Annotated in this window: 121 protein-coding genes and 3 tRNA genes (1 of these 124 running past the window's edge); 53 read left to right on the top strand and 71 right to left on the bottom strand. The window is 56.9% G+C overall.

Going from position 1 to position 108,107, the window contains the following annotated elements:
* Positions 1 to 109 carry the start of a membrane protein gene (locus E3E27_RS08115; RefSeq protein WP_014789034.1) on the bottom strand. Its footprint begins 611 nt before the window's first position, so the window shows 109 of its 720 coding nt (coding positions 1-109); the start codon lies at positions 107 to 109; its stop codon lies beyond the left edge, outside the window.
* A gap of 107 nt (positions 110 to 216) precedes the next feature.
* Between E3E27_RS08115 and pyrE the strand changes: the two genes are divergently transcribed.
* Entirely contained in the window at positions 217 to 777 is a 561-nt protein-coding gene (gene pyrE, locus E3E27_RS08110; protein ID WP_167774176.1) for an orotate phosphoribosyltransferase, read from the top strand.
* Here the strand turns inward: pyrE and E3E27_RS08105 are convergent.
* The gene (locus E3E27_RS08105; RefSeq protein WP_167774175.1) at positions 733 to 1,566 is read right to left on the bottom strand and encodes a MinD/ParA family protein; all 834 of its coding nucleotides are present in this window, start codon (positions 1,564 to 1,566) and stop codon (positions 733 to 735) included. The two genes, pyrE and E3E27_RS08105, sit on opposite strands and share 45 nt — an antisense overlap.
* Positions 1,567 to 1,619: 53 nt before the next feature.
* Positions 1,620 to 1,835: a helix-turn-helix domain-containing protein gene (locus tag E3E27_RS08100; protein ID WP_014789037.1), complete on the bottom strand. Its 216-nt coding sequence runs from the start codon at positions 1,833 to 1,835 to the stop codon at positions 1,620 to 1,622.
* Between the two features lie 108 nt (positions 1,836 to 1,943).
* Here E3E27_RS08100 and rlmD point away from each other — a divergent pair, with 108 nt between their 5' ends.
* Both rlmD and lrpA read left to right on the top strand, forming a co-directional pair.
* Entirely contained in the window at positions 1,944 to 3,197 is a 1,254-nt protein-coding gene (gene rlmD, locus E3E27_RS08095; RefSeq protein ID WP_167774174.1) for a 23S rRNA (uracil(1939)-C(5))-methyltransferase RlmD, read from the top strand.
* A gap of 69 nt (positions 3,198 to 3,266) precedes the next feature.
* Positions 3,267 to 3,692: an HTH-type transcriptional regulator LrpA gene (lrpA, locus tag E3E27_RS08090; RefSeq protein ID WP_167774173.1), complete on the top strand. Its 426-nt coding sequence runs from the start codon at positions 3,267 to 3,269 to the stop codon at positions 3,690 to 3,692.
* A 515-nt stretch (positions 3,693 to 4,207) separates the two neighbouring features.
* Here lrpA and E3E27_RS08085 read toward each other — a convergent pair.
* A tRNA-Trp gene (locus tag E3E27_RS08085) sits at positions 4,208 to 4,347 on the bottom strand.
* Positions 4,348 to 4,440: 93 nt separating this feature from the next.
* Here E3E27_RS08085 and E3E27_RS08080 point away from each other — a divergent pair.
* The 11 genes from E3E27_RS08080 (at position 4,441) to E3E27_RS08030 (ending at position 16,928) form a co-directional block, all read left to right on the top strand.
* Positions 4,441 to 4,677, top strand: a complete 237-nt coding sequence (locus tag E3E27_RS08080) for a hypothetical protein (RefSeq protein WP_014789040.1) — start codon at positions 4,441 to 4,443, stop codon at positions 4,675 to 4,677.
* Between the two features lie 119 nt (positions 4,678 to 4,796).
* Positions 4,797 to 5,924 carry a fructose-1,6-bisphosphate aldolase/phosphatase gene (fbp, locus tag E3E27_RS08075; RefSeq protein ID WP_014789041.1) on the top strand — a complete coding sequence of 376 codons (1,128 nt, stop codon included), beginning with the start codon at positions 4,797 to 4,799 and terminating at the stop codon, positions 5,922 to 5,924.
* Between the two features lie 160 nt (positions 5,925 to 6,084).
* Positions 6,085 to 8,043 carry a glyceraldehyde-3-phosphate:ferredoxin oxidoreductase gene (gene gor / locus E3E27_RS08070; RefSeq protein WP_167774172.1) on the top strand — a complete coding sequence of 653 codons (1,959 nt, stop codon included), beginning with the start codon at positions 6,085 to 6,087 and terminating at the stop codon, positions 8,041 to 8,043.
* Positions 8,044 to 8,110: 67 nt separating this feature from the next.
* On the top strand, positions 8,111 to 9,373 hold the full coding sequence (locus E3E27_RS08065) for an NAD(P)/FAD-dependent oxidoreductase (protein WP_167774377.1): 1,263 nt from the start codon (positions 8,111 to 8,113) through the stop codon (positions 9,371 to 9,373).
* Positions 9,374 to 9,521: 148 nt separating this feature from the next.
* Positions 9,522 to 10,469, top strand: a complete 948-nt coding sequence (arcC, locus tag E3E27_RS08060; RefSeq protein WP_167774376.1) for a carbamate kinase — start codon at positions 9,522 to 9,524, stop codon at positions 10,467 to 10,469.
* A 47-nt stretch (positions 10,470 to 10,516) separates the two neighbouring features.
* Positions 10,517 to 11,362 carry an ATP-dependent Clp protease proteolytic subunit gene (locus E3E27_RS08055; RefSeq protein ID WP_014789045.1) on the top strand — a complete coding sequence of 282 codons (846 nt, stop codon included), beginning with the start codon at positions 10,517 to 10,519 and terminating at the stop codon, positions 11,360 to 11,362.
* Between the two features lie 138 nt (positions 11,363 to 11,500).
* Positions 11,501 to 12,403: a coiled-coil protein gene (locus tag E3E27_RS08050; RefSeq protein ID WP_014789046.1), complete on the top strand. Its 903-nt coding sequence runs from the start codon at positions 11,501 to 11,503 to the stop codon at positions 12,401 to 12,403.
* Between the two features lie 9 nt (positions 12,404 to 12,412).
* A complete protein-coding gene (gene arcS, locus E3E27_RS08045; RefSeq protein ID WP_167774171.1) occupies positions 12,413 to 14,119 on the top strand; it encodes an archaeosine synthase subunit alpha in 1,707 nt (568 codons plus the stop codon).
* A gap of 2 nt (positions 14,120 to 14,121) precedes the next feature.
* Positions 14,122 to 15,159, top strand: coding sequence for a hypothetical protein (locus tag E3E27_RS08040; protein WP_167774170.1), 1,038 nt, complete (start codon positions 14,122 to 14,124; stop codon positions 15,157 to 15,159).
* Between the two features lie 36 nt (positions 15,160 to 15,195).
* Positions 15,196 to 15,492, top strand: a complete 297-nt coding sequence (locus E3E27_RS08035; RefSeq protein ID WP_167774169.1) for a DUF2103 domain-containing protein — start codon at positions 15,196 to 15,198, stop codon at positions 15,490 to 15,492.
* A 35-nt stretch (positions 15,493 to 15,527) separates the two neighbouring features.
* On the top strand, positions 15,528 to 16,928 hold the full coding sequence (locus tag E3E27_RS08030; protein ID WP_167774375.1) for a DUF2079 domain-containing protein: 1,401 nt from the start codon (positions 15,528 to 15,530) through the stop codon (positions 16,926 to 16,928).
* Between the two features lie 26 nt (positions 16,929 to 16,954).
* On the opposite strand, the gene E3E27_RS08025 is transcribed toward E3E27_RS08030, so the two are convergent.
* The 10 genes from E3E27_RS08025 to E3E27_RS07985 form a co-directional block, all read right to left on the bottom strand.
* Positions 16,955 to 17,617 carry an ABC transporter ATP-binding protein gene (locus E3E27_RS08025; RefSeq protein WP_167774168.1) on the bottom strand — a complete coding sequence of 221 codons (663 nt, stop codon included), beginning with the start codon at positions 17,615 to 17,617 and terminating at the stop codon, positions 16,955 to 16,957.
* Positions 17,614 to 18,051 carry a hypothetical protein gene (locus E3E27_RS08020; protein ID WP_167774167.1) on the bottom strand — a complete coding sequence of 146 codons (438 nt, stop codon included), beginning with the start codon at positions 18,049 to 18,051 and terminating at the stop codon, positions 17,614 to 17,616. The genes E3E27_RS08025 and E3E27_RS08020 overlap by 4 nt, the downstream gene beginning before the upstream one ends.
* Entirely contained in the window at positions 18,048 to 18,818 is a 771-nt protein-coding gene (locus E3E27_RS08015) for an ABC transporter permease (RefSeq protein WP_167774166.1), read from the bottom strand. Before E3E27_RS08015 ends, E3E27_RS08020 begins: the two co-directional genes overlap by 4 nt.
* Positions 18,819 to 18,822: 4 nt before the next feature.
* A complete protein-coding gene (locus E3E27_RS08010) occupies positions 18,823 to 20,409 on the bottom strand; it encodes a PEGA domain-containing protein (protein WP_167774165.1) in 1,587 nt (528 codons plus the stop codon).
* Positions 20,406 to 21,440, bottom strand: coding sequence for a hypothetical protein (locus tag E3E27_RS08005; protein WP_167774164.1), 1,035 nt, complete (start codon positions 21,438 to 21,440; stop codon positions 20,406 to 20,408). Before E3E27_RS08005 ends, E3E27_RS08010 begins: the two co-directional genes overlap by 4 nt.
* Entirely contained in the window at positions 21,437 to 21,811 is a 375-nt protein-coding gene (locus E3E27_RS10740; RefSeq protein WP_240910702.1) for a hypothetical protein, read from the bottom strand. Before E3E27_RS10740 ends, E3E27_RS08005 begins: the two co-directional genes overlap by 4 nt.
* Positions 21,775 to 22,449 (bottom strand): hypothetical protein, encoded by a 675-nt coding sequence (locus tag E3E27_RS08000; RefSeq protein ID WP_240910701.1) that lies wholly within the window; start codon positions 22,447 to 22,449, stop codon positions 21,775 to 21,777. The genes E3E27_RS10740 and E3E27_RS08000 overlap by 37 nt, the downstream gene beginning before the upstream one ends.
* Positions 22,446 to 23,054 carry a hypothetical protein gene (locus tag E3E27_RS07995; protein WP_167774163.1) on the bottom strand — a complete coding sequence of 203 codons (609 nt, stop codon included), beginning with the start codon at positions 23,052 to 23,054 and terminating at the stop codon, positions 22,446 to 22,448. The genes E3E27_RS08000 and E3E27_RS07995 overlap by 4 nt, the downstream gene beginning before the upstream one ends.
* Positions 23,055 to 23,094: 40 nt before the next feature.
* The gene (locus E3E27_RS07990; protein ID WP_167774162.1) at positions 23,095 to 23,451 is read right to left on the bottom strand and encodes a hypothetical protein; all 357 of its coding nucleotides are present in this window, start codon (positions 23,449 to 23,451) and stop codon (positions 23,095 to 23,097) included.
* A 228-nt stretch (positions 23,452 to 23,679) separates the two neighbouring features.
* Complete coding sequence (locus E3E27_RS07985; protein ID WP_167774374.1) at positions 23,680 to 24,315, bottom strand: hypothetical protein; 636 nt, start codon at positions 24,313 to 24,315, stop codon at positions 23,680 to 23,682.
* 99 nt (positions 24,316 to 24,414) lie between these two features.
* Here E3E27_RS07985 and E3E27_RS07980 point away from each other — a divergent pair, with 99 nt between their 5' ends.
* Positions 24,415 to 25,014 carry a class I SAM-dependent methyltransferase gene (locus E3E27_RS07980; protein WP_167774161.1) on the top strand — a complete coding sequence of 200 codons (600 nt, stop codon included), beginning with the start codon at positions 24,415 to 24,417 and terminating at the stop codon, positions 25,012 to 25,014.
* Between the two features lie 22 nt (positions 25,015 to 25,036).
* Here the strand turns inward: E3E27_RS07980 and E3E27_RS07975 are convergent.
* The 4 genes from E3E27_RS07975 to gcvT all read right to left on the bottom strand — a co-directional run bounded on the left by E3E27_RS07975 (position 25,037) and on the right by gcvT (position 28,360).
* Positions 25,037 to 25,114, bottom strand: a tRNA-Gly gene (locus tag E3E27_RS07975).
* A 40-nt stretch (positions 25,115 to 25,154) separates the two neighbouring features.
* Positions 25,155 to 25,985, bottom strand: coding sequence for a DMT family transporter (locus E3E27_RS07970; RefSeq protein WP_167774160.1), 831 nt, complete (start codon positions 25,983 to 25,985; stop codon positions 25,155 to 25,157).
* Between the two features lie 31 nt (positions 25,986 to 26,016).
* Complete coding sequence (locus tag E3E27_RS07965; protein WP_167774159.1) at positions 26,017 to 27,093, bottom strand: ATP-binding protein; 1,077 nt, start codon at positions 27,091 to 27,093, stop codon at positions 26,017 to 26,019.
* A gap of 70 nt (positions 27,094 to 27,163) precedes the next feature.
* Positions 27,164 to 28,360, bottom strand: coding sequence for a glycine cleavage system aminomethyltransferase GcvT (gcvT, locus tag E3E27_RS07960; RefSeq protein WP_167774373.1), 1,197 nt, complete (start codon positions 28,358 to 28,360; stop codon positions 27,164 to 27,166).
* 103 nt (positions 28,361 to 28,463) lie between these two features.
* Between gcvT and E3E27_RS07955 the strand changes: the two genes are divergently transcribed.
* The gene (locus E3E27_RS07955) at positions 28,464 to 29,300 is read left to right on the top strand and encodes a universal stress protein (RefSeq protein WP_014789060.1); all 837 of its coding nucleotides are present in this window, start codon (positions 28,464 to 28,466) and stop codon (positions 29,298 to 29,300) included.
* A gap of 88 nt (positions 29,301 to 29,388) precedes the next feature.
* Here the strand turns inward: E3E27_RS07955 and E3E27_RS07950 are convergent, their stop codons facing one another.
* Both E3E27_RS07950 and cutA read right to left on the bottom strand, forming a co-directional pair.
* Positions 29,389 to 29,976: a DUF99 family protein gene (locus tag E3E27_RS07950; RefSeq protein WP_167774158.1), complete on the bottom strand. Its 588-nt coding sequence runs from the start codon at positions 29,974 to 29,976 to the stop codon at positions 29,389 to 29,391.
* Entirely contained in the window at positions 29,973 to 30,284 is a 312-nt protein-coding gene (gene cutA / locus E3E27_RS07945) for a divalent-cation tolerance protein CutA (protein WP_014789062.1), read from the bottom strand. The genes E3E27_RS07950 and cutA overlap by 4 nt, the downstream gene beginning before the upstream one ends.
* 71 nt (positions 30,285 to 30,355) lie before the next feature.
* Here cutA and E3E27_RS07940 point away from each other — a divergent pair, with 71 nt between their 5' ends.
* Positions 30,356 to 30,631 (top strand): acylphosphatase, encoded by a 276-nt coding sequence (locus E3E27_RS07940; protein WP_014789063.1) that lies wholly within the window; start codon positions 30,356 to 30,358, stop codon positions 30,629 to 30,631.
* On the opposite strand, the gene E3E27_RS07935 is transcribed toward E3E27_RS07940, so the two are convergent.
* Positions 30,621 to 31,214 carry a hypothetical protein gene (locus E3E27_RS07935; protein WP_014789064.1) on the bottom strand — a complete coding sequence of 198 codons (594 nt, stop codon included), beginning with the start codon at positions 31,212 to 31,214 and terminating at the stop codon, positions 30,621 to 30,623. The two genes, E3E27_RS07940 and E3E27_RS07935, sit on opposite strands and share 11 nt — an antisense overlap.
* Before the next feature lie 117 nt (positions 31,215 to 31,331).
* On the opposite strand from E3E27_RS07935, the gene E3E27_RS07930 reads away from it, so the two are divergent.
* From E3E27_RS07930 to E3E27_RS07915, 4 genes are all read left to right on the top strand, one after another.
* Entirely contained in the window at positions 31,332 to 32,222 is an 891-nt protein-coding gene (locus tag E3E27_RS07930; protein ID WP_167774157.1) for an ADP-dependent ribose-1-phosphate kinase, read from the top strand.
* Between the two features lie 134 nt (positions 32,223 to 32,356).
* Complete coding sequence (locus E3E27_RS07925) at positions 32,357 to 32,644, top strand: hypothetical protein (protein ID WP_048152043.1); 288 nt, start codon at positions 32,357 to 32,359, stop codon at positions 32,642 to 32,644.
* A gap of 142 nt (positions 32,645 to 32,786) precedes the next feature.
* Positions 32,787 to 33,326 (top strand): transcription factor E, encoded by a 540-nt coding sequence (tfe, locus tag E3E27_RS07920; RefSeq protein WP_167774156.1) that lies wholly within the window; start codon positions 32,787 to 32,789, stop codon positions 33,324 to 33,326.
* Between the two features lie 38 nt (positions 33,327 to 33,364).
* Complete coding sequence (locus E3E27_RS07915; protein WP_167774155.1) at positions 33,365 to 34,099, top strand: DUF2110 family protein; 735 nt, start codon at positions 33,365 to 33,367, stop codon at positions 34,097 to 34,099.
* Here E3E27_RS07915 and E3E27_RS07910 read toward each other — a convergent pair.
* The 13 genes from E3E27_RS07910 to E3E27_RS07850 all read right to left on the bottom strand — a co-directional run bounded on the left by E3E27_RS07910 (position 34,083) and on the right by E3E27_RS07850 (position 45,946).
* Entirely contained in the window at positions 34,083 to 35,450 is a 1,368-nt protein-coding gene (locus E3E27_RS07910) for a hypothetical protein (RefSeq protein ID WP_167774154.1), read from the bottom strand. The two genes, E3E27_RS07915 and E3E27_RS07910, sit on opposite strands and share 17 nt — an antisense overlap.
* 132 nt (positions 35,451 to 35,582) lie before the next feature.
* Complete coding sequence (locus E3E27_RS07905) at positions 35,583 to 36,470, bottom strand: Mrp/NBP35 family ATP-binding protein (RefSeq protein ID WP_167774372.1); 888 nt, start codon at positions 36,468 to 36,470, stop codon at positions 35,583 to 35,585.
* Positions 36,471 to 36,539: 69 nt separating this feature from the next.
* Complete coding sequence (locus tag E3E27_RS07900; protein WP_167774153.1) at positions 36,540 to 37,301, bottom strand: ABC transporter ATP-binding protein; 762 nt, start codon at positions 37,299 to 37,301, stop codon at positions 36,540 to 36,542.
* A complete protein-coding gene (locus E3E27_RS07895) occupies positions 37,298 to 38,332 on the bottom strand; it encodes an iron ABC transporter permease (RefSeq protein ID WP_014789072.1) in 1,035 nt (344 codons plus the stop codon). The genes E3E27_RS07900 and E3E27_RS07895 overlap by 4 nt, the downstream gene beginning before the upstream one ends.
* 5 nt (positions 38,333 to 38,337) lie before the next feature.
* A complete protein-coding gene (locus E3E27_RS07890) occupies positions 38,338 to 39,456 on the bottom strand; it encodes an iron ABC transporter substrate-binding protein (RefSeq protein WP_167774152.1) in 1,119 nt (372 codons plus the stop codon).
* A gap of 1 nt (position 39,457) precedes the next feature.
* Complete coding sequence (locus tag E3E27_RS07885; protein WP_167774151.1) at positions 39,458 to 40,153, bottom strand: FmdE family protein; 696 nt, start codon at positions 40,151 to 40,153, stop codon at positions 39,458 to 39,460.
* A 154-nt stretch (positions 40,154 to 40,307) separates the two neighbouring features.
* On the bottom strand, positions 40,308 to 41,303 hold the full coding sequence (gene porB, locus E3E27_RS07880) for a pyruvate synthase subunit PorB (protein WP_014789075.1): 996 nt from the start codon (positions 41,301 to 41,303) through the stop codon (positions 40,308 to 40,310).
* Between the two features lie 10 nt (positions 41,304 to 41,313).
* Positions 41,314 to 42,498, bottom strand: coding sequence for a pyruvate synthase subunit PorA (gene porA, locus E3E27_RS07875; protein WP_014789076.1), 1,185 nt, complete (start codon positions 42,496 to 42,498; stop codon positions 41,314 to 41,316).
* Positions 42,499 to 42,509: 11 nt separating this feature from the next.
* Positions 42,510 to 42,827 (bottom strand): pyruvate synthase subunit PorD, encoded by a 318-nt coding sequence (gene porD, locus E3E27_RS07870; protein WP_014789077.1) that lies wholly within the window; start codon positions 42,825 to 42,827, stop codon positions 42,510 to 42,512.
* 61 nt (positions 42,828 to 42,888) lie between these two features.
* Positions 42,889 to 43,824, bottom strand: a complete 936-nt coding sequence (locus E3E27_RS07865) for a 3-methyl-2-oxobutanoate dehydrogenase subunit beta (protein WP_014789078.1) — start codon at positions 43,822 to 43,824, stop codon at positions 42,889 to 42,891.
* A 5-nt stretch (positions 43,825 to 43,829) separates the two neighbouring features.
* A complete protein-coding gene (gene porA, locus E3E27_RS07860) occupies positions 43,830 to 45,017 on the bottom strand; it encodes a pyruvate ferredoxin oxidoreductase (protein ID WP_167774150.1) in 1,188 nt (395 codons plus the stop codon).
* Positions 45,018 to 45,027: 10 nt separating this feature from the next.
* Complete coding sequence (locus E3E27_RS07855; RefSeq protein WP_048152047.1) at positions 45,028 to 45,345, bottom strand: 3-methyl-2-oxobutanoate dehydrogenase subunit delta; 318 nt, start codon at positions 45,343 to 45,345, stop codon at positions 45,028 to 45,030.
* A 43-nt stretch (positions 45,346 to 45,388) separates the two neighbouring features.
* Complete coding sequence (locus E3E27_RS07850; protein ID WP_014789081.1) at positions 45,389 to 45,946, bottom strand: pyruvate/ketoisovalerate ferredoxin oxidoreductase subunit gamma; 558 nt, start codon at positions 45,944 to 45,946, stop codon at positions 45,389 to 45,391.
* Positions 45,947 to 46,169: 223 nt separating this feature from the next.
* On the opposite strand from E3E27_RS07850, the gene E3E27_RS07845 reads away from it, so the two are divergent.
* Complete coding sequence (locus tag E3E27_RS07845) at positions 46,170 to 47,132, top strand: inorganic phosphate transporter (RefSeq protein WP_014789082.1); 963 nt, start codon at positions 46,170 to 46,172, stop codon at positions 47,130 to 47,132.
* Here the strand turns inward: E3E27_RS07845 and hflX are convergent.
* Positions 47,088 to 48,395 (bottom strand): GTPase HflX, encoded by a 1,308-nt coding sequence (hflX, locus tag E3E27_RS07840; protein WP_014789083.1) that lies wholly within the window; start codon positions 48,393 to 48,395, stop codon positions 47,088 to 47,090. The two genes, E3E27_RS07845 and hflX, sit on opposite strands and share 45 nt — an antisense overlap.
* 113 nt (positions 48,396 to 48,508) lie before the next feature.
* On the opposite strand from hflX, the gene E3E27_RS07835 reads away from it, so the two are divergent.
* Complete coding sequence (locus E3E27_RS07835) at positions 48,509 to 48,868, top strand: carboxymuconolactone decarboxylase family protein (RefSeq protein WP_014789084.1); 360 nt, start codon at positions 48,509 to 48,511, stop codon at positions 48,866 to 48,868.
* Between the two features lie 3 nt (positions 48,869 to 48,871).
* Here E3E27_RS07835 and E3E27_RS07830 read toward each other — a convergent pair whose 3' ends face one another.
* Positions 48,872 to 49,207, bottom strand: coding sequence for a nascent polypeptide-associated complex protein (locus E3E27_RS07830; RefSeq protein ID WP_167774371.1), 336 nt, complete (start codon positions 49,205 to 49,207; stop codon positions 48,872 to 48,874).
* Between the two features lie 91 nt (positions 49,208 to 49,298).
* On the opposite strand from E3E27_RS07830, the gene E3E27_RS07825 reads away from it, so the two are divergent.
* Genes E3E27_RS07825 through E3E27_RS07815 form a run of 3 tightly spaced genes read left to right on the top strand, consistent with a single transcriptional unit; the run spans position 49,299 to position 50,143 of the window.
* Positions 49,299 to 49,478, top strand: coding sequence for a 3-dehydroquinate synthase (locus E3E27_RS07825; RefSeq protein WP_167774107.1), 180 nt, complete (start codon positions 49,299 to 49,301; stop codon positions 49,476 to 49,478).
* Positions 49,479 to 49,529: 51 nt separating this feature from the next.
* On the top strand, positions 49,530 to 49,772 hold the full coding sequence (locus E3E27_RS07820) for an AbrB/MazE/SpoVT family DNA-binding domain-containing protein (protein ID WP_083830195.1): 243 nt from the start codon (positions 49,530 to 49,532) through the stop codon (positions 49,770 to 49,772).
* Positions 49,769 to 50,143, top strand: a complete 375-nt coding sequence (locus tag E3E27_RS07815) for a type II toxin-antitoxin system VapC family toxin (RefSeq protein WP_167774149.1) — start codon at positions 49,769 to 49,771, stop codon at positions 50,141 to 50,143. The genes E3E27_RS07820 and E3E27_RS07815 overlap by 4 nt, the downstream gene beginning before the upstream one ends.
* 2 nt (positions 50,144 to 50,145) lie before the next feature.
* On the opposite strand, the gene E3E27_RS07810 is transcribed toward E3E27_RS07815, so the two are convergent.
* Genes E3E27_RS07810 through E3E27_RS07800 form a run of 3 tightly spaced genes read right to left on the bottom strand, consistent with a single transcriptional unit; the run spans position 50,146 to position 52,392 of the window.
* A complete protein-coding gene (locus tag E3E27_RS07810; RefSeq protein ID WP_167774148.1) occupies positions 50,146 to 51,177 on the bottom strand; it encodes a lipopolysaccharide assembly protein LapB in 1,032 nt (343 codons plus the stop codon).
* A complete protein-coding gene (otg, locus tag E3E27_RS07805) occupies positions 51,153 to 51,689 on the bottom strand; it encodes a methylated-DNA--protein-cysteine methyltransferase (protein WP_167774147.1) in 537 nt (178 codons plus the stop codon). The genes E3E27_RS07810 and otg overlap by 25 nt, the downstream gene beginning before the upstream one ends.
* Complete coding sequence (locus E3E27_RS07800) at positions 51,676 to 52,392, bottom strand: RNA methyltransferase (protein WP_167774146.1); 717 nt, start codon at positions 52,390 to 52,392, stop codon at positions 51,676 to 51,678. The genes otg and E3E27_RS07800 overlap by 14 nt, the downstream gene beginning before the upstream one ends.
* Positions 52,393 to 52,437: 45 nt before the next feature.
* Between E3E27_RS07800 and E3E27_RS07795 the strand changes: the two genes are divergently transcribed.
* The 5 genes from E3E27_RS07795 to E3E27_RS07775 all read left to right on the top strand — a co-directional run bounded on the left by E3E27_RS07795 (position 52,438) and on the right by E3E27_RS07775 (position 56,503).
* A complete protein-coding gene (locus E3E27_RS07795) occupies positions 52,438 to 53,346 on the top strand; it encodes a 2-dehydropantoate 2-reductase (RefSeq protein WP_014789091.1) in 909 nt (302 codons plus the stop codon).
* 21 nt (positions 53,347 to 53,367) lie between these two features.
* Positions 53,368 to 54,015: a TIGR00153 family protein gene (locus E3E27_RS07790; protein WP_014789092.1), complete on the top strand. Its 648-nt coding sequence runs from the start codon at positions 53,368 to 53,370 to the stop codon at positions 54,013 to 54,015.
* Positions 54,016 to 54,019: 4 nt separating this feature from the next.
* Entirely contained in the window at positions 54,020 to 54,943 is a 924-nt protein-coding gene (locus E3E27_RS07785) for a hydroxyacid dehydrogenase (RefSeq protein WP_206204846.1), read from the top strand.
* Positions 54,944 to 55,142: 199 nt separating this feature from the next.
* A complete protein-coding gene (locus tag E3E27_RS07780) occupies positions 55,143 to 55,997 on the top strand; it encodes a fumarate hydratase (protein ID WP_167774145.1) in 855 nt (284 codons plus the stop codon).
* On the top strand, positions 55,988 to 56,503 hold the full coding sequence (locus E3E27_RS07775) for a FumA C-terminus/TtdB family hydratase beta subunit (protein ID WP_167774144.1): 516 nt from the start codon (positions 55,988 to 55,990) through the stop codon (positions 56,501 to 56,503). Before E3E27_RS07780 ends, E3E27_RS07775 begins: the two co-directional genes overlap by 10 nt.
* Here the strand turns inward: E3E27_RS07775 and E3E27_RS07770 are convergent.
* A complete protein-coding gene (locus tag E3E27_RS07770) occupies positions 56,494 to 57,783 on the bottom strand; it encodes an NADP-dependent malic enzyme (RefSeq protein WP_167774143.1) in 1,290 nt (429 codons plus the stop codon). The genes E3E27_RS07775 and E3E27_RS07770 overlap by 10 nt on opposite strands.
* A 139-nt stretch (positions 57,784 to 57,922) precedes the next feature.
* Here E3E27_RS07770 and E3E27_RS07765 point away from each other — a divergent pair.
* Together E3E27_RS07765 and E3E27_RS07760 are read left to right on the top strand one after the other, a co-directional pair.
* A tRNA-Ala gene (locus E3E27_RS07765) sits at positions 57,923 to 58,000 on the top strand.
* 211 nt (positions 58,001 to 58,211) lie between these two features.
* Positions 58,212 to 59,318 carry a M20 family metallopeptidase gene (locus E3E27_RS07760; protein ID WP_167774142.1) on the top strand — a complete coding sequence of 369 codons (1,107 nt, stop codon included), beginning with the start codon at positions 58,212 to 58,214 and terminating at the stop codon, positions 59,316 to 59,318.
* Positions 59,319 to 59,339: 21 nt separating this feature from the next.
* Here E3E27_RS07760 and E3E27_RS07755 read toward each other — a convergent pair whose 3' ends face one another.
* Positions 59,340 to 61,268, bottom strand: coding sequence for a S16 family serine protease (locus E3E27_RS07755; RefSeq protein WP_167774141.1), 1,929 nt, complete (start codon positions 61,266 to 61,268; stop codon positions 59,340 to 59,342).
* A 130-nt stretch (positions 61,269 to 61,398) separates the two neighbouring features.
* Here E3E27_RS07755 and E3E27_RS07750 point away from each other — a divergent pair, with 130 nt between their 5' ends.
* Genes E3E27_RS07750 through E3E27_RS07740 form a run of 3 tightly spaced genes read left to right on the top strand, consistent with a single transcriptional unit; the run spans position 61,399 to position 63,698 of the window.
* Entirely contained in the window at positions 61,399 to 61,947 is a 549-nt protein-coding gene (locus E3E27_RS07750; protein WP_014789099.1) for a universal stress protein, read from the top strand.
* A gap of 11 nt (positions 61,948 to 61,958) precedes the next feature.
* The gene (locus E3E27_RS07745) at positions 61,959 to 63,245 is read left to right on the top strand and encodes an SLC13 family permease (protein ID WP_014789100.1); all 1,287 of its coding nucleotides are present in this window, start codon (positions 61,959 to 61,961) and stop codon (positions 63,243 to 63,245) included.
* Between the two features lie 3 nt (positions 63,246 to 63,248).
* Positions 63,249 to 63,698, top strand: coding sequence for a universal stress protein (locus tag E3E27_RS07740; RefSeq protein ID WP_167774140.1), 450 nt, complete (start codon positions 63,249 to 63,251; stop codon positions 63,696 to 63,698).
* Here E3E27_RS07740 and E3E27_RS07735 read toward each other — a convergent pair.
* A complete protein-coding gene (locus tag E3E27_RS07735; protein ID WP_167774139.1) occupies positions 63,695 to 63,949 on the bottom strand; it encodes a hypothetical protein in 255 nt (84 codons plus the stop codon). The two genes, E3E27_RS07740 and E3E27_RS07735, sit on opposite strands and share 4 nt — an antisense overlap.
* Positions 63,946 to 64,455: a metalloregulator ArsR/SmtB family transcription factor gene (locus E3E27_RS07730; protein ID WP_167774138.1), complete on the bottom strand. Its 510-nt coding sequence runs from the start codon at positions 64,453 to 64,455 to the stop codon at positions 63,946 to 63,948. The genes E3E27_RS07735 and E3E27_RS07730 overlap by 4 nt, the downstream gene beginning before the upstream one ends.
* A gap of 87 nt (positions 64,456 to 64,542) precedes the next feature.
* Between E3E27_RS07730 and E3E27_RS07725 the strand changes: the two genes are divergently transcribed.
* The 4 genes from E3E27_RS07725 to E3E27_RS07710 all read left to right on the top strand — a co-directional run bounded on the left by E3E27_RS07725 (position 64,543) and on the right by E3E27_RS07710 (position 70,086).
* Positions 64,543 to 65,904 (top strand): TldD/PmbA family protein, encoded by a 1,362-nt coding sequence (locus E3E27_RS07725; protein WP_167774369.1) that lies wholly within the window; start codon positions 64,543 to 64,545, stop codon positions 65,902 to 65,904.
* Positions 65,901 to 67,199 (top strand): TldD/PmbA family protein, encoded by a 1,299-nt coding sequence (locus E3E27_RS07720; protein WP_167774137.1) that lies wholly within the window; start codon positions 65,901 to 65,903, stop codon positions 67,197 to 67,199. Before E3E27_RS07725 ends, E3E27_RS07720 begins: the two co-directional genes overlap by 4 nt.
* 61 nt (positions 67,200 to 67,260) lie before the next feature.
* Complete coding sequence (locus E3E27_RS07715) at positions 67,261 to 67,923, top strand: DUF257 family protein (protein WP_014789106.1); 663 nt, start codon at positions 67,261 to 67,263, stop codon at positions 67,921 to 67,923.
* A 45-nt stretch (positions 67,924 to 67,968) separates the two neighbouring features.
* Positions 67,969 to 70,086, top strand: coding sequence for an alpha-amylase family glycosyl hydrolase (locus tag E3E27_RS07710; RefSeq protein ID WP_167774368.1), 2,118 nt, complete (start codon positions 67,969 to 67,971; stop codon positions 70,084 to 70,086).
* Here E3E27_RS07710 and E3E27_RS07705 read toward each other — a convergent pair.
* The 7 genes from E3E27_RS07705 to E3E27_RS07675 form a co-directional block, all read right to left on the bottom strand.
* Positions 70,080 to 71,351: a phosphoadenosine phosphosulfate reductase family protein gene (locus tag E3E27_RS07705; protein ID WP_167774136.1), complete on the bottom strand. Its 1,272-nt coding sequence runs from the start codon at positions 71,349 to 71,351 to the stop codon at positions 70,080 to 70,082. The genes E3E27_RS07710 and E3E27_RS07705 overlap by 7 nt on opposite strands.
* A gap of 91 nt (positions 71,352 to 71,442) precedes the next feature.
* Positions 71,443 to 72,021 carry a PH domain-containing protein gene (locus tag E3E27_RS07700; RefSeq protein WP_014789109.1) on the bottom strand — a complete coding sequence of 193 codons (579 nt, stop codon included), beginning with the start codon at positions 72,019 to 72,021 and terminating at the stop codon, positions 71,443 to 71,445.
* A gap of 36 nt (positions 72,022 to 72,057) precedes the next feature.
* Positions 72,058 to 72,867, bottom strand: a complete 810-nt coding sequence (locus E3E27_RS07695) for a hypothetical protein (protein ID WP_167774135.1) — start codon at positions 72,865 to 72,867, stop codon at positions 72,058 to 72,060.
* Positions 72,864 to 74,108 carry a DUF58 domain-containing protein gene (locus E3E27_RS07690; protein ID WP_167774134.1) on the bottom strand — a complete coding sequence of 415 codons (1,245 nt, stop codon included), beginning with the start codon at positions 74,106 to 74,108 and terminating at the stop codon, positions 72,864 to 72,866. Before E3E27_RS07690 ends, E3E27_RS07695 begins: the two co-directional genes overlap by 4 nt.
* Positions 74,105 to 74,284 carry a hypothetical protein gene (locus E3E27_RS07685; protein ID WP_167774106.1) on the bottom strand — a complete coding sequence of 60 codons (180 nt, stop codon included), beginning with the start codon at positions 74,282 to 74,284 and terminating at the stop codon, positions 74,105 to 74,107. Before E3E27_RS07685 ends, E3E27_RS07690 begins: the two co-directional genes overlap by 4 nt.
* On the bottom strand, positions 74,281 to 75,264 hold the full coding sequence (locus E3E27_RS07680) for a hypothetical protein (RefSeq protein ID WP_371731576.1): 984 nt from the start codon (positions 75,262 to 75,264) through the stop codon (positions 74,281 to 74,283). Before E3E27_RS07680 ends, E3E27_RS07685 begins: the two co-directional genes overlap by 4 nt.
* Complete coding sequence (locus tag E3E27_RS07675) at positions 75,248 to 78,448, bottom strand: transglutaminase domain-containing protein (RefSeq protein ID WP_206204845.1); 3,201 nt, start codon at positions 78,446 to 78,448, stop codon at positions 75,248 to 75,250. Before E3E27_RS07675 ends, E3E27_RS07680 begins: the two co-directional genes overlap by 17 nt.
* A 114-nt stretch (positions 78,449 to 78,562) precedes the next feature.
* Between E3E27_RS07675 and E3E27_RS07670 the strand changes: the two genes are divergently transcribed.
* The 4 genes from E3E27_RS07670 (at position 78,563) to E3E27_RS07655 (ending at position 82,122) form a co-directional block, all read left to right on the top strand.
* A complete protein-coding gene (locus tag E3E27_RS07670; RefSeq protein WP_167774131.1) occupies positions 78,563 to 79,348 on the top strand; it encodes a BtpA/SgcQ family protein in 786 nt (261 codons plus the stop codon).
* A gap of 125 nt (positions 79,349 to 79,473) precedes the next feature.
* Entirely contained in the window at positions 79,474 to 79,857 is a 384-nt protein-coding gene (locus E3E27_RS07665; protein WP_167774130.1) for a hypothetical protein, read from the top strand.
* Positions 79,858 to 79,929: 72 nt separating this feature from the next.
* Positions 79,930 to 81,282 carry a phosphoglucosamine mutase gene (gene glmM / locus E3E27_RS07660; RefSeq protein WP_167774129.1) on the top strand — a complete coding sequence of 451 codons (1,353 nt, stop codon included), beginning with the start codon at positions 79,930 to 79,932 and terminating at the stop codon, positions 81,280 to 81,282.
* A gap of 12 nt (positions 81,283 to 81,294) precedes the next feature.
* Positions 81,295 to 82,122: a hypothetical protein gene (locus tag E3E27_RS07655; protein WP_167774128.1), complete on the top strand. Its 828-nt coding sequence runs from the start codon at positions 81,295 to 81,297 to the stop codon at positions 82,120 to 82,122.
* On the opposite strand, the gene E3E27_RS07650 is transcribed toward E3E27_RS07655, so the two are convergent.
* Genes E3E27_RS07650 through E3E27_RS07625 form a run of 6 tightly spaced genes read right to left on the bottom strand, consistent with a single transcriptional unit; the run spans position 82,123 to position 85,339 of the window.
* Positions 82,123 to 82,689 (bottom strand): metal-dependent hydrolase, encoded by a 567-nt coding sequence (locus tag E3E27_RS07650; protein WP_167774127.1) that lies wholly within the window; start codon positions 82,687 to 82,689, stop codon positions 82,123 to 82,125.
* A complete protein-coding gene (locus E3E27_RS07645) occupies positions 82,686 to 83,282 on the bottom strand; it encodes a hypothetical protein (RefSeq protein WP_167774126.1) in 597 nt (198 codons plus the stop codon). The genes E3E27_RS07650 and E3E27_RS07645 overlap by 4 nt, the downstream gene beginning before the upstream one ends.
* Complete coding sequence (locus E3E27_RS07640; RefSeq protein ID WP_167774125.1) at positions 83,279 to 83,746, bottom strand: type II toxin-antitoxin system VapC family toxin; 468 nt, start codon at positions 83,744 to 83,746, stop codon at positions 83,279 to 83,281. The genes E3E27_RS07645 and E3E27_RS07640 overlap by 4 nt, the downstream gene beginning before the upstream one ends.
* Positions 83,733 to 83,930 carry an antitoxin family protein gene (locus E3E27_RS07635; RefSeq protein WP_088865300.1) on the bottom strand — a complete coding sequence of 66 codons (198 nt, stop codon included), beginning with the start codon at positions 83,928 to 83,930 and terminating at the stop codon, positions 83,733 to 83,735. Before E3E27_RS07635 ends, E3E27_RS07640 begins: the two co-directional genes overlap by 14 nt.
* Before the next feature lie 33 nt (positions 83,931 to 83,963).
* On the bottom strand, positions 83,964 to 84,542 hold the full coding sequence (locus E3E27_RS07630; RefSeq protein WP_167774367.1) for an AAA family ATPase: 579 nt from the start codon (positions 84,540 to 84,542) through the stop codon (positions 83,964 to 83,966).
* Positions 84,539 to 85,339, bottom strand: a complete 801-nt coding sequence (locus tag E3E27_RS07625; protein WP_167774124.1) for a hypothetical protein — start codon at positions 85,337 to 85,339, stop codon at positions 84,539 to 84,541. Before E3E27_RS07625 ends, E3E27_RS07630 begins: the two co-directional genes overlap by 4 nt.
* 108 nt (positions 85,340 to 85,447) lie before the next feature.
* Here E3E27_RS07625 and E3E27_RS07620 point away from each other — a divergent pair, with 108 nt between their 5' ends.
* Positions 85,448 to 86,041 (top strand): hypothetical protein, encoded by a 594-nt coding sequence (locus E3E27_RS07620; RefSeq protein WP_240910712.1) that lies wholly within the window; start codon positions 85,448 to 85,450, stop codon positions 86,039 to 86,041.
* 17 nt (positions 86,042 to 86,058) lie between these two features.
* Here E3E27_RS07620 and pyrI read toward each other — a convergent pair whose 3' ends face one another.
* Positions 86,059 to 86,514, bottom strand: coding sequence for an aspartate carbamoyltransferase regulatory subunit (gene pyrI, locus E3E27_RS07615; protein WP_167774123.1), 456 nt, complete (start codon positions 86,512 to 86,514; stop codon positions 86,059 to 86,061).
* Positions 86,515 to 87,450, bottom strand: a complete 936-nt coding sequence (gene pyrB / locus E3E27_RS07610) for an aspartate carbamoyltransferase (protein WP_167774122.1) — start codon at positions 87,448 to 87,450, stop codon at positions 86,515 to 86,517.
* A gap of 118 nt (positions 87,451 to 87,568) precedes the next feature.
* Here pyrB and E3E27_RS07605 point away from each other — a divergent pair, with 118 nt between their 5' ends.
* Entirely contained in the window at positions 87,569 to 88,465 is an 897-nt protein-coding gene (locus E3E27_RS07605; RefSeq protein WP_167774121.1) for a thiamine-phosphate synthase family protein, read from the top strand.
* Positions 88,466 to 88,714: 249 nt separating this feature from the next.
* A complete protein-coding gene (locus E3E27_RS07600) occupies positions 88,715 to 89,128 on the top strand; it encodes a secondary thiamine-phosphate synthase enzyme YjbQ (RefSeq protein ID WP_167774120.1) in 414 nt (137 codons plus the stop codon).
* A 201-nt stretch (positions 89,129 to 89,329) separates the two neighbouring features.
* Here E3E27_RS07600 and E3E27_RS07595 read toward each other — a convergent pair whose 3' ends face one another.
* On the bottom strand, positions 89,330 to 89,560 hold the full coding sequence (locus E3E27_RS07595; RefSeq protein WP_167774119.1) for a PLDc N-terminal domain-containing protein: 231 nt from the start codon (positions 89,558 to 89,560) through the stop codon (positions 89,330 to 89,332).
* Between the two features lie 36 nt (positions 89,561 to 89,596).
* Entirely contained in the window at positions 89,597 to 90,946 is a 1,350-nt protein-coding gene (locus E3E27_RS07590; protein ID WP_014789131.1) for a cyclic 2,3-diphosphoglycerate synthase, read from the bottom strand.
* Positions 90,947 to 91,191: 245 nt separating this feature from the next.
* On the opposite strand from E3E27_RS07590, the gene E3E27_RS07585 reads away from it, so the two are divergent.
* Positions 91,192 to 91,647, top strand: coding sequence for an alanyl-tRNA editing protein (locus E3E27_RS07585; RefSeq protein ID WP_167774365.1), 456 nt, complete (start codon positions 91,192 to 91,194; stop codon positions 91,645 to 91,647).
* Here E3E27_RS07585 and E3E27_RS07580 read toward each other — a convergent pair.
* From E3E27_RS07580 to E3E27_RS07550, 7 genes are all read right to left on the bottom strand, one after another.
* Positions 91,644 to 92,435, bottom strand: a complete 792-nt coding sequence (locus tag E3E27_RS07580; protein ID WP_167774364.1) for an extradiol dioxygenase — start codon at positions 92,433 to 92,435, stop codon at positions 91,644 to 91,646. The two genes, E3E27_RS07585 and E3E27_RS07580, sit on opposite strands and share 4 nt — an antisense overlap.
* Before the next feature lie 5 nt (positions 92,436 to 92,440).
* A complete protein-coding gene (thrC, locus tag E3E27_RS07575; RefSeq protein WP_167774118.1) occupies positions 92,441 to 93,571 on the bottom strand; it encodes a threonine synthase in 1,131 nt (376 codons plus the stop codon).
* 1 nt (position 93,572) lies between these two features.
* Entirely contained in the window at positions 93,573 to 94,670 is a 1,098-nt protein-coding gene (locus E3E27_RS07570) for a DUF4157 domain-containing protein (protein WP_167774117.1), read from the bottom strand.
* 54 nt (positions 94,671 to 94,724) lie between these two features.
* Positions 94,725 to 95,327 (bottom strand): archaeal proteasome endopeptidase complex subunit beta, encoded by a 603-nt coding sequence (psmB, locus tag E3E27_RS07565; RefSeq protein ID WP_167774116.1) that lies wholly within the window; start codon positions 95,325 to 95,327, stop codon positions 94,725 to 94,727.
* A 189-nt stretch (positions 95,328 to 95,516) separates the two neighbouring features.
* A complete protein-coding gene (locus E3E27_RS07560) occupies positions 95,517 to 96,959 on the bottom strand; it encodes a hypothetical protein (protein ID WP_240910700.1) in 1,443 nt (480 codons plus the stop codon).
* Between the two features lie 142 nt (positions 96,960 to 97,101).
* The gene (locus E3E27_RS07555; RefSeq protein ID WP_167774115.1) at positions 97,102 to 97,821 is read right to left on the bottom strand and encodes an ABC transporter ATP-binding protein; all 720 of its coding nucleotides are present in this window, start codon (positions 97,819 to 97,821) and stop codon (positions 97,102 to 97,104) included.
* Positions 97,818 to 98,834 (bottom strand): iron ABC transporter permease, encoded by a 1,017-nt coding sequence (locus E3E27_RS07550; RefSeq protein WP_014789138.1) that lies wholly within the window; start codon positions 98,832 to 98,834, stop codon positions 97,818 to 97,820. The genes E3E27_RS07555 and E3E27_RS07550 overlap by 4 nt, the downstream gene beginning before the upstream one ends.
* Before the next feature lie 96 nt (positions 98,835 to 98,930).
* Here E3E27_RS07550 and E3E27_RS07545 point away from each other — a divergent pair, with 96 nt between their 5' ends.
* From E3E27_RS07545 to endA, 4 genes are all read left to right on the top strand, one after another.
* Positions 98,931 to 100,859 (top strand): hypothetical protein, encoded by a 1,929-nt coding sequence (locus tag E3E27_RS07545; RefSeq protein ID WP_167774114.1) that lies wholly within the window; start codon positions 98,931 to 98,933, stop codon positions 100,857 to 100,859.
* Between the two features lie 215 nt (positions 100,860 to 101,074).
* Positions 101,075 to 102,622 carry a protein cytosolic protein gene (locus E3E27_RS07540; protein ID WP_240910699.1) on the top strand — a complete coding sequence of 516 codons (1,548 nt, stop codon included), beginning with the start codon at positions 101,075 to 101,077 and terminating at the stop codon, positions 102,620 to 102,622.
* Positions 102,623 to 102,692: 70 nt separating this feature from the next.
* Complete coding sequence (rimI, locus tag E3E27_RS07535; protein WP_167774113.1) at positions 102,693 to 103,196, top strand: ribosomal protein S18-alanine N-acetyltransferase; 504 nt, start codon at positions 102,693 to 102,695, stop codon at positions 103,194 to 103,196.
* Complete coding sequence (gene endA / locus E3E27_RS07530) at positions 103,193 to 103,708, top strand: tRNA-intron lyase (RefSeq protein ID WP_167774112.1); 516 nt, start codon at positions 103,193 to 103,195, stop codon at positions 103,706 to 103,708. Before rimI ends, endA begins: the two co-directional genes overlap by 4 nt.
* A 94-nt stretch (positions 103,709 to 103,802) precedes the next feature.
* Here endA and E3E27_RS07525 read toward each other — a convergent pair whose 3' ends face one another.
* The 4 genes from E3E27_RS07525 to E3E27_RS07510 all read right to left on the bottom strand — a co-directional run bounded on the left by E3E27_RS07525 (position 103,803) and on the right by E3E27_RS07510 (position 107,222).
* Complete coding sequence (locus E3E27_RS07525) at positions 103,803 to 104,609, bottom strand: hypothetical protein (RefSeq protein ID WP_167774111.1); 807 nt, start codon at positions 104,607 to 104,609, stop codon at positions 103,803 to 103,805.
* 3 nt (positions 104,610 to 104,612) lie between these two features.
* On the bottom strand, positions 104,613 to 105,272 hold the full coding sequence (locus E3E27_RS07520; RefSeq protein ID WP_167774110.1) for a hypothetical protein: 660 nt from the start codon (positions 105,270 to 105,272) through the stop codon (positions 104,613 to 104,615).
* A 248-nt stretch (positions 105,273 to 105,520) separates the two neighbouring features.
* Positions 105,521 to 106,708: a glycine C-acetyltransferase gene (locus tag E3E27_RS07515; protein ID WP_014789143.1), complete on the bottom strand. Its 1,188-nt coding sequence runs from the start codon at positions 106,706 to 106,708 to the stop codon at positions 105,521 to 105,523.
* Between the two features lie 55 nt (positions 106,709 to 106,763).
* Entirely contained in the window at positions 106,764 to 107,222 is a 459-nt protein-coding gene (locus tag E3E27_RS07510; protein WP_240910698.1) for a metal-dependent hydrolase, read from the bottom strand.
* Between the two features lie 49 nt (positions 107,223 to 107,271).
* Between E3E27_RS07510 and E3E27_RS07505 the strand changes: the two genes are divergently transcribed.
* Positions 107,272 to 108,107 (top strand): LAGLIDADG family homing endonuclease (locus tag E3E27_RS07505; RefSeq protein WP_305793606.1); only part of this gene is annotated, 836 nt, incomplete at its 3' end.

Here is a 108,107-nt window from a genome sequence, read left to right as displayed (position 1 = left end):
GAAAGGAGCGCCACCTCTGGAGGGTGTACCTGACGGCGAGAAGAACTGAGATGCCCCCGACGACCGTTATGATCCCGAAGTAGTACTCGATGACCTTCTCAGGCGTCATGGTAGTTCATTCACCATCAGGTCTTATTAACCTTGGCCTCAACTTTTTTAAGCTTCCTGTTCATTTTTCAGTCAATAGGCGGAGAAATTTACACGAGGGTGTTCAAGATGGGGGAGCTCAAGGAGAGGCTCATCGAGATGTTCTTCTCCGAGGAGGCTGTACTCTTCGGGCACTTCGTACTAACGTCCGGGAAGGAGAGCGACTACTACATCAACGTCAAGAAGCTCTCCACCAATCCGGAGGCGCTCAAGCTCATAGCACGGCTGATGAGGGAAACGGCTGAGGGGCGGGGCATAGACTTCGACCGCGTTGCCGGTCCGGAGCTTGGGGCCGTCCCCATAGCGACCGCGCTGGCCTTGGAGACTGGAAAGCCCCTGGTCATAGTCAGGAAGAAGCCCAAGGGTCACGGCACTGGGAGCCAGATTGAGGGAGAGGTTAAGCCGGGGGAGAGAATCCTCCTCATCGAGGACGTGACGACGACGGGCGGAAGCGTCCTCCGCGCGGCCGAGGTTCTGGAGAAAGCAGGAGCCAAAATAGCAGCCATAAGCGTGGTCGTGGATCGGGAGGAGGGCGCGGAGGAGAGGATAGGTGAGGAGTACACTTTCCTCCCGCTCGTCAGGGTCTCAGAGCTTTTTGAGAGAAGAGACGTTCGTTCCACGGAGCAGTGATGCCAGGGCATCGTAGAGCCTCGAGAAAAGTCCCTTCTTCCTTTTCTCCCCGAACACCCATTCGTCGAGTATCTCCCCGCTCTCACCTATAGCCTTCGAGGCCTTGGCGTGGGGGGCGTGGTCGATGACAGGCCTGCCGTAGTTGGTCGCCTCCGGAACTCTGTGATCGAAGGGTATCACCCCGACCACCGGGACATCAACGCTGTACTCCAGGAAATCGATTATGTCATCGACGTTGCTCGAGGATTCCCTGACCTTGTTGAGTATGACGCCGACCTTGAGGCCGTAGGCGTCGCCGAGGGACTTGAGCTTTATGACCTCGTTCTCTATCATTCTGTGGACTGAGTAGATGGGACAGCGCTCTATCTCCACTATGATTAACTGATACTGGGCAAGCCGAAAGGTGGATATCGTGTCGAAGGGAATTCCAACCGGGGAGTCTATTATCGTGATGTTGTACCTGGACTGTATCTCCCTCACTATATCCCTCAGCCTTTTCTGGTCGAGGTCTATGACGTCATAGAGCTTTGAACTTCCCGGCAGTATGTCCGTTCCCGTCCTCGGATCGTGATACACGGCGTCGATAACCCTCATCTCAGGATTCTTCAAGAGGGTGTGAATGTTGTACTGGGGGGCATATATTCCGAAGTGAAAGGCGAGCTTTGGAAGGTACAGGTCGCCATCGACGACAAGCGAGCGGTAGCCCTTCTTCGAGAAGTATGCTCCAAGGTTGGAGGTCATCGTCGTCTTTCCCGCCCCTCCCCTGCCGGTAATGACCACTGATACCATAAACTAGGCCCCCTTTGAATTGTTCGGTTTCAAGAAAATGATTGAAGAACAGGTCAGAGGTAATCCTCGATGGTCTTTGCCCTGACCATTATTGCGGCCTTGTCCTGGCCGTAGAAGACCTCAACGAGACCGTCGGATTCGAGCTCTTTAACCGCCCGAAAAACTGCGGGCGCAGGTGTCTCCAGTTCGGCGCTCAGGGTCTGGAGGGCAACAGCCCTCTTCTTGGTGGCGAGGATTTTATACACCACATCTTTGCGTCGGCCGAACATCAGACGGCACCGTTAGTAATTACGTCCCCGAACTAAATAAACCTTCCGCGGCCAGAATTGGCCATCTTTCAAGGGCAGGTTTATAAGGCGTGCAGGTTATGGTGGAGCATGCGCGGGGTTGTGGAGAGACTGGACTTGGAGGGCCTTGGGGTAGTGAGGGACGGGAGGAGGGAGGTGCACGTTCCATTCACCGCACCCGGGGACGTCGTTGAGGTCAAAAAATGGCGGAGGAAGAAGCGCACCTTGATTGCCACAGATTTTGAGGTGGTTGAACCCTCCCCAGAGCGGACGGAGCCCGTCTGTCCCTATTTCGGCGTCTGCGGCGGCTGTCTCCTTCAGCACATTCCCTACGAAAGGCAGGTGGAGTTCAAGGAGGAGAAACTCTCGACACTCCTTGGCATGGACATCAAGGTCATACCCTCCCCGGTGATTTACGGTCATAGAAACAGGATTGATGTTGTCATTTCGACAAGGGGCATAGGCTTCAGGCGCCGCGGAACCTGGTGGGACGCGGTCGATATCGAGCACTGCCCCGTTTTCGGCGAGGTGAGCGGGAGGATTCTCCGCTCCCTGAGGGAGTTCATAGAAGACTCCAAGCCGAGCCTCTACGAGATACGGCGGAACGAGGGCTTCCTGCGCTACATCGTCATAAGGGAGGGCAAGTTCACGGGCGAGCTGATGGTGAACCTGGTGACGTCGGAGGGTTCCCTGCCGGAGCGCTTTCCAGAGTACTTTGACTACGCGGACTCGATATACTGGAGCGTGAACAGAACCCAGAGCGACGTCTCTTACGGCGAGATAGAGCGCTTTTGGAAGGCCGAGTTTATAAGGGAGAGACTGGACGACGTCACCTACCTGATTCACCCGAACAGCTTCTTCCAGACCAACAGCTATCAGGCCGTGACATTGGTTAGAAAGGTGGCGGAGCTGGTGGACGGGGATAGCGTTCTCGACCTCTACTCGGGCGTTGGGACGTTCGGCGTTTACCTTGCGAAGAGGGGCTTTAAGGTTGAGGGGATTGAGGTGAACCCCTTCGCGGTGGAGATGGCCAACAAAAACGCGGAGCTGAACGGCGTTGAGGCTAGCTTTATGGTCGGGGAGGACAGGGACGTGGAAAGCCTGGCCAGATACGACACCGTAATAGTCGATCCGCCGCGGGCGGGCCTTCACCCCAAGCTGATTCGGAAAATCTTAAAAGACAAACCTCCAAGCATCGTTTACGTCTCCTGCAACCCCAGAACCCTCGCCCAGAACCTTGAGGTGCTGGGGGAGAAGTACGCGGTCGAGAGCGCCATTGGCATTGACATGTTCCCCCACACGCCCCACGTGGAGACGGTTGTCAAACTTAAACTCAAGGTTTAACTTTAGAACCGATAAGTTCAAAAGCTTAATATACTTGGTCTGCATAATGTTAGTTAGAGGTGATGAAAGATGCTTGACGAAAGGGACAGGATCATAATCGAGATGCTCACCAAGGACGCACGCACCCCGTTCACGGAGATAGCGAAGGTCCTTGGCATAAGCGAGACGGCCGTTAGGAAGCGCGTGAAGGCACTCGAAGAGGCTGGCGTTATAAAGCAGTACACCGTCGTGGTGGACCCCTCAAAGCTCGGCTACAACCTCGTCAGCCTGACCGGTGTTGATACCCTCCCCGAGAAGATCTTCGATGTGGCCGAGAAGCTCAAGGAGTTCGACTTCGTGAGGGATGTTTACCTCACCAGCGGCGACCACATGATAATGGCCGAGGTCTGGGCCAAGGACGGGGAGGACCTCTCGGACATAATCTCCAACAAGATAGGCCGCCTCGATGGCGTCACCAAGGTCTGCCCCGCGATAATACTCGAGAAGCTCAAGTGAGACACGCCAACCGGCGTGCACTTTTCTGATTTTTAGCCGACTGACGGTAAGGGGCGATGGCGTTATTTGGCCAGTTCTCGCATTTTAGGCTGAGAGATTGGGACTTTAGATGCCCCCTCGGAAAATAACCCACTCTCCGCCAGCGCTGAAGCTTTTTCCAAAAGCTTCACCAAGGAAACTTTGCCTGTGCAAAGTTTCATCAAAGTTTGTGATTGAAGCTTTAAGAAAGCTTCACCAAAAGTTTGTAGCTCCTCTCTGACAGGTCAAGTACAAGGATTTCTTTACTCATTAGGCTCACTTTCTCAAAGGAGAACACACTCAAACAACTCCCAACAAGGGGTTATTCTCCTCTTGACGCCCTTCGGGCGTCGATTTAAAAGTTAAACCCGCACTCAAGGAGCAATTTGGAAAGTTCTCACAAGCAAATAGCCAATTATTAAAAAAATCACACCAAAATTTAGGTTTTCAAAAGGAGCTACGAGCCTTGGTCAAACTTCGCGAAGGCGAAGTTTGAATGGTGGGGGCGCGGGGATTTGAACCCCGGTCCGCGGGTTTCTCCGGGTCAGAGCTCCAAAGGCTCATCCCCAATCAGCAAACCCGCAAGTCCTCATACCTCTGGAGCCCGCGATGATGGACCAGGCTACACCACGCCCCCGTCCGGCTTAAGCTTAGCGGGAGGAGGTTTATAAACTTTGCTCCCGGAAGTTTTATTAACTTTGGCTTACAAAAATATTTCGAGGTGGTAAAGATGGAGGAGCCCATAGTCATAGGAAAGGACAAGTTCAGGATAAGCGAGGACGAGACCGCCAGGAGGGAACTCCGGGTCATGAAGGTTCACGACGACGTCATACAGATTCAGGAGGAGGTCCACGGTATAATAGCTCTCGTCGGAGCAAGTTCGAGCGTGAACATCAAGAAGGATGAGCTCAGGAACCTCATCAAGGTCGTTAAGGAGCAGTTCGGCTGGACAGACATCTGCGAGTGATATCCTTTCGTTCTTTCCATGCCCTAGGGCTGCTGAATTTTGACTTCTTCTTGTGTATCATCGACGGTGATATTAACGTTTTATAAGCATAAAAGTGGTTAAAGCTACCGGTGGTTGCCATGGCCGTTGGAGAGAAGATAACCCTAAGCGTCATCAAGGCCGACATCGGCGGCTGGCCCGGACACTCCAGGGTGCACCCTCAGCTCGTCGAGACGGCCGAGGAAGTCCTCTCAAAGGCTGTCGAGGAGGGAACGATAATCGACTTCTACGTCGCCACCTGCGGCGATGACCTCCAGCTAATAATGACCCACAGGAAGGGTGTAGACAGCCCTGATGTCCACGGTCTTGCCTGGAAGGCCTTCGAGGAGGCCACAAAGGTTGCCAAGGAGCTCGGCCTCTACGGTGCCGGCCAGGATCTTCTCAAGGACGCCTTCAGTGGTAACGTCCGCGGAATGGGGCCAGGAGTTGCTGAGATGGAGATAACGCTGAGAAAGAGCGAGCCGGTGGTTACATTCCACATGGACAAGACCGAACCCGGTGCCTTCAACCTCCCGATATTCAGAATGTTCGCGGATCCTTTCAACACCGCCGGCCTAGTCATCGACCCGAACATGCACATGGGCTTCCGCTTCGAGGTCTGGGACATAAAGGAGCACAAGCGCGTTATCCTCAGCACTCCGGAGGAGCTCTACGACCTCCTCGCCCTCATCGGCGCCAAGAGCAGGTACGTCATCAAGCGCGTCTTCCCGAAGGAGGGCCACAAGATAGCCAAGGACGAGCCGGTCGCTGTTGTGAGCACCGAGAAGCTCTTTGAAATAGCCGGTGAGTACATAGGGAAGGACGATCCGGTCGCCATCGTCCGCGCCCAGAGTGGACTTCCAGCTCTCGGCGAGGTTCTCGAGCCATTCGCCTTCCCGCACCTCGTCAGCGGGTGGATGAGGGGTTCCCACAACGGACCGATAATGCCCGTCCCGATGCACCAGGCCAACCCGACGAGGTTCGACGGCCCGCCGCGCGTCGTTGCCCTCGGTTGGCAGATAAGCCCAGAAGGAAAGCTCGTCGGTCCGGTTGATCTGTTCGACGACCCGGCCTTTGACTACGCAAGGCAGAAGGCCCTTGAGATTGCTGAATACATACGCAGACACGGGCCCTTCGAGCCCCACAGGCTCCCGATGGAGGACATGGAGTACACCACCCTTCCGGGCGTCCTGGAGAGACTCGAAGAGCGCTTTGAGGACATAGAGTGAGTCCTCCTTTTTCTCCTTTGGTTCCCTCAACGTTCCTTGGCCGTCCCGATTGCTAAGATTTTTAAAACCTCGCGTCCAACTTTTTTGATAGATCCATCGGAAGCCTTAAATATTCTCCTCCCAAAAACTAACACTCGGAGTGATACAAAGGGGTGAGAGCATGAAGTTCACAGTTCTCAGGCTCAAGCTGGACGAGAGGAAAGTTGAGAGTGAGGAAGTGGATAGAGACGGGATCTACGGCGTCATAGACTACGGCATAGAGCTCCACGAGAGCCTTGAAACGCACTCCCTTGATCCTTATGATCCCAGAAACGTCACGGTAATGGGAATGGGGCCGTTCTCGGGCTCAACCCTGCCCGGAGCGCACAGGCTAATGTTCTTCTTCCGCTCGCCGCTCTACGGCACGCTCTTCCCCTCTGCAATGGGAGGTGCCGCTTACGCCTTCAAGAACGTCGGCGTTGATTTCGTGACTTTCGAGGGCAAGGCCGAGAAGCCCGTTGTGGTGCTCCTCTACAACGACGGTGAGAACGTTCACGTTGAACTCCACGAGATTGAACTCGAAAAGGTCATAGAGATATGGAGGGGCTACAGGGGCGAAGAGGGGGTTTATGCCCTCACTCAGTACCTCATCGACAGCTTTGGCGATAAGTTCGACTTCGAGTACAGGATAGCTGTCGTTGGACCGGCCTCGCTGAACACCAACTACGGTGCTATATTCTCCCAGGCCCTCAGGAAGGGAGAACGTCTGGTCGGCAGTGAAGACTGGGCCGCGAGAGGAGGCTCTGGAAGCGTTCTCCTCCGCGCTCACAACGTCGTTGGAATAATCTTCGGCGGGAAGCCGAGGAAGAGGCCCTTCCCGGGTGAAGACATCGGCAACTTCAGAACGGCCAAGGGCATAGTGGAAGGCGTCCACAAGAAGCCTTACAACGAGATTATAGCTGAAAAGACCACCAAGTACCGCTTTAACCCCAAGCTCAATACCGGTGGAACCTTCGGCGGCAACTACCCTGCCGAGGGCGACTTCGTACCCATACTCAACTGGCAGATGCCGTACATACCGAAGGAGGAGCGCATTAGGATACACGAGAACATAATGAAGCACTACTGGGAGCCCTTCAACGAAGAGGCGATAAAGCCCAAGAACTGGACGACCTGCGGCGAGCCGTGTCCCGTCGTCTGTAAGAAGTACAGGCGCGGACACCACGTCGAGTACGAGCCTTACGAGGCCAACGGGCCCCTCAGCGGGAGCATCTCCTTGAGGGCAAGCGACATAAGCGTCCACGCTGCTGATGCGATGGGCTTCGACGCGATTGAGTTCGGTGGAACAGCGGCGTGGGTTCTTGAACTCGTCCACCGTGGTCTGCTCAAGCCGGAGGAAGTGGGCATAAGCGGAAAGCCGGAGTTCACTAAGGAGGCTTTAATCGAGCGCCCGGTCGAGGCGAGCGAGGTCAACGCAAAGCTCGTGGCTGAATTAGCCCATCGCGTCGCCTTCGCCGAGAACGAGATTGCCAGAGTAATCGGCCTCGGGAAGAGGAAGGCGAGCGTAATCTTCGACGAGCGCTTCAAGGACAGGCTCAAGTACGGCGAGAGCTTCAAGGACTACGCGGTCTTCACCCCGCTCGGCGAGGACGGTGAGATGACCCCGACGATGTACTGGGCGATAGGCAACTACATCCCCTTGCCGATTCAAGGGAGATACTGGACCTTCTACCAGTTCGGCGTCTTCCTTGAGCCGGAGGAGCTGGCGAGCAAGATAATAGCGAGCGCCCTCTGGGAGTTCTGGTACGACAACGTCGGCTGGTGCCGCTTCCACAGGGGGTGGATGAAGCCCGTCCTTAAAGCACTCTTCATGGAGGCCTACGGTGAGAACGTGGACATGGAGGAGCACGCGAGGAAGCAGCTCAAGAGGCTCATTGAATACGCGAGGAAAGCGGGCTACAGGCCTGTCTTCTGGGACTCGATGCGCGTTATAGACCTCGTCGCTGCCGGAAGCGAGGAGTTCGGAAATGAAAGATGGGCCGAGAGGTTCAGGCTCGACAAGGTCGGCACGGCAAAGGAGTATCTCGAAAGGGTTCTTGATGCCTACAGCGAAGCGCTTGGCGTTGAGTGGAGGCTCTGAGTTATTTTCCTCTTTTTGAGAACAACCCTTATATTCTCCCCCTCTTCATGAATCTCAGGTGAGAAAAATGAGGGCAGTTGTCATAGGCTCCGGAATCGGCGGCCTTCTGACGGCCTCGTTCCTGGCCAAGAACGGTTACGATGTCACCGTCATCGAGAAGGCACCGTACATAGGCGGCCGCTTCACGAATCTGGAATACAAGGGCTTCGGCCTCTCCACCGGCGCTTTCCATATGCTGCCCCACGGGGAGGACGGGCCTTTGGCTCACCTTCTGAAGCTCCTTGGGGCTGAGGTCAAGATAGTTAACTCAGACCCCAAAGGCATGATCTTCTACGAAGGAAGAACCTTCTCCTACCGCGAGGGCTGGAAGTACCTCGGCTTCAGGGAGAAGGCGAGGGCGATGAAGCTCATGGCGGACGTGAGGAGGGGCAAGCTCCCCGTGGGGGAGGAGGCCGAGATGAGCGGCCGCGAGTGGATACGCGAGAGGGTTGGCGACAACGAGTTCGTGGACCTCTTCTTCCAGAGCTTCCTCGGCTGGGCCGACAGCGTGCTGGACGTTCCAGCCGGAGAGCTGGCGAGGGAGATAAAGGCCGCTTTGAGATGGGGCGGACCTGGGCTGATCAAGGGCGGCTGTAAGTCCATTCCAGAGGCACTCTCTATGATAATCCGCATGAACAGGGGAAGGATAATAACCGGTAAAAAGGCCGTTGAAATCGATGTCGAGAAAAAGAGGGTCATCACCGCTGACAACGACGAGCTCCCCTACGATGTCCTAATCTCCAACGTGGGAATAAAGGAGACCGTCGAGCTCATCGGAAGGGACAACTTCGAGCGTGAGTACCTCAAGCGCGTTGATTCGCTGAGGCCGAGCGAGGGTATAAAGTACAACGTGGCCCTTAAAGGGGAGCCAAGGGTCGGCAACACCGTCGTCTTCACCCTCGACACCGAGAGGATAAACGGCTACAACGAGCCCTCCAGCCTTTCCCCGGAGCTGGCAAGGGAAGGCTACACCCTGATAATGCTCCATCACGCTTTGCAGAGCAGAAACGTTAAGGCCGAGAGGAAGAAGGGGATAGAGGACATCTACCGCATATTCCCGAACCTGGATAACGAGGGCGAGATTCTGCTCGTTCAGACCTACCTTGACGGGAATCCAGTGAACAGGGTGGCGAGCGGGCAGACCGTCGAGGACTTCCCGATGAGTGATGTTTACATCGTCGGCGACGCTTACAAGCTCCCCGGAGGGATAGAGGTGGAGGGCATAGCCCTCGGCGTCATGAGAACGCTCGAGAGGCTTGGATTGGGGAACTTCTCGGACTGGTACCTCTGAGGGAATCCGCCCTTTTGGAGCCTTGCTATTCTTTACCTTTGCCAACTTATTTTCCGGCCTTTCGAACCTTTTTCCAGTGAACAGCCTTGGCTTCTAACGAACGTTTTTATCCCCTTGCGCGTAGCTATACCTCCAGGAGGTGATGCTCATGAAGAGGGTTGTAATAGCTTTGGGCGGCAACGCTATTCTCCAGCGAGGCCAGAAGGGAACCTACGAGGAACAGATGGCCAACGTCATGAAGACTGCCAGGCAGATAGTGGACATAATCCTGGACGGGGACTACGAGGTGGTCATAACCCACGGGAACGGCCCGCAGGTCGGTGCTTTGCTCCTCCACATGGACGCCGGCCAGGCCGTCCACGGCATTCCTGCCCAGCCTATGGACGTGGCCGGAGCGATGACGCAGGGCCAGATAGGCTACATGATCCAGCAGGCGCTCGTCAACGAGCTCCGCGCGAGGGGTATTGAAAAGCCAGTCGCTACGATAGTGACGCAGACCCTCGTTGACAAGGACGATCCCGCCTTCCAGAATCCGAGCAAGCCGGTTGGGCCCTTCTACGATGAGGAGACAGCCAAAAAGCTCGCGGAGGAGAAGGGCTGGGTTGTTGTGGAGGACTCCGGGAGGGGCTGGAGGAGGGTAGTGCCGAGCCCCGATCCGAAGGGCCACGTCGAGGCACCAGTGATAGTCGATCTCGTTGAGAAGGGCTTCATAGTCATAGCGAGCGGCGGCGGTGGCGTTCCCGTCGTGGAGGAGAACGGTCGGCTCCGGGGTGTGGAAGCGGTTATAGACAAGGACCTGGCTGGCGAGAAGCTGGCGGAGGAGGTCAACGCCGACATCTTCATGATTCTCACCGATGTGAATGGCGCGGCGGTAAACTTCGGCAAGCCCGACGAGCGCTGGCTCGGAAAGGTCACCGTCGAGGAGCTGAAGCGCTATTACGAGGAGGGCCACTTCAAGAAGGGTAGCATGGGGCCGAAGGTTTTGGCCGCCATAAGGTTCGTCGAGGGGGGTGGGGAAAGGGCGGTTATAGCCCACCTCGAGAAGGCCGTCGATGCCCTCAAGGGCAAGACAGGTACCCAGGTCGTGAAGGCCTGAACCAAAGGCTATAAATACCACCCCTCCCTTCTTTATCAGGTGATACCATGAGTGAGGCAACCAGCGGATTCTTCGGCTCTCTTCTGTGGTGGCTGTTCTTCATGTACATCTTGCTTTGGCCCCAGATGCAGTACAGGAGCCTGCAGATAGCGAGGGCCAAGCTGCTCAAGAGGCTCTCGGAAAAGAGGGGCTCAACCGTCATAACGATGATCCACAGGCAGGAAAGCATCGGCCTCTTTGGAATCCCCTTCTACAAGTTCATAAGCGTCGAGGACAGCGAGGAGGTGCTGAGAGCTATTCGCTCGGCCCCCAAGGACAAGCCGATAGACCTCATAATACACACTCCCGGGGGTTTGGTTCTAGCAGCAACGCAGATAGCCAAGGCCCTCCACGACCACCCGGCGGAGACTCGTGTGATAGTTCCTCACTACGCCATGAGTGGCGGGACTTTGATAGCGCTCGCCGCGGACAAGATAATAATGGATCCTCATGCGGTTCTCGGCCCCGTTGACCCCCAGCTCGGCCAGTACCCCGGGCCGAGCATCGTCAGGGCCGTCGAGAAGAAAGGCGCCGACAAGGTTGACGACCAGACCCTTATCCTGGCCGACGTTGCGGAGAAGGCCATAAAGCAGGTTCGTGACTTCGTCTACAGCATTCTCAAGGACAGGTATGGAGAGGAGAAGGCCAAAGAGCTGGCACAGATACTCACTGAGGGCAGGTGGACGCACGACTACCCGATAACCTACGAGCAGGCCAGGGAGCTCGGCCTTCACGTCAGCACGGACGTTCCCGAGGAGGTCTATGCCCTCATGGAGCTGTACAAGCAGCCCATGAAGCAGAGGGGCACGGTCGAGTTCATGCCCTACACCCAGCGCGGCGAGAGTTCCAAATGAAGCTTCCCTCAGCTTTCTCAACTTTTTTGCTAGGTTGAGGCTTCCCGGGCCAAAAAGTTTTTATTTGCTCATTCCTTTTTGAGTCCAGAAATGTTTGAGCAGGTCAAGCTGTTCTAAAAAGGGAGAGGGGTAAGAGCAATGCAGACGAAAGTGGATCCAGAGGAGATTAAGAGGATCAAGAGGGAGATAGAGGCCCTTGAGAAAGAGAGAAACGAGATAAGGGCCAAACTTGATGAACTTGAAAAGGAGCTTCAAATCTGGATTCAGAGAAGGGACGAGAAGAACAACGAGGTTAAGGGGCTCCGCCAGAGGGGAAGGGAGTACAAGGCCAAGCGCGACGAGATCAACCAGCAGATACAGGAGCTAAAGAAAAACCGCGAGGAGATAAACGCGAAGCTCGACCTCCTCTACCAGGAGATACTCGAGTACAGAACCAAGAGGGACGAGTACAACCAGCTCCGCAGACTTAAGATGCCGCCGGAGAAGATACAGGAGAGGATAGAGAAACTCGAGTGGGAACTCCAGACCAATCCGAACATAACGCCCGACCGGGAGAAGCAGATAGTTGACCAGATCCAGGTTCTCGCGACGGAGCTCGAGATAATCCAGCAGGCCGAGCGCTTCCACAGAAAGCTCGTCGAGGCGAGGAAGAAGGTTGACCAGCTCAAGAAGGCCAGGCGGAACATCAGCCTCGAGATACAGAAGCTTGCCAACCAGAGCCAGCAGTTCCACGAGCAGATGATAGAGGCCTTCAACAAGGCTGACGAGGTCAAAAAGGAGGCCGACGAGTACCACGCCAAGGTCGTCGAGCTACGCGACAAGATAAGGGAGGTCAGGAGGGAGCTCCGCGCTATCGAAAGGAAGATAAGGGAATACGACGAGAAGCACAAGGAGCTCATAGCCTACAGGCTTGTCGCGAGGATGCGCGCCAAGAAGGACGCCAGCTTTGAGAAGGCAGTCGAGGCCCTGGAGAAGTTCAAGCGCGGTGAGAAGCTCACCCTCGACGAGCTGCTGCTCCTCCAGAGGTACAACCTCGTCTGAGGCCTGGCTATGGAGGTAATCAGGCACGAGGGGCCCGGAAGGCTGGGTCTGGTTAGGCTGGGAGAGCACTCCTTCAGAACCCCAGCCTTGGCTGGGGTAGACTTCACCCTCTCCCCCTTCAACTCCTTCTTCCACCCCAAGGAACCGGGCGACTACGACTTCAACTTAGCCCCGGCCATTCCGCTCGGCTTCTACACCCCCGCAGAGGTCATTGAAAAAGCCATTGGAAGGCTCTGGAGCGTAAACTACGAGGGCTTCAACGCCTTCTACCTGCCAGCACTCAGGAGGACGGAGTACCTTCCCGAGTTCTTCAAGATAATCGAACGCTATGGCTTTGAGGCCGTCTATCTTGGCAACACCAAGATACTCGTCAAGGAGTATCGTTACTTCGTGAGAATCCTTAGGGAACTCCGCGAGAGGTTCCCCAACGTTATGATAATCGCCGATTTAGAGCCATTTTTCTACCCCTTGGCAGTTTACCTCGGCGTCGATGCCTTCGAGACGCGCTCGCTCAAGCTCTACGACTTCGAGGGTAAGGGCTTCACCCAGTTTAGCCCGTTCCTCTGGGACAGGGAACCAAACTCCCTCGACTTCGCTAGGGAAACCATATTGCTCGTCAGGAGGGCCATTGAAGAGGGCAAGCTCCGCTACCTCGTCGAGAACTTCTTCAACACCCAGTACCACGCGGGGATTCTGAGGATAGCCGACCTGGAGCACGGGGATTACCTTGAGAAGTACACCCCAATCCAGAGGGAGACGGTCTACTTCATGAGCGACGCCTCGATAAGGAGGCCCGAGGTAAAGCGCTGGCACGAGCGCGTTGTCGAGCGCTTCGTCCCACCGAAGAACACCGAGCTTGTGCTCCTCTTTCCCTGCTCGGCCAAAAAGCCCTATTCATTCTCGCGCTCACACACCCTCTACCACAAAGCTGTGAAGGAGGCCCTCGGCTCTGGAATAAGCAGGATTCACGAGCTTATCCTCACCTCGCCCTTTGGCGTTGTCCCGAGGGAGTGGGAGTGGTTAGCTAAGTACGACATAGTCGTCACCGGCCACTGGAACGAGGAGGAGATTAAGCCAGCGGCCGAGCTCCTCGCGAAGACACTGGAGAAGTACCCGAGGGACGTTCCGATAATAGCTCACCTCGACGAAGCCTACGTCGAGATAGCCAAGCTCGCCGGTGAGCTGAGCGGGAGGGAGATAACCTTCACCCGCGTTGAGAACGGCACGACGAGCAGGGAGAGCCTTAAAGCCCTCACCGAGACGCTGAGGGAGTTCGAGCTTGAGGGAACCAAGGAGGACAGGACCTACCGCTACTTTGAAAACATAAGGAAGGTCTTCGACTTCTACTTCGGTGCTGGAGCCGGGGAAGCCGTTCTCCCGGAGAACGGGCAGGTGAAGGGCTCCAAGATGCTCCGTCTCTTCGTTGACGGCCAGCAGACCGGCACTTTCAGGGACGGCGTGATAAGCGTCACCCCCTTCGGAATGCAGAGGATCTACGATTCGCTCAAGGCATACTGGGTGAATGTGGACTTCGAGCTCCGCGGCGACGTCTTCGCGGTGGGAGTTGATGAGGCGGACCCGGCAATAAGACCGGACGACATCGTCGGCGTCGTCAGGGACGGAAAAGTTGTCGGCGTCGGAAAGGCTGTCCTGAGCGGAGAGGAGATGGTTAGGGCGAAGAAGGGCGTGGCTGTAAAGGTCAGGAAGAGGGCCTGACCATGAGGAGAACTCTGTACCTTTCTCTCCTTCTCGTGGTTCTCCTTTCCCTTCTTCCCGGTGCATGTGCCGACTACCTTGGGGCTGAGAGCTTTGACTTTCACGTCTTGGCTGTGTACGGTGACTCCGCCGTCCTCTCGCTCGTCTACGTCCCCTACTCAACCTCAATGAGTGACATGCTTGTGCCCACGGGCTACTTTTACTACAACTTCTACGTGAACTCGACAGGGGCGTATTTCATCGGTGGATCCTGGGACACGCCGGTCGTTTACTGGTACCGGGGATTATACTATGTGTTTGTCCCGGACGAAGGGAGGGTAGATGTCTATAGAATGGGTGAGGACTGCTTCGAGAGGGTCACATCGGTGAAGACGGGCCTGGAAGGTTCGCCCAACTTCGCCGTGGCCGTGCCATACCTGGTGGTCCAGGTCTCGGAGAACGAGCTCCTTGCCATCAACGTCGCCAGAAACGCCACCGCCGGAATCCTCGATCTGAGGGAAACCGAGAGCGGTACCTACTTCAAGGGGGTAACGGTAGTCAAAGGGCCATGGGGTGTTGAACTGGAGGGGGACGAACCCGAGAAGCCGCCGAAACCGTTGAATGTTAAGGTGGACAACGGAAGGCTTAAAATCCCGGAGAAGGGTGTGGAGCTATCCCTCCAGGCTGTTGCCGAGCATCTGTGGGACGACAGGGAAGCGGGTCATCTCAGGGCGTACGAACTTGAGAACGCGCTCCTCCTTGTTCCACCGGACGTTACGCACTACTTCGCGCCGGATACCAACTCCACGGGTGAACTGCTGGTCTTTGGAAACGAGAGCGTCCCTGTTCGGGGGATTTCGGAAGTTTCTCTCCTATACTACGATGGAAGCCTAAAGGTATTCCCACTCGGGGAGGCGTGGGGGAGCAGGTTTGCTGTGGGGGCCGATAACGTGACGTTCAGCCGGTGCGAGGTGCCGAGGACCTACGCCCTCGAGTTCTGGGCGGCGGTCGTTCTGCTTGCTCTGATAGGCTTCACCTGGTTCTTCATGGTCCGGCGGTGAGAAAACGCTAAAAAGCCGCGCTTCCCTTCTTTGACCATGCCGAGGCACTTCAAGCGGGGTGTCAAGAGGGAGCACCACTTTCTCAAGGGACTTGAGAAACCCCTTGAGAGGATAGCCGCGATACCCGGGGTCAAAAAGGTTATCCCCGGGAGGATTTACGCGAGCGACTCCAGGGGCTTCGAGATTAAGGTGACGCGGAAAACGCAGACCGGGCTGAAGCTCGTCGCCAAGAGCAATGGAAGCGTTCAGGAGGTTTTTCTTGTCGTGGACAGGGCGGAGAGGGATAGAGTCAGGAGTGAGATAGAGCGCCTCTCCGACGAGTGGACGAAATAGTTTTAAACCTCGGCCTGTAACTATCGTTGATAGTTATGGGGAGAACTAAAACTAGGTTATGTCATTACGATGTTACTGCGGTCTTCATTGCACTTGCCTATTCGGCCCTTTTGATGCATTTCAGCCTCGTTAAGTTCGAGTGCTTTCGCTACACCAGCCTTGACCTTGGGATCTTCACCCAGTCACTGGCCGGCTTCCTCCACGGCAGGCCCCTGTTCAACACCGTTGAATGGCAGCTCTACGGTACGCCAAATCATCTCGCCGTTCACTTCCAACCGTTTCTCTATCTCCTGGTCCCGATATTCGCGGTATTTCCGTCCCCAAAAACACTGCTCGTCCTCCAGACTGCTGCCCTGGGTTTCTCCGTGTTTCTGGCATACGTCCTCGCTAGGAAGCTCCTGTCCCCTCTGGAAGCGCTGGCGGCGACGGTTCTCTACGCCTTCAACTCCTCCCTCGTTGGCATAAACCTCTTCGAGTTCCACCCCGTCTCCTTCGCCGTCCCCCTCTTTATCCTCTCGGCGATTTTTCTGGTCGATCGCAGGGAACGGGCATTCTTCCTCGTTTCCGGGCTCATACTGACCATCAAGGAGGACGCCTTTCTCGGTGTTCTCTCCCTCTCCCTATGGTGGGCCTTCGGAGATGAAATCTCCCTCAAAAGCGCAAGGAAAAACCGTCCTCTGCTTCTTCTGGCGGCCCTCCCCCTGCTGTACGGTGCGGTGGTCATAAAGCTGGTGATCCCGGCCCTTGGGGGCGGCTACCTGTACGGGAGCCTCTACACCGAACCCCGGCTGGATAGGCAGAAGCTCCTCTACTTCCTCTTTTTCAACCTGAGCCTGGGCCTCCTGCCGCTCTTCAGACCCAGGAACGCCCTTCTTCTTACCCTCCCCTGGCTTGAAAACCTCCTGGCATCGAGGCCCAGCCAAACGACTTTCGGCTTCCACTACCCCTACATGGTTCTCCCCCTTTCCTTCATCGGTGCGGTCTTCGCGCTCAGGGAGCTCGACCTCAGGAGGATCCTTCCCGTTCTCCTGAGTGTTGGCCTTCTGGTTTCCCTGGCGACGATGCCGGTCGAGCTGAATCAGCCGGAGAAACCGCTCCCCCTCGTCTACCCCTCGGTTCTCGAACCCATACCCGGCCGAAAGGCGGTGGAACCGGTCATCGAGTTCCTCCTGGGGAGCAACCTTTCCGTCTACACCCAGCCGGCCTTTTACCCCGCCCTGGCCGTTAAGCCCGACGTTTACGTTTACCCCGCCGGGGTGGAGCCGGACGCGGTTCTCGTGAACGTGAAAACCTACCGCGGCAGGCTCTACCTTGAGAGGCTTCAAAAGATGGTGGGGGGGAAGTACCGTCCCGTCTACTCCCGGGACGGCGTGATGCTGTACGTCAGGGAGGGGTTGAACGTCTCGGTTTTTGGGCTGGTGCCCACAGGGTCCTAAAATAGGGGGCCTGGAAAAAGCAAATGTCATATCTCCTCGATCTCGGGCACCACCTCCTCAGGGGTTCCCGTCAGCACCACCCTCCCCGCGGCTATCACAACGATTCTGTCCGCGAACTCAACGAGGGGGCGCCAGATGTGGGAAACCACGACCATGTTGGTCCCCTTTTGGGCCAGCTCTCCTATAACCCCTGCGACTTCCTTTATCCCCTCCAGATCCAGGTTCGCCAGGGGCTCATCAAGGAGCACCAGCTCCGGCTTTCCGAGGAACGCCTGGGCCAGGCTGATCCTCTTGAGCATGCCCGCCGAGTACTCCCCCATCTTTCTGTTCAGGTACTTCTCGGCCGAGAATAGCTCCGCGGCTTTGATTACTTCTTCTCCGTCCAGCCCCTTGACCTCGGCGATGTAGGTGAGCCATTCCCTGGCCGTCCTGTGCTTTGGAAGGGCCGGCGGGTCGAAGGAGACGCCTATCCTTTTCCTCAGCCCGTCGTTGCTCCAGGGCTTCTCGCCCAGGACCCTGATTTCCCCTTTGCTCGGCCTGTACAGGCCGGCGCAGAGGTTCAGGAAGGTGCTCTTTCCGCCACCGTTGGGGCCGAGTATCAGCGTCAGTCCCCCGTCGATTTCGAGGTTTATCGAATCCAGGGCCACCAGCCTGCCGAACCGCTTGGTGAGGTTCTTCGCGGTTATCATCTTCTCCTCCCCTCCACGAGCAGGACGGCCGCGAGAAGGAGGGCGCTCACACCTCCCAGGCCGTACCTGATGTTGAGAACGGTTACCGAGGGGTGCCTGTTGATCACCCTGACCGCCAGGGTAACCGGCGTCATCGACCCCACCGCGAAATAGTAGGGCCCCGAGTGCTCCAGCATCGCCCTGCCGCGGAAACTGCCCGTCACGTTCCTTTCGAGGATCGCCCTTCCGCTTTCGGGGTCGAAGACCCTGACGGTATAGCCGGTTCCCTCGTCGGCGCTGGCACTGAGCACTGCCATTCCCGCTGACGGCACAACCATTCCCTGCCCCACGAGGACGACCTCGGAAATCGGCTGGGTCAGGGCGTTCTTTTCTATCGGGAACACGAGGATTGTCATTATGACTATCGACAGCAGTACCGCCTTCAGGAGCCTCATGAGACGTCCCTCCACTCGCTGAGTATGAGGGCCACGCCGAGCATCACCGCCGGTAGAAGAAGCCCCACGTAGAAGGAACCGTCGAGGAACGCCGCCACCCTGTCGGAGGGGTAGAACTGGGTCGTGTAGGCTTTGAAGAACGCATCGTCGATGACCCTCGGGGGAAGGCTCCTCAGCTTGAGCACGAGGGGGGCGTAGAGGAGCGTTATGCTTCCGAGGAGGGCGGCGAAGGTGTTGGGAGAGAGCATCGCCACCAGGGCCGAGAGGGACACCACGTAGAGCACCATCATGGCCCAGTAGAGGAGGTAGCCCGCTAAGAAGCCCTCCCCGAAGAGCGCCCTTCTCATCAGCTCAGGGACGTCCCCGTGAATGTAGATGAAGGCCAAAAATGCCGGCAGGATTGAGGCAAGGAAGAGCAGCACCATCGCGGAGAGCGCCTTTGAAAGGACCACCGAATGGTTTCTGACGGGCAGGCTGTAGATGCTCTTGGCAACCCTAGTGTCCCTGTCGTACCTGAGCATCAGGGAGACCAGCAGGGCCCCGGTGAGCGCGAATATCGTGTACTCCTCGGTTCCCAGCCTTGGGAGTATCAGTCCCAGGGTCTTGGCGGACTCGGAAACTATTACGCTATCCGGCCCGGCTATCATAAACACGGTATCGTTGCTCGTCAGGCCGGAAAAGAAGGTGATGCCGAGCATGACGAAGCCGAAGATGAAGACGAGCAGGTTGTAGGGATCCTCAAGCTCCCACCTTATCTGGGCCCTCATTGCCTCACCTCCTCAGCCTCAGGGCCAGGTAGACCGCACCCACGACCCCGGCAAGGATACCCGCCTTGACCCACAGGGAGCCGTTGTCCCTTCCCGGCGGGCCAGGGACGTCATCGGTGGGCGGCGCTGAGGGGACAGGAGTGTTCTCAGGAACACTGTTTTCGCGGGTCTGCGACTTTTCCCCGGCCCTGGTGTCGTCTGCTCCGCCAGAGGGCGGCGAGGTGACGATTTCCCTATCCTCCACCGCGGGCTTCTTTTCCAGGCTCACCTCGATCCTCTTCGACTCGTTCGGGGCCAGGATTACCTCTATGCTCTTCGTGAGATAGCCGGGAGCCTTCACTGTGATGTTGTAGCGCCCGGGGCTGAGCGTTAGGTTTTTGGATTTGACCTCCTCGCCGTTAAGGAGCACCGTCGCGTTTTCCGGATAGGTTACCACAGTTAGGGCCGCGCTGGCCGGGGAGAGCCTCAGGAAAACACTCGCACTCTCTGCCAGAAACACGGATTCTTTAGCCGAGAGGTTGCCCTTAGAGGCTACGACGGTGTAGTTCCCGGGAGGAAGAAAGAGCGTCGCGGGCGTTGTGGCGAAGGCCCTCAGTACCCCGTCGGTGACCACGAGGGAAGCGTTGCCCGGCTCGGAATCGACCTTAAGGGGAACCGCTCTCACAGCCCTCCTCTCCACCGTCAGCGAGGACTTCACCTTTTCCATGTCCACGCTGATGTGGTACGTCCCGTTGGGGGCCACCCTGACGAGGCACTGGACCAAGTAGTGGTTCTCCGCTATTCCCACCGTGTGGGTGTCGAGCTTATGGATCACCGGTATCCGTACCGTCCCGTAGTAGCTGACGGCGGTGGCGTTGTAAACGTCGCGGGGAATGGCCGGAACGTAGAGGCCCATGGGGGTGTAGAAGATGTAGCGGTTGTAGCCGCCGTTGATGTAGAACGTCAAACCCTGGGGCACGGAGTCTATCTCCAGCCGCGCCCAGGGGACGAGGTAGGTGGCGTTTCTGACGCTTTCCGAGTGAGTGGCCCCTGGATACACTTCGACGTAGAAAATGCAGGGTTTCCCGTCATCGTCTCCAATGTGCATGAAGGTTCCATTGAGGGTTATGTACACCTCGTCCCTTCCCCGCACTGCGAGGCCCATTGGGTAGGGATTCGATACGTTGAGATACCCGGAGTTGCTTCCACACCCACCGGGGAACGCAAACGGATTGAAGGGAGGGTTGAGCTTCTCCCGGCTGTAGTTGGCGCTCTCGTTGAAGATTGCCCATATCGACACGATCCCCTCCCCTGAAACCGCCTCCGCAATCTCGTCGGGATTCACGCGGAGGATTGTGGCTTCCCCAGCATTCACCGAAACCCTGGCGGTTACGGTTACGTTTCCGGTTATCCTGACTGTGTAGTTCCCCGGCTTGAGCACCAGGCCCACGGGAGTGGTGTAAGAGCCCACCCCCTCTATCTCGGCCACGTTTCCAGGTGCCTCGACGAACAGGTAGCCGGGCCTCTCCATCGTGCTTTCTCCGGCCGAATATGCCGGAGGAACGAGCAGACCGGCCATCAAAAACGCCAGAAAAATGAGCTTCCACCTCACCGCTTCCACCTCCTTTCCGTCCACAGAGCTGTCATGGCGAGAACGACGAGCGAGATGACGAAGAAGTACCTGACTGGGGTCGAAGGCGAGCGCCCGCTCCCGTAGTCCGGGAGCTTGACGTTGGTGTCGTAGAGGTTGAACCCTTGAGCATACCACTCCTTATCGTCCCCGCCCTCATCGATGAGCCTCTCCAGCTTCCGCGAGTTCACCCGATCCAGGGGTGATGAATCGATGACGCCAAGGCTGACGAGTTCAGGGGTGGCGTCGCAGAACAGCGTCGTTATCAAAATTCCCGTATCGATGTCGTATACCAGCTGGGTTATAGTTCCCACCTCTTCCCCTGTGCTCAGGTCGTAAACCAGGTAGCGGCTTCTCGCCTCAACGTAGAGATAGGGGGGCAGGAAATCCCTGTAATGCGTGTGGAGGACTTTGTCGTCCATCCAGGTGAATGAAACGTTCGTCACGACAACCTCGTCCCCCAGCAGGCGGTATTTCCTCATGAATTCCGGTGAAAGAACGTGTTTTCCTTTCCCCGGCGGGTGGGCGGGGTCTATGAAGAAGGTGGGTGGCCCGATGGGGGTACCATCTTCCTCGTAGTAGGTCATGTCACTCAGGTTAAGAAGGAGAACTTTCGAAAGAACCAGGCGCGGTAAGCTCTCTTCCGGTCCCACGCTCACGTCGTTCATTTCCAGGGTAACTCTGACGGAAGCAGTTTCGTTGGTAACGTTGAAAAATTCAAAAGTCAGGTACGAGTCGCCCCGCACCAGCAGGGGCACTATGGAGTTGTTATCCATTTTAACCTGGCCTGAAGCCCCCTCGTATGCCTCTTTTATTTTGACGTACGCATTCTTGGAGAGGAGCAACGGCCATACGGGGAACACGTTCACTTCGCGCTTATCCGGGTTTTCCGGCATTTTTACAGCGTATTTGACGTAGGTTCCTTCCTGGAACCAGTATGGGAGTGAGTAAATGGGGTGTGTGGTTGCTGAGAGTGTCAGGAGTGCCAGGACAATAATGGAAGTTTTCCTCATTCCCTTCTCCACCTCCGGTTAAGGAAGGCTGTGAGGACTAGGAGTGCAAGTGAAGCCGCGAAGAAGTACTTCATTCCCGTGTTGGGAGCTTTCGACGACGATGTTTCAGGGAATTTGATGTTAGTATCGTAAAGGTTAAAGCCGGGTTGCCACCATTCTTTATTCGCCCTGCCCTCGTTGAAGAGTTTTGACATTTTTTCACCGGCCAGGTAATCGTAGCTGTTTCCCAGTATCACCCCAAGGGACAGGAGTTCGGGCGAGGTTTTCATGAGCCTGGTGGTCAGCATTATGCCAGTGTCAAAGTCGTATACCCCTCCCGAGATTAGTGAGGCCTTTATGATGCCGCCACCCCTTGACCAGACCAGCGGCACCGCGTTGCTCTCGATAAGGACGTAGGGCGGGTTAAAGTCCCCGTAGTACGTGTGGAGGATTTTTTGTCCATCCAGGTGAACGAGACGTTGTTCACCACCAGATCGGAGGTGGTGAAGTTGAACTCCCTTAGGATGCTCGAACGGACGAGCAGGTCCCCCTTCTTTGGTAATCTGGAGGGGTCCACGAAAAACGTGGGCCTTCCAAGAACTCTGCCGTTGTGGTGGTACATCATGTCGGTCAGGTTAAGGAGGATCGTTCTTGAGAGAACCAGTTTACCGAGGGGTTTCTGAAAATTGGCCAGCGCGTTGTTAAGCTCCAAAGTAACCCTGATTGAGGCGCTGTCATTGGAAACGTCAACGATCTCAAAGGTTAAGAAGACGTTTCCTTCCGCCACCAGGGTCATGAAGGAGTTGTTATCGACTTCCTCCACGGCGGATATGTTCTCGTAGGCATCCTCCGGTAGAAGTTCCGGCCACACCTGGAACGCGTTCCATTCCTGTCCGTTAGGATTTTCGGGCACCATAAGGGCGTATTTGATATACACCCCCTTCTGGAACCAGTATGGAAGTGAGTAAACTGGCGCTGCGGCCGCTGAAAGTGTCAGAAGTGCCAGGACAGCGGCGATGGTTTTCCTCATTCTCCCCTCCACCTCCAGTTCAGGAGGGCGCTGAGAAGTAGAAGTAACAGAGAAACCGAGAAGAGGTATTTCATCTTTGTGTCAGGAACCTCACTTGATGACGTTTTTGGAAACCTGACGTTGGTGTCGTAGAGGTTAAAGCCGGGATTCCAGAGCTCATGGGGGGTTTCGCCCCTGTCCTTAAGCCTCTCATTCCTTTCGGCGGCTGAATAATCATAACTGTCGCCGTTTATTACTCCGAGGGCCAGCAACTCTGGAGTCACATCAAAAAATCCTGTTATCAAAACTCCTGTATCAAAGTCATAGATGTAGTTGTTCCAAATTGTGGCCGAGTAATAACCATCACTGAGTTTCCAGTAGAAAGGAACCTGTGAGCTGGATATGTGGATATATGGGGGTTCGAAAGTGCGATAATATGTGTTTAACTTTGTATGCTCCCACAAAGAATAGGATACATTGTCCACAAGAATGTCCTGGGTTGCAGCACCTAATTTCCCGACACGACTCATATTTACCAGTAGACTTCCTTTGGGGGGCAGATTCTCTGGGAAGACAAGAAAAGTTGGTCTCCCGAGTACTGAGCCGTTGTCATCTATGTATTCCATGCGTCTAAGATCCAGAGTGAGGATTGTGGACATAACAATTTTATCTAAATAATATCTGTTGTAAGTTAAGTTCGAGGGTGGTGTTTACCAGCGCAGTCTCATTTTGTACATTCAATATCCTGAACGTCAAAAACACGTTCCCCCGAACCACCAAGGATACAAGCTCATCTGCACCTGTACCATTTAGACGTTTTAAAATTAAATCCCGGGATTGATTTGGTATTTGGGATAGGTAAACCTCAAAGATGTTGACCTTCCTTTCGTCTCCGTCTCCGGGTGATAGTAGGGCGTATTTAACGTAAGTCCCCTCTTGGAACCAGTTGGGGAGGGCGTGAACTGGGGGTAGGGTCACCGATAGGACTACCAGCGAAAAAACGATCGACCTTGGAATCCCCACGCGCGTGCACCCTCCATGCGTGCGATGCGATTGTAGTACTGGGACGTCCCTTATAAGTCTTACGTTTTAAGGTTGTGTTTAACGCACCCGATTCAGTGAATCCAAAAACAGCCATCATCTGTTGTATGGTGGCGAATCTGGGGCCAAGTAATCAACGTGCCTGATTCCCGAGAAGGACTTGGGGCGAACCCTCAACGAACCCAAAAAGGTTAAAAGTGGGATGCGGTTCTAAATCTCTCCCTTCCCCTCGAAGAACGCCTCAAGCTCCTCGTCGCTTATCCCGTCGTCCGTTTCCGTGTAGCCCAGCTCCCTCTTCTGGAGTTCTATGAGTCCGGGGGTGAGAAGGAGTTTTCCGTTCAGCTTCGGCACCGCGTAGTGGAGCGTTATCTCGCTGAACTCGTCCAGCTTTATCGTGGGGTTAAGCTCGTACTCAATCTCCCCCAGCCTCTTCCCTTCCGCGATGAGCTTCGCCACTATCGCCGAGCCGTCTATGGAGAACTGCACGCTCCCGATGTGCCTGGCCTTTGCTCCTTCAATCTTCTCGGTTATGAACTTCTTGGTTTTTCCCGTGAACTCGAAGTCGCCAAGGATTCCGCCGACGACTATTATCGTGTCCTCCTCGATGTCCTCTGGCTTCAGCTCCTCCTCCGCGAAGGGGTCGAGGATTATCAGCTTCGAGCGGTCGAAGGGGAACTCTGTGACGCTCTGGCTCAAAACGCTTCCCAGCTTCGCGAGTTCTTCCCTTTCATGAGGTTCTACGTTGGTGAATATCAGCCTCTCCCCCCACCACTCGCTCGTGTGCCTGTACTCGAGCAGGACCCAGTCGCGCAGTTCCTCCAGGTGTTCTATGAGCAGGTACGGCATGAGCATCACCACGCCCGCTTTGCCCTTTGGTCTTAAAAGCCTGCCGACTCCCCAATCCTGCCCAGCAAGGGTTTTAACGGGGAAGGACGAGTTGCAACCATGGGCTTTCGGGAGAAGTACGCGAAGCTCGGCGAGAGGTACGAGAGGATAGACGGCCCGCTGGAGAGGTTCTTTGACCCGCTGAGGAGGAAGGCGGCCGGCTACGTCGCCGGCAGGGTGCTCGAGGTCGGCGTCGGCACCGGCTTCATGCTCCCCCATTACCCACGGGACATCGAGCTGCACGCGATAGATGCCGTCCCCGAGATGGTGGAGGTGGCGAAGGAGAGGGCCGAGGAAATTGGTTTGAACGCCAGATTCTACGTGATGGACGCCGAGAAGCTGGAGTTTCCCAGCGAGAGCTTCGACACCGTCGTTTCCGCCTTCGTCTTCTGCACCGTCCCGGACCCGGAGAGGGTCATGGCAGAAATACACCGCGTCCTTAAACCCGGCGGGAGGGTAATCCTGCTTGAGCACACGAGGAGCGACTGCAGGCTTCTGAACTGGCTGTTTCTCAAACCCCTCGACGTTCTCCTTGGTCTCTTGCTGGAGGACAACACGCTGAGGGAAACGCACCTTCTGGCCAGAAACTACTTCGAAATCGAGCACGAGGAGAGCCACTACCGGGGAATAGTCCGGCTCATTGTGGGCAGGAAGGGGTGAGGGAATGAGCGCGAGAAAAATGTGGTGCGGTGGCCGGGATTTGAACCCGGGTTACCGGCTTGGGAGGCCGGTGTCCTGGACCAGGCTAGACTACCACCGCCCTGGCCCGCTATAATTAAGCCGTTCTCCATTTAAAAGCTTTATCGTTCCCGCCCGAGGACTATGCCCCCAACTATCATCGCCAGTCCCGCCACGGTTGCCGGCGCTATGCTCTCCCCCACGACGATGGAAATGAGGAACAGGCTCAGGAAGGGCACGAGGTAGGCCAGGTTGGAGGCAAAGGCCATGTCCCCCTCCACCGCCCGGTACCAGAGGAGGAACGTAACTCCCATCTCGAACAGGCCGACGTAAACCGCCCCCGCGAGGCCTTCCACGGGTGGTACCGTGAGGTTGCCGGTCGCGACCGCAACGATTGAAACGTATGCGAAGCCGAAGAGGAAGTTCCAGAACATCTTCTCCACGGGCGGCCTTTCGTCGCGAAGGTTGAGGAGCCAGTAGCTCGCCCAGATAACGGCACTTCCAATGCCGAGGGCAACGCCTGCCGGGTCGGTGAAGTTTAGTCCCCCCAGGTCACCTTTCGTTGCCACGACGAGGGCACCGAGGAATCCGAGGAAGAGACCGGCCATGGTTCTGGCACCCGGTTTCTTTCCGAGGAGCGGGATTGAGAGGAGCACGAGCATCAGGGGCCAGGTGTAGTTTAAAGCCTGTGCCTCCTGAGCTGGAAGCCTGTCGTAGGCAGAGAAGAGCACGGTGTAGTAGAGGAGAGGGTTTACGAGGCCCAGGTAGGCCGAGCGGAGGTTATCCCTCCTTGGGCTGAAGTCCCTCGCATAGAGAAGCCCGAAAATAAGGAGAGAGGTCAGCGAGGCGTAGAGGAGAAGATGAAGGGGACTCATGTAGTGGAGGGAGAGCTTGAAGGCGGAAGCGACCGTTGACCACAACAGCACCGCACCGACGGCGTGTTTCCTTGACATGGTGTTGGGAGGGGCGGAGGGGGATAAAAGGCTATCGCTCCACCAGAACGCGCTCGATTACCGGATCCGTTATCCTGTACCGCTTCACCCCTGAGCTGAAGTCCTCTTCGATCCAGCTCATCTTCTCCAGGTTCCTGAGGAGGCCGGCTAAACGCGAATTCGGAACCCTCTGTCCCCGGGAGGAGAGGTAGTCCCTTATCAGCTCCCACCTGTTGTGTCCCCTGGCTATGGCCTCGAGGATCAGGACGTAGCGGGGGCTTCTCCTCCTGAGTTCCTCCAGCTCGCCCCTGAGGAAGCCCCTGGCACGGTTGAACACGTAATCAAGCGAGCCCTTAAGGTCCCGAGTTTCTGCATACCTCCTTCCGAACTCGACCAGCCACCCGGGCACGCCATCGAGCACATCAACGGCTTCCTCGATGACCTCGCTCGAAACATCAACGTTCATCTCCGAGAAACCCCTGCGGAGGAACCCGATGGAAAGCTCCCGCGGGAACGGTTTGAGAACGACCTCCCTGTGGGCCCTCCCGTAGAGGGGGCTCTCGTAGTCGTCCGTGCCCAGGAAATCGTGGAGCAGGCCCACCTCGGAGCCGGTGAGTATAAACCTCAGGTTATCGAGGTTGTCGTAGGAGTAGGCTAAAAGGGCCAGGAACTCCCTGCCTCCCCTCGAACCGTAAAACCTGAGGTACTGGGCCTCGTCGATGCCTACAACCGCGCCGACCTCGTTAAGTGCCTCGAGAACCTCCGAAAGACGAACGTCCCTGCCGAGCTCAAGCCTTAATCCAGAGATTGAGACGCCCCTGACGCGGCCGAGAACCTCGAAGACCCTGCCCTTGATGGCACCTCTAAGGGAGTTTAAGGCCCTCTCGAACTCCCTGATGAGCGATTCCGAGGTTATCCAGCCGCCGGAGTCAAAGTACATCTTCCTGGCATCGATGTAGACCCCGTTTTCGAGCTCGTTGAGTGCAACCCTTAGAAGGGAGCTCTTCCCAACGCGCCGTATTCCCAGGAGGAGCGTTAAGGGTTCCAAGGTCGTCACGAGCTCATTTATTTCCTCTTCCCTGTCAAACAGCTCCTCCCGTCTTTTCTTTGGTCTCGGGTCAAACAGCATAGGTAATGCCCCCGTTACCAGGTAACGGTACCGTTACCTAAAAGGTTTTTGGAGAAAAGAATGGGAGGAATCACTCCTCCCTGAAGGCCCCGTACTTCTTGGGGTCGTAGAAGGGCGGAGCTACCGTTATCGCCTTCCTCGGCTTGCCCCTTATCTCTATCTCCAGCTCAACGCCCGGCTTCGCGTACTCCTCCTTCACGAAGGCTATTCCTATGCCGATGCCGAGGAGCGGGGAACTGGTTCCGCTGGTGACCTCGCCGATGAGTTCGCCGTTCGCGAGAACTTTGTAGCCCTCCCTCGGGATTCCCTTCTCGACCATCTTGAAGTGCACCATCTTCCTGCCGAGGCCCCTCTCCCTCTGCTTGAGGAGTGCCTCCTTCCCTATGAACTCCTTGTCCCAGAAGATGGCGAAGTCGAGGTTGGCTTGGAGGGGAGTTACTTCGTCTATGTCCGTGCTGAGGAGCTGGAGCTCCTTGGTCTCGTTGCCGTAGAGGGTGTAGCCGGCCTCAAGCCTGAGCGTATCCCTTGCTCCAAGTCCGGCGGGCTTTATCCCGTACTTCTCTCCCGCCTCAAGGATGGTCTTCCAGACGTGGAAGGCCTTCTCGGGCTCGCCCCTCTTCTCTGGATTGGGGTGGTATGGGTTGGCGTCCTCGAAGTAGATCTCAAAGCCGTTCTCGCCGGTGTAGCCGCTCCTCGAGAGGAGCATCTTAATTCCGTCGAGCTCGACCTCCTTCGCCTGGAACCACCAGAGCTCGTTGATGTCGATGCCGAAGAGGTCTTTCGCTAGATCCCTAGCCTTCGGCCCCTGTATCGAGAACATGACTATGTCGTAGGTTTTGTTTTCGATCTCGAGGTCCAGCTCACCGAACTTCTCGATTCCGCGCTTTATCGCGTTGAACCAGGCATCGAGCTTCTCGAAGGCGTCGCTGTCGCAGACCATCATGTATGTGTCGTTTCCCATGTTGAAGACAAGGGTCTCGTCCTTCACGGCTCCACGTTCGTTGAGGACGAGGGTGTAGGTTCCGCTTATCGCGGGGGGCTTGCTTATGTCGTTGGTCGTGACGTACTGGAGGAACTCGAGGGCGTCCTTACCGCGGAAGATGAACTCCCCCATGTGCGAGACGTCGAATATGCCAACGCCGTTCCTAACGGCGAGGTGCTCCTCCTTTATGCTCGAATACCAGATAGGCATCTCCCAGCCCGCGAACTCCTCAACCTTCTTGGCGTTCTCCATATGCCAGTCGAATAGGTGAACCCTCTTTACCATAGCCATCACCGTTAAAACTTGGGCCTGAGCGTTATAATCCTTTCCAATTCATGGGCAACTATAATAAGCATCAACGTTCAAATTAATGCTGGGGTGTTCGGAAATGTTTGAGAGGGTTTTGTATCCCACGGATTTTTCCGACGTTTCCCTCCACGCGCTGAGGCACTGCCTTCCAAAGCTCCTCTCCCTGGGCGTCCGGGAGCTGGTGCTGATTCACGTCATCGACATAACCATAGCCGAGTTTGAAGCCTTTGAGCTCGAGGAAGTGTACCGTGAGAGACTTGGGGAGCTCGCTGAGGAGCTAGGAAAGGACGGCTTTAACGTTGAGCCCGTCGTGAGGATAGGGATTCCGTCGGTGGAGATAGCAGAGACGGCTGATGAGAAGGGCGTGGATCTGGTCGTCATACCCAGCATGGGTGAGAACGTCTGGCGGGCGATGTTCGTCGGAAGCACGGCCTCCAACCTGGCCAGGGCTACCAGAAGGCCCGTCCTGCTCCTCAAGTACGTCAAGAAGAACGATGCCTTTGAGCTGGCTGTGGACTGCTCAGAGCTCTTAAAGCGTCCCCTCGTTGCCATTGACTTCTCCAAGTGTTCGATAAAGGTTCTCAAGACCGTCAGGAAGTTCGAGGAGCTCGTTGAGAGTGGTTTGCTCCTCCATTCGGTGGACTACGGGGGAATGGAGGAGCTGGAGCATAACATAGAGCTGGCGAAGAAGAATCTGGAGAAGTCCGCCAGGGGTCTGAGAGCAAAGTTTGAGACCGAGGTGATGGTGGGCTCGGCGAGCCAGGCGATAATAGGGACGTCCCTCGCCAAGAACTCGACCCTCATAGTCATCGGCAAGAAGGGACGGAGCTTCATCAAGGACCTGCTCCTCGGCAGCACTGCAGAGAGAGTCGTAAGGGACTCAAAAGTTCCTGTGCTACTGGTTCCATGCGAATGACCTCAGTCTGGAACGGCTTCCTCATCACTCGGTAGCTACCCTGTTGCCATCATCGGTCGTTCTTTTCTCCGATTTTTGGCTTATAAATCTACTCCCTCCTGCTCTCGCCGGTCATGACGGCGCTGGCTATCATGTGGGCGAGGCGGAGCGGTTCGGGATTCAGGCCGGTCCTGGTGGTAGCCCGGATTATCTCAGCCGCGGTCTTCTCGTCCACTCCGACGGCCTGGAAGTAGAGCTTTTCGGGTATCACCTCAACCAGCGGGGGGGCCTTTTTAAGAAGCCTGAGCCTCTCCTCCGCGTCGGGGAAGTGTTTCCTGAGAGCGGCCTCCATCGCCCCGAGGTCCGGCCTCTTCCGGACGACGACCACCACCGGCAGACCGGTTTCCCGGTGGAGCTTCTCCAGGTTCACCACGTTGAAGCCCGCGTAGGTTATGCCCTTCAGGAGGATCACCCTGAGATCCTTGAAGCGTGAGGAGCTGATGGCGTCTATCATCTCTTCCGTCACGTCGGTGCCGTCCACCGTTATCCATCGGGAAAGAACGCCCACGACCTCCTGGGAGCCCTTCATCACCACCCCTATCAGGATCGTTTTGTCCCGTTCGAGCTTTGAGGAAAAGGAGAAGGTTCCGTCGTCGAAACCGGCTGTCCTGATCTGGGGCTTCACCTTCCGTATCATGGGAGCACCTTCTCAAGCCACTCGGCGTACTCTTCATTGACCCTGTCCACATCTATGCGCGCGATGACCGGGACGGTGTAGGGGTGCAACTCCTTTATCGCCTCCTTTAGCTCTTTCCACTTCTCCACGGTCGTCTTGAGAAGTGCTCCCACCTCCGTGTCCTCCTCTATCTTTCCGTCCCACCAGTAGAACGCCCTGTGCTCCCTCAGGTTGGCGCAGGCGATGAGTTTTCTCTCGAGGAGCTCCTTAACGGTTTTCTCGGCGCTCTCCCAGTTCGGGAAGGTAGTGTACACCATTATCATCTCCATGCCCTCACCCCCGTTCAAACTCGACGGATAAGCTTAAATCGGTTGTGGGAGTACTATGCACGGGGTGTGGTATGGGAAGGGTGAGGGCTCACCTCAGAATTCACGGGCGCGTCCAGGGAGTTGGTTTTCGGTGGAGCCTGCAGCGGGAGGCGAGGAAGCTCGGTCTGGCAGGGTGGGTTAGAAACCTGCCCGACGGGACTGTTGAGGCCGTCATCGAGGGCGACGAGGAAAGGGTTGAAGCACTGATAGGCTGGGCGCACCAGGGACCGGCACTCGCCAGGGTGACGAGGGTCGAGGTAAAATGGGAGGAGCCGGAGGGACTTGAGGGGTTCAGGGTCACTGGGTAGCGGCGAAGCGCTCCATTAGAACTCTCTTGGGACAGTACTTGACCTCGCAGTAGTTGCAGACGTACTTCTCCTTATCCTTCTCGGGCGTGTGGAGTATTAGCTTCCTGAACCCGTCCATTTCTTTTACCTTCACGAAGACCTCGACTGGTAGGGTGCCGTCGATGACTATGTAGAGCTTGCTTGGCTCCTCGCGGAGGTTCCTGCTGAACACCTCCATAACAGGAACCCCGTTCTCGTGGAGCAGACCCAGGACTTCTGAAAAGCCCCGAAGGTACTTGTCCTTCTCCAGCTCTATCTCGAGGACCTCCCACCCCATCAGTGGGGCGACGTCGATGAGGCTGGGGAGGGGATTGAGCTTCTCGAAGATCAGCTTGAGCGGGTAGGTCTTCTCGATGTACTCTATGGTGTGATAGACTATCTTTCTGTTCACGCCGATTATCCGCGCCAGCTCGCTTATTGGAACTTCGACGTCCCTGAGGTAGATCTTGCCGTTCTTCACGCTTAGGCCGTTCTCGAACAGGAACTCCGCGACCTTCCTCCTGGCGGGATAGTTCTTGAAGTAGGCCTCGAGTATGAGCATCATTTTTGTCCACCTCTTACCCATATATGAGTAGGAATGGATATTTAAATCTTTCCCTCGTGCGCAAGGTTATTAACGATTCGGTCCCAGCTTTCTGTTTAGGGACTGGAGGTGAGGAAGATGGCCAGGTTTGATGTGGTGGGAATAGGGAACCTGAACTACGACATAATAATGCTCCTCGACAGATTTCCGGAGTTCCACGAGAAGGTGAACGCGAGGGAGGCTTTCTTCGGTCTAGGCGGGGCGGCGGCGAACACTATAAGCTGGCTCGCTCACTTCGGCCTTAAAACCGGCTACATCGGTGCGGTTGGAAGGGACGAGATAGGAAACGCCCACCTGGAGTACTTCAGGAGCATTGGAGTGGACACCGGCGGAATCAGGGTCGTCGATGCTCCCTCTGGCGTTGCAATAGCGATGATACGTGGGGAGGACAAGAGGATAGTGAAGTACCCCGGCGCCAACCTGATGAAGGGTGTGGACTTCGATTACCTGGCCAGGACGAGGCACGTTCACCTCTCCTCCAACCCGCCGGAGACGATAGAGGAGGTCGTGGCATTCGCGAGCGAGAATGGGATAACCGTTTCGCTCGACATAGGTGAAGCGGCCCTGCCAAAGGAGATCGAGGAGAAAGTTGATTACCTGATGATGAACGAGGACGAGTACCGGAGGAAGTTTGGCTCCCTCGACCTCTCGCTCTCCTCGGCCAGAAACCTCGTGGTGACCCTCAACGGGGGCGGTGCCCTGGTGAGGGACGAAAGCGGGAGGATCAGCGAGGTCAGGGGTCTAAGCGCCGAGGTCGTGGATTCAACCGGTGCGGGGGATTCCTTCGACGCGGGCGTTATCTACGGCGTCCTCAGTGGGTGGAGCCTCGAGGACGCGGCCCGGCTGGGAATGCTCCTGGCTTACCTCACCGTTCAGAAGGTTGGGGCAAGGAGCGCGATAGTGCCCCTTGAAGAGGTCATCAGAAGGGCCGGGGAGGTTGGTCTTGAACTTCCGTTCAACGGGCGGTGAGGTTTTCCCGTCCTTCATAACTTTTAAATACCGCCCGATGTACCCCCTTTAAGCCTCCCTTTAAGAAACCCTTAAAAGGTCGTGCCCTAAAAGCTTTAGAGGTACCAAAAGTCCTTAGGCCGGAGGTGACGCTCTTGGAAATCATAATCGACAATTTCAAGCCCAAAATCACCCGCCCCTTCAAGAGGAAGAACGAGTACTGGGTCAAGCTCATTCTATCGGAGGGTGAGGAGTACATAATGAAGTTCAAGACGCCCCTGGAGGCGGAAGACGCTATCTACGGCATGCTCGATGACCTTCAGGTTTACGGTGGGAAGGTGAAGCTCCAGCTCCGTGAGGGGAACGTTATAGAGCACATCGAGGTCCTGGAACTTTACAAGCCCTCCGCGAAGGAACTTCTCGACGAGTACTTCACCGAGTAAACTTCCATTCGATGCTCTTTTCTGTTCATTGTGGTTGGAAATATGACAAAAACCTATATATAGTCCAGGCCACATAGTTTGGTATTGGACAGCTCTGTGGGCGTGAAGTCAGGGGGTCGAATATTCTCTGGAGGTCGTTACTGTGGCAAGGAGGAAGAACAAGGAGCTACTCGAGCTTGCAATGGACATGGGCGGTGAGGAGGCCGTTGAGGTAATCAAAGCCCTCGAGAAGAAGAAGGAAGCCACCGACGAGGAACTGGCCGAGATGACGGAGATACGCGTTAATACGGTGAGGAAGGTTCTCTACATGCTCTACGACCAGGGACTGGCTGAGTTCAAGAGGATAAGGGACAAGGAAACCGGCTGGTATTACTACTACTGGCGCCTTGAGACCAAGCGCCTTCCGGAGATAATTCGTTCCAGAAAGATGGCCGAACTCAAGAAGCTCAAGGAGATGCTTGAGGAGGAAACGAGCGAGATTTACTACCACTGCGGCACCCCCGGACACCCCAAGCTCACCTTCGACGAGGCTATGGAGTACGAGTTCCAGTGCCCCATCTGCGGGGCCATGCTCATGCAGTACGACAACACGGCGGTCGTCGAGGAGCTAAAGAAGCGCATCGAGGAGCTTGAGATTGAGCTGGGCCTCAGGAAGAAGCCCAGGAAGAGGAAGTCCAACTGAATGGCCTTCTCCTTTAATGAACTTCGGGGATGGTGAAGATGGAAGAAGTGGTTATTCTGGAGAAAGTTTACGGCGACAGGAGCGGCTTTTTAAAGCTCGACAGGAAGCTGAGGGCCCTTCTTGGCGACCTCGAGGTCGAGTGGAAGCTCTCCACTGTTAAGAAGAACTGGGTTAAGGTGTCTCTGAGCGGCGAGGACGAGGAGATAAGTGCGAACCTCGTAAGGGAGGAGTTCGGCGAGGTTCCATACAGCCTGAAGAACGTCGAAGAGGGGAAAACCTACCGGGGCCGCTTCATAGACCTCGGCAAAGTTGGTTACGGCGCCTACGTGGACATCGGAATATTCCGTCCTCGCCCCAAGGACGCCCTCCTGCCCCTCTACTACCTCAAGAGGGCCTTCGGCGAGATTCCAGTCAGGGAGCTGATAGCGAAGATGGGGTGGGTGGACAACCTGCCCGTTGAGGTCGTGGTGACGGACGTTGAGTTCGGCGCGAGGGAGGTCGAGTTGGCCTTCAGCGATGCCCAGCTGAAGAGGATAAACTCCTGGCTCAACGACGGCCACGACAAGCTCTTCATAGCCGGAACCGTGAGCGAGAACGTGGAAAAGGCCCTCATCAGGACGGGCCACGGAAGGGACGTGAAGCGCATAGAAGAGCTGGGCCTGATGGAGACGCTTCTGATACTCAAGAAGGGCACCCAGGCGCCTGGCATAATCAAGGAGATAGGTCCACACCTGAAGGGTACCGTGATAGGTGCCATCAAGCTCGAGGAGTGAGCCCGTGGAGAAGCCTCACAGCGAGGGCAGACAGCAGGACGAAGCAGTAGGGGAACAGCGAGGGCGCGAAGAGTGCCATGGGGGTGTAGATCACCGTCATCAGCAGGAGGAACGCCGTCGTTCCCCTCATCGTGATTCCCTTTTTTCTATTCCAGAGGGCATACACGCCCGTGGTGAGGGCCAGGGAGCTGTTCATCAGGAAGTTCTTCGCGTATGAAACCGCGCTGGGGGGCAGGCTTGAGGGAATGTTGAGGGACAGCCCGAAGGCCGTGTAGAGGAGGAAAACCCCCGCACCCGTCATCAGCAGGTAGGCGTAGTTCCGCAGGTACCTCTTGGGGAACGTCAGGACGAAGGCTACCGGCATGAGAACGAGGTAGGGGTTTATTGCTATCGCCAGGAGCGTGAAGATTGACAGCACCCCCGTCTGGAGGAGGGCCTTCCACTTCTCCGGCGAAAAGGTCACGTTGCTGACTATGGCCAGGGCTATTATGAACCCCGCCAGCCCGAGCGTTGCTCCGTTTATCTCGCTGAACCCGTTCCTGAACATTGGGGCCACGAAGGTAAGGCCGAAGACGAGGAAGCCCAGCTCGCGGGATCTCTTCGGGGCCAGGTAGAAGGAGAAGGACATGATAACGAGTATCAGGAGCCAGTGGATAAAGACCACGTTCTCCTCTATGGGTGGAACCACGGTGAAGACGGCCCCCATTATGGCGCTGATGGGGGAGTCAGGAGGGGAGCCTGCCGTGAACTCGAGGGCCGAGAGAAGTTGCGCCAGGAATCCATGGGTGAACTTCGGCCGTTCTGCAGTCAGGTACCACAGCAGGAACAGGGAAGCGGCAAGGGCGTAGAACCTCCCCGCGTGGCTGTCGTCCCTGCTGAGAAGGGCGAGGAAAGCCAGCATCATTCCGAAGGTCAGGGAGAGGAAGGCTATGGCCGAGCTCCTGGGCGGGTTCCACAGCCCCTCGAAGGCCCTCTCGGTTAGGTATATGTTGTCCTCGGAGCCCGTTATGAGGACGGTGTTGTTGAGCACGACGATGGACGGCAGAAGGGAAGCGTTGGCGGGAAGGCCGGTTTGATTCCAGAGGGAGGCGATGAGGCGGTTGTTGTAGACGTTTCCGACGAGAACGAGGGTATCATTTCCGTGGGCCTTGATGGTGTAGAGCTTTTCATCGACGTAGTAGGCCCAGGCCCTGGCCCAGGTGTCGTTGCCCGGAACGACGGTGTAGGTTGAGTCCGAGGAGAGAAAGGCCTGGAACGCCTCCCGGTCGGGATAGTACGTTACCCCGGCGGCGGAGGCGAGGGGAACCATCAGCAGGAAAACGAGCGCCATCAGAACTGGGGCCTTTCTCATGCTCTCCCTCCCGAGTGGATACCCAGAAGTGGTTAAAAATTTAATGTAGCCCGGCCCAGCGCGGCCCCATCGCATCGGCTTCCGCCGGCCTGAGCCGCGCCGTAAAAAGTTGAGGGGAAATACTTAAATGGTTTACTCCTCCGTTTTCTCTCCTTTCATCTCTTCGAGCTTCTTCGCGAGCTTTTCCGCTATTTCCATGAATGCCTTGGCCGCGGGCGTGTCCTCGTAGAGGACTATCGGTATTCCCGCGTCGCTGGCTTCCCTGGCCTTGAGGTCTATCGGCACTTCTCCAAGGAAATCCACACCCTCCTTCTCGGCGAGCTTTTTGCCCCCACCCTTTCCGAAGAGGTCGATCTCGTTGCCGCAGTGCGGGCATATGAGGTAGCTCATGTTCTCGACGACCGCTATGTAGGGAACCTCCATCTTCTTCATCATGTTTACAGCCTTTCCGGTGTCGAGCAAGGCAACCTCCTGGGGAGTGGTGACTATAACCGCCGCATCGAGCTGTAGACTCTGGGTCACGGTGAGTATCTCGTCGCCAGTTCCCGGGGGGAAGTCGATTATCATGAAGTCTAGGGAACCCCACTTGACGTCGCCGAGGAGCTGCTTGATGGCCTTTGTTACAAGAGAACCGCGCCAGATTATCGGCTGATCCTCCGGGACGAGGAAGCCCATGCTCATGACCTTTATCGGGGTCGTCTGGCCAAGGAAGTCGTTCATCGGAGGTATCATTTCGAACCTGCCGTCCTCGAGCTTCTCGGCCAGAACCTCCGCCTTGTCCACGCCGAGCATCTTGGCGACGTTCGGTCCGTGTATGTCCGCGTCGAGTATTCCAACGAAGTAGCCCTTCTTGGCAAGGGCTGCGGCGAGATTGACCGCGACGGTGCTCTTTCCAACGCCGCCCTTACCGCTGAGGACGGCCACCTTGTAGGTCCACTTCTCCTGCTTCTCCTTTATCCTCTGGGTGAGCGGGTCGGCACCGAGGCCGCCTATGTTGAGCGTGGGAGCCTTTATCGTCATTTCCTCCACCTCCGGCTTAGGTTGGCCTAAGGGGCTTAAAAGCTTTGTCCCAAAACTTGACAATGTTACTCAGATTTGGGTATCCAAGAGTGGGACCACCGTTGGAACGCCCCTGACCTCCCCCATCGCTACGTTCACACCGTAGACCTCGCGGAAGAGCTCTTCGCTGAGAACATTAAAACCTCCGTCAGCGATTATTTTTCCGTCCTTCATGAAGATGAACCTCCTGGCAAAGCGGAGGGCTAGGTTCACGTCGTGCATCACGGTGATAACGGTTTTTCCCTCCCTCGAGAGCTCCTTCGCGAGCTGCATAACCTCGAGCTGACTTTTAACGTCCAGGTTGTTGGTAGGCTCGTCCATTATTAGTACTCGCGGCTCCTGCGCGAGGGCCCTCGCTATGTTCACCTTCTGGAGCTCTCCTCCGCTGAGGCCCCTCGTTCTCCTGGGGGTCAGGTCCCATATCCCCAGTCTTTTGAGGGCCCTTTCGACAGCCTCGATGTCCCTCCTGGACGGCCTGAGCCCCATGTACGGCCTTCTGCCGAGGAGAACCGTGTCAAAGACCGTCATAAAGCCTGGCTCTGTCCTCTGGGGAACGTAAGCGAGTATCCTGGCCAGCTCGTTCCTCGAGTACTCGCCGATCGGCTTTCCAAAGACCTCGACCCCACCGCATTCCAGGATTCCTGCGATGCACTTCACTAGGGTGCTCTTGCCTGCCCCGTTCGGTCCAAGGACGGCAACAAATTCACCCGTCTCAATCCTCAGGCTCACCCCCCTGAGAACTTCCCGCTCGTCGTAGGAGAACCTCAGGTTCTCAGCCTCCACCGCCTTCATCTCCGGCCCTCCATTCTCACCAGGAGGTAGATGAACGCCGGGGCGCCGAGGAATGAGGTCACTATGCCCACAGGGAGCACCGCGGGGGAGATGATGAGCCTCGCGAGAGTGTCAGCGGTCACGAGCAAGAGCGCGCCCGTGAGGGCCGAGAGTGGAATCAGGAAGCGGTAGTCGCCTCCGGCGATCAGCCTAACTGCATGGGGTGCTATGAGGCCTACAAAGCCTATTACTCCGACGAAGGCAACGCTCACTGCCGTTATCAGCGCCGCCAGGAACGTCGAGACGAGGCGGATCCTTTCCACCTCCACCCCGACGCTCTTCGCCACCTCGTCCCCCACCGCGGAGGCGTTCAGGTCCCAGCGTCTCAGAAGGAAGTACGTGAAAACAGGTGCGAATGTCAGGAACATTATCGCGTCCTCCCTCCAGGTGGCCCGTCCGAGGTCTCCGAAGCTCCAGTATACCATCGCGGCGAGCTGGAGCTCGTCGGCGAAGTACTGTACGAGGGTCGTCATGGCGACGAAGAGCGAGCTCATAGCCACACCGGCCAGGATTATTGCCTCCGGGCTAAGCCCCCTGAGCCTTGCAAGTGTCAGGATCACCGCGGTGGCGCTTATGGCTCCGATGAAAGCGAAGAGGACGACGGCGTAAGGGTTGTCGAGTGAAATCCTTCCGGAACTTTCGGCGTAGCCTGCGCCGAGGAGTATGGCCAGCGATGCCCCGAACATGGCACCGTGGGAGACGCCCATCGTGAAGGGAGTCGCCAGGGGGTTTCTGAGGAAGCCCTGCATGACAGCGCCGGCTATGGCCAGGGAGGCACCGACCAAAAGACCCGCGACTATTCTCGGTAGCCTTATGTTCCAAACGATGAGCCTAGTACTATCCGTTCCGCCGCCGAGGAGGGCATCAACGACTTCCCCAACCGTCAGGTGGTAGGCCCCGTGAGAGAGGGAGTGTAGGCTGACCAGAACGATGGAAAGAAGGAGGAGGAAGCCCATGAAGACCCTTCTGGCCACGTAGTCCCTGTAATCCATGTCCATCACGGTGAGGTCGGTAGTGAGTACTTGACGGTCCCGTTGGAGAGGTCTATCCTTCCGAAGCCCCCGAACTGTTCCTTCATGGCTTCGTAGACGGGCTTTCCGACGAGGAACGTGTATATCTCGTCGGCCTTCTCCTCGGGATCAACGTCGCGGAAGCGCTCGGGGTAGAGCACCTTGCCTATGAAGTACGCGTCGGCCAGGGCGGTTCCTATGTTCGTGGTGTAGAAGTTGTAGGGGAGCAGGCCGTAGAGGTTGCCTTCCTTCACGGCCCTCAGCGAGCCGTAGAAGTCCGGGTTCCTGGAGTAGTCATAGAGAACCAGCTTGAGGCCGCCCTCGTCGATGAATATGTAGTCCGGCTGCCACTCGAGGAGCATCTCCTTGTCTATGGACTTGTGACCTTCTCCGAGCTCGTCGGCTACGTTTTCGGCGTTAACCGCTCTGAACGGCGGATAGCCTGCCTCAGTGCTCTCTATCCCGTGGGCACCCTTGTAGCCTATACCTCCGACGTAGACCCTCTTCGGCTCGACGCCTTTCGTCCGGTTCATCAGGTCCTCCTGGATCGACTTTATGAACTCCGTGATATCCCTGGCCCTCTCCTCCCTTCCGAGTATCCTGCCGGCGAGCTCTATGGAAGCGAACAGCTCCTCGTCATCAAAGGTTCCCAGGCTTCCGTAGCTGAGCACCACGACTGGAATTCCCGTCTTCTCCTCTATCTCGTCGGCCGTTTTTCCGTCCACGTAGGTGATGAAAATCACGTCCGGCCTGAGCTTCACGATGGCCTCGAAGTCGGGCAGTTTCCCCGGCCCGCCGGGTCCGACGCTCGGGAGGTCTTTGAGCTCCGGGTGGGCCATTATGTACGGCCTCCCGAAGGAGTAGCGCTTCTCGAAGTCCTCGACGCCAACCACCATGTCGCTCGCGTTGAGATAGACTATTAACCTGAGCGCACCGGGACCAACTGCTATAACTCTCTCAACGTTCTTCGGCACCTCCACGCTCCTTCCGAGGGCATCGGTGACCGTTAGGGTGGCGTTTCCGTTTTCGGAATTGGCACCGCTTCCGGTGCAGCCGCTGGCGAGAACCACCACAAAAATGAGGATCAGCGCGATGAACTTCCTCATCTCAGCACCCCCTCCGCTCGATCTCCACTATTCCCCGCCCGACCACGGCCAGATAGGCCTCTCCGGCACAGCGGAGGCACAGCGGTTCGCCGTTCACGTGAACCGCTCTCGTTTCCATGACCAGCTCCCCGCACTTCGCGCAGCGGACGCTCTCCACTATCGGCGCCTGCTCAATCGGGGGAACCCTTACGCGCTTGATCTTGAATTCGTCCCTCGGGAGGTGAAGCATGGCTTTTGCAACCTCTTCCCAGAGCTCCCAGAGGCGCTTTCGCTCCTCCGCACTCCCCTTGCGCTCCCGGACAACCCTATTGAAGAGCTCGGTTGTTCCGGGGGGATAGTACTTCCTCAGCCTCTCCGCGTCTGCGTAAACCCTGACCCCCTCCCAGGTGGAGCGCTTGACGAGGGTGAGGGCGGTTTTTCCGAGGTCGAGGTAGATGAGCGAGTTGTTGCCCAGCGTACAGCCTGTCGCCACCTGAACGCCGTCGGTGAAGCAGCTGTTGATTTCGACTATCGCGAGTAGGGACTCATCGACACTTGAGGAATGATCCAGCCTGCCCACCCCCAGCTCCTCCATGGCTATCAATGACGCCCTTATCCCGAGGGCGAGGTACGGGCAGACGTGACCGTGGAACTCCCTGGCGTATTCGAGTATCCCCTCCGCGTTTCCCTCCGCCACCAGCCTGTTGAGCGTGAGCATTGTATCACCAATTTGGGGTTGAGTAGCACGATTTTTAACAATTTTTTAATCTTGGTGTTATCAACGAAAGGTTGATAACCTGCACCGTGAGAACCGGACTCCTAATGGTAGTCTGGGAGGTCTTTCTAAGAAAAGAATCGAAACGGAAGGAGGTTCACTCCTCCGGCTTCGGGAGGGTGACGTCGACGCCGAGAACCTTCCACATGGCCTTGATCTGCTCGCGCATAACATCGATGGCTTCCGGCTGCTTGAAGAGGTGCTTGAACCTGCCCTGCAGTTTAAGGTACTCCTCGATGGGCTTCTTGAACTCTATGGCGACTACGCGACCGCCCTCGCGCTTGACCTTCGCTCCTCCTCCTGGGCTCTGTATCTTGATGTTGTGGAAGTCGCCGTTCTCGATCTCGAAGAGCGGCCAGACACCGGTCTCTATAGCTAGGCGGGCGATCTCGACGCCCTTCTCGAGCGGGCTCTTCCAGCCGGTTGGGCAAGTACACTGAACCTGGACGAATGCCGGGCCATCGACCTTGGCGGCCTTCTTCATCTTCTTGACGAAGTCAAAGGGGTTGCCTATGCTAGCCGTTGCAACGTACGGGATCTGGTGGGCGGCAGCTATAAGCGCGACCCACTTCTTGGGCTTGTCCTCACCGATGGAGAGCTTGCCCGGCGGGCTGGTGGTGGTCCAGGCACCGTAGGGGGTTGAGCTAGAGCGCTGGATTCCAGTGTTCATGTAGGCCTCGTTGTCGTACATGAGGTAAACCACGTTGTGCCAGCGCTCAAGCATACCGCTGAGGGCCTGCATACCGATGTCGGCGGTACCACCGTCACCGCCTATAGCCAGTATCTTGCCCTTCCTTCCGAGCTTCTTCCACGCTGCTTCGACACCGCTCGCAACCGCTGCAGCGTTCTCAAAGGCCACGTGAACCCACGGGGCCTTCCAGGCGGTGTAGGGGAAGACTGCTGAAACGACCTCCATACAGCCCGTGGCCTGGGCTATGGCGAAGGCGTTCGGGTCACCATACTTCTCCTCCATGGCCTCGCTGAAGGCCTTGGTGGCGAGCCTCAGAGCGGTGGCACACCCACAGCCTGCACAGGCTGCATGCCCGGGTGCCCAGTACTCGCGAGTGGTAACGGGGGGCTTCCTAACGGCCATTTTCCTCACCTCACAGCAGTTCCTTTCTCAGGCCGATCCAATTGACCTCGTTAAACTCTTCTCCGTTGAGGGCCTTCTGGGCAATCGCGAGTGCCTCGTCGAGGTCCTTGAAGGTGACATCTCTGCCACCGAGTCCGAGGATGAAGTCAACGATCTTCGGCTTCTCGCTCTCGTTGATGAGCGCCCTGCTGAAGTCCTGGAAGAGGGCTCCGCCGACGCTGAAGGTGACGTTCTTCTCGAGGAGCGCGAGAACCTTCGCCTTCTTTGCGAGCTCCCTTACCTCCTCGATCGGGAACGGCCTGTAAACTGTGAGCTTGGCAGCACCGGCCTTGATGCCCTTCTCGCGGAGGTGGTCGATGTACTCCTTGAGGGTTCCAGCCAAGGATCCCATCGTGACGAAGATTATTTCCGCGTCGTCGGTGCGGTACTCCTCTATCTTCTGGTACTTTCTACCAAAGCGCTTCTCGAACTCCTCAAAGACCTCATCGATGACCTTCCTGGCGTTCTCGTTGGCCTGCCAGACTGTGTAGCGGGCCTCCATGTAGTGGGCCGGGAAGGCGAGGGTGCCCTGGGTTATAGGCCTGGTCGGGTCGAGGTAGGCGTGCTTGGGCTCGTACTCGCCGAGGAACTCGTCAACGAGCTCCTGGTCGGGAATCTCGACCGGCTCGACGGTGTGGGTGAGTATGAACGCGTCGAAGCCGACCATGGCAGGGAGGAGGACGCGCTCGTCCTCGGCAACCTTGAAGGCTATGAGGATCAGGTCAAGGGCCTCCTGGTTGTTCTCCGCGTAGAACTGGAGCCAGCCGGTGTCGCGCTCGCTGATGGTGTCCTGCCAGTCGTTCCAGATGTTGATCGGGGCGCTCAAGGCCCTGTTTCCAACGGCGATGACTATCGGAAGGCGCATTCCTGCGGCAATGAAGAGTATCTCGTGCATCAGAGCCAGACCCTGTGAAGCTGTGGCGGTGAAGGTTCTGACTCCAGCCGCCGAGGCACCGACACAGGCTGAAATCGCTGAGTGCTCGCTCTCGACCTTGATGAACTCGGCATCGAGCTCTCCATCTGCGACGAACTCGCTTATCTTCTCGGGGACGAGGGTCGATGGGGTAATCGGGAAGGCCGCTATGACCTTCGGCTTGGCGAGCTTGGCCGCCCAGGCGGCGGCTTCGTTGGCCTTCATAACCTTTCTCATCGGCATCTTTCACCACCTCACTTGGTCTCCCTAACCATTATTATGGCATCGGTCGGGCACTCGTTGGCACATATCCCACAGCCCTTGCAGTAGTCGAAGTCAAAGACCGGATAGTTCTCCTCGTCGAGGTAGATGGCCGGCTCCGGGCAGTAGATGTAGCAGAGGTAGCAGCGGACGCACTTGTCCCTGTTGAACTCGGGCATAAAAACTCTCCAGGAACCGGTCTTGTTTATCACGCTGCTCCCCGGAATGGTGGCTATCGCTCCCGGGGTCATCTTTTCGCTATACTCCTTCTGAACCCTCTCGATGTCGGCCTTAAACGGACTCTCGGCCATGCTTATCACCTCGGGTGAATTATCAGATGGAAACTTAAACCTTGGGGTAAAGATGGAAAGCTCAGCCGAAGACCTCGGCGAGCTTCTTGAGCTTCTCCCACTCGTGGAGGACCCACTGCTGGAGGATCTCAATGTCCTCCTTGGTCATGTACTTAAACCTGCCCTGGTACTTGAGGAACTCCTCTATCGGTTTCGGCTCCTTCTTGGTGCTCGGCATGTTGATCTTGTACTTTCCGTTCTCGTACTCGAAGAGCGGGAAGTAGGCCGTCTGAACCGCGAGCCTCGCGAGCTCGATGCTCTTGTCGGTCGGTGAGCGCCAGCCGGTCGGGCACGGCGCGAAGAGCTGGATGAAGCTCGGTCCAGGGATCTTCTGGGCCTTCTTGAGCTTCCTTATGAAGTCCTCCGGATAGGCGACGCTTGCGGTGGCGGCGTAGGGTATCTCGTGGGCTATGACTATGTCGATGACCTTCTTCTTGTGCCTCTTCTCGAGGAAGTGCTTCTTTCCGCCAGGGGTGTTGGTGGTCCAGGCACCGTATGGGGTCGAACCTGACCTCTGGATTCCGGTGTTCATGTAGGCCTCGTTGTCGTACATTATGTAAACCGCATCGTGACCCCTCTCGAGGAAGCCGCTCAGGGCTTGGAGTCCTATGTCGGCGGTTCCTCCGTCGCCGGCCCAGCCGACGACCATTATTCCGTCCTCGCCCTTGACCTTGTATCCCTTGGCCTTGAGGGCCGCCTCAATACCACCTATAACGGCACCGGTGGTTTCAAAGGCCGTGTGGAACAGATTGGCGTTGAGCGCGCTGTACGGCCAGGGGCCAGCGATGATGGTTGAACAGCACGCAGGAATGGCGAATATCGTCTTCTTCCCGTAAGCTTTGAGGACATAGCGGAGTCCGAGGGAAGCGCCACAGCCCTGGCAGGCCGTGTGGCCGGCGTAGAAGTGCTCTTCCGCCGGTATGCTCAACCTCTTCTTAACGTTCTCGGGAATCTCCATCGTTCTCACCTCTTAAGGTGGTACCAGTCCACCTCTACATCTAGCTCTCCCTTCTCGATGATGGCCTTCATGTTCTCGGCTATCTTCCTGACGTCGCTGACGGTGAAGTCCCTTCCTCCGAGGCCGACTATGTAGTTCTTCATGAGCGGCTTTGCATTGGTGTTGTAGAGCGCTCCCTTGGCCTCGTTGAAGAGTATGCCCTCCTGGCCGAAGGAGAAGTTCCTGTCGAGGACGGCTATGCCTTCAACATTCTTGGCGAGCTCGTAAAGCTCCTCCTTCGGGAAGGGCCTGAACCAGCGGACCTTCGCGGCGCCGACCTTGTAGCCCTCATCGCGGAGAACATCGACCGCCTGCTTGACGGTTCCCATGAGTGAACCCATACCCATGAAGACGAAGTCTGCGTCGTCAGTCCTGTATAGCTCTATCATCTGGCTGTAGTCCCTTCCAAAGCGCTCGCCGAACTCTTTTCCAACCTCGTGAATGACCTTCTTGGCATCTTCCATAGCCTTGGCTATCTTGTAGCGGAACTCGTAGTAGTCGTTGGGGCCACCAAGGGCACCTACAGCAACGGGGTTGTCGAAGTCGGTGAGCGTGTAGAGCGGCTTCCTTGGCGGAAGGAACTCATCGACCAGCTCCTGTGGGATCATCTCGACAACGTCGTAGGTGTGGCTCAGTATGAAGGCACTCTCGACAACCATCGCGGGGAGGTTCACGGTCTCGGCTATCTTGAATGCCATCAGCACACCGTCGTAGACCTCTTGGTTGTTCTCCGCGTAGAACTGCATCCAGCCGGTGTCCCTCTGCGCCAAACTGTCGGTCTGGTCGTCCCAGACGCTCCAGGGGGGAGCCATGGCACGGTTCACATCGACCATGACTATCGGCAGCCTCGCTCCAGCCGCCCAGTGTAGCATCTCGTGCATGAGAGCGAGACCCTGGGCGGAGGTGGCGGTGAAAGCCCTGGCGCCGGTCGCGCTCGCTCCTATACAGGCGGCCATGGCTGAGTGCTCGCTCTCGACCGGTACGTACTCAAGCCCCTCTATCTCTCCGTTGGCGAGGAACTCGGCTATCTTCTCGATGATGCTGGTCTGGGGGGTGATGGGGTAAGCCGCGACGACCTCAACGCGGGCGTGTTTAACGGCGTAAGCGGCCGCGTAGTTGCCGCTCACGACCTTTCTAATGGGCTTGTACTCCATAACCAACACCTCACTTCTCCTCTTTTTCCATCGTTATGGCCTTGGTCGGGCACTCGTTCGCACAGATACCGCAGCCCTTACAGTAGTCGTAGTCTATCCCGACGTAGCCGTCCTCGCGTATGTATATAGCCGGCTCGGGGCAGAATTTCCAGCAGATGTAGCACTTAACGCACTTGTCATCATCGACGACGGGTATGAACGTCCTCCAGTCGCCGGTGAAGTTGCTGAGCGTGGTGCCCAGGCTAATCGGGGCCTCCGGGTACTCGTCCACCCGGGTGAGGACGATTTTGGTGGCCCCTTCCTTCTTTTCACCAAACAGCGTGTTCAACCTTATCACCACCTTGTTCGGGGTTAAAGGATAGGAAAGAAGATTAGAGCTCGTAAACGGTAGTCTTGTTGAATGCTTCCTCTGCGGCCTTGGCGTTCTTCTCGCCGAGGGATCCGGAGAAGACGTCCTGAATGGCCTTCTGGACGTGCTCGAGGGTGACGACGCCGGTGGCCTTTGCGACCGCACCGAGGATTGCGGTGTTGGTAATTGGAAGGCCAAGGACGTCGAGGGCTATGGTGGTGGCATCGACGAGGGCCAGCTTGGCCGGCTTCTTCTTGAGCTTCTCGAGAACCTCTTCCTTGCTCTTCTCTGTGTTGACGATGACGATTCCGTCGTCCTTGAGACCTGCGGTGACGTCAACGGTGTCGAGAAGGCTCGGGTCGAGGACGACCACTATGTCGGGCTCGTATATCTGGGTCTTTATCCTTATCGGCCTCTCGTCGATCCTGGTGAACGCTGTAACCGGCGCTCCACGCCTCTCGACACCGAAGAACGGGAACGCCTGGACGTACTTGCCCTCAAGGAAAGCGGCTGAGGCTAGTATGTTGGCGGCGGTAACGGCACCCTGTCCACCCCTACCGTGAAAACGAATCTCGATCATCTTCTCTGCCTCCTTAAGTTTGTCAAACTTTATTCATTCAACGCATTTATTTAAGTTTCGGTATTGGCTTAATCTCCCTTCGGCAGGTGTCTTTGGGTAGGCGTGAACGTTGTCAGTCGCCAATGGTAAAAAGAGCGCATTGTTTCCCGAAAAAAGTTCGCCCGCTAAATTTTTAAATCCATAAACTACAGGCTGGTATATAGACTATATAGTGGTGGTTAAAATGGAGGGCCTGGCGGTAGCGGCGATAGCAGTGGCGTTTTACATTGCCTGGAACATAGGCTCAAACGACTCTGCCAACGCTATGGGGACTGCTGTCGGGGCTGGAATACTGAGCTTCCGCCAGGCCACGCTTACGATAGCGATATTTGTCCTGATGGGGGCATACCTCCGGGGTTACAAGGTCATGAAGACCGTTGGGAAAGGCATAGTCCCGGAGGGGTACCTAACAATGGAGATGGCGGTCATAGCGCTCCTCGCCGCGGGCGTTTGGGTGACGATAGCCACCGTGAAGGGCCTTCCTGTCTCCACAACCCAGGCGATAGTTGGAGGGGTTATAGGAGTGGGCCTCGCCACCCACGCCCCAGTGAACTGGTACACTCTCGGTAAAATAGCCGCCGCCTGGGTCGTCTCACCGGTGCTGTCGGGGATTCTTGCCATATTCCTCTTCAGATTCTACGGCTGGGTGGTTTCCAAGATAAAAAGCGTCTCGACGATTGAGGCCCTCTACAAGGCCCTGGCCATACTCGGCGGCTCCTACATGGCCTTCAACTTCGGGACGAACGAAGTTGCCAACGCCTCCGGCCCTCTGGTCGGTGCCGGCTTCATGGAGCCGAAGGTTGCTGGAATCTTCGGGGCGATAGCGCTTTCCATCGGCGCTCTCACGTTCAGCTATGCGGTGATGCACACCGTCGGGAAGAAGATAACTTCCCTCGGACCCGTTTCGGCATTCGCCGCCCAGTTCGGTTCGGCAATAGCTGTCAGCCTGGCGAACTTCTTCGGCCTTCCCGTCAGCTCGAGCCAGTCAATAGTTGGGGGCGTCATCGGCGTGGGCCTGCTCGCAGGAGAGGGCGTCGAGAGGGGCGTCATAAGGGACATAGTCTTTGGCTGGGTCGCGACGCCGCTCACGGCCATAGTGATATCACTCGCTATCTTCAAGGCCTTCTCCCTCGTGGGGCTGGTTTAGCCTCTCTATCCTAACCCCGAGCCGTGTGAGCTCCTTTATCATTCCCGTCTGCACGTAGGCCCTTATCCTAGTTTTCTCGCCGTACTCGACCGACAGAATCTCGCCGATGGAGTTTATGAGCGCCATCACCCTGGGAACCTTATCCGGCTCGTCCACGGTTATCTCGAAGGCCTTGTACTTCGGCAGGGTGAGGATAACCTCCTCGAGGGTGCCGTAAAGCTCTTCAAGCTGGCCCAGCTTTGCCGAGATTGAGACGACATTCGAACCTATCCCCCTCTCCTCGGCAAGGGCCTTCATAATCTCCGCTTTGTCCCTTATGTCCTCCTCGCTCGTTAAATCCCTCTTGTTGAGGACCACTATTATCGGCTTGTCAAGGGCCTTCAGCTCCCTGAGAACGCCGAGCGATGCCAGGAACTTCCTCCTCATCTCGGTCCAGGGCTCGCTGGCATCGAGGACGAGCAGAATTATGTCCGCCTTAACTATCTCCTCCAGCGTCGAGTGAAATGCCTCGACTATAAACGGTGGAAGGCCATCTATGAAGCCGACCGTGTCAGTGACGAGAACCCTCTTGCCCCCCAGCTTGAAGCGCCTCGTTGTCGTGTCAAGCGTCGTGAACATCTGGTTTCTGGCCTCTATCTCCTCCCCGGCGAGGGCGTTGAGAAGGGTCGATTTCCCCGCGTTGGTGTAGCCGGCCAGGGCTATGAGAATGAACCCCACCTCTTCCCTGCGCTTCCGCTTAACTTCCCTGTCGGCCTTGACCCTCTCAAGCTCCTTCCGTATCTTCCCCATACGATAGCGAATGTGCTTGAGGTACTGCTGCGTCTGATACTCACCCATTCCCTTAAAACCTGCCCTGTCGCCGAGCTTGATTCGCCTTATCGCTTCCTTCACGAGGGGGACCTCGTACTGGAGCGAGGCTAACTCAACTTGAAGCTTTGCCTCCTTTGAGTGGGCCCGCTTTTCGAAAATCTCGAGGACGAGCTGCCACCGGTCAATTACCTCGACGCGGAGCTCCTTCCAGAGGTTGTAGGCCTGGCTCGGCGTCAGCCTGTTGGCAAAGATAACCTTATCTGGCTTGAGCTCCTTTACGAGCTCCTTCAGCTCCTCGAGCTTTCCTTTTCCTATGTTGTAGCGCGGGTGCTCCTCCCTGTTCTGCTCGAGGATCGCGAGGACTTCATAGCCCGCGCTCCTCAAAAGCTCCTCGAACTCCTCCCTGCTCACCCCGTCGCGCCTGGATCTTCTTATTACTCCTATTGCTTTCATCGGCCATATTTTCTTCCTGGGGTGGTTTATAGTCTTTTGGAACGGCCGGTTTTCAACCTGAAGTTTGGGATACGCCTTTAAACTCCAAAAGCGAGCTATATGCGGTGGTCCCTATGGATTACGACGACGTTGATGTCAAGCTTAAGGAGATTGAGGAACTCCTTGACAGGCTGGGCAAGCAGCACCCCAAGGAGATTTCCGCCTTCTCAAGGTTCCTGCGCGAGACCCTAGATAACAAGGCCCTGACGACGCGTGAGAAGGAGCTTATCGCACTCGCCCTCGGCATAGCCCAGGGCTGTGAGTGGTGCATCTACCTCCACACCCAGAAAGCTCTGGAAGCGGGCGCCAAGCCGGAGGAACTCTTCGAGGCGGGCCTCGTTGCGGTTCTGATGGCCGGTGGTCCGGCCCTGATGCACCTGATTCCACTCATGAAGGCCATCGAAACCTTCCAGAAGGAGCACGGGGAGGGCTGAGGCTCAGCCCCCCGTTAGCTTTATTATTGCCTCCGCCAGGTCCCCTTCGGCCTCTTCGAGGGCCTTCTTTGCGGTATCGTAGTCGACGCCAGCCTGCTCCATGACGAGCTTGATGTCCTCTTCCGAGACCCTGACCACCGCCCTTACTTCTTCCTTTCCTGGCACTATCTGGTAGCTCTTCTCTCCCTGGGCGGTTATTATCGTTATCACCGGGTCCTTGAGGATTATCTCCTTGTTCTCGAGCCTTATTATGACCTCCTCAACGCCCTCGAGCTCCTCCATTTTTATGCCCATCTGGCGCATGAGCTTCTTCATCTGCCGGGGGTTCATTCCCATCATCGCTATCACCTGTTGGAAGGTAGCCCGGGGGTCTTAAAAAGGTTGGCAAGGTTTTTAGGCTCCTTGACGTACCCGGTGAGGGGGTGGGAGAGTGCAATTTCCCCGCGCCGTTCCCACGGACTTTCAAATTATGGTGGGGTTTCTGAGTGTAGCCCTGCTCCTGCTCGCCGGAAAGTTCTTCTTTGAGTGGCTGGAGAGGTACGCGGAGAGAAAGGAGAGAGAAATAGCGAAAGAGCTGGAGGAACTGGAGAAAGCGGGCGAGATGTATTAGGGAATTGCGTTTGCCAAAAAGTATTTATTTTCCAAAAACCCAATCTTTACCATGACAGTGGAAGTTGTGAGACTCGATGACAACGGGAGGGTTTACCTCCCTGCCAGCATCAGGAAAAACCTCCGCTCCAGGGAGTTCTACGTCGAGGAGAAGGACGGCAGGATAATCCTGATCCCCGTCAGGGAGAAGCTGATGAAATACCGGGGAATTTTCCGGGGAGAAAACCTCACCGGTGAGGAAATTGACGAAATCGTGAAGGAAGAAACTGAAAAGCTCCTGAGGGGAGAGCTGTGAGGGTTTACGTTGACGTCAACGTGATTTACTATCACCTCACTGACAACCCTGAGTTCTCTGATAGGGCCACCGATTTGCTGGAAGAACATTATGGCTCAATGATAACCTCATCACTAACCGTCTGGCAGCTTTACATACTTCTCAGAAGGCTGAACAGGAAGGGGACATTTAACCTCATGGAAATACTTCCGGAACTGGGGATTCGAGTCGTCCCACTGACACCTGAAGTTCTCATGGAAGCGGAAAGGATTGAGAAGCTTGACTTCGACGATGCGATTCACTACGCAACGATGAGGAAGCACGGGGTGAAGAAGATACTCTCAAACGACGGGGACTTTGACAAAATTGATGACATAGAGAGAGTATTTTAGCTTCAGGTCTCTCTCTTCTCCTCCGGGAACTTTGAGGTCTCCTCGTTGGTCTTCATTATCTTTGCCCTGTACTCCTCGTACTTCTTTCTGGCTTCCTCCGCCTTCTCCCTCTCGCCGAGGTACTCGTAGGCCTCCGCCACGTGCTTCCACCACATCGGGTCTTTTTCGGCCTCCTTCAGGCAGTATTCAAGGAACTTCTGGTACGCTTCCCTCGCCAGCTCCTCCTTGCCGAGCTTCCTTGCTATGTTGCCAACGTCCTCGTAAAAGACGCCCTCTTCCTGAGCTTCCTTCTGGTAGTACTCCAAGGCCCTCTCCCAGGCCTCCCTGGCCTTCTCCTCGTTGCCCAGCTCCTCGTAGAGCTTTGCCACGTCCTCCCAGAACCAGGGCTCCTCCTCGGCGTAGCGCTCGAGGGCCTTAGCTGCCCTCTCCATGTTTCCAGCCTTCTTCCAGTACTCGTGGGCCTCCTTGAGGTAGTATGTGTCCCTCTCCTTCTCGTACAGCTCCTCGTATATCTCCGCGGCCCTCTCGTACTTCCCGGCCTTCTCGTAGGCCCAGGCGGCGCTCTCCATCCAGCCAAGCTTCTCGTACATCTCCGCCGCCTTCAGGTAGTTTCCGGCCTTCTCGTACTTTCTGGCCGCGGCTTTGTACTTACCCATCTTTTCAAGCTTTTCAGCCGAGCGGAAGCGGTCCGTCAGGCTCAGATCGGGCTCGCTTATGTACCAGATGCCGAAGGCGAGTATGGCGATGAAGAAGACTATTATCCCACCAACCACCTGGAGGTTCTGCCAGGTGGCGCTGAGGTATAAGCCGTAGCCGCTTATCGCCGTGAAGACTGCCAGTATTGTCCCATACTTCCAGCTCTCGGCGTAGAAGGTAAGTCCCGTGAAGAAGAGCAGCATCAGCGTAACTCCCAGGAAACCCAGGGTGAGTATCACCTGGAGCAGCAGCTTGAAGCCGCCGTACCAGACTATGCCGGCCGCTATGGCTATAACAGCGATGAGGAATCCAATCAGGTACGCCTTGAGCTTGTCCATTCTTTCACCCCCTCGATTTCCAGCAGGAAAACCTTCTCCTCCAGCCTCGGAGTGTAGTGACCGATGCCGTCGCTGGCAACGACCCTGTGGCAGGGAACGACTATCGGGTAGGGGTTCCGCCTCATCGCCCCGCCGATGGCCCGCGGTGATGTGTTTAATGCCCCTGCAAGGCCACCGTAGGTTATAACGCTACCTCTTTTAACGTTTTTCGTGAGCCATTCGTAAACCCGCCTCTCAAAGGGTGTAACGCCCTCGAACGAAAGCTCCAGAAGAAGATCCTCGTTTTCCAGCCTCCCGACGATGACGTCCCGGACGAGGGAGGGGTAATCGCTCTCCCCATCACTGGCATCGACATCGACGCCCCTTCTCTCCAGGAAGTCCGAGAGGCGCTCGATGTTCGCCCGGAACTGCGCCCCGTCGAGGGCGAAGGTTATCCCCTGGATTTTTTTCTCGTGGATCACGCCTATCCACACTTTTCTGCCTGCCATCTCAAAGACATCAACGCTCAGCATCTCCGCACTCCTCCAGCTTTATAGCGGCCTTTCTCAGCGGCCCTATAAGCGTGTGAACCTCCCTCCCGTACAGAACGGCCCTCCCCACGAAGCGCTGAAACACCTTTGCGAAGACCTCCCGTCTCTCCGGATCCTTGGGGTAGTTGAGAGCTTCCAAGAGTCTCTCCCACGACCTTGCTAACTCCTCCTTCTCCCTCCTCGTTGCAGGTTCAAGGGAGCGAACTTTCGCCTCCGGCCTTTCCTTTGAGAGCTCGTAGAGGATAACCGCGACGGCCTGTGCGAGGTTCATCACGGGGTAGGCCTCGCTGGTCGGAACCGTCACGGTGAAGTCGAGCCTTTCCAGCTCATCGTTTCTCAGCCCGATGCTCTCCCTGCCGAAGAAAAGGCCGACCCTCCCGGGATAACCTTCGAGCGTCTCCCTCAGCTCCCAGGGATAGAGGGGAACACGGTGTGGTATGAACCTCCCTCCGGGCTTCCCCGTTGTTCCAACGGCCAAATCGAAGAGCTCAAGCGCCTCCTCAAAGTTCTCAACCAGGAGTGCCCTGTCTAATACGTCCCTTGCGTGGACTGCATAGCTGTAGCTTTCCTCCGTTAGGTTAGGGTTCACGAGCACTAGGCTGGAAAATCCAAAGTTCTTCATGGTCCTCGCTATCATTCCTATGTTCGCCGGCCCCTCCGGCTCCACCAGAACCACGCTTATCATCGGTAGGCATTTAAGGTGTTGTCTTTAAACGGTTGCGGTGGTGAGATGAAGATTTACGTCCTCGGAGCCGGGAGCATAGGTTCCCTCTTCGGAGCTCTCTTAACGAGGGCGGGCAACGACGTGACGCTCATCGGAAGGGAGGAGCAGGTGAGGGCGATACTGGAGAGGGGGCTCAGGATAACCGGGGTGGAGGAGTTCGTGGTCAGGCCAAGGGCGACCGTTCACGCCCCCGAAGAACCACCAGAGCTTCTCCTCCTGGCGACCAAGTCCTACTCCACCAAAGCCGCCTTGGAGTGCGCCAGAAAATGCATCGGTCCGGAAACGTGGATTCTGAGCGTCCAGAACGGCCTTGGAAACGAGGAACTGGCTATGCGGGTGACGCCTAATGTGATGGGAGGCATAACTACCAACGGCGCAATGCTAATGGAGTGGGGCGTCGTAAAGTGGACAGGCAAGGGTATAACGGTCATCGGGAAGTACCCCACGGGTGGAGACCCCTTTGTTGGGGAGGTCGCCGGAGTTCTCAGGGAGGCCGGACTCGAGGTTTCCACCACTGAGAACGTCCTGGGCTGGAAATGGGCCAAGGCGATAGTCAATTCCGTGATAAACGGCCTTGGAACAGTTCTTGAAGTCAAGAACGGGGCTTTGAAGGACGACCCGTACCTCGAGGCGGTCTCGGTGGACGTGGCAAGGGAGGGCTGCATGGTGGCCCAGCAGCTCGGCGTGGAGTTCGAGATGCACCCCCTGGAGCTCCTCTGGGACACGATTGAACGCACGAGGGAGAACTACAACTCCACCCTTCAGGACATAAGGAGGGGCAAGAGGACGGAGATAGACTACATCAACGGCAAGATAGTTGAGTACGCGGGCTCCGTCGGTCTGGAAGCGCCGAGGAACGAACTCATCTGGGCCCTGGTCAAGGCGAAGGAAAATCTAAATAAACCGGGCGGTTGAACTTAACTTGGGGGATTGAAGATGCCCATATTTGGGGGTAAGGAGAGCAGCGTTTTTGAGGCCATAGAGAATCATCTCAAGGTCGTGGACGAAGCACTGGTTGCGTTCAGGGCTCTGGTCGAGGCTTACCTCGAGGGCGACTTCGAGAGGGCAAAGGCCTTCGAGAGGGAAGTGGACCAGCTCGAGAGTAAGGCGGACTCCCTTAGGAGGGGCATAGAGACCATGCTCTACGAGGGGGCCTTCCTACCTGCCAACAGGGGCGACTACGTCCGCTTGAGCGAGCTCATAGACCAGGTGGCCGATGCCGCCGAGAGCGCGGCCCACACTCTTATTCTGGCAAAACCAAAGGTGCCGGCCGAGCTGAAAGATGAGATCCTTCGCCTCGTGGATTCGGCTAGAGACACCTATTCAGTCCTCGTTCAGGCGGTCAATGCTCTCAATACTGATGTTGATAAGGCTATAGAGCTTGCTAAGGCCGTCGAGGACGCCGAAGAAAAGGCCGATGAAGTGGAGTACGATGTCAAGGGTAAGGTTTTTGAGAGCGAGACCATCACCACCTACGCCAAGCTCATCTGGAACCAGATACTCACCAAGATGGGCGACATAGCTGACAGGGCGGAAGATACTTCCGACCAGGTCATGCTGATGGCCATAAAGAGAAGGGGTTGAGGTGATGGAAATGGCGAAGGTACTCGTTGCAGCTCCGCTCCACGAGAAGGCTATGGAGGTTCTAAGGAAAGCGGGTTTTGATGTCATCTATGAGGAGTACCCCGACGAGGAGAGGCTCGTTGAGCTCGTGAAAGACGTTGATGCTATTATCGTAAGGAGCAAGCCGAAGGTGACGAGAAAGGTCATCGAGAGTGCACCCAAGCTCAAGGTCATCGGGAGGGCCGGCGTTGGACTGGACAACATAGACCTCGAAGCCGCTAAGGAGAGGGGCATTAAGGTTGTGAACAGCCCCGGGGCGAGCTCAAGGAGCGTCGCCGAGCTGGCGATAGCTTTGATGTTCAGCGTGGCCAGGAAGGTAGCCTTCGCCGACAGGAAGATGCGCGAGGGCGTCTGGGCCAAGAAGCAGTGCATGGGAATCGAACTTGAGGGCAAGACCATAGGGGTAATCGGCTTCGGAAGGATAGGCTACGAGGTGGCCAAGATTGCCCATGCCCTTGGTATGAAGGTTCTCCTCTACGACCCCTACCCGAACGAGGAGAGGGCCAAAGAGGTCGGCGGGAAGTTCGCCCAGCTTGAGGAGCTTCTGAGGGAGAGCGACGTAGTTACCCTTCACGTTCCGCTGGTGGAGCAGACCTATCACCTCATCAACGAGGAGCGGCTCAAGCTGATGAAGCCAACGGCAATACTCATCAACGCCGCCCGCGGTGCAGTTGTCGATACCAGTGCGCTCGTCAAGGCCCTTCAGGAGGGCTGGATTGCCGGAGCGGGCTTAGATGTTTTCGAGGAGGAGCCCCTGCCGAAGGACCACCCGCTCACAAAGCTCGACAACGTCGTCCTCACACCCCACATCGGTGCCTCAACGGAAGAGGCCCAGATGCGCGCCGGGGTTCAGGTTGCCGAGCAGATAGTCGAGATTCTGAGGGGCTGAGTTCCTTTCCATTCCTTCTTGCGAACCTTTCTTCAACTCGCATCAGCGCGAAAAGTGGGACGCCAGTAACGGGGAACTGCTCTGGAAAGGCCGAGAGGAAGGGGCTTACGGTCAGGGCTGTGCCCCTGTGGAGGTGGCTTTTAAAGGAAAGCGTCAAACTTTTTAACTCCATCTCCAACTTTTAACAGGTGAATGCCTATTGCTCGCCGATGCCATCGTTGAGGCGATAAGGTTGGCCGTCACGAGGATTCCCGATGATGTCGTTTTGACCCTCAGAGAGGCTTACGAGCGAGAGGAGAGCGAAATAGCGCGCTTCAACCTTGAGAACATTCTCAAGGCCATAGAGATCGGAAAAACCGAGTCCATTCCCGTCTGCCAGGACACCGGAACGCTAATCTTCTTCGTTAAAGCCGGGGTTAACAGTCCCTTCCTCGGGGAGCTCAAGGGAGCGATAATCGAGGCAACGCGGAGGGCGACGGAAGAGGTGCCCCTCAGGCCAAACGCCGTCGATGTCTTAACCGGGAGGAACTCGGGCGACAACACTGGGAGGGGCGTTCCGGTGATCCACTGGGAGATAACTGAGGGCGACGAAATCGAGGTGGCGGTCCTTCCAAAGGGTGGTGGGAGCGAGAACTGCTCTGCCCTGGCTATGCTTACCCCCTCCGAGGGCTGGGAAGGGGTCAAGCGCTTCGTCGTCGGGCACGTTAAGGCCTGCGGCGGAAAGCCCTGCCCACCGGTTATTCTGGGTATAGGCGCTGGTGGAAGCGCTGACCTCTCACTGAAGCTCGCCAAAAAGGCCCTTCTCAGGAGGGTCGGGGAGAGGAACCCGGACGGGAGGATAGCGGAGCTAGAGGAAGAGCTTTTGAAAGAAATAAACGCCCTCGGGATTGGCCCGATGGGAATGGGTGGCAGAACGACCGCCCTCGACGTCAAAATTGAGGTGGCCCACAGGCACCCGGCAAGCTTTCCGGTCGGTCTCGTTGTCCAGTGCTGGGCCAACAGGAGGGCCTTCCTGAGAATAAAGCCTGAGGGGAGGGTTGAGGTTTGGCAGTGAAGCTAGAAACGCCCCTGGGCGAGGAAGACGTCCTGAAACTGAGAGCCGGTGATATAGTCCTCCTCTCCGGAACGATCTACACCGCCCGCGACTCGGCCCACAGGAGGATTCTGAGTTTACCGAGGGAGGAACTGCCCTTCGAGCCGGAGGGGGCGGTGATATACCACTGCGGCCCCGTGGTCAGGAAAAGGGGAGAAAGCTACAAGGTCGTTTCGGCGGGGCCGACGACGAGTGCCAGAATGAACCTCTACCTAGAGGGTATTTTGGGCCTTGGGGTTCGGGGGATAATAGGGAAGGGCGGAATGGAGGTCGGGCCTTTCAAAGGCCGCGCAGTTTACTTCGCCTTCACTGGCGGTGCGGGTTCGCTCGCGGCAAGGAGCATAAAGAGGGTTAAAGCCGTCCACTGGCTCGACCTCGGAATTCCAGAGGCCCTGTGGGTTCTTGAGGTTGAGGACTTCCCGCTGATTGTGGCCATAGACGCGCACGGTGGAAGCCTCTACCGGTAGTTCCTCCTCTTCTCGTTCAGCGGGACTATGTTCCCCTCGTAGAACCGCCTCCAAGTTCTAAGCCTCTCCTCAACCTCCTCCTCAGGATTGACGCGGACCCCCGCGATTCCCTCCCTCATCGCTTCCTCGGCGACGGCCCTTGCCACCCTGGGGTGGACGTCAGGGTGGAAGGGCGACGGGATTATCTCCCCCTCGCTCGGCTCTATTACGGAAGCGATTGCCTTTGAAGCCTCTATTATCATGCCGTCTGTTATGGTCCTGGCCCTCACGTCAAGTGCTCCCCTGAATATCGCGGGGAAGCCGAGGAGGTTGTTGATCTGGTTGGGGTAGTCGCTCCTTCCAGTGGCAACTATCCGAGCACCGGCCTTTTTAGCCTCCTCAGGGAGTATCTCGGGGGTGGGATTGGCCAGCGGGAACACTATCGCGTCGTCGGCCATCTTCCCTATCCACTCGGGCTTTATCACGCCCGGTCCGGGCTTCGTGAAGGATATTAGAACGTCCGCACCCTCTACTGCCTCCTCAGGACCACCTTCGACTCCCTCGCCGTTCGTTTTCCCCAGCAGTTCCCCGCGGTACGGGAAGAGGTTCTCAAGGGGTAAATCGGGCGTTAGAACCCTCGGCCTCCCCTCCACGAGCTCGACGACGCGAACCTTTTCCGGCTTAGCCCCCGCCTTCACCAGAAGCCTGAGAGTCGCGAAGCCCGCCGCGCCCGCTCCAAAAAGGGCCACGCTTACCTCGCTGAGCTTTTTTCCCACAACTTTAAGCGCGTTGAGCAATCCGGCCAAGACAACGCTCGCAGTCCCCTGCTGGTCGTCGTGGAAGACTGGGATTTCCAGCTCATTCCTCAGCCTGTCCAGTATGTAGAAGCACTTGGGCGAGGCTATGTCCTCGAGGTTTACCCCGCCGAAGGAGGGAGAAACTGCCTTAACAACTTCAATGAACTTTTCGGGGTCTTTCTCAGCTAGAACAAGAGGGGACGCATCGACACCGCCGAAGACCTTGAAGAGGAGTGCCTTACCCTCCATGACGGGGAGAGCTCCGAGGGGGCCAATATCTCCGAGTCCAAGTACCCTCGTGCCGTCACTTATCACGGCCACGGTGTTGCCCCTGTTGGTGTATTCGAAGGCTTTGTCCGGCTCTCTGGCTATCTCGCGCGATACCTCGGCGACTCCAGGCGTGTACGCTAAAGGAAGGGTTTCCCTCGTGAGGGGAACCTTCGGAATGACCTCGATTTTCCCGTTACCAATGAAGTTGCTCCTGTGAAAGCCCCTCGCGTCCATCGAACCACCGAAGTTGGTTAGCATCTTGAAGTTAAAAGTCCTTCTTTTCCAGTGGAAATTAAACTCAAAAATGTCCACTGGATTCCGCGGTTGGACGGAAACTTTTTAAAGCCAAGTTGTGCCCAATATAACCGGGAGTGGGCCGGTAGCTCAGCCTGGTACGAGCGCCGCCCTCGCAAGGCGGAGGCCGCGGGTTCAAATCCCGCCCGGTCCACCACACGACTCTCTTCTGGGGTTTTTCGCGGATCTTAGTTCTCGGTTCCGCTGTTTTAGTACTCCACTTGATAGATGTATAGTACCCTCTTTTGGAATTCACGCATTCGGTTGTTATTTATCCTGGAAAACTTGGATTTAATCAAGTTTTGTTCCGTGTCATTAGGGAAAATTACTTAAGCAGTTTGTCGTTTTTGTTACCTGGTGGTGATTATATGGAATTCGACCTCCTTAAGGGGCTGGTTTCCATCAGTTCCCCTTTCGGAAGTGAGGAGGAAATCTCCCGCTTCATAGCATCGTTTCTGGAGGAGCACGGCTTTGAGGTCGAGCTCCTTCCAGTTGATGGCCTCGGGGACAACGTCATCGCCCGGCTTCCGGGCAGGGGACACACCGTCGTTCTCAACGGTCACATGGACACGGTGAATCTCTCCTCCGGCTGGACTCGGGATCCTCACGGCGAGCTGGACGGCGACCGCTTCTACGGCCTTGGCAGCGCCGACATGAAGGCCGGTCTCGCGGCACTTATGGCGGCTTTCGTGGAAGTCGCTGAACTCCCAAAGAAGGAGAGGCCCAACGTCATCTTCACCGCGGTGGTCGATGAAGAGGGCTACTCCCGCGGGGCCTGGGAGCTCATAAGGAGCGGCAAGTTGGACAAGGCTGACGTGGTCCTCGTGGGCGAACCCACCAACGAGCGGCTGATGCTCGGTGCCAGGGGAAGGTTCGTTGTTCAGGTCGAGGTCTTCGGCAGGAAGGCTCACGCCGCCAGGCCCCACGAGGGGCTGAACGCCATAGAGGAGCTGGGCCGCTTCGTGGGAAGCCTTTGGAAGATACGCTTCAGGAACCACCGGAAGCTCGGTGCCGGCTCATACTGCACCCTCCACATAGAGGGCTCGGCCGACGGTTTGAGCGTCCCGGACTACGCCAGGGCGATAATCGACAGGCACATAGTCATCGGCGAGGACTGGGAAAGGGTTGAGAGGGAGCTGATGAAGCTGGCGGAGAGGATAAAGCTCAACGGAAAGCTCAGGGTCTCGAAGTTCGAGAGGCCAACGCCGGACATGCTCCCCTACGTCGTCAGGGAGAACGACCGCTTCGTGAACGTCTTCAAGTCCGCCCACAGGGCCGTTCTCGGAGGAGAACCGGAGATTATCTACGGGAGGAGCGTGGGGGACTTCAACTACTTCGGCACATACCTTGGGAAGCCTACCCTCGTCTACGGGCCGGTAGGTGGCAACTGGCACGGTAGCGACGAGTGGGTGAGCGTCGAGTCCATGAAGCGGGTGAAGAGAGTCTACGTGGAGTTCCTGAAGTCGCTGGTGTAGCTGAGAAAAAAGGAAAGGTGATCACAGCTTTCTGCCCACGAGGGCACCGACGAGGAACGCCCCAATCGCCGCCAGGGCAAGCGCTGTCTCCGGAACGCCGCCTTGGCTCTCAGTCTGTTCATCAGGCCCTCCAGCGTCTGGAGTGCCCGTGGGTATGACGATCTGTGGCACGCCGGTCGTGTTGTCCTGTGGTACCTGAACGCTTCCGCCCGGACTGCTGAGGAACAGGCCGGCGGTTTCTCTGGCGTACTGGTAGAATATCATGGCTGTCTGGAGGTCCTCGAGGCTGTTGTTCTCCTCCGCGCTCTTCTCGTAGCTCTCGGCGAACTCGTAGTAGGCCATGGCCAGAACGGGGGTTATGCCCTGGCTCTGCGCTATGCCTATGGCCACCTTGGCCTCCTCCTTCATCGCCCTCGCCTTGTCCATCAGCACGCTCTGGTTGTCTATGCCGAGGGTGTCGAGGAAGACCTGCGCCCTCACGCGCGCCTCCATCGCCGTGAAGAGCGCCGCCGAGTACTTGCCGTCCTCGTAGTACTGCTCCGCCTGGACTATGCTCTGGCTGAGGTCGCCCCCCACGTCCCCGTACATGGACTCTATGTAGGTCACTATGAGGCTGGACTCGTCTATGTAGTCCCTGGCCGTTGCCTTCACAACGTCCCTGCTTATGACCTCGTCGCCCGCGAACCTCTCTCCCAGTTTGGCCCAGAACTCGGCAGTTTTGGCCCTCTCGTAGGCATAGGCTGCATCACCAACGGCGTCCCAGTAGTCCCCGTTGTAGTAGTACTTCCAGGCCTCGTCAAGGAGGCTCTTCGCCTGCTCCACCCTCTCTTCGGCCGCCGCGACCGCCTGGAGCATCGTTATTCCTTTTATCGTCACGTTGGAAACCGAGACCTCAGAGGCGTTTATCTGACTCTCCACGGTCTTTAGGAGCCTCTGCACGTCGTCGGGGCCGTTGGAGTCCAGGTACCAGTCCACGTGCCTTATGATGATCCTAGCCTGGAAGTCCTTGCTGAGGGCGGTGTAGTACATTCCGTCGTCTATTGCTTCCCTTGACTGATTGAGGATAACGTTCGCCTGGTTCAGGGCCTCCATCAGGGTGGTGTAGGTGGCGTAGCTCACGTCGCTGTCCTTGAGCTTGTCCAGCGTTGCCTGGTAATATGAGGTGGTGTTTTCGTAGTCTTTGAGCGCATCGTCCTTGAGGAAGGAGGTGTCGATGGTGACGTAGGAGGGCGCCTTCGGCCTGGGTATCCTGTGGCCGGTGAAGTAGTAGACGGCGTCGTAGATGTCCTTTATCTCTATGACCGTCAGTCCCCAGCGCTCCTTGGCGTACTCGACCACGTCCACCTTCTTGGTTTGGGTGTTTATCTCCACTATGCCGCCTATCTCCTTCTTCTGGGTCTCCTGGACGTACTGTATCCTCTGGCCCTCCGGAATCAGGAACACCTCGGCCCCGACGTCGTGGGCGGCGGAGGCCTTCTCGAGGATTCCGCCGACGGGCCCTATCGTTCCGTCCGGGTTTATCATGCCCGTCATCATCACCTTTGGATTGACCTGCCAGCCCTCGAGGGCCGCTATTATCCCAACCGTCATGGTTCCTCCCGCGGAGGGCCCGCCGATTATCGGAGAATCGGCCTTTATCTGAATGAAGACGTCGTACTTGCTCATATCGACCCCGAGAACCTTGCCCGCTATTTGCGAGGCCAACCTCGCGCTGGCCTGCATGTCTACCTCAGCCAGCGGCCAGGTCTCCACGTAAACGTGGCCAGTTCCTGGGGCGACGGTTATGACGAAGTCAGTGGCCACTCCAACGAGCTGGCCGTCCGAGGTCTTCGATACTGCGGGGGCCTTCAGGACGACGGTGTGCCCCTCGCTCGGGCACTGGGCTGCTGTGAAGCCCACGAAAGGCAGAATCAGCAGAGCCGTGATAAGCATTGCTATGATTTTTTTCATCTTTTTCACCCTTTCTTTAGGTCGTTTTGACTTAATAAAGCTCTTTTGGTTCAATTCTCTTATAGAGTGGTGCCGTGGTTCGAGGACAAATTTTTAAACCGTATTTCTTACTGGGTGAGTGGTGGGTCTAATGGGCCTGTTCAGCTCGCTGATAAACCGCAAGTTCAAGAACATCGCGGGAGACAGGTACGAGGAGATTTCAAGGCGCTACCGCGAGTTTCTCCTCCTGCCTGAGGAGTTCGTTCTCCCGGAGGTGCACTCCATACTGATGCCCATCGACAGGTTCTCCGGCGAGATTCCGGAGGAGCTCTACGAGACGCTGAGCGCGTACCTCGGGGCCTCGGTGACTCTGGTTTACATCTCCGAGAAGCGGACTCTCTCCCTCATCGAGCAGACCCTGGGTAAAGAGGAGGCGGAGAAGCTCAAGAGGGCAAAGATAGAGTTCGCCGAGGGAATGCTGGCCAAGATAGCCCCGAGGCTCGAGGAGCTGGGCCTCCGTGTTGAGAGGAGGTACTTCATAGGGAGCAAGGGGGACGACGTGATAAGGCTTATGGGGGAGGGCTTCGATCTCCTTGTGGTTTCAAGGAGCTACGGCTCCGAGGTCACGAGAACGTCTCCCGTAAGTCCCATAGTCCTTAAGATCGTTCAGCACCTTGACAAACCCGTCCTGGTTTACTGAGGGTGATGGCAATGGAGCAGGCAGTGATGACCGGAATCGCAGTGGTCGTGTTCCTTGTAACTTACGCCATGATAATCAGTGAGAGGGTTCACAGAACGGTGGCGGCCCTGTTCGGTGCGGCGCTGGTTCTTTTGCTCGGAATAGTTCCCTGGGAGGCTGTCCCAGAGCACCTGGACCTTGGAACGCTCCTGCTTCTTATCGGAATGATGATAATCGTGAACACCGCCAAGGAGAGCGGGCTGTTCGAGTTCATAGCGATAAAAACCGCCAAGTTCGCCCGTGGAAGTCCAATGAACGTTCTCCTGTTGTTCTCGATCGTTACCGCCCTCGTGAGTTCTGTTCTCGACAACGTCACGACGGTTCTGCTCCTCACGCCTATGCTGCTCTACATAACCCGCCTCATGGACGTCAATCCCGTCCCGTTCCTCCTGGCCGAGGTCTTTTCCTCCAACATCGGCGGAATGGCAACGCTGATAGGTGATCCCCCCAACATAATGATAGGCTCGGCCGCTGGGTTAAGCTTCAACGAGTTTCTCCTCAACATGGGACCGATAGCGCTGGTGGACCTCTTCGTATCCCTGGGGCTGATATACCTGTTCTACCGGGGGGCAATGAGGATAAGCGATTCCAAGAGGAAAAGAATCCTCTCTACCCTCGAGGGGCTGAGCGAGGAAGATGCGATAAGGGACTACTCCCTGTTCCGGAAGTCGGTCATCGTCATAGTCGGGGTTATTCTGCTCTTCTTTGTCCACGACAGGCTTGATATTCCTCCGGCAGTGGTGGCCCTGGTGGGGGCATCGGTGCTCCTCCTCTGGAGCGGAATGGACCCGGAGTCGATACTGGAAAAGATAGAGTGGACGGCGATATTCTTCTTCATGGGGCTCTTCATACTGGTAGGAGCGCTCGTCGAGACCGGCGTCATCGAGGACATTGCCCTCTGGATAACCAGCTACGTAAACAATACCGGGGAAGCGCTCGTCATAATAACCTGGTTCTCTGCAATAGCGTCCGCCGTAGTGGACAACATTCCCCTGACTGCGGCGATGATTCCCCTCATAAAGGCGATGGGGAGCACGATGGACATTTATCCCCTCTGGTGGGCGCTCTCGCTCGGTGCCTGTCTTGGAGGGAACGGAACGGCCATAGGTGCGAGCGCCAACGTCGTCGTGCTTGGTATAGCCGCCAAGGAGGGCGTCAGAATAACCTTCATGGACTTCCTCAAGGTTGGACTGGTCATAATGCTCGTCACCGTCACCGTCGGCCTGGGATTGCTCTGGATAAGGTACATAGGGGTGTGAGTTATGAGGATACTCGTGTTGATAGACGGCTCGAAATGGAGTCAGAAAGCGGCGCTTCATGCAATAGCGGTGGCCAAGAGGAGGCACGGCAAGGTGATACTATTCTCCGTCCTCGACAGGAGGGAGGCAAAGGCGATGGCCTTCAACCTCGGCCTCTACAGCGAGAACCTTTCCCAGGTGGAGAAGTTCGAGGCGGAGATATGGAAGGATATGAAGAAGAGCATAAAACACCTGATGACCACGCTCCTCGAACTGTGTTATGAGGAAGGAGTGAACTGCTCCTTCAGGATAGTGGAAGGCTCGGCGAAGGAGAAGATACTCGAGGAGGCCAACTCCGGCCAGTACTCCCTCGTGGTCATGGGCGCCTACGGGAGGAGCGGAAAAACGAGGATAGGAAGTCTCCTTGAGGAGGTCGTCGGCTCCATAAACCCGCCCGTTATGGTGGTCCGCTAGCGTCTCCAGAGGGAGAGCACGAGCAGGGCCAGCACGAGCACCTCGAGGACCCCGACTATCAGTCCCACGTCCCTCTCTATCCACTCCGCAAGGCTCGCCATTTCTATCGTTTTTTTGATTGCCATCAAGAGGAAGGCCGCGAGCAGGTAGAGGGCCGGACGCAGGTGGCTCTTCCTGTAGGCTATGAAAGATACCCCCGCCAGGACGAGGGCCAGCACGAGCGCCGCTATCGTCAGTAGAGTTTCCATCATTCCTCCTCACCCATGCCAGCAAGTAGGTCTATCAGGTTGTCGGCCAGCTTCTCCCAGAGACCGGGCCGGTAGTCCCTTATCACCCTTGCTATTACCTCCGGGTCGTACGACAGGGAATAAATCACGCTCTTCCCGTCTTTTCTTGCCCTCACTATACCGAGCTTGACCAGCTCACCCATGTGGTAGCTCACCGTCGGCTGACTGAGGTTCAGCTTTTCGGCCACGTCCTTCTGATTCCTCTGTCCCTCCAGCAGTAGCAGGAGGATTCTCCTTCGGGTCTCCGTCGAGATGGCTATCAGCAGTCTCTGAGCTTCCTCCTCGAAGCCCCTCGGGAACAGGTAGCGCCTCTTCCCGACCTTCCTGGAGAATATCCTGCCCTCCTTCTCCAGCCTCCTCAGGTGGTACTGGAGGTCACCGATGCCGATCCCAAGCTCCCTCGCCAGCTCCCTAAAGGTTATCCCCGGCTTCACCTCGATCGCGTGGAGTATCTCGTTACGCCTCTCCATAAACCAACCCTTAAATCCTATGGTTCATCTATCTATCCGATAAAAATCCATATAAGCCAACCCTTTTTATGCCCATCGGTGAGAGAGATGGAGAACCTCGTGAGAAAAGCCGAGGCTCTCGCGGAGCGCTACGGCGTGTCCTATTATGAGATAAGGATAACCCGTGTAACTGCTTCCCACCTCAGCATTAGGAACGGTCAGCTCGACGAGCTATCGCTCAACACAGAGATGGGCATAGGTGTGAGGGCCTTCAACGGGGCCTGGGGTTTTTCCAGCGCCAATGACATGACGCGGGCGGAGGAGGCCATAAAAACGGCCATGAAGATAGCCAAGCTCTCCCGCGGGGATTCGAGGATACACCTCGGTGACCCCGTGAGGGACAGGGCGGAGATAAAGGTGAGGAAGCCCTTCACCGACATCGAGGTCGAGGACAAGCTGGCCCTCGTTAAGGAGATAGACTCCCTCCTCGAGGGGGAGAGAATAGTCAGCAGGGAGACGGCTTACGGCGACGGCCTGAAGGAGCAGCTCTACTTCAACTCCCTTGGGAGCGAGATAGAGACGGTGGTTCCGAGGGTGAGGGTGGGGTTCTCGGTTACGGCGAGGGAGAACGGGGAGATGCAGACCTACTGGAGGTACTTCGGTGGAACTGCCGGCTGGGAGCTGGTCGAGGACATAGACTTCCCCTACTGGGCCGAGCTGGTGAAGGAAAAGGCCCTCTCGCTCCTCCACGCCCGCTCGCCGCCCTCTGGAGAGTTCGAGATCATAATGGACCCCGAACTGACTGGCGTCTTCATACACGAGGCCCTGGGCCACGCGGTCGAGGCGGATTCAGTGAAGAACGGCGACAGCATCTTGGCCGGGAAGCTGGGCGAGAGGATAGCGGTGGAGGGGCTGACCGTTGTGGACGACCCAACGCTTCCCGGCAAGTACGGCTCCTACGTCTACGACGACGAAGGAATCAGGGGGAAGCGCGTGGAGATAATCCGGGACGGCGTGCTCGTGAACTACCTCAACGACCGCGAGACGAGCGCTTTGCTTGGTCTCGAACCCAACGGCCACGGAAGGGCGCAGGGCTACGCCTACCAGCCCCTCGTCAGAATGAGCAACACCTACGTTGAGCCTGGAAGCTGGAGCCTCGAGGAGATGCTGGAGGAAGTTAAGAACGGCCTCTATATGGCCGGCGACAAGGGGGGCCAGGTGGACACCGCGAGCGGAACCTTTACCTTCGGTGCCACCGAGGGATACATCATAGAGAACGGCGAGATAAAGGATATGGTGCGCGATGTGGCCATGAGCGGGAGCATTCTTGAAGTTCTGAGGAACATCAGGGCCGTGGGAAAGGAGTTGAGGGTGGAGTTCCCCGGCTACTGCGGCAAGGGACAGGTGGTTCCGGTGGACGACGGCGGGCCGCACCTTTTGACGAGGGCTCTCGTGGGGGGATTGAGGTGAACTCTTCCGTCGAGACCCTGGTGTCGATACTGGAGCGGGGGAACGTCGAGTGGGAGCTCTACTGGGAGGTTGGTAGGGGAGGCTCCTTCAGGATAGAGCGCGAGAGGCTCGAGCGCTCCCAGAGGAAGTTCTACTCGGGAATGGGCCTGCGCGTTGGTTACAACGGAAGACTGGGCTTCTCCTACATAACTGGCCTCAACCACGACCGGGAGGCCCTTGAGGAGTTCGTGAAGAGAACGGTAAAGTTGGCCCGGGTGAGTGAGATACCCTTCAGGGGTTTTCCGGCTCCCTCGAAGGTTCCCCGCGTCGATGGCCTCTACGACCGGCGCATAGAGGATATCCCCTTTGAAGAGGCCCACTCGCTCGCGGAGGAGTTCGCCGGCAAGATGCGCGAGCTGAAGGGGGACTCTCTGACCCTCTCCGGCTCCCTGGCCCTGGGGGTGAACTCCTACGGCGTGGCCAACTCCAGCGGTGTGTTCCTCGAGGGGCGCTCCACGGGAATGAGCGTCTCGGCCTACGCCGTGGTCGAGGGCACGCGGCCCGGCACGGGCTACCACTACCAGTCCTACCGCTCGCTCCGGCCGCTCGAGGAGCTGGAGAGATCGATAGCCCTTGCCGGGGAGGAGGCGCTCCTCAGCTCGGCCGCCGAAAGGCTCGAGCCCTTCAGCGGGGAGCTGGTTCTCGAGCCGAGTGCCTTCCAGTCCCTCCTCGGGATATTCCTCGAGAACCTCTACGGCGACAGCGTCTACTTCGGCAGGAGCAGGTTCTCGGGTACGGGCGAGGAGGTGGCGGGTGAGGCCTTGACTCTCGTCGATGACCCCACCTTGCCCGGCCTCCCCGGCAGCTACCCCTTCGACGGGGAGGGAACTCCTGGAAGGAGGACCGTTCTAATCGAGAAGGGTCTCCTAAGGAACTTCCTCCTGGACCACACCTATGGCTCTTTCCTCGGAATGGAGAGCACGGGCAACGCGGTGAGGGACTTCCGCACCGTTCCGCACATTGGGACGAGCAATCTCGTCGTGGAGCCGGGGAAGGAGAGACTGGAGGACTACGAGGGCGTTGTGGTGAGGAGGGTCTTCGGCGAGCACACGGCCAACCCAGTTAGCGGCGACTTCTCGCTGACGGTGGAACTTGGTTACGTCATCAAAAACGGTGAGCTGAGGCCCTTCCGGGACAACATGCTCACAGGCAACGTCTTCGAGGTTCTCAGGTCGGTGAGCTCGGTTGGCAGGGAATCCGTCCGTGAGGGTTCCTTCATATCCCCGCGGGTGCTGACCGTGGGAAGGATCGTGTGAAACGGTTGCCACGCGGTAACCTTTTATACGTTGCCTGTAAAATGTATCTGGTGGTACCACAATGGCCCCTCACGCAGTGGATTCGATTCTTTTCGGACTTAGACCGGGCGAAACGGTCCTCATTGAGTACAGTGCGGTTTCCTCCCCCGAACTTCTTCTCTACCTGATCTGCCGCAGATGCAGGGCCAGAGGGACGCCGCTCATAATCGATGACATCTCAGACGCCTTCGCGGAGAGCGTTATCCGCCTTGACCTCATGGGTCTGGAGCTCGAGGGCCTCAGGAACGCCCCGGTTATAAAGATCGGGGGTAGCCGCGAAATAGGGAGAGTCTTCGGGAGGGTTGAGGTGGATAAGTACTCCCTTGATTTCAGGTACTACAACGAGATCTACGAGAAGATAGTCCCAGAGGAGGTTGTTTTCAATCCTGTACTTGGAATCCACAAGCTCTTCATCGCCCTTGAGCGGCACGAGGTTATGCGGCTGATCCGCAACATCTCGACCTTCGTCGGGAAGAAGAGCCGCGTAGCGCTGTACTTCCTCAACGCCGACATCATGGAGAGGTACTCGCCCGAGCTGCTCTCGTTCTTTGAGGAGACTGCCAGCACTGTGATCCGGTGGGACTTCGAAGGGGGCAAGTACCGTCTCCGGGTCATCAAGGCCGCGAACGCTTCTATCGTTGGCTCCACGGCTTCCCTGAGCTTCAAAGACATATCGAGACAGTAGTGTGAAGGTTTTTAAACTCCCGTTCTTATCACCTTTGGTGATATGATGAGGTCAGCGGTGGCGGCTCTCCTCGCAATCCTCCTGCTCCTCCCCCTCGCGGGCGCTTACCCCGTTCCCGAGAGGGGAGTGGTTTATCAGGTGATGGTGGACCGCTTTTACGACGGAAACGCGAGCAACAACGGGCCCTTCTACGACCCCTCAAGGAGCGACTACCGCCTCTACTGGGGAGGCGACATAGAGGGACTCACGGAAAAGCTCGACTACATAGCCAGCCTCGGCGTCTCGATGATATGGGTATCGCCCCTCAACGACAACATAAACAGAATGGCCTCCGGCTCGGCCCCATACCACGGCTACTGGACGAGGGACTACAAGAGGATAGAGGAGCACTTCGGAACCTGGGAGGACTTCAGGGAGCTGGTGGAGGAGGCTGAAAAGCGGGGCATCTGCATAATCGTTGACTACGTGCCCAACCATGCCGGCCCGGCAACGGACGGTGAGTTCGGCTCCCTCTACGACAACGGCACCTTCGTCACCCACTACTACGAGGACGCCGAGAACGCCACGCGCAACCCCTACACCGGCAGCGTCGATGGAATCTACCACCACAACGGTAACATAAACGACTGGTTCGGCTTTCAGCTCAAGTACGCCAACCTCTTTGGTTTAGCCGACTTCAACCAGCTCAACCCCTGGGTGGATTCATACCTCACCGAGGGCGCGCTTCTCTTCGCCGACTCAGGTGCCTGCGGTTTCAGGATTGACGCCGTCAAGCACATGGACCTCGGCTGGCTTGAGAGCTTCTACCTGCGCCTCTACTCAAAGGGCCCCCTCTTCATCTACGGGGAGTACTACTCCCTTTCGCCCGATAAAACGGACGACCTCTACGAGCTCTACCGCTACTCCAACGTCTCGCCGGTCCTCAACATACCCATACGGGAGAGAATCGTGAGAACCTTCGCCCTCTTCGGTGGCCTTGACGCTCTCTCAAAGGAGCTTGAGGACTATTACTCCCTCTTCACCTATCCCAATAAGCAACTCAACTTCCTGGACAGCCACGACCTCGTCCGCTTCCTCAACGCGGCGGGGAGGAAGGACAGGGTGGAGCGCTTCCACATGGCACTGGCCTTGACCATGACCTTGCCCGGAATTCCGGTGATATACTACGGCGACGAGAGTTACCTGGTGAGCGGGGACGGAAAGGGCGACCCGTACAACAGGCCGATGATGGTGTTCAACAACACCACCGAGGCCGCCCACATAATCAGAACCCTGGCTGAGCTGAGGAAGACCAACGACGCCTTAGCTTTCGGCGACTTCAAAACCCTTTACGCCGACTACAACACCTGGGCCTTCGAGAGAACCTTTGGAAGCCACAAAATTTTCGTGGTCATGAACAAAGGCTCTCCGAGGAACCTCACGGTTTCCCTGGATTGGGGGGACGGAACCTACCGCGACGCGTTGAGCGGTGCCGAGATGAGGGTTTCCGGTGGAAAGGCCTCGCTCGAACTCCCGCGCAACAGCTTCTATGTCTTCCACGTCGAAGGGGAGCAGGAAGAACCACTCATCGGCTCGGTGACTCCTTACACCGCCCAGCCCGGTCAGAAGGTTCTCATCGGAGGGGCGGGCTTCGGCTCCTCAGGAAGGGTCATCATCGGCGGCATCGAGGCGAGGGTTATCTCATGGAACTCAACCGAGATACTCGTCGAGGTTCCAGAGGTGAAAACTCGGAAGGCCTGGCTCGATGTCGTGGTAGAGACCGGAGGAAAGACCAGCGACCCGGCAAAGCTGCGCTACTACTCCGGGAACGACGTTCCGGTTCTTCTCGTGCTGAACGCCACCAACCTCACAGGCCAGCTCTGGATTAAGGGCAGCCTCCCGGAGCTGGCGGAGCCGAGGCCCCTGCTCAAGTCCCCGACCGGCTACTACTTCACCGTCGTTCCGCTCCCCAACGGGACGGCCTTCGAGGTCGAACTTTACCGCGGTCTCCGCTGGGAAAACCTTGAGCCGACCGGCCTGGTCTACCACGGGACGGCGAACGGCACGGTGGTGCTTGAGCAGGGCCCCTTGCAATCCACAACGACGGCGCCTGAAAAAACCTGCGGGCCGGCCGCGCTCCTGCTCATCGCCCTGCTCCCGCTCCTCCGCGGGCGGCGTCAGTAGCCGGCCGGGAGCTTCTCCACTCCCATTTTTTCCAGCAGCCTTACCTCCCACTCCGCTAAGCTCGGACATACCGTGCAGCCGAGTCTATAAAAGCCCTCGTAGTAGAGCGGGTGGAGTTCAAGTCCCCTCATAAGTATGAATAGCTGCACCATCATTCCACTCCAGAACTTCACCGGCATGGCCTCGAGGACGGTTCCGAAGTTGGTCTTTCTCTCCACCACCGGCGGTTTGAGCCGTCTCCTCGCGCTCTCTCCGTCCCTGTCTCCGACGAGAAGAACGGGTTTCTCGAACTCCGAGACGACGGAGTAAAGGGCTTCTACCTTCTTCCTCGTGCACCAGCGGTTGCCGTGGGTCGGCATGCCGAACTTATCGAGGGGCATCGGAACATCGACGCGGATCAGATTGACGCCGAGCTTTCCCGCGAGCCTCTCAACGTACTCGTCCGTCATGGGCATCTCGTGCTCCATTCTCACGTAGATTGCGGTGACTTCATCGAAGACCTCGCTCGCGAGGAGCAGTGTGGCGGTCGAGTCCTTGCCCCCGCTCCAAGGCACTATCACGTCGTGTTCCTTGAACCGCTCGAGAAAGGCCCTGCTCGCCCGCGCGAAGGCCTCGATGTAGTCCCTGTTGGCGTCGATGAGCCGTTCGAGGGGGACGTTCTCAACGCAGGGACAGCGCCAGAGAACCTCCGTCGGAACGCCGAGCCTCTTGCTGACCTCGGCGACCCTGTTGGGGCCGGAGAAGTAGACCTCCTGGTTCATCTTCTTCCTGAGCACGAGGGAGTTCTCACCCAGCTCGACTCCGAGGAGAGAGCGCATGGTCTTTCTAAAGCCCTTGCCGGTGGCCAGGTAGATGTCGTAGTCGGGGTTGATTTCGACTCCAAATGGATTCTCCGGGTTGAGGAGGTACGCTTTTCTCCACTCGATTCCGAGGCGAAAGCGGGCTTTTATCTCCTCGATGTTGGAGTGTAGCTCATCAACCCGCATGTTCCTGACGCGCTTCGTTCTCAGAATCCGCGCGTAGAAGGGCTTTCCTGACTCGCGCAGAACTGGCAGTAGCTCCTCCATCAGATGCCTTTCCTTCTCCCCGAGGAGCAGTATAGGAACGTACGGCTTCTCAAGGATCTCGTTGAGGTTTTCGAGAACCTCCTCCTTCCTCCTGCCGCCGCCGAGGCTCTCGACGCTCAGGAAGCCGCCGTAGTTCCTCTCGTTGATGTACTCCAGCGCCTTCGCGTCCTTTCGGGCGCGGGCTATGAGGGCGAACATGGAAGGAGTTAAAAGCCGGAAGCTTAAAAGGATTGCCGCCGATGAGGAGAACTCCCTGCCCTGAGCGGTGATGACACCGGCTTTCCCGAGGCTAAATCTGGTCGAGTAGCTTCTTCCTCTTCTCCTCGTACTCCTCCTGGCTTATCACGCCCATGTCGTAGAGCTCCTTGAGCTTCTTCAGCTTTTCCAGCGGATCTTCCTTCTTCTCCACTGCCGGCTGGTGCTGGACGGTGGTTCCTGCAGGAACGACCCTGCTAACCAGCTCCTTGGGCTTCTTGAGCGTCCACGTCTCGTGGGTGAGGCCCTTCTTCACCTCTATCGTCACCGGTTCGATGGCTATCGCGTTGAGGGCGTCCTTTATGGCGTTTATCGTTTCTCTCGCCTGTTCCTTGTTCATCCAGCCGAGCTTGAGCCTTATGTTCTCCTCGCCCTTTATGAGGAACTCCGAGGACACAACCCCCAGCTCGACCTTGACCTCCTCGAGCTTCTGGTAGGGAATGGCCTTGACCTCGTACCTCCCGAGGACCTTCTCGTCCAGGTAGATTATCCTCCTGTCGGTTATAAGGAGCCACTTGGGCTTTTCCAGGCTTATCTTCTTCCTCACGGTGAAGAGAACCCTCTCCCCCTCCTCAAGAATCCTGGAGGCGGCCTTGGGAAGTTTTTCGCTCATGTTTCTCACCGGGGTGAATATGCTCGGCGACCTATATTAACCTTCCCTATCCACCCGATAGAGAAGGAACAGCGTTTTCCCGTCGGTGCTCTCAATCAGGGGGATTAGAATTCTCTCCCCATCATCGTTTCTCAGCCTCACCCTCTTTGGTCTCTCCTCAAGCTCCACCTCCAGTCTGAGGGTGTCCCACTCGAACGCGGAGGAACGGCTGATGGGAACGCTTTTCTCTCCCCCCGATGTTTCGATTACCACCTCTCCGTTCATCGGCGGAACCTCGACGGCCGCGATTACCCTCCCGTACCTTCCGCCCTCCACCGACGAGTAGGCCAGCACGATTCCTATGAGAAGGAGGAGCAGGGGGAGGACGATTCCCCCGGTGGTGATGTTAAGGCTTCTTCCGAGCCACATCAGGCCGGTCGAGACCAGGAGGGCCAGAACAACCACTGGCAGGGCGTAAATGAAGACCCTCCAGCCCGGCACTCCAAGTGCCTTTTCCAGTCCCTCCGCGGAGTCCGCGTACTCGGCCAGAACGCTCAGCCCGATCAGTGATAGGATTACCGCGGGACTGGAGAAGTAGGGGTCATTCAGCACGGCTTCGCTTATGGCCTCGTGAGCCTGGGGGAAGGCAACCCTCAGGAACCCGGAGAGGGCCATCGCGTAGGGCACGGAGTAGAGGACGGTCGAGAGGAATACCGTCCCGCTCGCCGAGCCGCCCAGCAGGTGGAGACCCAGGAGGATTATTCCCACCGCGGTGGCGAGGAGGGGGTCTCCGCCGAAGGCGCTCGAGTAGGCGAGTGAGGTAAGCGCTATCGCCGGAGCGACGACCGCGAGCTTCAGGACTCTCACGCTATCTCCCCCAGGAGTTTGCTTAGCGTCTCGCCCAGGTCTTCCCTTCCCGGAACCCAGCGGACGACGTGGGCCAGGCCCTCAAGCTCCCCGAGCACGGCGCGCTTCTCTAGCTCGATGAGGGTTCCCGTTCTCTCGTCGAGGGTCGGGTAAACCGAGACGTCCACGAGCACGGGGCGCCTTCTCTCCACCCTCCCCACGGTTCTGAGCCCCCTGGTGGTATCTTCCTTCGTCCCCTCGAGCACGTTGGAGACGTAGATGACCAGGGGGCTGTACTGGACGAGGGCCCGCTTGAGCCTCTCCACGGCGTCGGAAAGGCTCTCCTCCTCACCTGGAACCCTCTCGAAGTCCATCATTGTCCTGACGATGCTCTCGAGCTGTCTCCTCCCGGTGGTGGGGGGCAGGAACTTCCTCGCCCCCAGGAGGTAGAGGCCCACGTGGTAGTCTCTCCGGAGGTAGTGATGGGCCGTCGAAGCCACGAGCTTCATCGCGTGCTCGTAGGGGCTCTCACCCTCAGTTCCCACCTTCATCTCCTCCCTCGCGTCCACGATGAAGAGTACCGCCTTCTTTCCTTCCCTCTCGAACTCGTTCACCAGAACCCTTCCCGTTCTTGCAGTGGCCTTCCAGTTGATGAGCTTCATCGGGTCGCCGGTCCGGTAGTCCCTTATCTCCTTGAAGTCCGTGGAGATGGGCCCCCTTATGGAGAAGCTCGTCTCGGGGACGCTTATCCTGGCTTTCCTCCTCGTTCCGGTCACCGGAACGGCCCTTATCATCGCGGGAACAGCTATAAGCCGCAGCTCCCGGCCGTAGATCCCCCAGCGGTACCTCGTCCCCAGGGGGTTCCTTGCGGTGACTTCCGTCCTCGGCAGGGTGTAGGTTCCCCTCAGGGTTGGTTTTATCCTGTAGGTGTAGTGAACCCTCAGCGGTTTTGGCCCCTTGAAGAACGCCCTGGCGTTGCTTCCCGCGGTGAGGGCCGTGCTCCTCGGCAGTCTGTCCTTGACCGCCACAATCCCCAGCCCCCTCTCCACGCTCACCTCTACCTCAACCTCGACCTCCTCTCCCAGCCGGATTTCCCGCTTCGAGAGCCTTTTCCTTACCTCGATTTTCCCGGGCGGGTCAATGAGCGCCGCCAGCGCCAGGACTGAGAGCGGCACCACGGCTAGTGCAATCATTCCCGGGGCCAGGAGGGCCGTTCCCAGTATCAGTGCCCAGAGGACGTACCCCACCAGGCGCTTCTTCATTTTTCCTCGCCTTTTGGCACTGGAGTCTTCCTCAAGACCTCCCTCACGACCTCTTCTCCACTCACACCCTTAGAAGAAAACTCGGGCTTGATAACGTCCCCATTACCAACAAAAACCTCCGAGATCGTTTCAACTACCCCCTCCAGTCTTTCTGGGGCTTTATCTATTCCCATCATTTCTCCCACCCCATCATCTTTCTCAGCTCCTCGAGAACTTCCTCAACGATTCTGGCCCTCCGCTCTAGCTCCCTTCTCTCTATGACCCGCCTTATCCACGGGGGCGTCAGCGGGGAGGTTTTTCTCCCCTCGTAGTCCGCTATCCTGGCTACCAGCTCCTCGAACTCTTCCCTCTCCTCGAAGACCCTTGCCCCGTAGTATGCCAGGAACGCCGTGAGCGGTCCCCTCCTTCCCCTGACCACGAAGTCCTCTATCGCCTTGCTGGCGTTTTCCAGTTCCTTTCCCAGCTTCCTGGCCGTCTTCGACTCGTGCCTCCTCCACTGGGAGATGAGGTACTCCTCCGGGTCGCTCCCGCTCACGTGGGCGTGAACGAGGCTCCCGGCCGTTATTACCGCCAGCAGTAGGGCCAGCCACTCGCCATAGAACACCAGCGATGGGTGGCTTTCGCTCAGGGTCCCCCTGAAGGACGCGTACAGGCCGAGCGCTCCCCCGAGGACTCCCACCCCGATGAGGTTCCTCTCCACCGGCTCGGCCCAGGAGTGCCCCCTCTCGTGGAGTTCGGCAAGGAGGTAGCCTGCGAGGAGGAAAAGGCCAGCGTAGGTGAAGACGCTCCCGATAGGCTCGAGCGGCGGAAGGAGCGAGAGGCCGTAGAGGAAAACCATCAGCCCGGCACCCCTGGCCGTTCTCGAGAAGCGCTCGAGCCTCGGCGCGATGAGGGCCGTTCCTCCTCCGAGGATTACCAGAGCCAGGGGCACGGTGCCGACGGCGAGCGCGAGACCGACGATCCTGACCGCGAGGCCCGCCTTTTCTCCCCTGGCGGCTTCGACGGTGTCCCCGGCCATCATGAAAACGGTCAGAATGAGGGCTGGTCTGAGAAGGTTTTCCAGACCTCCAACACGCGTTGAGAGGGCGTAGATTAGACCCAGTATCCCGAGGTACACCGCGACCCTTCCCAAGTTGGGCTTAAACAACGCATTCACCCCCGGTAAGCTCGAGCATCGCGCGGTGGAAGCGTATGAACTCCTCCCTCGTCACCTCCCCTCCGCCGTACTTGACTCTCTCGAGTGTCTCCGTCACCACGTTGATGGGCTCCCAGGGGTACATCATATCCTTCAATGCCTTCGCTATCTCCCTCGGCGTCAGTTCCTCGACGTTGAGTCCGGCTTTCCTGGCCCATGGGAGGAAGCACCTCTCGTAGTCCTCGACCACCACTTTGCCGTAGCTCGGAACCACCCTGACCGCGGTCCTTTCAATTTCGTTCCCGCAGATGGCTTCAATCTCGTGCCTCCCCGGCGGAAGGTCCAGCCGGAACCTTCTCCCCCTGCCGAGCGGCTTTCCATCGACGCGGAGCTCGGCCTCACCGCCGCATTCCACCTCCAGCTCGATCTCCTCGCCCTTCCTGAAGAGGGGCAAACCGTCCCTGAAGATTATCTTGACGGTTCTTCCCGAGGTCTCTTCCCGCCTCGTCCTTCCAAGCCAGTACTTCCCTGCGAGGACGCCGACGATCGCCAGGACAACCAGGTAAGGCCAGGGAAAGCTCTTCTCCCTCGAGAGGACGATGTGAAGCTCGGCCCTCGTGGGGAGGTAGTAAGTCGAACCCCTGAAGACAACCGTCACCGTTTCGTTGGTCTCCTCGTCGGACACAGGGAGGTAAACGGTCGCTATTCCCGAGCCGTTGGTGAGGGCTAGGGTTGAGAAGTTCCCCGCCTTCACCTCGAGCTGGATCCCCTCCACGGGTTCGTCCAGGACGTCGGTCACCTTGAGTTCCACCCGGGCCTTCTCCTCTCCCTCCGCCCGTTTGGTGAGGGCCTCTATCCTCAGGGGTGAGACCACCTTCACCGCCGTCCTCCCGAGGACCCTCGCTCCCTGCCTGAACTCCACGGACTTCTCGCCGACGGCCTGGAATGGCTCGAGGGTCAGGCTGAAGCTTCCGTTGGCCACGCTAGCGGTGTAGGTCTTTTCAGGGAACACGTAGGCCTCTATCACAGCGTCCTCTATTCCGATCACCCTCCCGCTGATTTTGACCGGCTCCCCGGGTCCTGCCTCTACCTCCCTCGGCAGCTCAAGCTCCACCGCCGCGACGGTGACGTTCAGGACGGAGGGCGCGTAATCCTTGCTCCCCGGGTGTTCCAGGGTCAGAACGTGCCTCCCGACCTCTGGAAGGTAAAGTCTCAGCGAGAAGCCCCCGCTCGTCAGGGTTTTTGTCCCTCCCAACGGCCTTCCGTCAAGGTAATAATTCACGCTGGCGTTGGCTATCGGCCTCCCCGCTCCGTCCCTCAGCGTCCCGACGATGGTAACGTTGCCGGGTCTGGTCAGAATCGGCCCGGAAAGCGAGAATCTGGAGAGCCCCCTGATTCTGACCGTGACCACGTTGCCTCCTGGGAGGTAGGGATATCCAATGGGTGCGATGTAGTAGAGCATCACCTGTCCCGTTCCGGGTTCGAGGTACGGAGGAATCCTGGCGAAAACGGAGAAGGTCCCGTTCGAGACGTTGGAAACTCCGAGGAGGATCATTCTATTCCCGTCGCTGATGAAGGCCGCTGCCTTGCCCCTTGTCGGTCTTTCGCCCGTGGGGGTAATCACCTCGCCCGTTAAGTTAAGGAACTCCCCCGCGGTCAGGGTTTTTGGAACGTTGGCTTTCACCTCCGTCCTCTCAACAACGATCACCGGCAGGTAAACGGGAAACTTCTGGCCGTCCTTCGTCACCACCAGCTTCTCCACGTGGAGGCCGTTTGGGTAGTCGGCCGGGGCGTTGAGCCTGACGTAGATCTTCGTCTCGTTTCTTACCGTTTCGATGGCGGACCAGGACTCAACGAGGCGTGAATCGGTCTCCAGGTCGATTTTCCCCGTTCCGTAAACCGTGATTTCAACCTCCTCGCTCCCGCTCTTGAGCAGATTAACGGCCGTCCGGTTTGGCCTCGCCGAAAGCTCGCCCGGAACCAAAACCTGGGCGAACCTCACGATGCTCTCTCCCCTTTCAGTCGAGGCGTTCACTATTATGGGGTAGTATCCGGGTTTCCAGAACGGGCCGATCGTCACGTTGTGTATCCCCGATTCGTTGATTAGGGCAATGACACCAACTTCCGGTGCCTTTACCTCGACCCTTGCCCCGCTCTCGCTCGCCACGCGCTCGAACATGATCCCCAGGGTTCCCGTCCCGTTCGGTTCGAGAATCGGGGGGACACCCCTGATTGACAGCTCGAAGGGGGTGTAAACGTTCGGGTCTGGGTGGAGGGGGTCGAAGACCAGCCAGCCGGCGCCGTTGAAGTAAACCTCCGCCCAAAAGTGCCTGTTTTTCTCGGTCACGACCTGGGTCTGGGGTATCGCCTCGATGTATAGGCCCTCCACCAGCCTCGCGGGAAGGTCGTTGAGCCTCGCGAGGATCACGAAGGCCGTTGCGAAGTCGTACGGAGTGCCAGCCTTCGAGTCAAGGAGGAACCACCTCAGCCTGTCGGTGCCTTCCGGTGGAGCTACATCGTCCTCCACCCGATAGTTCTCGGCCAAGTATCTAGCTATCCTGACGGCCTTCTCGTAGTCCGAGAGCGAGCCGAGGGTTATCCCCCTAGCCAGAGATTCCAGCCTCGTGTCGTTGGGGGCGGAGAGGTAGATGCTCTGGTTTCCAGCTGTGAGGTTCACCAGGTGGGGCCAGTCAAATGTGTAGCTGACCGAGGAGAAGGAGTAGGAACTTACCCTCAGGCCGGTTCTGAAGAGGTTGTACTCCGGCACCACCTCCGCCCCGGCCCCCTCGACCCTCGTCGTGTAGAGGGACGTGAAGAGGTTCCCGGTGAGGGGTGTGAAAGATATCACCGTCACGTTGTCCCTCTCGGCATGGTGTGGAACGGTTATCTCCGGTGGGGCGATGACGTTCCTCTGAACCGCCGTGGCGTTCCTGGTCACCCACCTTCCTGCCTCGTAGTCCGTGTAAACGTTGAGCCTCAGGTAGTGGGTGTGTGCTGCCCCGCTGACCAGAAGAACGAGGTTTGGTTCCCCGGGCGGTCCGGTCTCGTTGGTCTCGTTCCCGGGCGGAAGCTTTGGGGAGAGGAGTTCCTCGATGCTCTTGGTCTCGGGGGGCGCCTTTATGATGGCTGGCCTCAGGGCGATCGAAGTGAGGAGCAGGGAGATTAGGGTTATGGTGAGAAAGGTCACTTGCTTTCTTTGCACCATGATGTTCCTTACCTCAACCACTGATTATATAAGGCTTTGCATTGATGTGCAGATGTGAGCATTTCCCTCCAAAACCCTTAACTATTCCCTGCCCTTTGTTGGCTTGGTGGTGGTATGGACTTTGGAAGGAAGCCGCTCATCGGAATGGTACACCTCAAGCCCCTTCCCGGCTCGTACCTCTACGACGGGAACCTTGAGGCGGTCATCGAGAGAGCTATACGCGATGCCAGGACGTTAGAAAAAGCGGGCTTTGACGCGATAATGGTGGAAAACTTCGGCGATGTTCCGTTCCCGAAGTACGTGGACAAGACGACGGTGGCCGCTTTCACCGCGGTGGCCAAAGCGGTGCGCGACGATGTGAGCATTCCCCTCGGAATAAACGTTCTCCGCAACGACGGGATAGCCGCTTACTCCATAGCCTACGCCGTCAAAGCGGACTTCATAAGGGTGAACGTGCTGAGTGGTGTGGCTTACACCGACCAGGGCGTAATCGAGGGCATCGCCCACGAGCTGGCAAGGCTCAGAAAACTCCTTCCGAGCAGAATAGAGGTCTTCGCCGACGTCCACGTCAAGCACGCGGTCCACTTCTTCGACTTCGAAGATGCCGTAAGGGACACAGTCGAGAGGGGCCTTGCAGATGCCGTAGTGGTGAGCGGGAAGGCAACAGGAAAACCCGTCGATGTGGAAAAGCTCGCCCTGGCTAAGAGGATCTCGCCGGTGCCAGTGGTGGTGGGTTCGGGCACTTCCTACAACAACCTTCCCGAGCTGTGGAAGTACGCCGATGCCTTCATAGTTGGCACGTGGATCAAGCACGACGGCAAGGTTGAGAACGAGGTCTCGCTTGAGAGGGCTGGAAAGCTGGTGGAACTGGCGAGAAATCTTCGAAAAACCTATCCGTAATGTCCTTTTACGGAATTTTCTTTTCCGAAAGGCTTATTACTCTTGAATGCGTAATTAGTTAAGTCGAACCTGTCCCGCTTTTCTTTTCTGCGAGATGGTTTGGTGAACTGTGAGAGGTGCTTACAATGGGATTGTTGAAAAAGCTGGTGGTTGGGTTTTTCCTTCTCCTGGTCCTCGGAATGGTGGCAGTGTTCGGAATGCAGTACTACTATGAGACGGCATACGACAAGGTCCCGGTCGAGGTCAAGAGCGAGACCGTCAGCGGGGACGTCTTCTACCTTTCGCACGTCCTTGAGCCCGGCAAGTACAAGATAACCGCGGACAGCGAGGGGACGGTGGTGAAGATAACGATACTCGATGGAAGCGGGAACGTTGTAACCGAATCTGAGACGAACGAGTTCATATACGGCTCCACCGACCCCTTCCAGGTGAGAATTGACTACAAAGCTCCAGAGAACGTGGACACCTACAACGTGTCGGTCGGTATTTACAGGCTCGTAAAGAAGTGACGAAAGCGTTATATCTCCCTTTTTTGATTTCCCCACAAAATCAGTCTCTCAATTTCATACCGGGTGGTCGAGATGGGGAAGTACTTCGGAACCAGCGGAATCAGGGAGATAGTCAATGAAAGGCTCACCCCCGAGCTCGCTCTCAACGTCGGAAGGGCCCTCGGGACGTTTCTCGAAGGGGGAACGGTCGTCGTAGGCATGGACACGAGGACGAGCGGCGAGATGTTAAAGCAAGCTTTAATAAGCGGCCTCCTCTCAACCGGGGTCGATGTCATAGACATCGGCCTCGCGCCCACCCCGCTGACAGGCTTCGCTATCAAGCTTTACGGTGCCGATGCCGGCGTCACCATAACCGCCTCCCACAATCCCCCGGAGTACAACGGCATAAAGGTCTGGCAGGCCAACGGAATGGCCTACACCCCCGAGATGGAGAACAGACTTGAGGCCATTCTGGAGTCCAGAAACTTCAGGAAGGCCCCGTGGAACGGGATTGGAGCGCTCAGAAAAGCCGACCCGAGGGAGGAGTACATAAAAGCCGCCCTCGATATGGTTCACCTTGGGGATTCCTACACCGTTGTAATTGACGCGGGCAACGGGGCAGGCTCTGTTCTCAGCCCCTACCTCCAGCGCGAGCTGGGGAACAGGGTTATAAGCCTCAACTCCCACCCGAGCGGGTTCTTCGTCAGGGAGCTTGAGCCGAACGCCAGGAGTCTCTCGATGCTGGCCAAGACAGTTAAGGCCATGAAGGCCGACGTGGGAATAGCGCACGACGGCGACGCGGACAGGATTGGCGTCGTCGATGACGGGGGGAGTTTTGTCGAGTACGAGGTCATGCTGAGCCTCATAGCCGGCTACATGCTGAGGAAGTTCGGAAAGGGGAAGGTGGTAACGACGGTCGATGCCGGCTTTGCCCTCGATGACTACGTTAGGCCACTCGGTGGCGAAGTTCTGAGGACCCGCGTTGGAGATGTGGCCGTTGCCGACGAGCTGGCCAGACACGGCGGGGTCTTCGGCGGCGAGCCGAGCGGGACGTGGATAATGCCTGAGTGGAACCTAACGCCGGACGGTATTTTCGCAGGGGCGCTGGTCCTTGAGATGATCGACAGGCTCGGCCCGCTGAGCGAACTCGCTAAAGAAGTCCCGCGCTACGTGACGCTTCGCGCCAAGATACCCTGCCCCAACGAAAAGAAGGCCAGGGCGATGGCGCTCATAGCCGAGGAAGCCCTCAGGAGCTTCGACTACGAGAGGCTCATAGACATCGACGGCGTTAGGATAGAAGGTGCCGACTGGTGGATTCTGTTTAGGCCGAGCGGGACGGAGCCGATAATGCGCATAACCCTCGAAGCGCACACCGAGGGAAAAGCAAAGGCGCTGATGGAAAAGGCCGAGGAGATCGTGAAGAGGGCGATAGACTCAATTAAGTAAAGGTGATGGGTTGTGGACGTTTTGGACTTGCTCTCGTTATCAGGTGAGAATAATGCTAAATGGCTCTTGCCTATTATTGTGTTTTATCTTATTGCAACTGTCGTATTTTCTATTCTTCAGCATCTTGAGAATTTTGATATGATTGTAGGGTGGCGCAGACGTAATGAGTTGTGGCGTGTTTTTAAGGAGTATTCAGGCATTAATGAGTTTCTATTGGAGCTATACCGGGAGTTTAATATAAGGGCAGGTTTTGACAATGAGGGGTTGATGAAAGTATATTTTTGGATGCCTTCCGTGTTTTCACTTCTCCTTGGTGGTTTCATGTACTATCATAGCAATCTTAATGCTGAACAGATTGGAGTATTGCTATCTGTCCTCTGCACTCTGGTGATTGTTTCCAGCCCTTTGATTTTCCTTGCGAAATTTAGTCCAGCAAAGCTGAAAAATTTAGCTAATTTTGTAAATTTCACAGTTGGTTCGATTGTGCCATTGTATATATCCATTGTTGTGGGGTTTAGTAGTAACTTAAATGATGGTATCATTTTGCTTGGGATGAATATTGTTGGGATGCTCTTGCTGCTTTTATTTTTATACCCTCGTTTGCAAAAACAAGCGATTATTGGGCTTTGGCATAGTGCTGAATTTTTGCCAAAAAAGAAAGTTTATTTGCAAAAATCTCCATTGGTTAAAGTGATAACTCCTGATGGACAATTTGAGGGCAAGTTATGGGATATTTTTAACAGTAATTATCTCATCCTGAAAGAAGGTCCAAAAGAGATATTAATCCCTTGGTCACGGATATCTTATCTTGAGATCTTGGGCGAAAGAAAATTGTTGTGATCACTTCAGCCTCTTCAGCTTCTTCCCTATTATCGCGAAGGTTGCCATTAGGGCTATCAGCATGACCCAGCCCAGGTTCTGGCTCGTCTCCTCGGGCAGGAGCAGGTAGGCGAAGAGCACCAGCGTGGCGAAGGTGACCAGTATCAGAACCAGCCCCTCCCCCCGCGTTCCGGTCCTTATCTTCCCCCTCGGGTGGAAGCTCGAAAAGCGGCTCCACTTTATCCCCGAGACCGTCAGGGTGTCCGCGAAGAGGTGGGAGATGTAACCGATGAAGAACGCCATGCCTGGCCAGTAGCTGTCGGTTATCCAGTAGGCAAGGCCGCCAACGAGGGCGGTTATTAAAAAAGCCGCCTCTATCGTGTGGGTCGCGCCCCTGTGCTCGACGAAGCGGGGCATGACCGTTCCACCGGGGAGCTTGGTAGAGATGTAGGACTTGGGGTGGTCTATGTCGGGCATCAAGGCTCCAAGGGCCGCCATTCCAATGTTGATTAAGCTCATCGGGGCGCCGAAGAGCACCGCTATTAGGTAGAAGAGAACCCCGAAGACAACGTGGGTGTACCACATCATTTTGCATCATCTGGCCCCAGTTCGGCAAGAACCGATTTAACCCTTTCCATGCTGCCCTCGACGTCGTCCTTGTCGAACTCAACGTAAACCCCCTCCGGGAACCTCGCGGTGAGTATCTCGAAGAGTATCCCGGGCATCTTCACGAGCTTGAAGTTCTGTCCCTCGACGATCTCCCTCGAACGTCTCACTCTCTCCTCCTTTCCCAGGTAGAAGAACTCCTGCATGGCGGAGTAGGGATAGCCCTCTGGGTCGCTGGAGCTGGTGTGAAAGACGCCGCAGGTTGGCGAGCCTTTAACGCCGATGAAGACGACCTTTTCTGGCCTCTCCTCGGTCAAGACCCGGCCTATGAAGTCTGCTATCACCTTGGCCCTCTCCCTCATGCCCAGCCTCCCGTAAACTTCCCTGCTCGCCGGTGCCCTCGGCCAGCCGATCAGCTCGAACTCTGGGCAGGGATAGGCTAAAACCTGCCAGTCCTCGCCTAGCTCTCCGATAAACTTCCTCAAAAGCTGGGCCGTCCTGTACTCCTTCTCTTTCGGCCCGCGGTAGACGTAGAAGGGGCTGAGCAGGCAGGGCGCTATGACGAGGAGTTTCATGGCTCCTCACCGAAGGTCTTCAGGAATGGAACCCTCTTGAAGTCGGAGTCAAACGTCAGGATGAGCTTAATCCCGTGCTCCCTGCACGTTGCGACGATTATGGCGTCGTTGGGCAGTAGGTTGTGAGCCTTGCCGAGTTCCGCTGCGAGCTTTATCGTGTTCTCGGTTATCGGCGCAACCTTCAGAAAACCTGCCCCGCTCAGTCTTTCGAGGGATTCTTTGACCTTCTCGTAGACGAAGATGTAGTCATTCAGGTGCTTCGTGAGGTCATAGGTCCCCTTCAGGCCGTCCTGAATTGCGAGTGTAAACATCACCTTGTAGACGGTCTCTGAGAACACGATGGGATTGGTGAGAAGGGTGTGGCCTTCTTCTATTGCCCTCTCGACGAGTTCCCTTGCCCGCTCGTCCCCGAGGTGAAGACCAACGAGAACCGACGAATCGATGAAGACCTCAGAGCGACTCATAGTAGGCCTCCTTCAGGCGTTTGTAGTCGATCCCCTCGACTTTCCTTATGACCATTGAGTCAAGGAGTTCATCTAAGTCTATCTCGATGATTTTTATTCTCACCTTTGCATGATCGCGCAGATGGGGCTTTTTCAGAGGCTTCAGAACACCGTCCTCGTAAATGGCCTCTATGATCTCCTCCATGTTCCCACCATACTGGTTTTGGTGAAACCTACTTTAAACCTTCCCCGCTACCTCCTCGATGATCCTCTCTACCTTCTCCCTCAGCCCCTCCAGCGTCCCCTCGTTGGTTATCACGTAATCCGCGAGGCCCTTCAGCTCGCTCGTGTGGTATAAGCGCTCCTCGGCGTCGTCCATGCTTTTAAAGTCCTCAAAGCTCCTTATGCCCTTATCCTTGTTCGCCTTCCTCTTCACCAGCCGCTCGAACCTTATCCCGGGCCTCGCCTCGACGTAAATCACCTTTCCGCCGAGTCTCTTTATCGCCTCTATCTCCTCCCGCGAGCGGACGCCGTCTATGACGATGTTCCTGCAGTTCCTCTTTTTATCGACGGCGAGCCTTATGAGGACGTCCCCGCCGTACTTCTCCTTCAGGTACTTCCCGAACTCTATGAGCCTCTCGCGCGTCGGCTCGGCCTTTTCGGGCAGTTCCGGAATCCACGAGTAGTCGGAAACGTTGTGGGTGAGCAGGTCTATCAGAGGGTCGCTGCAGGAGACTCTGCAGAATCCCTTCTCTTCGAAGAACCTGGCAACCGTCGTCTTTCCGGCGGCGATCTTCCCAACTACTCCAATTATCATCTTTTCCACGACCTCCATATCAGGTTTGCACCGTCCGTCGATTCCATAAGCCCCTCGTAAACCAGGTCGGTAACGAATCTTATCAGGGCGGTTTTGTCGTATATCACGGGCATCTCAAAGCCGAAGAGGTACTTGAGTTCAAAGAACCCGATGTGGAGCAGTCTGAAGGGGTTGAGGAGGTAGATCCCTTGCTCGGCCTTCAGCCCGAAGGGAAAATCGGCGAGGACGAGCTTTGCCCCACGATCCTCCGCGAGGGCGACCAGTTTCCCCTCGTCCGGGAAGAAAACCTCCGCCGGCCCGGTCTCTATCGGCTCGTACTTCAGCCTCGGGAAGGCGTACCTGATTCCAACGGCCTCGTGGGGAAGGTTCAGCCTTTCGGCAAAGCCGAGCAGGGCCTTCGCGTTGAAGCTCAGGAAGACGAGAGTTTTGATGTTCCCTCTCACCTCGGGCCACTTCCTCGGGGGGAAGCGCTTCTCGGCCTCGATTATCGGAAGGAGAAATTCAAGCTCTGTCCCCTTAACCAGCCTCTCGGCTTCCTCAAGCTTCCTCCGCTTTATCTCCAGGTCGAGGTTGGAGTAGACGGTGACCTGCTTCACCCCGAGCCTCTCGCGGAGCTTTCCGATGACGAAGCTGTTGCCTATGACGACGCTCTTGTCCGTCCTGTCATGGGCGATTATGAAGAGCTTGTCGCCCTCGGGGTCGTAGCGGACCTCGTCTATCCTGAAGGGGCTCTCCGGAAAGCCGTTCTCACGCCTTATTGCCCTCACCAGCTCAGATATTCCCTCGACCGTGAACATGGCCCTTCCCTCCTACCTCGCGGGGCTGGCTTTTAAGGTTCTCGCCGGAAGGTTGTTCCATTATGGGAACAAAAATTTATAAAATCTGGAACAAACCTTCACCCGGTGATGGATGTGAGGATGAGTTCGAGGGAGATAGCTCTAATCGGAATGATGCTCGGCCTCTCGCTGCTCTTCGATGTGATGCCGATTGAGATGCCCACAGTGTGGGGTATGAAGATAGACCTCGTGGCGGTTCCGATAATAATGGTCTACCTCCTCACGGGCTTCACCGGCGGCTTAACCGCGGTTCTGCTCCTCTTTGCGGGCCTGAGCGTCGTCTCCTCCGCCAGCTGGCTCGGGGCGATGATGAAGTCCTTCGCGACCCTGGCGGTCATAGTGGGCTTTGAAGTGGCGAAGAAGGCTACAGGCTTCGAGCTTTCCACCGGTGGGGGGAAACTCGTGGTCTTCGCGGTTCTGGCATATCTCGCCGGCCTTGCCGTCAGGATACCGCTCATGCTGGCCCTCAACTACTACGTTGCCCTTGAGATATGGCTCGGCCTCCCGAGGGAGCAGGTGGTTCCGGCTGTCGAGAGCTGGACCGGTGTTCCATTCTGGGTTGCCATCGGCCTTCCGAACGCGATACAGAGCGCCATAGACGTCTTCCTGGGACTGGCAGCGACGCTACCGGTGCTGAGAAGGGTTCCCCACCTGCTGGAATAATGGAAACTGAAAAGGGGCTAGAGGTTGCCCAGTATCTCCTCCTCTTCCATCGTCCTCTCGCAGTAGTGGCAACGTAGCTTGAGGGGTTCCTTCGAGACGACGTTGAACCTTGGCTTCACGTGCTCGTGGTTGCTGACGCAGTTTGGGTTGGGACAGCGAAGGATTCCAACTATCTCGCCCGGAATCGAAACCTTGAACTTCTCCACTATCTTGTAGTCCCTGACTATGTTCACCGTCGCGCTCGGGGCGATGAGGGCTATCTTGTTCACTTCCTCCTCGCTCAGGTAGCGCCCCTCGACCTTGACGATGTCCTTCCTTCCGAGCTTCTTGCTCGGCACGTTTGAGGCTATGAGCAGGGTCCCCCCGTTGGGCTTGGTTAGGCTGAGAATCTCGATGACCTTGAGCCACTTTCCGGCGGGAATGTGGTCTATAACCGTTCCTTCCGGAATTACTTCAACCTTGAGCTCGGGCATTCAGAATCCCTCCAAGACTCCAAGGGTTAATCCGAGGAGTGCCATTCTAACGGGAACACCCGAAAAGACCTGCCTGAAGTAGAGGGCGTGCGGGGTTTTATCTACCTCCGGGTGAATCTCGTCCACCCTCGGGAGCGGGTGCATTACCTTGAGGCGCTCCTTGGCGTTCTTCAATACTTTGAGGTTCACCTGGTAGCTCCCCTTCACCTTGAGGTACTCCTCCTCGTCGGGAAAGCGCTCGCGCTGGATTCTCGTGACGTAGAGGACGTCGAGCTTAGGAATCGCCCCCTCAAGGTCGGTTGTCTCGTGGACCTTAACGCCTTTCTCGCGGAGCTCCTCGATGATGTGCCTCGGCATTCTCAGGAGTTCGGGCGAGATGAGGTATAGCTCGACGTCGTAGAAGGCCAGAGCCTCAGCGAGGCTGTGAACCGTTCTCCCGTACTTCAGGTCGCCGAGCAGGCCTATGGTTAAGCCGTCGATTCTCCCGAAGGCGCGTTTTATGGTGTAGAGGTCAAGGAGCGTTTGAGTCGGGTGCTGGTTGCTTCCGTCGCCGGCGTTGATGACAGGAATCTCGGCCACCTCCGCCGCTAACCTTGCGGCACCCTCCATCGGGTGCCTTATCACGATGACATCGCTGTACTGCTCGACCGTCTTTATCGTGTCGGCAAGGCTCTCGCCCTTCTTTACGCTCGTGCTTGAGGCCGAGGAGAAGCCTATTACCGAGCCGCCGAGGCGGTGCATCGCGCTCTCGAAGCTCAGCCGTGTCCTCGTTGACGGCTCGAAAAAGAGCGTAGCGAGTATCTTCCCTCGTGCGTAGTCGAGCGAGCCCTTCTCCTTCAGCTCAGTTTCAAGCCTTTCGGCAACCTTCAAAACAAACTCGATATCCTCCTTCGAGAAGTCCCTAACGCTTATCACGTCGCGTCCTTTCCAGTCCATAGAAGCCCTTCCGGTGTAAAAATCGATGGGTTTTTAAACGTTTTTTGACAAAATCTTGTTGAGGCAAGCCTTTAAACCCAGGTTCGAAGTTTCAATAACCCGGTTTTAGGGTGGTGCTATGAGGACGCCGAGCGTTTACGTCGCGGAGGAGCTGATGCCCTACCTGCGCGCCAGGATAGCTGAAGGCCTCTACCGGGCGGGAATGCGGCAGTCGGGGATAGGTGAATACCTCGGCATAACCCAGGCGATGGTAAGCAAGTACCTGGCGGGCAAATACAAGCGCCCCCCGGCCGAGGTCGCGGAAAAGCTTGACGAGATAGCTGGGGAGGCGATACGGCTGATTCTCTTCGGCGGTAAGAAGGAGGAAGCTATAGCTCTCGTTTCCAGGAGGATTTTCGAGCTGTTTCAGACCGGCTTCCTGTGCCGCTTTTACTCTGCATACTCCGGGGTGAGCGAAGAGACCTGCCGCTCGATGTTCTCGGTTCAGGGGAACAGGGCAGAGGTGATAGAGGTTCTCAACCTGGCCCTCGGAGAGCTTGCCAAGATTAGGGGATTCCCCAGCCTCATTCCGGAGGTTAGGAGCAACCTTGCCTATGCCCTTCCATCTCCGCGCGGCCCGGAGGACGTGGCCGCTGTTCCTGGCAGGATAACGGCCGCGAAGGGAAGGATCTTCTACCTCCCGCCGGAGTTCGGGGCGAGTCACTTTACCGCTGGTATACTGGTCGAGCTCGCCTCCATCAGGCCGGAAATCAGGAGCGTCCTCAACATCAGGCACGGTGGGGACGTCGAGACCGCCCTGGGGAGGGCCGGCTTCAAGGTCTGCCGGGTGAGGACCGGCGGGCTGGAGGAGAACGAGGCGGTCAGGGTCATCGCGGGGGCTCTTGGAGAACGGCCCTGCGATGCGGTCATAGACGAAGGCGGGCCGGGTGTTGAGCCGCTGGTTTACATCTTCGGGGAAAGCCCGATGGAGGTCGTGGAGAAGGTCAGGAGGCTCATCGGTGCGCTGGAGGAGTGACGGCCCCCTACTGGCTTATCTGGTCCTTCTTTTTATCCTCAACTGCCTTCCCCCGTTGGGGGCGGCGACAAGCTTGCCCACCTCATTATGTTTCTATTCCTGGGCTTCCTCGGCTTTAGAAAATAGGAGTCCTTCTTCCCGTTCTCACCAGGCTTCTCCAGCTTCGGGTCTCAGGAAGGACGTTCTCCCCCGCTGACATGGCGGCAAACTTAATAGGCTTCTCCGCTGGAGTTCTGCTCGGGTGGTTGTATGAGGGTCGTGACGAGGGAGTTGAGGTTTCAGACGGAGGGCGAGATTGACCTCGTTGATATAACCGCGGAAGTAGAGAGGGTAGTTAAGGAGTCTGGGATAGAGAACGGGCAGGTTCTGGTCTTCGTTCCCGGAGCGACCGGGGCCATAGTCACGATAGAGCACGAGTCCGGCCTTCTTGAGGACTTCAGGAGAGCACTTAAGGAGCTTATACCTAAAGGCAAGGGTTACCTCCACGACAGGATAGACGATAACGCCCACAGCCACCTCCGCGCTACGCTCCTCGGGGCGAGTGAGTGTTTCCCCGTCGTTGACGGCAGGCTCGTGAGGGGCACGTGGCAGCAGATCTTCTTCGTCGAGCTGGACGTGATACCGAGGCACAGGAGGGTCATCGTTCAGGTGGTTGGGGAGTGAGGACTCCCGGCTCTCACACCTTTATAAACCTTGAGAAGTGGGAGTTCTCAGAGTTTTAAAAAGGGAGCTCAGGTCTTGATGGAGTTTTCTGCCTTATCGCTTTTTCTTGAGCCGGACAGAATAAGGGGGTAATAACCCGCCCAAGTTCATTGACTCCGCCCTCGGCGGTGCTCCCCGGGCAAATTTACTTGGGTGTCATGCCTAAAAGGCTTCCGGTTCCCTTTCGTAGCGATGCTCGCGCTTGATGACGAAGTAGTAAACAGCCGCGCCGATCGGCCCCAGGAGGAAGGCGACGGTTATCCAGATGACCTTCTCCACCCCAGGCATTCTCTTCTGCCTGGTCACCGAGTCGAGGGTTACCCAGACGATTGAGAGGAGCATTGAGATGCTGTAGATAAACAGAAGAACCCCGGTGTAGTTGGCGTTTGACATGAAAACCACCGGAAGAATGATTAAAAATGGAAAAGGTCACTCCTTCTTGAGCTTCTCGCACTTCTCGACGAACTCCTTGAGAATGTCCCTGAGCTTCGGCTCGCCGATCTCCTCAAGCTCGTAGCGGACGCGAACGGCCGGCTTGTTGAGCTTCATGACGCGGCGGAGGTCGATGGGGGTACCCATGATGACGACGTCTGCATCTGCGCGGTTGATGGTCTCCTCAAGCTCCTTGATCTGCTTGGCGCCGTAGCCCATGGCCGGCAGGATAACGTCAAGATGGCTGTACTTCTTGTAGGTCTCAACGATCGAGCCGACGGCGTAGGGCCTCGGGTCGACTATCTCCTTAGCCCCGTACTTCTTGGCGGCTATGTAGCCGGCACCGTACTTCATGCCACCGTGGGTGAGGGTCGGACCGTCCTCAACGACGAGAACGCGCTTGCCCTTTATCAGCTCCGGCTTGTCCACGTAGAGCGGTGAGGCACCATCGATGACGATGGCGTTCGGGTTGACCTTCTCGATGCTCTCGCGGACCTTCTGAATGTCGTCCCTGTTGGCGGTGTCTATCTTGTTGATGATTATGACGTCAGCGGCGCGGAAGTTGGTCTCACCCGGGTGGTACTTGAGCTCGTGGCCGGGCCTGTGCGGGTCGGTGACGACTATCCAGAGGTCCGGCTCGTAGAACGGGAAGTCGTTGTTTCCGCCGTCCCAGAGGATTATGTCGGCCTCCTTCTCGGCCTCGCGGAGGATCTTCTCGTAGTCAACGCCGGCATAGACGACCATGCCCCTGTCGATGTAGGGCTCGTACTCCTCGCGCTCCTCGATGGTGCACTCGTGCTTGTCGAGGTCCTCATAGCTGGCGAAGCGCTGGACGACCTGCTTCCTGAGGTCACCGTAGGGCATCGGGTGCCTTATGGCAACGACCTTGTAGCCCATTTCCTGGAGGATCTGGGCGACCTTCCTGCTGGTCTGGCTCTTTCCACAGCCGGTTCTGACTGCCGTAACCGCTATGACGGGCTTGGTGCTCTTCAGCATGGTGCTCTTCGGTCCAAGGAGCCAGAAGTCGGCTCCAGCGGAGTGAGCCCTGCTCGCGAGGTGCATGACGTGCTCGTGGGAGACGTCTGAGTAGGCGAAGACGACGATATCGATGTCGTGCTCCTTGATGATCTTCTCCATATCGTCCTCGCTCCAGATGGGGATTCCGTTCGGGTAGAGCTCGCCGGCGAGCTCGGGCGGATAAAGCCTGCCCTCAATGTCGGGAATCTGAGTTGCGGTGAAGGCCACAACCTCGTACTCGGGGTTGTCCCTGAAGAACACGTTGAAGTTGTGGAAGTCCCTACCAGCGGCGCCCAAAATGAGAACCCTCTTTCTCTTCTTTTCGGCCATGTTGACCACCTCAAAAGCTGTTAATTCGGCACTGGTGTATCGTTTTTGGCATTTATAACAGTTTTTGTTTAATGGTGCAAGCTTCTGGCGTGAATTATTCGGAACGGCCCTCAGCAAACTGAAAAACATTCAAGCACCGCTGGATAATCTCCGTCTGAATTTACCTGTGGGGTTAATAACCTGCACTGCCATTCCCTAACGTCCACAATCGTTAATAAGCCCTCCGAGAATATGGAACGATGCCTATGTCGTCGGTTGAGGTCAGGACTCACACGGCCCTGCACGTCGTTAAGGGGGCGGTCGTTAAGGTTCTCGGCGAGGGGGCGAAGTGGACGGCGAGCGTTTACGTTGACGGGAACCACGGGAGGCTGACGGTCAAATTTGGGCGAAAGCCAACGCCTGAGGAAATCGCCGAGATAGAGCGCCTTGCCAACGGGAAGGTGAGGGAGAACGCTCCCATCGAGGTCTATGAGCTGCCCAGGGAGGAGGCTGAAAAGCGCTTCGGCGAGGACATGTACGACCTCTTTCCAATCCCACCGGAGGTTAAAACGCTGAAGGTGGTCGTCATCGAGAACTGGAACGTGAACGCATGCAACAAGGAGCACACGAAAACCACTGGCGAGATAGGGGAGATAAAAATCAGAAAGGTTCGCTTCAGGAAGAGCAAGGGGCTGCTTGAGATAAGCTTTGATGTCCTTTAGTTCTTCCTCACCCACAGCGCCCCCGCCATGCCGAAGTAGGTAGGACATGCGTAGGCGGAGCTTTTCAGTTTGAATTCAGCCTTTCTCATCGCGCCGAGCATTATCAACATCTGCCAGTAGCTGTCCACCAAGGCGTTTCTGACGAGCTCCTCCGGAACGCTGGGGAGTTCATCGAGGCGGTTCTCGTTGATTAGCTCCATTATCAGCCTGTCGTACTCCTCGCTCTCCTTTCTGTAGCCGTAGGGACCGTTCGGATCGTGGGCGTGTCCGTGGTCTGCGCTGACTATCAGCGCGACCCTCTTTTCCTCTCCCTCAACGACCTCCCCGAGGACATCTCCGAACTTTATGAGAGTCTCCCTCGACACTCCCCTGGTGGGGGTCATGAGAACCAGCGGTTTCCTCTCAAGGAACTGGAGCGGGATCAGCTCCCCCCAGCTCAGGGGCCATCTTGAATACTCCCCCCTCAGCGAGGCGAAGTTCAGGTCAACGACGGGCATTCCTGCCTCTTTCTCCGCGCGGTAGATTTTTTCGGCCAGCTCAACGTCGGTCTCCCACTCTCCGGGCAGCTCCTTCCCCTCGAAGCCGAGCCACGAGACGAGATGCTCCGCCATTACAACCCCGAGGTGGTCGCTCATCCTCACGTTGTGCGGGCTTATCAGGACGTAGGAATCGACGCCCTTGAACTCCTCGCCGATTCCCCTCAGAACCTCCGCCAGCTTCCGCGTTTCCTCGTCTGGGGGCTCAAGAACCGGGTTCCCGTGGGGCATCAGGCCTATTCCGACGAGCATTCCCATCACCTCAGACATTCCTCAAGTCTTTCGAGGGGGCATTCCCTTACCTCCCCGGTCGGCGCGTTTCTCAGAGTTCTCAAACCCGAACCGGTGAGAATGGAGACGACCTTTGCCCCCTCCGGCAGGTCGAGCTTTCTCAAAGCGGCCACCCCTGTGGCGCTCGCGGGCTGGACGAAGAGGCCCTCGCGGGCGAGCTTCCTCTGGGCCTTAAGGATTTCCCCGTCGCTCACCGAGACGCAGCCCCAGCCGAACTCCCGGAGGAGCTTTAGAACCGCGTTCCCGCTCGGCGGGTAGGGGTTGGCTATTGCCTTGGCTATTGTTTTCGGGTTGTCAAAGTGCTCTATTTTCGTTTTCCCTTCCCTGAAGGCCCTGCATATCGGCGAACAGCCCTCGGCCTGAACCGCGATTAGCTTCGGGAGCTCCCCAACAAGCCCGCTCTCGTGGAGCTCAAGGAAGCCCTTTGCTATTCCGCGGAAAAGGCCCCCCGAGCTCGTTGGAATCAAAACGTAGTCCGGTGTCAGCTCTTCCGCTATCTCGAAGGCGATGCCTTTGTAGCCCTCTATCCTGAAGGGGTTGTCCGAGTTGATGAAATAAACGCCCAGCCTTTTCCCCAGCTTCAGGCTCTCGAAGTAGAGCTTTCCATAGTCGCCGCGAACCCTGATGACGTCCCCGCCGTAGACGGAAACTGCTTTGAGCTTCTCGTCGCCCGCGCTCTCTGAGACGAGTATCTTCGCCTCCAATCCAAAGCGGGAGGCATAGGCCGAGACGCTCGCTGCCATGTTGCCGGTTGATACCGTTCCGACCGCCCTGTAACCGGCCCTGAGGGCGTAGCTCATCGCCAGAAAAGTCCCCCTGTCCTTGAAGCTCCACGTCGGGTTCACCGTCTCGTTCTTGAGGTAGAGCCTTATTCCAAACTCCTCTCCGAGCCTCGACCTCACTAGCGGCGTGTCTCCCTCTCCGAGGGAAAGCTCAAGGGCCGGCTCGACAGGCCAGAAGTCCCAGAAGCGTTCCCAGACTGTCCTTCCGATGTAAGGCTCCCCTGTGAAGGGCTCGAACTCCACCGGCTCGCCGCACTCGCACCTCTGAACCGGTTCGTCGTAGGTCTTCCCGCAGATTGGGCAGACGAGCTTCACGTCACTCCCTCCTTTCGGCGATCAGGAGAACGGAGCTTCCATCAATCCTTATCGTGTAGTTCGCGTAGGTGTTGCCCTCCGCGAGCCTGGAGAGGGTCTCTCCGAAGGTCTTTGAGGCGTTCTCGTTTGAGAACTCGACCTTCCAGAGGAGGACGTAGACCGTTCCATTGGTAGTTAGGACGAGGCGGTCCCCGAGCCATGCACTAGAGACGTTCCATGCGCTCTCGTTGCCGAGCTTCGCCACGTCCCGCAGGAGGACGTAGACGTAGAACGCCCCCAGTCTATCGTCTCTCAGAACCTGAACGCCGGCGGGAACATCTAACTGAACGCTTGCAGGCGTGAAGCCCTCCAGGTAGAGTTCGGGCTTCATCACCTCGAGCGCCGTTTCGGGATATCGCTCGTAGGCCTCGTTAACGAGCTCCCAGCCGCCTTTCTCGTAGAGGTACCTCACGAGGTGGTCGCCAAAGACGTAGGGGAAGATGTGGAGGTCGGTCAATGGCTCCCCGCTCAGGGAGCGTATCTTGTGTATCGGAATCCCGTTCCTCTCGCAGTAGATGTCCGCGACGAGGTCGGCGTCGCCCTCTATCAGTGCCTTGGCCGCCAGGGAACCGTCGAAGGTATCCGAGCCGTACCTCGCGTCGAACCACTGCTTTTGAAGCACGTGGGTCAGCTCATGGGCCATCGCCCTCTTCGCCGTGTCGGGATCGCCGATGAAGTTCTCCTGGATAACGTATATCGTGTTGCCAGAGGTCGCGGCTATCCAGCCGGCGCTTCTCCCGGATTCCTCCTTGACGTACTGGTAGTCCGGTGGGAGGAGAAGCGTCATCTTGTAAACGAGCTCTTCCCGGTGCATTCTCTCGAGGTCAGCCTTCCCGGGCTTCCACATTCTGAGCGCCTCGTGCCGGGTTATGACGATTACCGTGGGCTTTTCCTTGAACATCAGCCCCCTTATCTCCTGGACCTGCTCGATTATCTCGCCTATCTGCTCCATAACCGCCTCGGAGCTGAATCGCCCTTCGAGTAGCGCGGCGGTGTAGAGGGAAGCCGCAAGAAGGCCGATGAGAACCGCCGAGAGAACCTTTCTTCCAGGCTCAGCCATGGTGGGAGATAGGAGGGGAAGTTAAAAAGGGCTTTGGTGCAACCGTTGAACTGTTCACTCTTTGAACTCAACGAACTCCTCCTTCATGCCGTCCTTCGTGATGACGACGACCTGAACCTTCCTGCTGCCGGTGTAGACGTCCCTCTTGCCGGCAGTCCTGACGGCCCTGATGGCGAGCTCCCTCGCCTCCTCGACGCTTATGTCCTTCTTGAAACCGTCCTCAAGGACGGCTATGGCGAAGGGACTGCCGGAGCCAGTCGCCGTGTAGTCATCGAAGATTAACCCCCCCATCGGGTCGAGGTTGGCAAGGGTTGGCTCCTCGACGTAGCCCCCTATGATTATCTGGACGAGGTAGGGGAACCACTTGTTCTCGTTGAGTATGTTGCTGAGCAGGTTGGCCATCGCCCTGGTGCTCATGGGCCTGTTCCAGGTGAACTGGTAGTACCTCGCCTCCGCCTCGAGCATCCTCGCGAGGGCCTGCACGTCGCCGACGCTTCCCGCGGTGGTTATGGCAATTCTGTCGGTGATCGGGACTATCTTCCTGATGTTCAGCGTTTCGACCATGTGGTCGAGGGAAGCCTGAGTATCCGCGGCCAGAACGACACCGTCCCTGGCCTTTATTCCCACGGTGGTGGTGCCGGTTTTCTTCGTTTCCATTCTCTCACCCCTAACCCTTCTTCTCACGCCGGGTTTTAAACCTTTGCTAGACGCTGGCGAGAAGAACCCTGTGGCCGTCCACCTCCGCTATCTTGGCCTTTCCATGTGGACGTCTTCAGTTATCCAGCGTTCTAGCCCCCTGGACGTCTCTGCCGGTGCTCCTGCACCCTAAAAATAGGGAATGGAGATTTAGTCTCCTTCTCTTCCCCATGGGTTCGTGGAGTCCACGCATACCCCCGTTCTTGGGTTGCACGGTGGTGAGGGTACCTTGCCGTCGGTTACGACACCGAACACCAGTGGAACCGTTACCCTCGCCCCATTTCCTTCACGCCTCACTTTCAGAACACTGTACATAGCATAGCAGCTCTTCCTGCTATCCACGCTTAACGTGTACGCCACTTCTGACTTGGCATTGTTGTGCTTGTGGAATCCAATTGTGATGCTCAAAGCGTTGGCGAGTTTTCCCAGCTGGGGATTTGTATTGGCCAGGTACCTGCCCGCCAAGGAACCAATTGGAATGCTGAAGCTGGAGCTTGATTTAAAGCTATCGCTTTGGGTTTGCCACACGGATATGGCGAGTTTTGATGTGCGGGGAGGTATCGGGGTCCTATTCCACTCACAGTCCTTTGGGATTGCCCATATGTTTGGAGTTGCGGTAATTTTGGGGGGATTGCTTCCGGGGGACTCCGTGGTAAGCTTGCGGCCATCGTTTGACTCCACGATTTTATACTCTCCCGTGCTGTGGATTTTCATTAGGTACGTCTGCGCTATCTGAATGTCGGTGTACTTCCTCGTAACCTTGTCGTACGCCGGAACTTTGGCGTGGGCCACAATGTACTCCACCCTGATGTTGAGATACCTCTCCCAGTCATCGGAGTTGATTGGGAGATTTCCGTCGCTGTAGTATCCAACTTTCAGTTCCCACCCTCTGAAGTGTTCTCCTATTGTCGTGCTGAGTACTGTGAAGGGCCCCGCGTCAATTCCAACCGTCCAGTAGCTGTATGTGCTCTCACTGAGATGCAAAAGCCAGTTGTAGTTAACTCTCTCTGCGGCCCAATTTTCGATTTTCAATCCCATTACTGAGACCCATTCGTTGAAGGTTTTTGACGTTGCCCTGCTGTCAAAATGAAGACTCCACTGTGGATCGATGCAGTACCTTCCTCCAAAGTCTATCCAGCCCCGTGGACATGAGCCCTTTGCCTGAACCTGATAGTCTCCCTTCAGGTTCAGCGTCTTTTCGCTTTCGAGCTTGATTCTGCTTGAAGTTATGCTTTTCACTCCCAGCTTTCCGTCCTCCGTGATGTAGAGTATTAGGGGAGTTGGTGGGGCGTAGAGGGCTTTCTCGTCCGTTGAGAGTTCCTTTATCCACTCGTGCCTGGGTACTTTGACAAAGGTCGGGAAGAAGCCGCCGGCTTTTCCCTTCTTCAGCACTTTAACGCTTCCGTTGGGCAGGGGATAGTAGATGATGTAGTTGCCCGAGCCTTCGATCCTGTAAACATCGTAGCCGAGTACCCTGGTTACGGAGTTTTCGCTGCCTGCCGTGTAGTTCAAAGCCCCTACTGTGGTTCCTCCCAGGAGGATCAACACTAAAACTACTAACAGAGGTTTCTTGCTCTCCATTATTGATCCCAATATTAATTGCTTTATGCTAGCCTATAAAATTTACTTTCAAAGCTTAGAAAACCTGGTGAGCCTTTCGTTCGTTTGGGGCCTGAGTAGTAGGTAGGAAAATAATGCAACTGGCCTCCCTTCCGGCCATCTCTTATACTGGCTTTCAAATCCCCGCTAGAAGAACCCTGTGACCGTCCACCTCAGCTATCCTTGCCTTCACGCCGTAGACCTCTTCGATAATATCCGGCTCCAGCTCGCCCGGCTTCCCCTCCCAGTACTTTTCTCCTTCCTTCAGGAGGACCAGCCTGTCCGCGTAGCGGAGCGCTAAATTCAGATCGTGGAGAACGGCCACGATTATCTTCTCCTCCTTGAGGCCCTTCAGCAGCTCCATCACCATGAGGGCGTGGTTTATATCTAAGTGACTCGTCGGCTCGTCGAGGAGTATGGCTTTGCTCCCTTGAGCTAGGGCCCTCGCTATCAGCGCCAGCTGGTACTCGCCGCCGCTCAGGTTCGTTACCGGCTCCCTCCTGCGCCCCCAGAGGCCTACCCTTTTGAGCGCCCCCTTGACGTCGCCCCTCGTGACGTAGGCTCCCATCTCCACGAACTCCTCTATTGTGAAGGCAAACTCCGGAAAGGAACTCTGGGGGACGTAGGTTATAAGCCTCGCCCGCTCCGCTGGCTTCATGGCCATTAATTCCTTCTCCCCGAGCCTCACCTCGCCCCTCGGGGGGAGTATCCCGACGAGGCACTTGAGAAGTGTGCTCTTTCCGGCGCCGTTGGGTCCTATCACGACCATCAGCTCCCCAGTCCCGGCCTCTATCTCGACGCCCCTAAGAACCTCTCGCTCACCGTACGAGAAAGAAACCCTCGCCTTCAGCTTCATGAGTACAGCTCCCCCCTCTTGTGCTTCATTAGGAGGTAGAGAAAGAAGGGCGCGCCCATCAGGGCAGTGATTATGCCCACGGGGAGCTCCGCTGGCCTCGCGAGGATTCTCGCAAGGAGGTCTGCAACGACGAGGAGTGTCCCGCCGAAGAGCGCGCTCGCGGGGGTCAGCTCGCGGTGGTTTGGACCGAGGAGGAGGCGCATTATGTGGGGGCTGACTAGACCGATGAAGCCTATTATTCCAGCCGTTGAGACTGCGAAGGCCGTGAGAAGGGCTATGGCTACGATGAAAAGCTTTCTGTAGAGGTGCAGGTCAAGGCCGAGGGCTATGCTTTCCTCTCCGAGGAGGATAAGGTTCAGCTCGCGCCACTTCCAGACGAGGAAGCCAACACCGAGGAGTGCAACGATGAACATTTCACCCACGTCTCTCCAGCTCGACCCGTTGAAGGTGCCCATGAGCCACATCCAGGTCACGTGGGCCCTCTCGCCCTGGCTGATGATGAGGTACCAGGTCACCGCTCCGGCCAGGAAGCCGTAGGCTATCCCCGCCAGCAGGAGCGTATCGACCGGCACCCTTCCATCAACCTTGGAGACGGTGTAGACTATGAACACCGAGAGCAGGGCCGAGGCCAGGGCCAGGCCGCCCATATGCTGGGGCGCGTAGATAGCCCCTAGCGCCGCACCTATGCCCGCCCCCGCGCTGACGCCGATTATGTACGGGTCAGCGAGAGGGTTCCTGAAGAGGGCCTGACTCGCCACGCCAGCGGAGGCCAGCGCGGTGCCCACTAGATAAGCCAGTAGAACCCTCGGGAGGCGGAGCTCCCAGATTATGACGAAGTACCTCGGCTTCTCGCCGGGAGAAATTCCTGGGAAGAAGGCGGACAGGGTCGATTTTATCCCGTAGGCTATGCCTGCCGTCACGTCCGAGGGGCTGAGGCTAACGGAGCCGACGTAGGTGCCCAGGAAGAGGGAAACCACTGAGAGCAGTGCCAGCCCTGGGAGCCACTTTCTCATGGAGTCGGATTATTTGTCCAGGCGTTTAAAGGTTTTGGGTGTTCCGGAGGGAAACGATAAATAGTTCCGGAGTGTAAGTTCCATGGGGTGGTTAAGATGCGGAGGATCCACGCGCTCTTCGTATCATTGCTGCTGCTGGCTTCTGTTTTGCCCGCCGCGGCTCCAGCCGTGGTGGTGACGGCCCCCAGGCCTCCCCTGATCATCGTTGGCAATCCCCCCGCCGGACACTCCGTGGCGCCCTACACCGATTACACCGTCTATTTCCTCGTGGCCGATGACTACGGCGTCACCACAGGCTCGGGCAGGATAGCGGCCTACTACAGGATAAACGGCGGCGAGTGGAAGGAGGCTTACCTCAAGACCACCGCCGAGAACCCTGTGGTGGCATCTCTGAGGGCGAGGTTCTACGGGGAGAGCCAGAACTTCTACGTCTTCTACCGCAGGTTCACCATACCTGGCCTTCCTCCCGGGAGCAGGGTTGAGTTCCGCGTGGAGGCAACCGACGTTGAGGGGCACACCTCATACAGCCCGGTTTACACCTACTACGTCGTCAATCCCCAAAGCCCGAGGGTTCTCGTAGTGGATCCGTCGGTGGACGCGGTGGGCTTCCTTCCGTATCTCGACTCGATAGAGGGGCAGCTGAACGTTTCTCGGGATTACTACCACTACAACCTGTCCGACGTCGAGGCCGTGGCGGGGCCGCTGGGTAGGGTTAAGGGCGATCTCTTCACCGTCCACCGCTGGGAGCTCCTGGCTGGGGAATACAACATCAGCGTCGTTTCACCCAGCGAGCTGAGAAAAGCTCTCGAGGATTTCGAACCCCAGGTCGTGATACTCTCTAACCTGTGGCTCCCGGAGTGGGGGCTGAGCGGAGAGGATATGAAGGCCCTCCACGATTACCTCCACCTCAACGGGGCGGGCCTCATCGTGACGTCCGGAACGCTCCTCGACTCCACGAACCCCCAGCACATAGGAACTCCCGGAAACATCAGCGTGGCTTCAATGCTCCGCATGGAGCCCCTCCAGCTTGCTCTGGCCGTTCGGAAGGCTCTCAACGTGAGCGACGTCCCGCTCATGGTGATGAACGTGAACACGGGCTATCCGCTGACCCTCTCCAGGAAGGGTCCCTTCGACGGCGGCCGCCTGGAGGTGAACGTTTCGACCACCGTTGGCTGGCAGTACTACCTCCCTGCCCAGGCCAGGGGAATCGCCGATAGGAGCGTGGAGCTGTTTATCCGGGAGAACGGAAGGGCTGTGCGCGAGATGGAGGAGGCGGTGGCCAACCTGACCGGTGCGAGGTTCAACTTCTCGATGACGTTCGCCATGGCGGGAGCACTCGCGAATATGGAGGTGGTAGACGGCGGAGTCCTCGTGACCTACGGTGGCCTCTCAGTCACACTTCCCCTGGAGGGAAAGCTCCTTGAAAGGGTGAGGCTTCTCCACACTCTCCGGGAGCGCTATCCCGTAATCCTCGCCCGCACTGACGACTACAGTGCTGCCATACTGGCCAGCGACGGTGATTACCGCGCGGTTTACAGCTCCCTTGAGCTTGAAGCCGGTGGCGAGACGGAGTTTGGCATTCTGAGGGATCTGGTAGACTGGGCAATGAAGCCCTCTCCCCAGATGCCCGAGGTCGTCGTCCTCTCCAACGACATCGACTGGAACATAAAGGGTCGCCTCCTGGCCTCCCAGCTCCAGGCTCTCGGCTTCACCGTCACCAGGGTCACCGCGGAGGACTTTGAGTCGCGCAGGGACGCGAAGGTCGTCCTTATCCTTGGGGGGCCTGACGCCTACGACGGGGTTGGAGACTACGTCAGGCAGGTGCTCAGCGCTGGGGAGCAGGAGGCTGTGAGAACCGGCAGGAGGGGAGTTTTCGCCAAGACGGACGTCTGGAGCGGTGGACAGGTGGTGATAGTGCTCGCCGGCAGGGACAGGTGGGGAACGGGAGAAAAGATAAAGGCCTACATGGAAGGGGTCGATTTCGGATACGCGGAGCTGCTTGCGGGGTTCGCGGCCCTGATCTGATCCCGCTTTTCTGTTTTCTTTAGCCCCGTGTGGTCTTTTGAACAAAAATCAGCCAGGAATCCGGTCATCATCTCGCCCTCAGTTTCGAGAGTGCTCATCACGCCGGGGTGGCCACCCCGGTTTGGGATTCTCCCCGGGCCTTAAAAGCTTTGATGGGCCAGTTTATAATCATCAAATCGAAAAATTTTTATACTACAAGTTGTTTGCTCTCCTCGATGATGACAATGGAACGCAGAAAAGCTGTTGCGTTAATTCTCGGCCTCTTGATGGTAGGGTTCTCCCTGTGGGTAGTTTTCAGTACGCCGGTTGAGGCGAGCGACTACACGAGTGTTAATGTTGCCTATTGCCGAACCCTGCCGTTCAAGGGGCCGGAAGCCAGGATCATCGTTCCGAGTAAAGGCCTCAACACCGTCACCGTTCTTGGAATGCTCCCCAATGGCACGCCGATTGACCTTGGAACTTACGCTGGCAGGGATTCAATCAAGCTGGACTACAGGCGGATCGAGAAATACCTTCGGACCTGGGAGGAACACCTCGAAAAAACCGGAACTGACCCGTCTCTCGTGAACCCCGGAGTGGTTCTTCTCGGCACGAGCCACAAAAAAGACGGACTTTACTATTTTGTCAAGGGTGTGCCCTTGAACCTCAGGGAAGTTATAAGGGGGAGGAGCTTCAAGGTTTCAGTTGTCGATGACTTCCGCCTCATCTTATCCTCCAAAGGGCTTGAGCAGTTAGAGTCCGTCAAAGTGAATGACGTTACTGGAAAGACCGCCCGCGTTGAGTCTTTCCCGCCTAGATCCTTCCCGGAGGAGTGCTACCCGGGCCCATATGGCACATCGGTCTGCTTTGACTGGGTGCTTGAGAAGGTTTACGACACGGAGGACAACACCGTAATACCGCTCGCCGTTGCTTTTCTAAACGGCGACGTTAATGAGATTGACGACGTGTACCTAAGGGAGAGGTTTCAGTCGTCCAGGGTTTTAGGCGTGGAGATAGGCTTTTCTGCCGTTGCGGCGGTTGATAGGAGCGGTACCGGGGCAAGTTATGAGGCTCAAATAGCAGGAATGGTCTACACGCTGAAAGGAGACCATCTGTGGCTTAAAAAGAGCGTCAGGTTTAGGGGAGAGGACATAAGAAGGCCGACTGTAGTCGGGATCGGAATAAAGGGAGACATTGCCCTTGCCAAATATCGCCTGTACGGGCCTTATGGGCCGTTAAAGACCACGATGTACGTCGTAATGGCTCAACCGGAGATAAGGAACGGGAAGCTGGTTCCCGCGTGGGGCAAGGAGGAAGGGACCCCTTCCAGGTACGGAAGAACCTTCAGGAAGGCTATGTACTATATCGAGCGCTATTGGGATGTGGGCTTCACGGTGAAGTCAAAGGACTTCATTGAGGTTAACAATTTTGATGTTTCGCAGAGCGTATCAACTCTGCCACTCTTCAGCCTTGCCGCACCGGTGCTGCCAAAGCTCAACGGCCCGCTGGGAACCGATGTTTATCCGATATTGCTGTCAGCCGGTGTTGGAATAACTAAGTATCGCTCTGAGTATTCCTACGTGGGAATTACTGTAGGGCTTGAACATAGCTATAGAGTGGTCTCCGGCACTTTCTACAAGAGTCCGGTTCGCTTCGAGTACAACGGAAACGAGTACTGGCTCAGCTCGATGTACGCGGACGTTACAGTGCTTCCCTCCTTTAACCCAGGGTGCGACCCACGTACCGGGGTTTGTCCTGAAAATGGAGAAACTCCAGGGGGCTAATGTTCCTGCTATGTTTTTCCCTTTTTTCGGAGGGGCTAAACATTAAAAGCTCCGGGGCGTAGGTTATAACATGAGCGTCTCCGTCAGGCAGTTTGGGGGGAGGATCCCCCTGGCGATGGTGGCTATAAGGCCAGCAAAGCTCTTTGACATTCCCGACGTGGTGAGGATAGAGCGTGAGTCTTTCCGGGAGGAGTACCCCCGTGGCGTGTTCCTGGTTTTCCTCGAGAACAACCCGGACACTTTCCTGGTGGCCGAGTACAACGGAAAGGTGATAGGCTACGTTATGGGTTACCTCCGGCCAGATTTGGAGGGTCACATAATGAGCATAGCCGTTGATCCAGCTTACCGGGGTAACGGCATAGGCTCCGCCCTTCTCACCGAGGTCATCGAAAGGCTAATAAGCAAGGGCGCGCGCTACATCGGCCTGGAGGTTCGCGTGAGCAACGAAAAGGCCATAAGGCTCTACGAGCGCCTCGGCTTCAGGAAGATAAAGAGGATAATCGGCTACTATGCCGACGGCGAAGATGCTTACTACATGCTAATGCCCGCGGAGGAGTGGGGTGGGAGGAATTGAAGGAGCCGATAGTCTTTCAGCTCAGCGGCGACAGGGTCTTCAGCGAGCGCGAGAAGGCGATAAACCAGTTCTACAACAAGCGCTATTTCGGGGAGGTCGTGAACGGGAAGCTCTTCCTGTCTCTCATAGAGGCCGCCTACCTGATGGAGAAAGGAAAGATAAGGGTCTTCGACGGTGACAGGGAACTCTCCTTCCGCGAGCTGGTTGAGCTCGGCAGGAAGCGCGACGACCAGTTCGACATAAAGCTCCTCGTTTACACCGACCTGCGCGACAGGGGCTACACGGTGAAGTCCGCCCTCAAGTTCGGCTCCCATTTCCGCGTTTACAGGCGTGGAATGGACGAGCACTCCCAGTGGCTGATATGGGTTGTCCCGGAGAACCTTCGCTTCAGTCCAAACGACATTACCGCCCGCGTCCGTGTCGCCCACGGCGTCAGAAAGAACATGGTCATGGCGGTTGTTGATGAGGACAACGACGTGGTGTACTACAAGGTTGAGTGGGTGAAGTTTTGACCTGGGGCTTAAATAGCGGAAGGATTTTCATGAACAAGTCTGTTTCGGTAACACCTGCTAAGGAGGCCCCTCATAAAAAATGCAAAAGGGAGGACTAAGCACTTATTGGGGGTGGCAACAATATGAACAAAACCACCCCAATGCTGAAAGACATTATATAAGCACTTATACCCGCGTGGGGTCTGAGCCTCTTTCCAAGGAGGTAAAACGACAGTCCCCAAGCCCCTATGATAAGAAGACCTTCGATTCCACGCTGGAAATATAGAGGGACATAGAGGTAGTCAACCAGCCGGATCATCGTTATTACCCACCCTGTATACAGGAGGGGAAACAGGGAAAGTACCGGGTCTATCTCGTGTTTGTTCAGCTTGAAAATACGAAGCGTTAGCTTAATCCCCAGTACCCAGAGGAAAACCCTAAAAATCGCGCTTATTACCAAAATTGTGGGCACTTCATAGAACCCTGCAAGCTCAAGGGCGAGCACATGGGGAGTATAGAGGGAAACGGCGATGGTAACAATCCGGGAGAAGGAGAGTGGGGAATAAAACGCCAGAAATACGTACAACAAGAGCAGTACCATAAATCCCACGATATTTTTTGAGTACCCGTTTTCACCAGCAATCAAGGCTAGGGAGATTGATAGGAAAACCAATATCGCTAGTGAAATGGTAAAAACGCTGTATATGGCTGCAAAATTAGTTTCTCTTTCTTGTCTGGCCTGTCCTTGAAGATACTCCTTGAGGGCTTCTCTACTTTTACTGGCTAATAGGATCCCCGTTACTAAAGTTGTCGGGAACAGAATATACTGCGGAAGCCCTGCTTTAGGTAGATAGGGGGTAATAAAAATAAGTAAAAGAAGCATTTGAAATAGAATGGGGGCCTTCAATGTTTTCGTTCTCACGACTTACACCTCAGTGATTTTTATGTAGTCATAACTGACCCCTGAAGCTCCTAGCAAGCCAGTAAGAGCTCCTGCAACTCCCGCTAGTACATAACCCAAGAGTGTTCCTCCGAGGTTGCTTAAAAATGTATCAATTTCATCGTAGGTGTTTGCCCCAATCACTAGTATACCATAGCTTTTCCCCTTTCCTTTTGAGAACTTAATCGGAACTTTAAATGAAGACATGGCCCAACCGCTGTTCTCGATCTTGAACTTATGGAACGGTTTGCCCCATTTCTTCGTTGTTCCTTCATATCTGACCTCGTTCCACTTCCATTCCATCTCATTGGGGTATAACGTAACACCGCTTTGAACCCCTATCCAGACCCGATATCCTCCGATTGGCAACTTTCCGATGCCCACCACTAGTGAAAGTTTGCTTCCGTGTTTCACCTTGTAATGTTTGTATGCAAAGAATATCAAATGTATTATGCGCTTATCCTGAATGCCACTTCCAGTAAGGTATGCTTCCAGAGCGGCTCCGGGCGTTACTGACTGGGGTTTAATGCTCCCTCCCATTTCTTGCTGTTCGTTGTAGATACTTGGAATTGCCATTGCACTCCCCGCTGTCACTCCAATCATCAGCAGTCCCAACAGGACCGCGAACAGTGGCTTCCATCGCATGGAGTTTCACCTCTGCAATGGTATATGCAATACTAGTTGTCAACTTCTCTTTATAACTTTTTCCTTTTACTTAAAGTAATGGTTCTTTCTTTTTTTCGAATGCAAATTTATTCTAACGTGATTTTTCCTCTTGGAACTCCCCAAGAGAAGCCTGAGTAAAAGAGTTGCATGATGATACAATCGAAATCCACAAAGACCCTCATCGAAGGGTGAGGCAATAAAAAGGGAAGGGACAACGAACGACGAACTCACTTCAAGAACCCGGTCTTCTTCCCGAGGTCTTCGAAGGCGTCGATGACGTACTGGAGGTCCTCCTTGCTGTGGCCGGCCGATGGCTCGAGCCTTATCCTCGCGGTTCCGAGCGGGACGGTCGGGTAAACTATCGCCTGCGCGAAGATGTTGTACTCCTCGTAGAGCCTCCTGCTGAACTCCTGGGCGAGCTTCTCGTCGTAGAGCATGACCGGCGTAATCGGGTGCTTGGTGTTGCCGAGGTCGTAGCCTAACTCGCGGAGCCCGTTCTGGAGGAAGTGGGTGTTGTCCCAGAGCTTTTTAACGAGCTCATCGCTCCTCTGGAGTATCTCGACGGCGGCTATGGCAGCTGCGACGTCGGGCGGGTTGGGCGCGCTGGAGAAGAGGAACGGCCTCGCCCTCTGGCGGAGGTAGTCTATGGCCTCCTCCGGGCCGGCGACGTAACCTCCAATGACGCCGAAGGCCTTGCTGAGCGTTCCCATCTCGAAGTCAACCCTGTCGTGGAGTTTGAAGTGGTCCACGATACCCCTTCCGTGCTCTCCGAGGACGCCCTCACCGTGGGCGTCGTCGATGTAGATTATCGCGTCGTACTGCTCCGCCAGCTCGGCCATCTCGGGGAGCGGGGCAAGGTCACCGTCCATCGAGAAGACACCGTCGCTGACGATGATTTTCTTCTTCTTGTCCTTGTTCTCCTTGAGGCGCTTCTCGAGGTCCTCCATGTCGATGTGCTTGTAGATCACCTTCGGCGCGCCGCTGAGGCGCATTCCGTCTATGATGCTCGCGTGGTTGAGCTCCTCGCTGATGAAAACCCCGTCCTCGCCCTTCCTGAGGAGTGCACTTATAGCTCCCAGGTTCGCGTTGTAACCGCTCTGGAGGAGTATGGCAGCTTCCCTCTTCTTGAACTTAGCTAATTTCTCCTCTAGCTCGACGTGGAGCTCCATCGTTCCGGCTATGGTCCTGACGGCACCGGCACCGACGCCGTAGTCGAGAATGGCCCTTATCGCGGCGTAGCGGATCTCCGGGTGGGCCGCTAAGCCGAGGTAGTTGTTGGAGCACATGTTGAGAACCTTCTTCCCATCAACGACAACCCAGGGGCCCTGGGCGCTTTCAAGCTTCCTTATGGTCACGTAGAGTCCCTTGTCCTTGAGCTCCTGAAGCTCCTCCTTAATCCAGTCAAGCTTCCCCATGAGAACCACCGGTTGTAGTTGGACACCGGAGTATAAAAGTTTTGCAGTGAACCCGTTAGTGCAGTCTGATTATTGCCACGAGAAGTGCTAAAAGGGCCAGCGCAAAACTTCCGCCGATTTCCAGCCTGTAGTCGTGCCTCTTATCTGGATACCTTTCGATTAACTTTGCCTTTACCCTAAAATTTCTCGGCCCGATAACGGTAATCGACAACCCCCACCCCCTTCTGGAGAGCGGGTAGAATGGTGGGATAACGCCGGTGAAGAAGTCGAGGAAGAGGTGGCTCGCCCAGCCGAGGGCAAAGAGCAGGGGGAGGCCTTTGAGGAGGTAACCGGCCAGCAGGGCGGGCAGAAGCGCCAAGAGGGAATGGAAGTAGGAGCGGTGTTCTTCAGCTAGGGCGTCCAGGTCGGGAAAGACAGCACCGATGGTTAGGGCAACCAGCGCCCCGACTTTTGGCTCCGGAGCGAGTGCCAGATAAACCAAGCTCGGAATCGAGGCGTGCTCAAGCGGGTCCATGGCAAAGCCCTTAAACTCTTGGCTCTCATAAAGGTTTAGGTGGAAATCCATGTCGGCGGAGATTCAGGAGGTTAAGATCCTCGAGAAACCCTGGGTTGAGAAGTACCGGCCCCAGAGGCTCGACGACATCGTCGGTCAGGAGCACATAGTCAAGAGGCTCAAACACTACGCTAAAACCGGTTCCATGCCGCACCTTCTCTTCGCGGGCCCGCCCGGTGTCGGGAAGTGCCTCACAGGGGACGCGAAGATCATCGCCAACGGCGAGCTGACGACGATCGGGGAGCTCGTTGAGAGGATCGGCAACGGCAGGTTCGGGCCAACCCCGGTTAAGGGCCTTAAGGTTCTTGGCATTGACGAGGACGGCAGGCTTAGGGAACTTCCCGTGGAGTACGTTTACAAGGATAAGACGAACGAGCTTGTCAGGATAAGGACGGGGCTCGGGAGGGAGCTCAAGGTAACGCCCTACCACCCCCTCCTCGTTAACAGAAAGAACGGCAGAATCGAGTGGGTGAAAGCGGAGGAGCTGGAACCTGGCGACAGGCTCGCCGTCCCGCGCTTCCTCCCCGCGGTTCTCGATGAGGACCCGCTCGCCGAGTGGCTCGGATACTTCATAGGCGACGGTCACGCCGACGCGCAGAGCAACGTCATAACCTTCACGAACACGGACGCAAAGCTTAGAAAGCGCTTCATGGAGCTTACGGAGAGGCTCTTTCCAGATGCAAAAATTAGGGAGAGACTCCACAGAAACCGCGCGCCCGACGTCTACGTGAACTCGAAGATGGCCAAGGAGCTCGTCAAAGGCCTCGACCTCGCTGGCAGAAAGGCCGACAGAGTTTACATACCCCCCCGGGGGTGGAGGGGCCTAGATCGGAAGAGCGTCGGGTA

Source organism: Thermococcus sp. MV11 (assembly GCF_012027285.1).
Classification (GTDB): domain Archaea; phylum Methanobacteriota_B; class Thermococci; order Thermococcales; family Thermococcaceae; genus Thermococcus; species Thermococcus cleftensis.
This window is presented reverse-complemented; position numbering and strand designations above follow the sequence as displayed.

What these genes read in the sequence shown, in the direction of transcription:
- E3E27_RS07630 (WP_167774367.1), bottom strand. Translation starts at nt 84,542, where the DNA reads ATGATAATTGGAGTAGTTGGGAAGATCGCCGCCGGAAAGACGACGGTT.
- E3E27_RS07605 (WP_167774121.1), top strand. Translation starts at nt 87,569, where the DNA reads ATGAGGACGCCGAGCGTTTACGTCGCGGAGGAGCTGATGCCCTACCTG.
- E3E27_RS07830 (WP_167774371.1), bottom strand. Translation starts at nt 49,207, where the DNA reads ATGATGGGAATGAACCCCCGGCAGATGAAGAAGCTCATGCGCCAGATG.
- E3E27_RS07705 (WP_167774136.1), bottom strand. Translation starts at nt 71,351, where the DNA reads ATGTTCGCCCTCATAGCCCGCGCCCGAAAGGACGCGAAGGCGCTGGAG.
- E3E27_RS07850 (WP_014789081.1), bottom strand. Translation starts at nt 45,946, where the DNA reads ATGATCGAGATTCGTTTTCACGGTAGGGGTGGACAGGGTGCCGTTACC.
- E3E27_RS07970 (WP_167774160.1), bottom strand. Translation starts at nt 25,985, where the DNA reads ATGTCAAGGAAACACGCCGTCGGTGCGGTGCTGTTGTGGTCAACGGTC.
- E3E27_RS08050 (WP_014789046.1), top strand. Translation starts at nt 11,501, where the DNA reads ATGCAGACGAAAGTGGATCCAGAGGAGATTAAGAGGATCAAGAGGGAG.
- arcS (WP_167774171.1), top strand. Translation starts at nt 12,413, where the DNA reads ATGGAGGTAATCAGGCACGAGGGGCCCGGAAGGCTGGGTCTGGTTAGG.
- porA (WP_014789076.1), bottom strand. Translation starts at nt 42,498, where the DNA reads ATGCCGATGAGAAAGGTTATGAAGGCCAACGAAGCCGCCGCCTGGGCG.
- E3E27_RS07985 (WP_167774374.1), bottom strand. Translation starts at nt 24,315, where the DNA reads ATGCCGTACCTGCTCATAGAACACCTGGAGGAACTGCGCGACTGGGTC.
- E3E27_RS08040 (WP_167774170.1), top strand. Translation starts at nt 14,122, where the DNA reads ATGAGGAGAACTCTGTACCTTTCTCTCCTTCTCGTGGTTCTCCTTTCC.
- E3E27_RS07515 (WP_014789143.1), bottom strand. Translation starts at nt 106,708, where the DNA reads ATGGGGAAGCTTGACTGGATTAAGGAGGAGCTTCAGGAGCTCAAGGAC.
- E3E27_RS07635 (WP_088865300.1), bottom strand. Translation starts at nt 83,930, where the DNA reads ATGGAGGAGATCATAGAGGCCATTTACGAGGACGGTGTTCTGAAGCCT.
- E3E27_RS07730 (WP_167774138.1), bottom strand. Translation starts at nt 64,455, where the DNA reads ATGGAGAGGCGTAACGAGATACTCCACGCGATCGAGGTGAAGCCGGGG.
- glmM (WP_167774129.1), top strand. Translation starts at nt 79,930, where the DNA reads ATGGGGAAGTACTTCGGAACCAGCGGAATCAGGGAGATAGTCAATGAA.
- E3E27_RS07930 (WP_167774157.1), top strand. Translation starts at nt 31,332, where the DNA reads ATGGCCAGGTTTGATGTGGTGGGAATAGGGAACCTGAACTACGACATA.
- E3E27_RS07790 (WP_014789092.1), top strand. Translation starts at nt 53,368, where the DNA reads ATGCCCATATTTGGGGGTAAGGAGAGCAGCGTTTTTGAGGCCATAGAG.
- E3E27_RS07795 (WP_014789091.1), top strand. Translation starts at nt 52,438, where the DNA reads ATGAAGATTTACGTCCTCGGAGCCGGGAGCATAGGTTCCCTCTTCGGA.
- E3E27_RS07845 (WP_014789082.1), top strand. Translation starts at nt 46,170, where the DNA reads ATGGAGGGCCTGGCGGTAGCGGCGATAGCAGTGGCGTTTTACATTGCC.
- E3E27_RS08055 (WP_014789045.1), top strand. Translation starts at nt 10,517, where the DNA reads ATGAGTGAGGCAACCAGCGGATTCTTCGGCTCTCTTCTGTGGTGGCTG.
- arcC (WP_167774376.1), top strand. Translation starts at nt 9,522, where the DNA reads ATGAAGAGGGTTGTAATAGCTTTGGGCGGCAACGCTATTCTCCAGCGA.
- E3E27_RS07665 (WP_167774130.1), top strand. Translation starts at nt 79,474, where the DNA reads ATGGGATTGTTGAAAAAGCTGGTGGTTGGGTTTTTCCTTCTCCTGGTC.
- E3E27_RS07915 (WP_167774155.1), top strand. Translation starts at nt 33,365, where the DNA reads ATGGAAGAAGTGGTTATTCTGGAGAAAGTTTACGGCGACAGGAGCGGC.
- cutA (WP_014789062.1), bottom strand. Translation starts at nt 30,284, where the DNA reads ATGGAGATGATAATGGTGTACACTACCTTCCCGAACTGGGAGAGCGCC.
- gor (WP_167774172.1), top strand. Translation starts at nt 6,085, where the DNA reads ATGAAGTTCACAGTTCTCAGGCTCAAGCTGGACGAGAGGAAAGTTGAG.
- E3E27_RS08100 (WP_014789037.1), bottom strand. Translation starts at nt 1,835, where the DNA reads ATGTTCGGCCGACGCAAAGATGTGGTGTATAAAATCCTCGCCACCAAG.
- E3E27_RS07980 (WP_167774161.1), top strand. Translation starts at nt 24,415, where the DNA reads ATGGGCTTTCGGGAGAAGTACGCGAAGCTCGGCGAGAGGTACGAGAGG.
- E3E27_RS07520 (WP_167774110.1), bottom strand. Translation starts at nt 105,272, where the DNA reads ATGCGATGGAAGCCACTGTTCGCGGTCCTGTTGGGACTGCTGATGATT.
- E3E27_RS07950 (WP_167774158.1), bottom strand. Translation starts at nt 29,976, where the DNA reads ATGATACGGAAGGTGAAGCCCCAGATCAGGACAGCCGGTTTCGACGAC.
- E3E27_RS07905 (WP_167774372.1), bottom strand. Translation starts at nt 36,470, where the DNA reads ATGACGATAAAGGCTCCCACGCTCAACATAGGCGGCCTCGGTGCCGAC.
- E3E27_RS08020 (WP_167774167.1), bottom strand. Translation starts at nt 18,051, where the DNA reads ATGAGGCTCCTGAAGGCGGTACTGCTGTCGATAGTCATAATGACAATC.
- E3E27_RS07620 (WP_240910712.1), top strand. Translation starts at nt 85,448, where the DNA reads ATGGATGTGAGGATGAGTTCGAGGGAGATAGCTCTAATCGGAATGATG.
- E3E27_RS07865 (WP_014789078.1), bottom strand. Translation starts at nt 43,824, where the DNA reads ATGGAGATTCCCGAGAACGTTAAGAAGAGGTTGAGCATACCGGCGGAA.
- E3E27_RS07555 (WP_167774115.1), bottom strand. Translation starts at nt 97,821, where the DNA reads ATGAAGCTGAAGGCGAGGGTTTCTTTCTCGTACGGTGAGCGAGAGGTT.
- E3E27_RS07885 (WP_167774151.1), bottom strand. Translation starts at nt 40,153, where the DNA reads ATGCTCACGCTCAACAGGCTGGTGGCGGAGGGAAACGCGGAGGGGATA.
- E3E27_RS07600 (WP_167774120.1), top strand. Translation starts at nt 88,715, where the DNA reads ATGAGGGTCGTGACGAGGGAGTTGAGGTTTCAGACGGAGGGCGAGATT.
- E3E27_RS07710 (WP_167774368.1), top strand. Translation starts at nt 67,969, where the DNA reads ATGAGGTCAGCGGTGGCGGCTCTCCTCGCAATCCTCCTGCTCCTCCCC.
- E3E27_RS07810 (WP_167774148.1), bottom strand. Translation starts at nt 51,177, where the DNA reads ATGGACAAGCTCAAGGCGTACCTGATTGGATTCCTCATCGCTGTTATA.
- E3E27_RS08005 (WP_167774164.1), bottom strand. Translation starts at nt 21,440, where the DNA reads ATGAGGAAAACTTCCATTATTGTCCTGGCACTCCTGACACTCTCAGCA.
- porA (WP_167774150.1), bottom strand. Translation starts at nt 45,017, where the DNA reads ATGGAGTACAAGCCCATTAGAAAGGTCGTGAGCGGCAACTACGCGGCC.
- pyrB (WP_167774122.1), bottom strand. Translation starts at nt 87,450, where the DNA reads ATGGACTGGAAAGGACGCGACGTGATAAGCGTTAGGGACTTCTCGAAG.
- E3E27_RS07570 (WP_167774117.1), bottom strand. Translation starts at nt 94,670, where the DNA reads ATGGCTGAGCCTGGAAGAAAGGTTCTCTCGGCGGTTCTCATCGGCCTT.
- E3E27_RS07585 (WP_167774365.1), top strand. Translation starts at nt 91,192, where the DNA reads ATGTCGTCGGTTGAGGTCAGGACTCACACGGCCCTGCACGTCGTTAAG.
- E3E27_RS07740 (WP_167774140.1), top strand. Translation starts at nt 63,249, where the DNA reads ATGAGGATACTCGTGTTGATAGACGGCTCGAAATGGAGTCAGAAAGCG.
- E3E27_RS07700 (WP_014789109.1), bottom strand. Translation starts at nt 72,021, where the DNA reads ATGAGCGAAAAACTTCCCAAGGCCGCCTCCAGGATTCTTGAGGAGGGG.
- E3E27_RS08000 (WP_240910701.1), bottom strand. Translation starts at nt 22,449, where the DNA reads ATGAGGAAAACCATCGCCGCTGTCCTGGCACTTCTGACACTTTCAGCG.
- E3E27_RS07760 (WP_167774142.1), top strand. Translation starts at nt 58,212, where the DNA reads ATGGAATTCGACCTCCTTAAGGGGCTGGTTTCCATCAGTTCCCCTTTC.
- E3E27_RS07540 (WP_240910699.1), top strand. Translation starts at nt 101,075, where the DNA reads ATGATGACAATGGAACGCAGAAAAGCTGTTGCGTTAATTCTCGGCCTC.
- E3E27_RS08065 (WP_167774377.1), top strand. Translation starts at nt 8,111, where the DNA reads ATGAGGGCAGTTGTCATAGGCTCCGGAATCGGCGGCCTTCTGACGGCC.
- E3E27_RS08025 (WP_167774168.1), bottom strand. Translation starts at nt 17,617, where the DNA reads ATGATAACCGCGAAGAACCTCACCAAGCGGTTCGGCAGGCTGGTGGCC.
- E3E27_RS07770 (WP_167774143.1), bottom strand. Translation starts at nt 57,783, where the DNA reads ATGGACGCGAGGGGCTTTCACAGGAGCAACTTCATTGGTAACGGGAAA.
- E3E27_RS07645 (WP_167774126.1), bottom strand. Translation starts at nt 83,282, where the DNA reads ATGAAACTCCTCGTCATAGCGCCCTGCCTGCTCAGCCCCTTCTACGTC.
- E3E27_RS07835 (WP_014789084.1), top strand. Translation starts at nt 48,509, where the DNA reads ATGGATTACGACGACGTTGATGTCAAGCTTAAGGAGATTGAGGAACTC.
- E3E27_RS07955 (WP_014789060.1), top strand. Translation starts at nt 28,464, where the DNA reads ATGTTTGAGAGGGTTTTGTATCCCACGGATTTTTCCGACGTTTCCCTC.
- rimI (WP_167774113.1), top strand. Translation starts at nt 102,693, where the DNA reads ATGAGCGTCTCCGTCAGGCAGTTTGGGGGGAGGATCCCCCTGGCGATG.
- pyrI (WP_167774123.1), bottom strand. Translation starts at nt 86,514, where the DNA reads ATGCCCGAGCTCAAGGTTGAAGTAATTCCGGAAGGAACGGTTATAGAC.
- E3E27_RS07965 (WP_167774159.1), bottom strand. Translation starts at nt 27,093, where the DNA reads ATGCTGTTTGACCCGAGACCAAAGAAAAGACGGGAGGAGCTGTTTGAC.
- fbp (WP_014789041.1), top strand. Translation starts at nt 4,797, where the DNA reads ATGGCCGTTGGAGAGAAGATAACCCTAAGCGTCATCAAGGCCGACATC.
- E3E27_RS07995 (WP_167774163.1), bottom strand. Translation starts at nt 23,054, where the DNA reads ATGGAATACATAGATGACAACGGCTCAGTACTCGGGAGACCAACTTTT.
- E3E27_RS08105 (WP_167774175.1), bottom strand. Translation starts at nt 1,566, where the DNA reads ATGGTATCAGTGGTCATTACCGGCAGGGGAGGGGCGGGAAAGACGACG.
- E3E27_RS07900 (WP_167774153.1), bottom strand. Translation starts at nt 37,301, where the DNA reads ATGAAGGCGGTGGAGGCTGAGAACCTGAGGTTCTCCTACGACGAGCGG.
- E3E27_RS07545 (WP_167774114.1), top strand. Translation starts at nt 98,931, where the DNA reads ATGCGGAGGATCCACGCGCTCTTCGTATCATTGCTGCTGCTGGCTTCT.
- E3E27_RS07890 (WP_167774152.1), bottom strand. Translation starts at nt 39,456, where the DNA reads ATGAGGAAGTTCATCGCGCTGATCCTCATTTTTGTGGTGGTTCTCGCC.
- E3E27_RS07800 (WP_167774146.1), bottom strand. Translation starts at nt 52,392, where the DNA reads ATGATAAGCGTGGTTCTGGTGGAGCCGGAGGGGCCGGCGAACATAGGA.
- E3E27_RS07675 (WP_206204845.1), bottom strand. Translation starts at nt 78,448, where the DNA reads ATGGTGCAAAGAAAGCAAGTGACCTTTCTCACCATAACCCTAATCTCC.
- E3E27_RS07510 (WP_240910698.1), bottom strand. Translation starts at nt 107,222, where the DNA reads ATGGACCCGCTTGAGCACGCCTCGATTCCGAGCTTGGTTTATCTGGCA.
- E3E27_RS07670 (WP_167774131.1), top strand. Translation starts at nt 78,563, where the DNA reads ATGGACTTTGGAAGGAAGCCGCTCATCGGAATGGTACACCTCAAGCCC.
- E3E27_RS07690 (WP_167774134.1), bottom strand. Translation starts at nt 74,108, where the DNA reads ATGAAGAAGCGCCTGGTGGGGTACGTCCTCTGGGCACTGATACTGGGA.
- E3E27_RS07910 (WP_167774154.1), bottom strand. Translation starts at nt 35,450, where the DNA reads ATGAGAAAGGCCCCAGTTCTGATGGCGCTCGTTTTCCTGCTGATGGTT.
- E3E27_RS07745 (WP_014789100.1), top strand. Translation starts at nt 61,959, where the DNA reads ATGGAGCAGGCAGTGATGACCGGAATCGCAGTGGTCGTGTTCCTTGTA.
- E3E27_RS08015 (WP_167774166.1), bottom strand. Translation starts at nt 18,818, where the DNA reads ATGAGGGCCCAGATAAGGTGGGAGCTTGAGGATCCCTACAACCTGCTC.
- E3E27_RS07725 (WP_167774369.1), top strand. Translation starts at nt 64,543, where the DNA reads ATGGAGAACCTCGTGAGAAAAGCCGAGGCTCTCGCGGAGCGCTACGGC.
- E3E27_RS07590 (WP_014789131.1), bottom strand. Translation starts at nt 90,946, where the DNA reads ATGGCCGAAAAGAAGAGAAAGAGGGTTCTCATTTTGGGCGCCGCTGGT.
- E3E27_RS07625 (WP_167774124.1), bottom strand. Translation starts at nt 85,339, where the DNA reads ATGTTCACGGTCGAGGGAATATCTGAGCTGGTGAGGGCAATAAGGCGT.
- E3E27_RS07715 (WP_014789106.1), top strand. Translation starts at nt 67,261, where the DNA reads ATGGCCCCTCACGCAGTGGATTCGATTCTTTTCGGACTTAGACCGGGC.
- pyrE (WP_167774176.1), top strand. Translation starts at nt 217, where the DNA reads ATGGGGGAGCTCAAGGAGAGGCTCATCGAGATGTTCTTCTCCGAGGAG.
- E3E27_RS07895 (WP_014789072.1), bottom strand. Translation starts at nt 38,332, where the DNA reads ATGGATTACAGGGACTACGTGGCCAGAAGGGTCTTCATGGGCTTCCTC.
- porD (WP_014789077.1), bottom strand. Translation starts at nt 42,827, where the DNA reads ATGGCCGAGAGTCCGTTTAAGGCCGACATCGAGAGGGTTCAGAAGGAG.
- E3E27_RS07750 (WP_014789099.1), top strand. Translation starts at nt 61,399, where the DNA reads ATGGGCCTGTTCAGCTCGCTGATAAACCGCAAGTTCAAGAACATCGCG.
- lrpA (WP_167774173.1), top strand. Translation starts at nt 3,267, where the DNA reads ATGCTTGACGAAAGGGACAGGATCATAATCGAGATGCTCACCAAGGAC.
- E3E27_RS08035 (WP_167774169.1), top strand. Translation starts at nt 15,196, where the DNA reads ATGCCGAGGCACTTCAAGCGGGGTGTCAAGAGGGAGCACCACTTTCTC.
- E3E27_RS07940 (WP_014789063.1), top strand. Translation starts at nt 30,356, where the DNA reads ATGGGAAGGGTGAGGGCTCACCTCAGAATTCACGGGCGCGTCCAGGGA.
- E3E27_RS07755 (WP_167774141.1), bottom strand. Translation starts at nt 61,268, where the DNA reads ATGAAAAAAATCATAGCAATGCTTATCACGGCTCTGCTGATTCTGCCT.
- otg (WP_167774147.1), bottom strand. Translation starts at nt 51,689, where the DNA reads ATGCTGAGCGTTGATGTCTTTGAGATGGCAGGCAGAAAAGTGTGGATA.
- E3E27_RS07685 (WP_167774106.1), bottom strand. Translation starts at nt 74,284, where the DNA reads ATGATGGGAATAGATAAAGCCCCAGAAAGACTGGAGGGGGTAGTTGAA.
- E3E27_RS08030 (WP_167774375.1), top strand. Translation starts at nt 15,528, where the DNA reads ATGGGGAGAACTAAAACTAGGTTATGTCATTACGATGTTACTGCGGTC.
- porB (WP_014789075.1), bottom strand. Translation starts at nt 41,303, where the DNA reads ATGGCCGTTAGGAAGCCCCCCGTTACCACTCGCGAGTACTGGGCACCC.
- gcvT (WP_167774373.1), bottom strand. Translation starts at nt 28,360, where the DNA reads ATGGTAAAGAGGGTTCACCTATTCGACTGGCATATGGAGAACGCCAAG.
- hflX (WP_014789083.1), bottom strand. Translation starts at nt 48,395, where the DNA reads ATGAAAGCAATAGGAGTAATAAGAAGATCCAGGCGCGACGGGGTGAGC.
- E3E27_RS07935 (WP_014789064.1), bottom strand. Translation starts at nt 31,214, where the DNA reads ATGATGCTCATACTCGAGGCCTACTTCAAGAACTATCCCGCCAGGAGG.
- E3E27_RS07550 (WP_014789138.1), bottom strand. Translation starts at nt 98,834, where the DNA reads ATGAGAAAGTGGCTCCCAGGGCTGGCACTGCTCTCAGTGGTTTCCCTC.
- E3E27_RS07595 (WP_167774119.1), bottom strand. Translation starts at nt 89,560, where the DNA reads ATGTCAAACGCCAACTACACCGGGGTTCTTCTGTTTATCTACAGCATC.
- E3E27_RS08080 (WP_014789040.1), top strand. Translation starts at nt 4,441, where the DNA reads ATGGAGGAGCCCATAGTCATAGGAAAGGACAAGTTCAGGATAAGCGAG.
- E3E27_RS07580 (WP_167774364.1), bottom strand. Translation starts at nt 92,435, where the DNA reads ATGCTCGTCGGAATAGGCCTGATGCCCCACGGGAACCCGGTTCTTGAG.
- E3E27_RS07785 (WP_206204846.1), top strand. Translation starts at nt 54,020, where the DNA reads ATGGAAATGGCGAAGGTACTCGTTGCAGCTCCGCTCCACGAGAAGGCT.
- psmB (WP_167774116.1), bottom strand. Translation starts at nt 95,327, where the DNA reads ATGGAAACGAAGAAAACCGGCACCACCACCGTGGGAATAAAGGCCAGG.
- rlmD (WP_167774174.1), top strand. Translation starts at nt 1,944, where the DNA reads ATGCGCGGGGTTGTGGAGAGACTGGACTTGGAGGGCCTTGGGGTAGTG.
- E3E27_RS07650 (WP_167774127.1), bottom strand. Translation starts at nt 82,689, where the DNA reads ATGATGTGGTACACCCACGTTGTCTTCGGGGTTCTCTTCTACCTAATA.
- E3E27_RS07640 (WP_167774125.1), bottom strand. Translation starts at nt 83,746, where the DNA reads ATGAGTCGCTCTGAGGTCTTCATCGATTCGTCGGTTCTCGTTGGTCTT.
- E3E27_RS07735 (WP_167774139.1), bottom strand. Translation starts at nt 63,949, where the DNA reads ATGATGGAAACTCTACTGACGATAGCGGCGCTCGTGCTGGCCCTCGTC.
- E3E27_RS07820 (WP_083830195.1), top strand. Translation starts at nt 49,530, where the DNA reads ATGACAGTGGAAGTTGTGAGACTCGATGACAACGGGAGGGTTTACCTC.